Origin of the sequence: Roseovarius pelagicus, from assembly GCF_025639885.1 — a bacterium.
In the GTDB taxonomy this organism is placed as follows: domain Bacteria; phylum Pseudomonadota; class Alphaproteobacteria; order Rhodobacterales; family Rhodobacteraceae; genus Roseovarius; species Roseovarius pelagicus.
In genome coordinates, this window is record NZ_CP106738.1 from 1,882,083 (window position 1) to 1,994,171 (window position 112,089).

Sequence of the window (112,089 nt, forward strand, 5' to 3'; positions counted from 1 at the left end):
AGCCCCGAATTGCGGTTTTCGTTTACCCAACTGCTTTCATGGGCAAGCAACAAACCGTGGCCATCCTGCTCAACTCCTCCTGCTTCACCAACCAAACCTGTTGGCAACAGTCGCAATCCAAGCCGATCTGCAACACGGGCGGCAATCTGCGAGTCGCGTCGGTTAACTTGTTTTCCTCCCCATCCATTAAACTGGATATGGCTTACAGCGAGATCACCGTCTGGGTTCACCACGAAAATCGGGCCAGCGTCCCTGCACCAAAGATCTTCAGTTGGGATATCCCAAAGCTCAACGGCGCTGGATAGTTTAGCCCTTGCGCCAGAGTGATCGCCTTGCGCCGCAAGCATCGTTACTGGTTCAAACGCAGCAATTGCATTTGCGATGTCGGCGATTGTCTGCTGCGCCATGCCTAAAAAGACCCGGTCAGGATGAACGCTACGATTAACCGGCCATTGCATAAAGGTGCGTTGGTGCGAGGCTTCTTCTGCCGGGACAAAATACCGAGAATGATGGCTCGCATTCGCCTGTCCAGATAAATTCATCAAACTCAAGGCTCCTCCACCCAACAAAACCTTTCGCCTTTGCATGGCACAGTCCCTTTTTTTGTTTCCTCACGCTTACGAAACCTAACTACATCGACTGGCAAAAACGGACCAGCCGACTTTCACTTAGCTGCCATAATGCAATAGCTTGAACTCAAAGTAGACACCCGACAATCAAAATCCCATGCATCATGAACCACAGCAATCAGCCGTCGTTCGACTTTCAGAACCTCGATGTGATTGTTTCTAGGCAACTCTCTCGCTGCACGGCAGCGTAGGCAAACCTTGCTTTTACCCGCCCTCTACCGCTTCAATAGGCGAACGAATTCAGACTGACAGGGAAATCAGCGCGATCAAAAACCGGGGGACGGGATGGAGACACTGACATTCACCACTGAGATGGCCGTGGTGGTCGGCGCGTTGGGCTTTACCGTCTTTCTATTCGTCTCTGAAATCATCCGTATCGATCTGGCCGCGATCCTCGTATTGGTGCTGATCGGTATCCTGTCTTACCTGCCCGGACTGGGCAATCTGGCGGATGTGAACCACCTCTTTGACGGGTTTGCCTCTAACGCGGTCATCTCGATCATCGCGGTGATGATCGTGGGCGCGGGTCTAGACAAGACCGGCATTATGAACAAGGTCGCCGCATTGATCCTGAAACGAGGCGGATCGACCGAAGCACGCGTATTGCCGATCGTATCGGGCACGGTTGGGGTGATCTCCAGCTTCTTGCAGAACGTCGGCGCGGCGGCGCTGTTCCTGCCTGTGGTCAGCCGCATTTCGGCGCGCACAGGCATCCCGCTGAGCCGGTTACTAATGCCGATGGGGTTCTGCGCGATCCTGGGCGGGACAATGACGATGGTAGGCTCCTCGCCGCTGATCCTGCTGAACGACCTGATCGAATCGGCGAACGAAGGACTGTCGGCAGACGCGCAGATGGAACCCTTTGGCCTCTTTTCGGTCGCACCCATCGGGGCAGCGTTGATCCTTACCGGTATTATCTATTTCATGCTGGCCGGACGCTGGGTCTTGCCGGGCAAGGTGACCAAGGCCGATGCCACAGCGGGACAGGGCACGTCCGACTATCTTGCCCGCGTCTATGGCCTGAAGGCCAATGTGTACGAGGTGGACGTGCCAGAAGGTACACCGCTGGACGGGCAGCAACTGGCCGATATCAACCTTAACAATCACATCTACATCATCTCGACCTTCTATAAGGGCAAGGTGTCGATGGTGCAGATCCTGACTGCCGAAATTGCCGCGCCGTGCCGTCTGGCGATCATCGGAAAAGAAGAGGTCGTACGCGACTTCTGCAAACGCAACGGTCTGCATATGCGGGATCGGCTGGATGTTTTTGCCGAAGAGTTCGCACCCACGAATGCCGGTATCGCCGAGGTCGTGATCCCCCCGGCAGTCATGTAATCGGGAAATGCCCACGAGAGTTGATGCTGCGCAAGACCACTGGTCTTAGCCTGTTGGCGATTCACCGGGGCGAGGAAACGCTGAGCCATGTGGAGACGGAAGACCATTCAGCCACAGCCATCGGGCTGGTGAAGTTTAAACCCGGTGACATGCTGGTGGCGCATGCGCGCTGGGACATGCTGACCCGGCTAAAGCAGGATCGCGACTACGTGGTGGTCACGTCCGATTTCCCTCAGGACGAACTGCGACCGCATAAGGTGTGGCACGCGCTGTTTTTCTTTCTCGTGTCGCTGACCATGATCCTGTTCACTGACGTCCGCCTGTCGCTATGTCTGCTGACCGGGGCTGTGGGCATGTTACTGACACGCGTGCTGAGTATTGACGAAGCCTATCGCGCCGTTGGCTGGAATACCGTTTTCCTGCTGGCGAGCCTTATTCCGTTGGGACAAGCGGTGCAGAATACTGGCACCGCCGAATGGATCGCGCAGCAAATCCTGATCGCGCTGGACGGCTGGCCGATCTGGGCGCTTCAGACCGGTATCGCGATACTGGCTACGGCGTTTTCTCTGGTGATGTCGAATGTCGGCGCGACCGTGCTGCTGGTGCCGCTGGCGGTGTCTATCGCGGTGGCGGCGGGGGCGGACCCGGCAGTTTTTGCGCTCACGGTGGCAATTTCAACTTCCAACAGCTTTATCATCCCAACGCATCAGGTGAATGCGCTGATCATGGGGCCGGCGGGTTACAAGGTGACAGATTTCGTCAAGTCCGGGGGCATTATGACGATTCTATTTCTGGTTGTATCAATGGTCATGCTAAACGTTGTATTCTAAGGATCGATCGAGGTGCTGAAAACAACCATAATATCTTGGGAGTCCTATTCATGCCAAAGTCCATTACGCTGAAACTCCTCGCATTCGCTGCGTCGCTGCTGATCGCACCCTCCATATTACCCGCGCAGGTTCTGTCTCTCTACTTTCTGAACAAGGACAACAATGGCGCATATACTGTCGTGCCCCTTGCAGACATGCAAAATGAAACGTTTGAAAACCTTGAGAACGGTTCGGAAAGAGTTCTCGATATCTATGCCACAGAATTTTATATCGGTGACTTGCCTGATCTCTGGTTGAATGACGTCGCGCTTTCGCTCTCTGCCAGCACAGATGTAACTCAATCGGCCAGCCTCGGAGAGAACGGCGAAATTGGAATGACCATTGTGCTGCGGGAAAAAGACGACACCCGCGTCGAAGGCTACCAAGGTCGTGCCCTGATACGAAAACTGCCTTTCAAATCAGAGATCCAATTGACAGTTTCGCTAACTGAACTCGACGGAGCATCAAAGAAAAACATTGAGATGGCAAAGAATCTGATCGTCTCTCAGACCGGTTCTGACACCAAAAGTCTGATAGACCTCGATCTGGGGAATTCATATGTGAAGTTGGCGATGGCGGTCTACAACATCATTGATGAGGAAAAAAAGAAAGATGACGAGATATGGAACTCTCCCTTTACATTTCTGACGAACCCACCCGAGGGCCTCATGCCGCTCCGTAGCGGCGAGTGGCTGTTGATTTCAACGGACAACAAAAAGAAACGTTACAATTTGGATGTGCCTCGCGACGTGACTTACGTTGATCGAAAACTGAAGCTGGCTGACGAGGCCGTTACCAACAAGAAACGCATGCCGACCTACCTAATCTTAAGTGTTGTGAGCGGCATTCAGGCCATACCGGAGCAACGTTGACACTTAGCTCCGCCGCCGCAGGATATGGGTGATCTGGTAGGTCATCACCACAGCGCCATCCTGATTGATCACCTCGTAGGCAATATCCGCACGACCACGATCCGGGCGCGACTTGGACGGGTTCAGGGCGACCACGCGACCCCGGCAGTGCAACCTGTCCCCGGGGTGCACGGGGACCCGCCAGCGCAGTGCGTCCATACCGGGCGACCCCATCGAAGCCTCGTTCCACACGTCTGCCTCCAGCGACAGTACAAAGGCGGTCAGCAGGGTGTGAAACCCGCTGGCGATGATCCCCCCATAGGGCGAGGCCTGCGCCGCCGCCGCGTCAGTGTGGAACGGCTGTGGATCCCATTGTTCAGCAAAACCGAGAATATCAGCCAGCGGCAGGGTGCGGCTGGCTGTCTCGAAGGTGTAGCCTTCGCTCAGGTCATCGAAATACATGATTCCTGCCCTTTCGCTTCCGCTTCAGACAATCATATCTTCCAGTGCATTCGGATGATGCGTGATCTGTTCGTAGCCGTCCTCGGTGATGATAAAGCTGTCGCCCACCTGCGCCCGGAACCGGCCGGAAACACTGACCGATCCATCCACGGCCAGTACCATGCCCGGTTGCAGCATCGTCTTGTCGCCATAAACGAGTTGGGGGGCCTCCAGAAAGCTGAAACCGGTCGCACGCCCACAGCGGAACGGGTAAGTGTGCCCCGCACCCTGAATGACCTCAGCGTAGGCGGCATGTACCTCTTCGGCTGTGACACCCGGCCCCAGAACAGACAACGCGGCCTGCTGACTGGCCAGCGCCACCGCATAGACATCGGCCTGCATAGGATCAGTGATTTCACCAATCCAGAAGGTGCGGTCAAACCCCAGCTTGAACCGGTGAAAGTTTGTCATGCCACAGAAACACAGAAAGACCGGTTCGCCATATTGCATGATCCGGGTCGAGGCACGGTGATGCGGCTTCGTGATCTCGGGACCCGATGCCATGATTTGCAGAAAATGCGTCATCGGGGACATGGCCACATCTGCGTAGTGCGTCGCCAGCAGATCTGCGGCCTGGCGTGTGCCAGCCTGCGACGTGGCCAACGCCACCTCGTATTCGGCCACACCGGCGGCGATTGCCCCACGCCCGGCCAACATCATCGCACCAGCGACCGTGCCCGCGTGGCGAGCAAGCTGTAATTCCTCGGGTGATTTGATCATGCGCAGGCCAGCGATGACGGGCATGGCATCACGAACCTGCCCGGTATCCAGCAGGGTATCCACATAGGCACGCACCAGCGGGGGCATCAGGTCAGGCTCCAGCCCGATCATGCTTGCACTTTTTAGCGCAGCGGGCAGTTCGGCACGCCATTCATCGCCCAGCCCGTCATTCCATAGCGCGATCCGGTCCACGCGCGCGGCGGCGTGGGCCATGTCCTCTTCCATCGACGGAGTGATGAGCAAGCTGGGACCGTCCTTTGGCACCACAAGGATCGTCGGCCGTCCGAAGTCCATGTGCAGATAGTCATAGTATCCCGTGAAATAGTAAACGCTGTCATCGTCCGTGATCAGCGCCACGTCTATCCCGGCCTCGTCCAGACGTGTCCGCAGCGCGGCCATACGTGCCTCAAACATCGCGTCCTCCATTTGCCAGTTGCTGTTCGACCAGCCTAACCCAGAAGGATGATCCCGGCACAAGTCCCGCATCATTGAAGTCATAATCCGCCGAATGCAGGGGCCGGGCATGCGCATCGGTGGTACCGTTTCCAGCCAGCAGGAAACAGCCCGGCACAGCAGCGGCCATATGGGCAAAATCCTCCGAGAAAAGCTTGGGCGCGCAATCCGGGTTCGCCAGCCCGACTGCGCTCGCGGCGCGCATGGCGTTGCGGGTGGGGGCGGCGGCATTGATTGTCGGGGGAAATATCGTGTCATAGGTCACGCGCGCCGTGACATCATGTGCCGCAGTAATACCGCCAGCGATCTGGCGCATACGCGCTTCGATAGTGGCGTTTGTCTCTGGCGTCAGGGCGCGGCAATCACCGCTAAGCACCGCGCGACCGGGCAGGACGTTGCGCCGTCCGTCAGTCTCGAACCCTGTAACAGACACCACCCCGTTTTGTGCCGGCTCAAGCTTGCGCGAAACGATGGTTTGCAACGCGCCGACGATTTCGGCTCCCACAGTGATCGCGTCAACACCCATATGTGGCAGTGCCGCGTGCCCGCCACGTGCGTTAATCTCAATCTCAAAGAGAGCTTCGCTGGCGGTCATTGCGCCCACGCGCGCCTCGAAATGTCCCAAGGGCAGACCGGGCATGTTGTGCATGCCGTAAACCGAATCGACAGCAAATCTGTCGAAAAGCCCGTCCGCGATCATCGCCGCTGCACCTTTGCCAAACTCCTCGTTCGGCTGAAAGATGAACACCACCCGCCCGTCGAAATCACCGTGTTCAACCAGATACTGCGCAGCCCCCAATAGCATCGCCATGTGACCATCGTGTCCGCAGGCATGCATCTGATTGGGAACTGTCGAGGCATATCCGAAATCGTTGACCTCGTTGATCGGCAGCGCGTCCATATCTGCGCGCAACCCAATGCTGCGCGTGCCATTTCCTTTTTGCAGGACGCCAACCACGCCGACCTGACCAATCCCGGTGTGCACCTCGATGCCGAAACTGTTCAAAAGCTCTGCCACGCGGGCACTCGTCCAGCAGAGATCAAATTCCAGTTCCGGGTGTCGGTGAAACCCGTGCCGCCAGCAGCGCATGTCGTCCAAGAGAGGCTCTGTCGGGGCGGGGTGGTTCATATTGGTATCTCTCAGGTCAGGTCTGTCGCAGCATAGACGCGGAAATTCGAATTGCTCAAGCCACAGTGAATTGGTAACAAAACATAACCAATCTCCAGATGGAGGCCATCATGCCCGTGATCACCAATATCGAAGACCTGCGTCGCATCTATCAGCGCCGTGTGCCGCGCATGTTCTACGATTATGCGGAATCGGGCGCGTGGACCGAACAGACGTTTCGCGCCAACACCTCTGACTTCTCAGAAATTCTGCTGCGTCAGCGGATCGCGGTGGATATGTCGAACCGATCTACCGCGACGCAGATGATAGGTCAGGACGTGTCGATGCCAGTCGCACTGGCGCCTGTCGGCCTGACCGGGATGCAACACGCGGATGGCGAGATCAAAGCAGCCCGCGCCGCCGAAAAATTTGGCGTGCCCTTTACCCTATCGACCATGTCCATCTGTTCGATCGAAGATGTAGCAGAGAACACTACAAAACCATTCTGGTTTCAGGTTTACACCCTGAAAGATGATGATTTCATGCAGCGGCTGTTTGACCGGGCGCGCGATGCGAAATGCTCTGCTGCAGTGATCACAGTGGACCTGCAGGTGATGGGTCAGCGGCACAAGGATATCAAGAACGGCCTCAGTGCCCCACCAAAGCTGACACCTAAATCTATCGCCAACATGATGACCAAAGTGCAGTGGGGCCTGGGCATGTTGGGCACCAAGCGCCGGTTTTTTGGCAATATCATTGGCCATGCCAAGGGGGTTAGTGACCCCTCTTCCCTTAGCTCCTGGACGGCCGAGGCGTTCGATGAGGCGCTGGATTGGGACCGTATCCGCCAATTCCGCAAGATGTGGGATGGGCCGCTGATCATCAAGGGTATCATTGATCCGTGCGATGCTCTGGAGGCGTTGAACGTCGGTGCCGACGCGATCATCGTGTCCAACCACGGTGGCCGACAACTGGACGGCGCATTGTCATCGATCCGGGCACTGCCGCAGATCATGGATGCGGTCGGCGACAAGATCGAAGTGCATCTCGACAGTGGTATCCGGTCTGGTCAGGACGTGCTCAAGGCCATCGCGATGGGGGCCAAGGGGACCTATGTGGGACGGGCGTTCGTGTATGGTCTTGGCGCAATGGGCGAAGCCGGAGTGACAAGCGCGCTGGAGGTGATCCAAAAGGAGCTGGATGTTTCGATGGCGTTCTGTGGGCACCGAAACATCGAGGATGTGAACAAAGAAATCCTGATGATCCCGCGCGATTTTTCTGACAAGTGGCAGTAGGCTTCGCCACTGCCCGGCACTCGGCCCGTTACCTCTGACAAGTATGTAACCACTCTTTGCGGTCAGCGGCTATTGCTGTGTTAGGTCGGAACCCAGCATCCGACGCATGGGCGGTTGCGGGTGGTTATGACATTCGCCCTTCCCATTACCCTCTATTTCGTCTATGCGCACGGCTTCACGCGGGACTACAGCCTTGGAGGAGTCCCGCCCTAACCTATGGAGAATTAACATGGCTGGAGAAATTCCTGATCTTCACGCCCAGGAACGCACGGGGACAGGCAAGGGCGCCGCTCGTGCAGCACGCCGCGAAGGCATGGTTCCGGGTATCGTTTTTGGCGGTGACACTGACCCCCTGCCGATCAACATTCCGTTCAATGTCCTGTTCAAGCGCCTGAAACAAGGCCGCTTCAAGTCGACCTTGTTCAACCTGAAGGTTGAAGGCCACGAAGACGTGCGCGTGATTTGCCGCGATGTTCAGCGCGACGTGGTCAAAGACCTGCCGACGCACCTGGATCTGATGCGTCTGCGTCGTACCACCAAAATCAACCTGTTCATCAATGTTGATTTCCAGAACGAAGAAGACTGCCCTGCGATCCGCAAGGGCGGCGTTCTGACAACGATTCGGAGCGAAGTCGAACTGATCGTGACCGCCGGGGACATCCCCGAGACGCTCGTCGTCGATCTGAGCAAGCTGGAAAACATCGGCGATACGATCACGTTCTCTGATATCGATCTGCCTGAAGGCGCCAAGCCAGTGATCAGCGACCGCGACTTCGTGATCTGCAACGTTTCGGCCCCATCGGCCCTGAAATCCGACACCGATGAGGACGAGGATGAGGTCGCAGCCGATGAAGTGCCAACGACTGATGCAGCCGAAGGCGAAGAGGGCAGCGACGAGTCCTGAACCGTCACCCCTTAGCTAATAGATTTGACGCGGCCTCTTGTTTCAGGGGCCGCGTTTTTTTCTGCTGCGGACTAGTCACACCACCCATCGCGACGATACCCTGCGCCAATACCTCTGCGGAGCGCGCGCGATGTCCGACCTCTTGCATATCTGCGAAATCGGCACTGGGGCACCTGTTCTGGTGCTGCACGGTGCCCGTCTGGATCATCGCCATATGCAGGATGCGCTGGAGCCGACATTCAAGGCATGCTCGGGCTGGCGACGGATATATGTCGATCTGCCGGGCTGCGGCCGTTCCACGGGGTTTGACCACGTCGCCTCACAAGACGATGTGCTGACCGAACTTCTGCGCGTTATGGACGCCACTTGCGGCACGGAGCCTTGCGCGGTGATCGGCGAATCGCGCGGTGCCTATCTTGCGGAAGGGTTGGCCCATTCCCATGCCCAGCGATTGTCGGGGGTGGCGCTGATCGTGCCGGGTGGCAATTCCGATGCCAGCCGCGCAACGATTCCTGCCCCGGTCACGTTGCGCACAGATGGCACAGAAATCGACGCGCTGGACCCCACGCTGCGGGCGCGCGCAAAACGATTGGTTGTTCGAACGGGGCCGATCGTCGCCAAGATCACGCAAACCAAAGTGCCCGCTGCTGCGCTACATGATGCGGCGCTCGAGGCGCGGGTCTGCGAACGGTTCGAATTTTCCTTTCATCGTGACATGCAACATCGGTCTTTTGATCGCCCTTCATTGATCGTCGCGGGTCGCCAAGATTCGATTGCCGGATATTGTGATGCACTCGAGATGCAGGATCGCTTCCCTCGCGCCAGCTTTGCTTTACTCGACTGTGCAGGGCATGCGCCGGGATGGGAGCGCCCTGATCTGTTCTCTGCCTTGGTCCGCGATTGGCTGAACAGGTTGGCGACCGAATAGCGCAGAGCGCCGCCGCGCAATCATTGATTCCCGCAGCGCCTCATCGTAGACCCGGCGCATCGTCACGAAAGGCATATCATGCTGATTTTTGCAGGTCTGGGTAATCCGGGTACGAAATACGCCCGCAACCGGCATAACATCGGTTTCATGGCCGTGGACCGGATCGCCGAGGATCACGGTTTTGGCCCGTGGAAGGCGCGTTTTCAAGGGCAAGCCAGCGAGGGACGGTTCGGCAGTCAAAAAGTGCTGTTGCTGAAGCCTGAGACATTTATGAACCTGTCAGGTCAGTCCGTCGGTGAGGCGATGCGGTTCTACAAGCTGGAGCCGGGCGATGTAACCGTCCTGCATGACGAGATCGACCTTGCTCCCGGCAAGGTGCGGGTCAAGACCGGCGGAGGCCACGCGGGCCATAACGGCCTGCGCTCGATCCACCAGCATATCGGCCCAGAGTATGCCCGCGTGCGTCTGGGGGTCGGGCATCCGGGCCGCAAGGAGGCGGTGCCGGGTTACGTGCTGCATGATTTTGCAAAGGCAGACGAGGATTGGCTGGAGGACGTTTTGACCGGAATCAGCGATGGCGCACCGCAACTCGCGGCAGGCGACACAGGTCGGTTTCAGAACGCCGTTGCCCTGCGTACTGCACCACCGCGCTCGTCCACCTCGCAGCCAAAAGCAAAAACACCCCCTCCGGCAGAAGAATCGTCCGCTCCCACGCCTGAGCCTGATGCGCGGTCACCGCTGCAACGGCTCGCGGACAAGTTCCGCTGAACGCACGGAGATACACATGCGCCCGTTCCTTCGTTGGCTGATCCGCAGCCTGATCGCCCTGACGCTTGCCGCGGTGGTCGTCGGCGTATGGAAACGCGACGAGATTATGCGTCTTTGGGCAGTGAACGGTCTCTTTTCCGAAGCGAAGATCGTCGCGAATTTCTCGAGCATGGATGCCGCCTTTCTCACGCGCGAGGTGCCACGCGGCGATGGCCCCATTTCCCCGCTGCCGACGGGTGCACCGATGGATTTACCGGCCGGAGCCGCCGACTGGATCAAAGATCGCAGCGTTACGTCCTTGCTGGTGCTGAAAACCGGTGAAATCGTACACGAAAGCTATCATTTAGGCACGGGGCCGGAGGATCGTCGCATCTCATGGTCGATGGCCAAAAGCTTTGTCTCGGCCCTTGTCGGGGTCCTGCTGGAGAACGGGACCATTGCCTCGCTTGACGATCCGGTGACGCAGTACGCGCCCAGCCTGAACGGCACAGCCTATGAGGATGCCAGTATCCGCAACGTCCTGCATATGGCCAGCGGCGTGCAGTTCGACGAGGACTATCTGGATAAATCGTCTGACATCAATCGTATGGGCCGGGTACTGGCTCTTGGTGGGACGATGGATGATTTCACCCGCGGTCTGACTGCCACAATCGCCGCGCCCGGTGCACGGTATCAATATGTTTCGATCGATACGCATGTAGTTGGCATGGTGATCCGTGGCGCAACTGGCCGGGATATCTCTACGCTACTGTCGGAAGAGATCATCATGCCGCTGGGGGTGGAGGCGACACCTTATTATGTCACCGATGGCGCGGGCGTGGCGTTTGTGCTGGGCGGGCTGAACATGACAACGCGTGATTACGCCCGCTTTGGCCTTATGGCATCGCAAAACGGACGCTACGGCAACCAACGAATTGTACCAGCAGAATGGATGCAACTTGCGACACGGCCCAGCGCCCCCACCGAGGCAGGCCAGATCGGTTATGGCCTGCACTGGTGGGTACCCGAGGGTGCAGCAGACGGCGAATTCATGGCGCGTGGTATCTATGGGCAATACATCTATATCAACCAGAACCGTGACACCGTGATCGTGAGCACCGGCGCGGATCGCAACTTTCGCGCGCCCGGCACGCATTCCGCGAACATGGCAATGTTCCGCGCCATTGCCATGGCTCGCTGACACGCTTTGCCTCACCCACATGATCGGCTAGGCTGACCCGCAGCAAAGAGAGGTCGTACCATGATCCGCAAAGATGATCCCGTGAATGTTCTGGGCGAAGTTTTGTCCCCTTGCTCGGACGCCGATCCGGTCACAGGGTTTTTCCGCGACGGCCATTGCAACACCTGTCCAGAGGATCAGGGCAGTCACACTGTCTGTGCGTTGATGACGGCGGAATTTCTGGCATTCTCGAAATACGTCGGCAATGACCTGTCGACACCACGCCCCGAATACGGGTTTGCCGGGCTGCGGCCGGGCGATCAGTGGTGCCTGTGCGCCGCGCGATTCCTACAGGCCCACGACGAGGGCTGCGCACCCCAAGTACGCCTGTCGGCTACGCATATGCGCGCGTTGGACATTATTCCTCTGGATGTCCTGCAAGAGCATGGGGCTGATTAGGCAATGATCGCTATGCAAAATAGCGTGATATGTTGGCGATCCCTGAAGGACTCGAACCCTCAACCTGCTGATTAGAAGTCAGCTGCTCTATCCAGTTGAGCTAAGGGACCGCTGGCGGCAGGTTTAACGTCGCCATGCGGCGCGCGCAAAGGCAAAATCAGGCTGTGAATGGGTCTTTTGGATAGCCGACGCTGTGAAGGTATAATCCCTCGGGCGGACAAACCGGTCCACAGGCGGCTCGGTCGCATGCTTTCAACGCGCGACGCACATCGTCCGGTGCCCACGCCCCCCTACCGACCCGTTCCAATGTGCCCACGATGCTGCGCACCTGATTGTGCAGGAACGACCGTGCCCGCAGACGAAACCACAGTTCCGGTCCGCCGGGTGTTTCCATCTGGCAAATTTCGATCGCATCCAGCGTCTTGACCGGGCTGGCAGATTGGCAGATCGACGAACGAAAGGTGGTGAAATCGTGATGACCCACCAGATACGCCGCCCCGACTTGCATCGCCGCCAAATCCAGCTGTTGCGGCACTTGCCACACCAATCCTGCCTGATGCGTCGCAGGCGGACGCCGCATCAGCAGACGAAAAAGATACCGCCTCTCAACCGCAGAAAACCGTGCGTGCCACTCATCATCCACCTGCGTACAGTCCACAATCGCAACTGGCTGCGGCTTCAGATGGTGGTTCAGCGCTTCCATCAATCGGAAGGGTGCCCAGTCATTGACCAAATCACAATGTGCCACTTGTCCCAACCCATGCACACCAGCATCGGTGCGGCCCGCCGCCGCAATGGTGTGTGGTCCCGGCTCCAGCCGTGCCAATGCGGCTTCAATTGCGCCCTGCACGGACGGTTGGTCGCGCTGCCGCTGCCAACCGGCAAAGGGCGCACCATGATATTCGACCTTGAGGGCAAAACGGGGCATGACCCTGCGCTTAGCGCAATTACATCCTTCGGAAAAGCCTTCTCCTAGCGTATCTTCCGGCTGAAATATCTTCGCCGACGGCCTCCAACAGATCTCCACAGGTCAGCTGTCGCAGAACCCGCGTACCGCTTGCCACTGGAAACCCCATCGGCGCACCGTTATCTAGGAAGGGCAGGCACGAAAAAGGGGCAGCGCAGTGGTGATCGGTAGAATGGCGGAGGGCCTGACCCGCAGTTTCGACGCCGTCGGTGATACCCTGTCCGAGACGTTTTTTGAGCCGGTGATTCGCGTGGGCGTCACTGGCCTCGCTCGTTCGGGCAAGACGGTATTCATCACATCGCTGGTGGCCAACCTGATGGATCGGGGGCGAATGCCCGGCCTCGTTGCCGCTGCCGAAGGGCGGATCGAGGCCGCATTCCTGCAACCTCAGCCCGACAACACCGTGCCGCGTTTCGACTACGAAGAACATCTGGCAGCACTCACCGCCAATCAGCCCCACTGGCCGGGCAGCACCCGCACGATTTCCGAGTTGCGGCTATCACTACGGGTCCGCCCCGCCGGAATGCTGGCAGGACTAACCGGCCCGCGTACGGTCCACATTGATATTGTGGACTACCCCGGTGAGTGGCTGCTTGATCTGGCGCTGATGGATAAATGCTATGCCGAGTGGTCGGCGCAAACCCTGTCCGCGATGCAAAAACGCGCGGAGGCAGCAGGCGCGCTGTCGCTGGTCCGTGCAACCGACGCGGCGGGAGAGTGGGACGATCCGCAGATCAAGGCACTCGCCGCCGCATTCACGGATTATCTGACCTCCGCACGGGACGCAGGGTATACGGGTATCGCGCCCGGTCGCTTTTTGTTGCCCGGCGCGCTGGAGGGTTCGCCGGCTCTGACCTTTGCCCCGCTGCCCCAGCCCGACCGTCCCGGCCGCCGCAGCCTCTGGCGCGAGATGGAGCGCCGCTATGACGCGTATCGGCGCGAAGTGGTCACACCATTCTTTCGCGACCATTTTTCTCGGATCGACCGGCAAATCGTTTTGGTGGATGCATTGGGTGCTATTCATTCCGGCCCCCGTGCCGTGGCAGACCTGCAAGAGACGATGACCGAAATTCTCTCGGCCTTTCGGCCGGGTCGCAACGCATTCCTCAGTCGTCTGTTGATGGGGCGTAGGGTGGAAAGGATTCTGTTTGCCGCGACCAAGGCAGACCATCTGCACCACAGCCAGCATGCGCGTCTGACTGCTATCATGGAAGCCCTGACCCGCTCCGCCCGCGATCGCGCCCGTTTTAGCGGCGCTGAAACACAGGCTCTGGCTATTGCCGCCTTGCGTGCCACGATCGAAGAGACCCGTGAACATGATGGCACAGCACTGGACTGTGTCCGCGGCAAGCTGCTGGACAGCGGCAAGGAGGCCGCGTTTTACCCCGGCGCGCTGCCGGAAAACCCGTCTGCTTTGATCAGCGCGGCGCAAAAGGGTAAAGAGGCTTGGCTAGATCAAGATTATCAGATCATGAAATTCGCACCCGCGCCGTTGACATTGCGGGCCGGTGACGGGCCGCCGCATATCAGGCTGGACCGGGCTGCACAGTTTCTGATCGGGGACAAGCTTTGAGCGCGCCCCGCCCGGCCCGGCTGCACCATGTGCCGCAACTGACCGCGATCCTCTGGGCGTTTTCCCGCAGAGCCCCGTGGCTGCCGCGTGTGCGGGCCCGACGCACCGATCTGCGACTGATGGCGAAAATCACGCACCGTGGCTGGGTGCGGATCGTGCCGGGGCGACGTGGCCCGGTGGGTTTCATTGCCCGCGACGGCGCACGCATCCACGCGCTTTATGTGCATCCGCGTGCGCATCGCAGCGGGCTGGGAACCACACTGTTGGAGGATGCCAAATCCCGGTCCAAGCGGCTGGAACTGTGGGTGGCTGAGGCAAACCACCCGGCACGCGCCTTTTACGCCGCCCACGACTTTACCGAAGCGGCCCGCACCGAGGGTGGTGGCAACGACGAAAATCTGCCGGACATCCTGATGGTCTGGCCGCCCGAAGAACGGGCGCAGGCAAGGAGTGCCCAACCATGAGAAAAGGTCCCATTCTGTTCGATATCGAGACCGAAGAACTCGGCAAGCCTGCGATCAATCCGGCCGAAGCTCCACCCGTACCTGACCACGACCCGGTGGGCGGGCCCACTCCGGAAGGGCGTGCAATGCAAACTGTTGCAGCCCTTGGTGCGCGTAAAACAACGCGTCTGGGGCGGTTCTTTTGGTCACTGTTGTTGACCCTGCTTGGGGTGGTTGTGTCTGTCGCCGCGTGGGATTTCGTCACCGACCTGATCGCGCGCATGCCATTGTTGGGATACGCAGTCACAGTGCTGATCGCAGTTCTCGTGTTGGTTCTGGCGGTGATCGCCGTGCGCGAACTGGCGGCTTTTTCCCGCTTGCGCCGGATCGACACACTGCACCGCGCCGCTGACACCGCGCTGGCCGATGATGATCTGGCGGGCGCGCGCAAGGTGGTCGAGGGGCTGACGCAGCTATACGCGGCCCGCGAGGACACCGCATGGGGCCGGCAGCGCCTGCAAGAGCGACAAGCCGATCAGTTCGACCCCGCCACGCTGCTGGCATTGGCCGAGGCCGAGTTGCTGGCACCGCTGGATGCTGCCGCGAAAAAAGAGGTCGAGGCCGCCGCCCGGCAGGTTGCCACTGTGACGGCCATCGTCCCATTGGCACTGGCTGACGTGTTCGCCGCGCTCACCTCGAACCTGCGAATGATCCGGCGAGTTGCAGAGGTCTATGGCGGGCGATCCGGCACGCTGGGTAGCTGGCGACTGGCGCGCGCGGTCATGGCACATCTGGTGGCCACCGGCGCCGTCGCAGTGGGCGACGACCTGATCGGGTCCGTCGCAGGAGGCAGCCTGCTGTCCAAGCTATCGCGTCGCTTTGGCGAGGGAATCGTGAATGGCGCCCTGACCGCCCGCGTAGGCGTGGCCGCGATGGAGGTTTGCCGCCCGCTGCCCTTTTCTGCGGGCAAACGCCCCTCGGTTTCGCGACTGGTGAGCCGCGCACTCGCGGGGCTGTTTCCGGGATCGGGAAACTAAATCGCTTCCTCCCGGACTACCCGTCGCATCGCTTTTTAATGAACTCCGTGTAAACGCCGATCTCGGCAGTGTATGCGGCAACTTCGTCTGCTGCCAGATTGGCCGGTGACTGCATATAGGCATCATAGTTGCTGCTAGGTGCTGCGAAACCCCTGATCTCGGCGCGTGGTTTTAGCTGGATCGTGTAACCATCCCAGGTATCAATCGGACGATTGTTCATCTTACGACAGGTTGCCGCATGAACATTTTCATGTGAGCTAAATGCATTCAGAACAATCGCGGGTGTGCAGTTTGCACGCACTCTGGCTAGCGTTGGCATGTTGACCTTGCATGCAACTGGATCGGTAGAGGCCGATGCACCAGATTGCACTTCATTCAGGCTTCCGCTCTGGGCCGGAGCGGTATTGCCCTGATTTTTGACGGCAACGAATTCACCCTCAGCAGCCCATTTTTTCTCTAGCGCCTCGCCAGTACGGGTTTCTGCGTCTTCCAGATAGCTCAGTTCACCTGCTGTGCCCTCGTCGAATTTGTGCAGCACACCATTGTTGTCGAGATAGAACGATTGTTTGGAATTGTTGCCGCGCATTGCCGTTGCCTTGGCGCGGGCCAGCGCTTTTTTGTCGGCATAGGCATCTCGTATAGCTTCGGCCCATTCCAGTTCATCACGCACCCGCCTGCAGATACATTCTGCAGCACGGCCCCCGCCGGTCCGTTCCAACACTGTTTGTCGGTCCGCCTTGCCGACCGCCTTTAGCTCTGCGGGCACTTCCAAGGTCATGGTCAAGGTTTCGGCAGACGCGATACCCGCCTGAAGTAGCCCCTGATGGCCAGACTGGCCGCTGATGCGCCAGACAAATGTGCCGACACGCGTGGTTTCAGCCCCCTCGAAACTATCCCCCAGACATTGCAGGTTCACGTTGACAGGGGGTCTGTTAGGTGGGTTTGCCCTCAGGTTGATTTCGGTCGGGCATTCTTCAGCCTCGTTGTTTAGATAGGTCAGACGTACATCTGACCCCATCGCCCGGTAGACACCTTCGTCTGGAATTACGGAACATCTGCACCCGGCCGCTGCAGGACCGGCAATTAGCAACGCAACAAAAAACAATAATATCCGCATGACAAAATCCTTATTCAAAAATCTTGCCAACAGATTGCCAGACTCACGCGCTGCGTTGCAAGGTTGATGCGCGAGGGCGGGAACCATGCACCGCCTAGCTGAATACTGGGACCTCGCCGGGAGGTTTGCGTATCTCAAGCCCGTAGAGGAACCCCTTGCTGATCCGGTGGGCCAGCGCCGACCACGCACAAGCGGTTGCCTCCGGCAGGCGTTCGGCCAGTACCGTATCAAACAGCCCCAGCCAGACGGGGAAATGCTCGGCCTGCACATCGCTGGCGGACATATGCACCTGCATCGGGTTGCCCGAATAATTACGTGTGCGCAGGATCGCGTTCGACCAGAAGCGAACAATCTTGGCCTCGTGCGCGGGCCATTCAGCGGGGGCTATATGCGCACCAAAGACCGGGCCCAGATCGGGGTCCTTGCGGACGCGCGCATAGAACACCGTGACCACCTGCGTGATCTCGTCCTCCGTGATGTCGAACTGTCTTAGCGGATTGGCCATCTCAGCCCTCCTGCACATTGTCCGGCCTGACACTGTGGCAATCTGTGGATATTGGCCAGCGGGCAGATGGACGCAGGGCCGCGCGGCTCTGGACGCCGCGAAACCCGCGCCCTATAAGGTCAGACATGATGTACGCCACGGCGATCATTATTCGAATTATTTGCCCGGCGCTCTGACAGCATGAGCCGCCGGGACAAGGCGTTTGACCAATCGCGCCGCCCCACCCCTTTTCCGATATGACCCGAAAGACAAAGGACGCCCCAGATGTGCGCCGACCAAACCGAAACACCCGATTATAAATCCACCCTGAACCTGCCGCAGACCGATTTTCCGATGCGCGCCGGCCTTCCCAAACGCGAGCCGGAATGGCTGGAACGTTGGGAGCAGATCGGCATCTATGACCGTCTGCGCGACAAGGCTGCCGCAGCCCCCGGTTCGCGTGCGCCCTTTACTCTGCATGATGGCCCACCCTATGCCAACGGGCACCTGCATATCGGGCATGCGCTGAACAAGACGATCAAGGACATGATCGTGCGTAGCCACCAGATGATGGGTTTTGAGTCGCGCTATATCCCCGGCTGGGACTGTCATGGCCTGCCCATCGAGTGGAAGATCGAAGAACAGTATCGCAAGAAAGGCAAGAACAAGGACGAGGTGCCGATCAACGAATTCCGCGCCGAGTGCCGCAACTTTGCCGCCGGGTGGGTCGATATCCAGCGCGACGAGTTCAAGCGTCTCGGTGTGACCGGCAACTGGGCCGCGCCGTATCTGACGATGGATTTTCACGCCGAGCGCGTGATCGCCGAGGAATTCATGAAGTTTCTGATGAACGGCACGCTTTACCAAGGTTCCAAGCCGGTGATGTGGTCACCAATCGAAAAGACAGCGCTGGCCGAGGCCGAGGTCGAGTATCACGACAAAGACAGTTTCACGATCTGGGTGAAGTTCAAGGTTGCAACGGCTCGAGGCGGCGCTTGGGATCCTCTTGATGGCCCACGCCCAGATGACGCTGATCTGTCCGCCTCAAACTTGAAAGACCTAGTGGGTGCTCATGTAGTGATCTGGACGACAACGCCTTGGACCATCCCCTCGAACAAGGCCGTGGTTTACGGCGCGGGCATTTCCTACGGCCTCTACGAAGTTACCAGCACGCCAGAGGAATCGTGGGTCAATGTCGGCGACCGTTATCTGCTGGCCGACAATCTGGCCGCCGACGTGATGACCCGCGCGAGACTGGACGAGGGTATGTGGACGCGGGTGCGCGATGTCACCACTGGTGAACTGGCTGGTCTTAGCCTGTTACACCCGCTGGCAGGCTCCGAAGGGTCCGATGGTGAATGGGACACACCGCGCGATTTCCGCGCTGCCGATTTCGTCACCGACACCGAGGGTACCGGTTTCGTCCACTGCGCCCCCAGCCACGGGATGGAGGAATACGAGCTATACCGCGATCTGAACATGCTGCAGGAGGTCATCACCTACAACGTGCTGGATGATGGCTCTTTCCGGCCCGGTCTGCCGTTCTTTGGCGGTAAGTACATCCTCAACCGGAAGGGCGGCGAGGGCGATGCGAACAAGGCGGTCATCGACAAGCTGGCAGAGGTTGGCGGCCTGATGGCACGCGGCAAGATCAAGCACAGCTATCCGCATTCGTGGCGTTCCAAGGCACCGGTCATCTATCGCAACACGCCGCAATGGTTCGCCGCCATCGACAAGACCGTGGGCGACGGGCAGGACATGCATGGCACCACCATCCGCCAGCGCGCCCTTACCGAGATCGACAACGTCAAATGGACGCCGAAATCGGGACGCAACCGCCTACATTCGATGATGGAGGCACGGCCCGACTGGGTGCTGAGCCGCCAGCGTGCATGGGGTGTGCCGCTGACCTGCTTCACGCGCAAGGGCCTGCTGCCAACAGAAGACGATTTCCTGCTGCGCAACGCAGAGGTCAACGCGCGCATCACCGCAGCGTTCGAGGCCGAAGGTGCGGACGCATGGTACGAGGACGGTGCCAAGGAACGGTTCCTGAGCGGGATCGTCAACCCGGATGACTATGATCAGGTGATGGATATCCTTGACGTGTGGTTCGACAGCGGCTCGACCCATGCCTTTACTCTGCGGGATCGCCCGGACGGGACCGATGATGGCATCGCCGATGTCTACATGGAGGGCACCGACCAGCACCGCGGCTGGTTCCATTCGTCACTGTTGCAATCGGTTGGCACCACTGGCCGCGCACCTTACCGGCAGGTTGTCACGCATGGTTTCACGCTCGACGAAAAGGGCATGAAGATGTCCAAATCGCTGGGCAACACCATTGTGCCGGAAAAGATCGTGCAGCAATACGGCGCGGATATCCTGCGGTTGTGGGTAGCACAGACGGACTACACCGCTGACCAGCGTATCGGGCCAGAGATCCTGAAAGGCGTTGCCGACAGCTATCGCCGGTTGCGCAATACGATGCGTTATCTGCTGGGCGCGTTGTCGCATTTCAAAGAGAGCGATCGTATCGATCCCGATCAGATGCCAGAGCTCGAACGCCTTGTCCTGCACCGCACGGCCGAATTGGATGTGCGGGTACGCGAGGGCTACGCCGCCTTTGATTTCCAAGGGGTGTTTCAGGCTCTTTTCAACTTCTGCACGCTCGACCTGAGCGCGTTCTATTTTGATATCCGCAAGGACGTTCTTTACTGCGATGGTGACAGCGTTGAACGGCGCGCCGCGCACACCGTACTCGACCTGCTGTTTCATCGGCTGACCACATGGCTAGCACCAGTGCTGGTCTTCACGATGGAGGAGGTCTGGTTAGAGCGGTTTCCAAGCGAGGGTAGCTCGGTGCACCTGCAGGACATGCCGGACACACCGCAAGATTGGCGCAATGACGCATTGGCCGAAAAATGGACGCGCATTCGTCGCGCGCGTCGTGTCGTAACTGCTGCGCTGGAGATCCAGCGCACGGCCAAAGTCATCGGCTCCTCACTAGAGGCGGCACCGACAGTTTATGTTGCTGATGCCGAAACACTGGCCGCCCTGCGATCAGTTCCGTTCGCGGATATCTGCATCACATCGGACATAACGCTGACCGATGCGGATGCGCCAGAAGACGCATTCACATTGCCGGAAACCGAAGGCGTGTCTGTCACCTTTGGCAAGGCCGAGGGGGGCAAATGTGAACGCTGCTGGAAAATTCTGCCTGATGTTGGCACGCATGAGCATGCAGGTACCTGCGGACGCTGCGACGCCGCGCTTAGCTGATTTATGACAGGGCGGCACCATGTGCCGCCCTGAATTGCTGACCGACATTTTCGGATAGGTGTCCTGCGCAAAGGAAACAACAGATGAAGAACCGCCAACTCTCGCCCGCCACACGGCTCGCGCAGGCTCTGCACTATCTGGATGAAGATACCGGCGCGATCATCCCCGCGATACACCCTTCGGCCACCTATGTCCGCGCTAACGATTATTCTGAACGCAAGCCGTATATCTACCGCCGAGACAGCAACCAGACGACGGACCACGCCGAAGCGATCATCGCTGACCTCGAAGGTGCGGCAGACACAATGCTGTTTGCCTCTGGCATGTCGGCGGCCAGTGCGGTGATGGATGCCCTACCCGCGCGCGCTCATGTGCTCGCGCCCGACGTGATGTATCATGGTGTGTTGCAACAGTTTCAGAAATTGCACGCGCTTGGCCGTCTCGATGTCACCTATTACAGCACTGGCGATCTGACGGCGATGCAGGCTGCGATGCGCAAGGGACAGACCGCTTTGGTCTGGGTCGAATCGCCGAACAATCCTGATTGGGACGTGACTGATATCGCCGCCGCGGCCAAGATCGCCCATGATGCTGGTGCGCGGCTCTTTACCGATTGCACAGGCACACCGCCGTGCTGCACCCGCGCGCTGGAACTGGGGGCAGATATTTCGTTTCATTCGGCCACAAAATATCTGAACGGACATTCGGACGTGACGGCAGGTGCCCTGTCGGTCCGGGAGACGGGCGATTGGTGGGACGAGGTCTTCAATATCCGCAAACTGCAAGGCACCGTTTTACAATCATTTGATGCGTTTCTGCTGATCCGCGGCATGCGTACGCTGATCCTGCGGGTCGAAAGGGCGACGCAGAACGCCCTCACATTTGCCGCACATTTTGAAGGGCACCCGCTGGTTGAGCGGGTTCTCTACCCGGGCCTGCCGTCCCATCCTGGACATGAGATTGCAAAACGCCAGACCGGGGGCATGTATGGCGGCATGATGTCGATCATCACCTGCGGCACCGAACAGACTGCGATCGATACGGCGCTGGCCTGCGAGGTTTTCTATCCCGCCACTTCACTGGGAGGCGTCGAGAGCCTGATTGAGCACCGCAAAACCGTATCGGGCGAAGGGTTCAAGGTGCACCCGAACCTATTGCGGATCAGCATTGGGATCGAGGATGTAGACGATCTGATCGTGGATCTGGAGCAAGCCCTGACACGCGCTGCCGGGGGGTAATACCTGATCCGGCGAACCGCATGACGGCACGCCCGATCAGGTATGTTGGGAACATTGACAGCGGTCGGGGGACATCAGCTCGGCTTGGCCCCGACCATACCCACAATATCAAAGGTTTTTTGCAGGATCGGCGCCGCGATTTGGCGCGCGGCATCAGCGCCTTTGCCAAGGATCCGGTCAATCTCGGCCGGGTCTTGCATCAGGCGTGACATTTCTTCAGAGATCGGAGCGAGCTTGGTGACGGCCAACTCGGCCAACGCCGGTTTGAACTCAGAGAACGACTTGCCACCCATTTCGGCCATTACCTCTGCGGCACTCATATCCGCGAGGCCTGCGTAGATGTTCACCAGATTGCGCGCCTCGGGGCGCTCTGCCAAACCATCCAGATCAGAGGGCAACGGTTCCGGGTCAGTTTTGGCCTTGCGGATTTTCTTGGCGATCAAGTCGGCATTATCTGTCATGTTGATCCGGCTCATGTCGGATGCGTCGGATTTCGACATTTTCTTTGATCCGTCACGCAGGCTCATCACGCGGGTGGCAGCGCCTTCAATCACTGGTTCGGTGATTGGAAAGAAATCCACACCGTAGTCGTGGTTGAACTTGGCAGCGATATCGCGGGCCAGCTCCAGATGCTGTTTCTGATCTTCACCGACCGGAACATGGGTGGCGTGGTAAACCAGAATATCGGCCGCCATCAGCGCCGGATAGGCAAGGAGACCGAGTGAGGCGTTTTCAGCATTTTTGCCGGCCTTGTCCTTCCATTGGGTCATGCGACCCATCCAGCCCATGCGCGCGACACAGTTGAAAATCCACGCCAATTGCGCGTGTTCGGCAACCTGACTTTGATTGAACAAAATGGATTTTGCCGGGTCGAGACCTGCCGCGATGAATCCGGCGCAGAGTTCACGCGTGGCGTGACGCAAATCAGCAGGGTTTTGCCAGACCGTAATCGCATGCATGTCGACCATGCAATAAAGCGTCGGCGTACCCTGACCTTGGCTATCGGCAAAACGCTTGAGGGCGCCGAGATAGTTTCCAAGGTGCAGATTGCCGGAAGGCTGGATGCCCGAAAAAACGCGCGGGGTGTAGGTCGGGCCGGACATGGCCATTCTCCTGTCTGGATTTCTGTGTCTGCCTCGCTTACCCATGCACCAAAGCCCCGTCAAGCAGAGGCCCGATGATGAGCAACCCAGACACCGAAAGCCCGTTGAACCCAATGCCACCCGTGGTAATGGCACTGTTTCTTGCGATCATCGGAATCGAGATTGTGTTTTCGCTGGGCGCGCGCGGCATTGTCGGCGGCCCCGGCGCGATTGGATGGCGGCAGGCCGCGATACAGGATTACGGGTTCAACGCGCAAATTATGCAGTGGATGCTGACCAATCACGTTTATCCGCCCGAGCATCTGATGCGGTTCGTGACCTATCCATTCGTGCATGGCGATTTCACCCATGCCCTCTTTGTCGGGGTGATGCTGCTGGCAATGGGCAAGTTCGTGGGCGAGGTATTTCGCGGTTGGGCAGTCCTTGTCGTGTTCATGGCCTCTGCCGCGCTAGGTGCTGCGGTTTATGGTATGTTCGTGGTCGATCCACCGTGGATATATGGTGGATTTCCAGGCGTTTACGGCCTTATCGGCGCGTTCACTTATCTTTTGTGGCTGCGGTTGGGACAGGTGGGGGCAAGGCAGGCACGGGCCTTTAGTCTTATCGGTTTTCTGATGGGCGCCCAATTGCTGTTCAGTCTGGTGTTTGGCGCGAACATGCAATGGCTGGCCGATGTGTCCGGATTTGGCGCGGGCTTTGCCCTGTCGTTCTTTGTCAGCCCCGGCGGCTGGCAGAAAATCCACGCCCGGCTGCGTGGGCGTTAACCAATTGCATTGTCACCCGCGCCGGAATGCTTTTCGCAAGGCGCCTTTGTCAAAGGCACCAAGGAGCCTGCCAAAGAGGCCGTAGCTGAGCCCCCCCAACAACACGAGCACCGCCAAAGCCAGCCACCGCCAGCCGTCCAGCCCAAAGAGGGGGCCAATCGCCAACATCCCATGCCATAGAACCACCCCCATCAATGTCGCAGCGAGCGCGATCCGCCAGATGCGTCGGCGAAATCGTACATCGAAACGCGCGACGTCGCCGAAGGGGCGCGTTCCGCGCAGTAGCAGCCAGACCATCGCCCAGCCTGCCAGTGTGGTGCCGATCGCCGCTGCGATCCAGCCAATAAAGGGGGCAAGACCGATGGCAATCGCAGCGTTCACCACCATCGCGACCACGGCGTAGTGAAACGGGCGTTTGGTATCCTCGCGGGCGAAGTAAATCGGTTGCAGCACCTTCTGGAGCACGAAAGCCGGCAGGCCCAAACCGTAGATCGCCACGGCCAGCGCGGTGGCCGCCGTATCGTCCGTGCCGAATGCACCACGCTCGAACAGGACGGTGATCAGGGGGATCGGGATGACCATCAGCGCCACGGCGGCGGGGATGGTCAGAGCCAATGAAATCTCTCCTGCGCGACTGAGAGCCTCGCGGGCACCGTTGTCGTCTTGGGCGCGCAGGCGGCGGGACAGGTCGGGCAACAGGACAATGCCCACGGCAATTCCGACCACACCGAGCGGCAGTTGATAGAGCCGGTCGGCGGCATAGAGCCAGCTGACCGCGTTTTCATAGTTGCTGGCAACCTGTTGACCAACAAGCAGATTTACCTGCATGACCCCCCCCGCAAGGGCGGCGGGAATGGCGATGCGCACCAGTTGCGCCATCTCCGGCGTCCAGCGGGGTCGTACGGGTCGTACGGTACGGCCAGCACGATGGGCAGCGGCCCAGACGAGGGCGAGTTGGGCGACACCGGCAAAGGGGATGGTCCAGACCAGTGCCTGCACCACCTGACCGCCGGTCACGACCGCATAACCCATCGCGGTGCAGAGCATGACGTTCAGGATCACCGGGGCAGCGGCGGCGGCGGTGAACCGCCCGGTCGCATTCAGCACGCCAGAGAGCAGCGCGGCCAATGAGATGAACAGGATATAGGGGAACACGACACGCCCGAATTCAACGGTCAGATCGAACCGTTCATCGCCTGCAAAACCTTCGGCTGTGGCCCAGACCAGCGCGGGCATAAACACCATCGCCAACCCCACCAGAGCCAGTAAAACAAGGGCCAGGCCGCTCATTGCGAGGCTGGCGAAACCGTCTGCATTCTCCTGCGCTTCGAGCCGTTTGGAGAACATCGGCACAAAGGCCGCGTTGAACGCGCCCTCGGCAAAGAAACGACGGAACATGTTGGGCAGGCGGAACGCGGCGACAAAGGCATCCATCAACGGACCGGGACCAAGGAATCCGGCGATCAACACGTCGCGGACAAAGCCCAGAACGCGGCTGAGCAAGGTCCAGACGCCGACGGTCAGAACACCGGAAAGCAGGCGGGGCGGTTTCATCAACGGACCTCTGTCCAAAGGAGCAATATGCACGGAGTTAAAGGACCAAAGCCCCGGCGAAAAGGCCCGAATAGCACGATTGCCCCGCCCGAACCGGACGGAACCGCCGTACAGAGGCGCGAAAAAACACTGTAAGTGGCGCGATCCGGCGCGCGCTGGCCACCACCGCGACCAGACCTGTGCGGTTCGGACGGATGAACCGGACGGTTCGCAGGCGGGAAACAGGGCACCGCACGGCATGGTAAGCACGAGGCAAGACCCTGTGCGGCAGGATGGCATCCCGGCATATCCTCCCAGCGGCCAGAGAAAGGCACGCCATGCACCAGACCGACACCACGCCCATACCCGAGGTCAGCACCGACCATCTGCGCAGTTACCTGCGCGATTATCTGGATACGGTGCGGATGCAGGACGCGCGGCTGATCGTGACGCGCCGGGGCCGGGCGATGGCCGGACTGGTGCCCGCACACGAGGCCCGCGCGCTGTGGCGGGTGGCCAATACCCGAGAGGCCTATTCCGAATGGCAGATGCTGCACCGGCTGAATGATGAACGGCGTTTGCGACTGGCGGTTCTGGAGGAGGGTGAAGGCAAGAGGCGTGCGGGGTTTGAGACGGGGCGGTGAGGGGGGGCGGTGAGAACTGTCGTTCGCTGCGACTTGGGCGGACGGCTGCTATGCGCAGATAACGGGCTTCGCAAATAGTGAGCCAAGAACCTCCACCCTTCGGTTACGAAAGCTGCCGATCGCTGCAGGTTTTCGAGCTGGCCAATGTAGTGTGTGCTTCCTTGGGCGCCGGATGGAAATGCAAACAAACATCTCTTTTCCAATACGATCCGCCCGCCATACCAACTTAGCGCCACGTGCGTTGTCAGTGATGGGTTCATAGTGCTATCAGCATCTTATCCAGCAAGAAAACCGCGGGTGGCGAAATGGGCACAATCAAGAAAGTATTTGCTATTCTCGCGCTAGTTGGTGGATTAGGAATGGCAGCTCTGCTGCTTCCAGGAAAAATAGTAGATTTTGAGAATAATCTTCCTGACGCCTATGCGTACGTCACTAGCATTGTTTACAGTTCGGAAGCTTGGGCTGGAACATTCGACAAGTATCCCGAGGGCTTGGCGGACATGGCATCACTCGGCATTTCGACTAATGTCGATGCAGCTCTGGAATTAGAAGTCGTCGAAGGCAACCGACTCGACGGTCGCATTTGGTGGCAAGGGTCATGTGCTTTTAATGGCCTATATTCTGGGCTACTGCTTGATGGCTACATCAAGCTAGGTGGATCATCTGCAGAAGTAGTCATTCGGGAGATAGTCGGAGGGCATAGTGAAGAAATCGCACACGGCTTGCTTAATATCGACGGAATAATGATCAGGTTCAGCGAATTCCCGGTGAGTTTAGGTCTGAACGAGAGTGCAATCGCCAAGAACCCGGAACCCGTGCGACTTGAGGATTGGCCCAATCTATACTGTGGCTGAAGTAACATACGACGCTGGATTTAGCCGCAAAGATATCTCTTTTTCGAAACAACCTGCACTAAGGATGTAGATCTAGCGCGATCACGGAGCGCGCCCGCTTCAGGCTGAAACGGTCGTCCACTGCACCCTGCCCCTATGGTCGCAGTGGGCCGCAATCTTCTCCCCGCCCGGAACAAAGGCGCGCTTTGCGCGCCGCCGGGCAGCGCCCGACCGCCCTGATGGGCAGGCGCTTTGGCGGTGTTGGCTCTGACTATCATCGTTGAATGTAGTGGCAGGATAAGCTGTGCCTAATCACCGTAGGTGCGCCCGCCTGCGGTCGGGGGCTGCCCGGTGTTGGTGGGGTTTATGCGGGGTTGGGGTGGTAACGCGCATGTGTGGCGTGGTGCCGGGCTGAAGCCCGGCCTACGGGTGCGGGCGGTGCGTGGCAGTTTGGCTGCGTTGGGTCTGACTATCATCGTTGGATGTAGTGGCAGGATAAACTGTGCCTCATCACCGGAGGTGCGCCCACCCAGCGGTCGGGTGCTGCCCGGCGTTGGTCGGGTTTATGCGGGTTGGGGTGATGCGCGTGTGTGGCGTGGTGCCGGGCTGAAGCCCGGCCTACGTTACTGCGCGTTCTGCGCCTTCGCTGATGGCGGCGCGCAGTTTGCGGTCCAGCGTCTGACGTTTGCCTTCGGAATAGAATTTCAGGCCGAACATATCCTTGACATAAAACGTATCGACCACCTGTTCGCCGTAGGTCGCGATCACCGCGCTGGCGATGTAGACGTTGGCGGCGGCCAGTGTGCGCGTCAGGTCATAGAGCAGGCCGGGGCGGTCGCGGGTGTCGACCTCGATGATGGTATAGATCTCTGACCCTTCATTATCGAAGGTGATATGCGTGGGCACCCGAAAGGCGCGTTCGCGTTTCTTGATCTTGTCGCGCGATTTGATCGCGTCGCGGGCCACGACCTCGCCTTTGAGCGTCTTCAGGATGGTTTGGCGCAAGCGCGGCAGGCGGGCGGTCTCGAACGGGTGGCCATCGGCGTCCTGAATCCAGAAGGCCGCCGTGGCGAACCCGTCCTTGGACGTATAGGTGCGGGCATCCACCACGTTGGCGCCGACCAGCGCCAGTGCGCCCGCGAGCCGCGAGAAGATGCCGGGGTGATCGGCCATGGCAAAGCAGGCGCGGGTGGCATCGCGGTCGTCGTCGGGGTGCAGGTCGATGCCGATCTCGCCCGCGTCCAGCGTGCGCAGGAGGGTGGCGAACACCTGATGGGCGGTGACGTGCAGCCCCTGCCAATAGGGCGGGTAATGCCGGGCGGTCTCGGTCTTGAGCGCCTTTGCGTCCCAGCCTTTGAGCGCGTCGCGCAGGTTGCGCTTGGCGTCCGAGCCGCGCTGTTCACGGTTGAGATCCTCCAGCCCGCCCTCCATGGCGCGACGGGTCTGGCGATAGAGGGCGCGGATCAGCGATGCCTTCCAGTTGTTCCAGGTGCCGGGGCCGACGCCGCGAATGTCACAGACGGTCAGGACGCACAGCATATCCAGCCGCGCCTGTGTCTGCACTGCCTTGGCAAAATCGCGCACTGTGCGCGGGTCGGCGATGTCGCGTTTCTGGGCCATGTCGGACATCAGCAGGTGATAGCGCACCAGCCACTCGACGGTGTCCACTTCCTTGGGTTTCAGCCCCAGCCGGGGGGCGACGCGGCGGGCAATCTGTGCGCCAAGGATCGAGTGATCCTCATCTCGGCCTTTGCCGATATCGTGCAGCAGCATCGCCACATACAAAACCCGGCGGTTGATCCCTTCCTCGAGGATTGACGAGGCGACGGGCAGTTCCTCGATCAGCTTGCCGCGTTCGATCCGGCTGAGGTGGCTGATGCATTGGATGGTATGTTCGTCCACGGTGTAGTGGTGGTACATATTGAACTGCATCATCGCCACGATCGGCTCGAATTCGGGGATAAAGGCGCTGAGCACGCCCAGTTCGTTCATCCGCCGCAATGCGCGTTCGGGATTGCCCTGTTTCAGCAACAGATCGAGAAAGAGTTTCTGCGCCTGCGGGTCGGCGCGCATGGTGTCGTCGATCATATCCAGATTGGCCGTCACGAGCCGCATCGCATCCGGGTGGATCAGCAGGCCAGTGCGCAGCGCCTCTTCGAACACGCGGAGCAGGTTCAGGGGATCGGCGAGAAAGGCGGTTTCATCAATGATGGCGAGGCGGCCATGCACCTCGGTATAGCCGTTCTTCAGCTTGCGCTTGCGACGAAAGAGGCGCTGCAACAGCGGTTCTGATTTGACATGGGCCGCTTCCAGCTTGGTCACGAAAATGCGCGTCAGATCGCCCACCGCGGTGGCGTGGCGAAAGTAGTGCTGCATGAAATGTTCGACGCCGCGCCGTCCGGCGCGGTCGGTATAGCCCATACGCTCTGCCACCTCGACCTGAAGATCAAAGGTCAGCTGGTCATTGGGGCGTTTGGTGATCAGGTGCAGGTGGCAGCGTACCGCCCAGAGAAAATTCTCGGCCTCGGTGAACGTCTCGAATTCGTCCTGGGTGAACATACCCTGAGCCACCAGATCGGCGGTGTCGGTGACGCGGTAGACGTATTTGGCGATCCAGAACAGCGATTGCAGGTCACGCAGCCCGCCCTTGCCCTCTTTGACGTTGGGCTCGACCATGTAGCGTTCGCCCTGTTTCTCGTGGCGGTGGTCGCGTTCTTCGAGCTTGGCCTCGGTAAACTCGCGTTTGGTGCCCTCAAAGAGATCATTCCACAGCCGGTGCGCCAGATCGCCTGCCAGACGTGCATCGCCGGTCAGCCAGCGGTGTTCAAGCAGGCCGGTACGGATGGTAAAATCCTCTTCGGCGAGGCGCAGGCAATCGCGGATCGTACGGCTGGCATGGCCGACCTTCAGCCGCAGGTCCCACAGGATATAGAGCATCGATTCAATGACGCTCTCGGCCCAGCCGGTGATCTTATAGGGTGTCAGGAACAGCAGATCGACATCCGATTGCGGTGCCATTTCACCGCGTCCGTAGCCCCCCACGGCGATCACCGAGAGCCGTTCAGCGTCGGTCGGTGTCGGGTTCGGGTGCAGCCGCTCTGTCGCCAGCGAAAATGCGGTTCTGAGGATGCAGTCGGTGAGCCACGTATAGCTGCGGGTCGCGGCGCGGGCCGCGAATGGATGGTCGGTCAGCGCCGCAGCGATAGCGGCGCGTCCGCGCGTCTGCTCTGCGCTGAGCACATCGACGGCGTGTTTGCGCAGCGCGGCATGGTCGCCGTCGGGTCCGAGTGCCAGTGCGGCGATCACACGCGCGTCATCGAAAATGTCAGACGCCGGGCAGATCAGCGCCGATGAATCGGCGCTGTTGGCTGTGGCGTTGGCTGCGGGGTCTGCGACGACGGTCAGAACCCGGCTCCGCCAAAGCCTTTGGGCGCGGCTTCGAGAATTACCAATTTCTTGTCCCGGATCGTGGCGACAGCCAGACCGCGCTGGTTGGTGCCATCTGGCATCAGGCGAAAGACGCCACCGGTGCCCTGATACCCGGCACTTTGGGTCAGGCTGGCACGGCTCAGCGCGTCCTTGCCGCCCCGTTTGGCCAGTGCGCCGATGGCGGCGACACCGTCATAGGCCAGACCTGCGATGGCGTGGGGAAACTTGCCATTGGCGGCGTGAAAACGGCTTTCGAAGCTCTGGGATTTCTGTGGGTCAGGCATTGCGAACCACCCGCCCTGCACGCCGGGCAAGTCCAGCGTCTGGGGCGGTTTGTCCCAGCGGGTCAGGCCGATATATTGGATATCGGTCGGCGCCAGACCGTTTTCCGGCAGCATCTGAGAAAAGAGCGGCAGCGCGCCGGCGGTGTTTGCTGTCAGGAAAATGGCATCGGCGCTGGTGCTGCGCACGTTCGACGCGATGACCGGTACAGCCGACACGACGCCCTGCTGCGAGAAATCATAAGGCACGTTGCCAACGATGGTAGCGCCGGAAGCAGCCGCGGCCTTGGCGATGGCCTCGCGGCCCAACTGGCCGGCGAGGTTGCTGGAATGCACGGTCAGGATGCGGCTCTTGCCCTGACGGGTGGCGTATTTTGTCAGGCGGCGCGCGGTGTCGTCAAAGGTCTGGCCCAGTACGAAGAGGTTGCCGCCCGCGATAGAGGCGTTGTTCGAGAAGGCCAGCACATTCACGCCTTTGTTCGCCACGGCAACGGCGACGGCATTGGCCGATTCGGCATGCAGCGGGCCGATAATGATCTTTGCCCCGTCGCCGACTGCGTTCAATGCGGCCTGTTGCGCCTGTCCCGCCTGCCCGGCGGTGCCGTAAACGCGCAGGTCGATCTTGACCCCTTGGAGGTCGGCAACGGCCAGTCGCGCGGCGCTTTCCAGATCCTTGGCCAGTGCCGCCTCTTGGGCATTGGCAGAGCCGTGCGGCACCAAGAGCGCCACCGCCACCGGCGCGCCGGGGTCGATGGACGGGCCGCTATTGCCCCCGCCACCCATCGAGACCGGCTGACAGGCGGCGATCAACAGCCCCCCGATCAGCAGGACAATCAGGTTCAGCACCTTGCGCGCGGATGGCAAAACAGAAAACATTGGGGTATCTCACTCCGTGATGGCGGGCAGGCCCGGCGGGCCGCCGCAGTTCGATTAGGATAATAAACGTCATGTGGGTCGGGTCCAGTGGTTAAACAGGTTGAGCGGAAACTCGAGCCCGGGCTCTATCTTGTGGCGACGCCTATCGGGGCGGCGCGCGACATTACGTTGCGCACGCTGGATATTCTGGCCAGCGCCGATGTGATCGCCGCCGAAGACACCCGCAGCCTGCGCAAGCTGATGGAGATTCACGGGATCGCGCTGGGGGATCGACCGCTGCTGGCCTACCACGATCACAATGGTGCACGGGTGCGGCCCCGGTTGATGGCCGACATTAGCGGCGGAAAATCAGTGGTTTATGCGTCCGAGGCCGGGACGCCAATGGTGGCCGATCCGGGGTTCGATCTGGCGCGGGCGGCGATTGCCGAAGGGATGCCGCTGACCTCTGCTCCGGGGCCATCGGCGGTGATTACCGCGCTGACGCTGTCGGGTTTGCCGACGGATCGCTTCTTGTTCGCGGGTTTTTTGCCAAATACCGCGTCTCAGCGAAAATCCGCGTTGTCGGCGCTGGTGGACGTGCCCGCAACTTTGGTGTTTTACGAATCGCCAAAGCGGATTGCCGCGATGTTGCGCGATGCGGCCACCGTGCTGGGTGGGTCGCGCCCGGCGGCGCTGGCGCGTGAATTGACCAAGAAATTCGAGGAGGTTCAGCGCGGTACGCTGGACACGCTGGCCGAAGAGGCGGCCGCTCATCCGCGCAAGGGTGAAATGGTGGTGCTGGTGGATCGGGCATCTTCGCAAAATATTAGCTTTTCTGAGATAGAAGAGATGTTGCAGGACGCACTGGCACAGATGTCGGTGCGCGATGCCGCCGACACTGTTTCGCAGGCGCTGGGGCTGAAACGACGTCAGGTGTATCAAATGGCGCTGAAACTGGCCGGTGACACCGAATCGGACGAAACAGGCAGCGGTACATAGACGGGAAGGACCGGACATGACCTATCATGTGGATATTGCGGCACTGCCATCCACGGCCTTGCAGACCCGCCGCGACCGTGGTGCCCGCGCGTGGCAATCAGGCGCGGCCGCCGAGGATATCGCCGCGCGCATCTATGACGAAGCGGGCCTTGTGTTGCTAGAGCGTCGCTGGCGCGGTCAGGGCGGCGAAATCGACCTGATCCTGCAGGACGGGGATGTGATCGTCTTTGCAGAGGTAAAGCAGGCCCGCAGCCATGATGCGGCCCGCGCCAGCCTGCGCCCGGCACAGATGCGACGCATTCATGCGGCGGCGGCAGAATTCCTCGGCCAGCAGCCAAATGGGCAACTCAGCGATGTGAGGTTCGATCTGGTGACGGTCGATGGCACCGGTCACTGTGATGTGATGGAAGGGGCGCTGTCGCATATCTGATCTGCACATTTCCGGTTTGCACAGCGCGCGCAGGTAGCGCATGTAATGGCGGCGCAACATCCCAAGGGGCCGCTCGCCATGAAAATCGCCTTTCAGATGGACCCGATCGGGCCGATCAATATCAATGCCGACAGCAGCTTTCGTCTGGCCGAAGAGGCGCAGGCGCGGGGGCATGAGCTGTTTTACTACACGCCCGAGAACCTCGCCTATGACGAGGGGCGCATCACGGCGCGGGGCCAATCGCTACGGGTGCAGCGCGTAGAGGGCGATCATGCGATCCTCGGAGAAGAGACCGTGGTTGATCTGGCAGATTTCGATGTGGTCTGGCTGCGTCAGGATCCGCCGTTTGATATGTTCTATATCACCACGACGCATCTGCTGGACCGGCTGGCACCGGGCACATTGGTGGTCAATGATCCGTTCTGGGTACGGAATTTTCCCGAAAAGCTGTTGATTCTCGATTTTCCGGACCTGATGCCGCCCACCACCATCGCGCGTGATATCGCCACCATCCGGGCGTTCAAGGACCGGCACGGCGATGTTATCCTCAAGCCGCTCTATGGCAATGGCGGCGCGGGTGTTTTCCTACTGACGCAGGCGGATCGCAATCTGACGTCACTGCACGAGCTTTTTACCGGATTTAGCCGCGAGCCGCTGATCGTGCAGAAATTTCTGCCTGACGTGGCCAAGGGCGACAAGCGCGTGATCCTCGTCGATGGTGCGCCGGTCGGCGCAATCAACCGGGTGCCCGCCAAGGGCGAGACGCGATCGAACATGCATGTGGGCGGACGGCCCGAGAAGGTCGCGCTGACAGACCGCGACCGCGAGATTTGCGACCGGATCGGGCCACTCTTGCTTGAAAAGGGGCAGGTTTTCGTCGGAATCGATGTGATCGGCGACTATCTGACCGAGATCAACGTGACCTCGCCCACCGGCATTCAGGAACTGGAGCGGTTCGACAATGTGAACATCGCCGCGAAGATCTGGGAGGCCATCGAGGCCAAGCGCGCGTGAGCCGGCGCCTCGGGATTCTGCGTCCCTATCTGCGCCTGACAGAGAAACGCCATCTGGCGCGAGCGCAGGATCCGGTGAAATTGCGGCACAGTTTCGAGCTGAAGGCGAAGATTTTCTTTCGCGCCGTGGCGGGCACCCAATTCCGCTATCTGAACGTTGGCAGCGGCGATGCAGCGCTCTCGGGTGTCGAGGTGACGCCGAAGGTGCAGCGCGACGGGCCGGTGATCCTGTATTTTCATGGCGGTGGCTATGTCTTTGGTTCTCCGGACACGCATAAGGCGATGTTGGCGCGGCTGTCCTCCCTGACCGGGCTGCGCGCGGTGCTGCCGCGCTATCGGCTGGCACCTGAACATCCGTTCCCCGCCGCGCCAGAGGATGCGCTGAGTGCGTATCGCGCCGTGATGGATCATCCCGGCGGGGTGATCATCGGCGGCGACAGCGCGGGGGGCGGGCTGGTCCTGTCACTGTTGGCGCGGATCATCGCGCTGGGACTACCACTACCGCTGGGTTGTTTCGCATTTTCGCCACTGACCGATGTGACGTTCAGCGGCGACAGCATCCGTGACAATGCGCGGGCCGAGATTATCCTGCCTGCTGATCGCGTCGGCGACATGGCAGGCATGTATCTGGGGGATCATCCGGCGGATGACCCGATCGCCTCGCCGCTCTTTGCCGGGTTCCTTGGTGCGCCGCCAATCTGGCTGGCGGTGGCCGATACCGAGATTTTGCTGGATGACAGCCGCCGTATGGCCGAGCATCTAATGGGTCAGGGCGTCGATGTGACCTGTCTGGTCGAGGGCGATCTGCCGCATGTCTGGCCGCTGTTCCAGACAATTCTGCCCGAGGCGCGGCAGACATTGGCGGAACTGGCGGGTTGGATCACATCTCTTTCGCGGCTGTGATGCGGTAGCTGACGGCCTCGGCAATATGCGGGCGACGGACCTCTGGGGATCCATCCAGATCGGCAATCGTACGGGCCACGCGCAGTACCCTGTGATAGCCGCGCGCCGACAGGCCAAAGCGTTCGGCTACCTTTAGCAGCAGGGCGCGGCCCTCTGCGTCCGGGCTGGCGATTTCATCCAGCAGCGCACCTTCGGCATCGGCATTGAGCCGCGCGGTGTCCGCGCCATCGAACCGCGCAGCCTGTAGGGCGCGGGCGGTCATAACCCGCGCCGCAACAGTGGCAGAACTGTCGCCCGCGGCGGGCAGATCGAGATCGGTAAAGGCGACGGGCGGCACCTCTACCCGCAGGTCGATCCGGTCCATCAGCGGGCCGCTGATCCGCCCCAGATAGTCGTCGTCGCAGGCAGGCGCGCGGGCACAGGCGCGGGCCGGGTCACTGAGATAGCCGCATTTGCACGGGTTCGCGGCGGCGATCAGCATGAAACGGCAGGGATAGGTGATATGGGCGTTGGCGCGGGCGATCATCACTTCGCCTGTTTCGATCGGCTGGCGCAGGGTTTCGAGCACGGTGCGCGGGAATTCGGGGAATTCATCCATGAAGAGCACGCCGTTATGGGCGAGGCTGATTTCGCCGGGGCTGGCACGGCGACCTCCGCCCACGATGGCAGCCATGGATGCGGTATGGTGTGGCTCGCGAAACGGGCGGGTGCGGTTGATACCGCCCTCGTCCAGCAGACCGGCGAGCGAGTGGATCATCGAGGTTTCCAGCGCCTCGCGCGGATCCAGCGGCGGCAGGATACCGGGCAGACGGGCGGCGAGCATGGATTTGCCCGAGCCGGGTGTGCCGACCAGTAGCAGGTGATGGCGACCGGCAGCGGCGATTTCCAGCGCGCGTTTGGCGCGTTCCTGTCCCTTGACGTCGCGCAGGTCGCGACCGCCGGGGGGCTGGATCACCTCGCCCGGTTCAGCCGGGGGCAGTGGTGACTGGCCGGTATAGTGGCGCACGACATCGGCAAGGTTGGCCGCGCCGATCACGCGGGCGGCACCGACCCATGCGGCCTCTGCCCCGGATAAACGCGGGCAGAGCAGCGTGCGGTCCTCTGCTGCGGCTGACATGGCGGCGGGTAGCGCGCCGACAACTGGGATCAGCGAGCCGTCTAGCGACAATTCGCCCAACGATGTGGTTTCCTCGACCGCGTCCTTTGGAATGATTTCCAGCGCCGCTAGCAGCGCGAGCGCGATGGGCAGGTCGAAATGGCTGCCTTCCTTTGGCATGTCGGCGGGGCTGAGATTGATCGTGATCCGTTTGCTGGGCAGGGCGATGGCCATCGAGCTGAGTGCGGTGCGCACCCGGTCGCGGGCCTCGCTCACGGCCTTGTCCGGCAGGCCGACCACCGAGAAGGCGGGCAGTCCGGGCGTGACGGCGCATTGCACCTCGACCTGTCTGGCCTCGACACCCTCGAAGGCGACCGTGTAGGCGCGCGCGACCATCCCTGCCCCCCGTTTTGCGACAATCTTGGTTAACGGTAGGGCGGGAGGGATTTAGGAATGGTTAATGCGCGGTGTCGTGGTCAGCTATCGCGCATCGTGGTGAAGGCGGGCCATGCGTCGGGGTCGGCCACGGTTTTATCGCGGCAGAACGGGTTGCACATGCCAAAGATGCGGCCGTCCGTCTCCATCAGATGTGTGATGGCTTTGCCGGAATAGGGGCAGGCGGTGTTCTCTGGCGTACCATCCTCGACCGCGCGCGCCGCGATTGGCGTGGGACCGGGCCATGTGGTGGTGGCATGATCCATCTTGTACCGGTTCAGGTCAGGTCCGCGCACCAGCCCCATCGCGCGCCATCGGCGAAAGGACAGGTCGTTCAGATGAGCATCCACGTAAGCCTGTGCGCTGTCTGATACGCGCAGGCCATATCCCGCGATGCGCGCGGCGACAGGGGCGTAAAACGCGTCGACAATGGAGTAATCGCCGCAGAGCCACGGACCGGACGGTGCGCAGGTCTGGCGGGCGTGATCCCAGATCACCTCGATCCGGCGCAGATCGGCCTCGACCGCCGCCGAGGGGGGCACGTTGGTATAGGCGCGGCGCAGGTTCATCGGGCAATCGCTGCGCAGCGCGCCAAAGCCTGCGTGCATTTCGGCCGTGAGGCTGCGGGCAGTGGCGCGGGCGGCGGGGTCGGACGGCCACAGGGGCAGGTCGGAATGGCGGCTGGCCAGTTCCTCGGCCAGTGCGATGGATTCGCCGATGATCGCGCCGTCGGACGTGCGCAGGGCGGGCACGGTTTTGGCCGGGGCCCAGCCGGGCATCTGGTCGGGGACCGAGCCAAGGCTGAAATCCACCAGGGTGAGGTTGCGGGAAATGCCGAAGCGGTCGAACAACAGCCAAGCGCGGAGCGACCAGCTGGAATAGGCGTAATCGCCGAGGATGAGTTCATATGTCATGCAGCGCAGATTAGCGGCAGGCGGCGCTGTGACCACAACAAAATTTTGTGCGCAGCACGATCACGGCAGGTGATTGATCGCCCCTGCCCGCCAGCCGGGGCCGTCGGTCTGCATCACGGTGACTGACAGATTGTCGATGCGGTGGGCGAATGCCTGATAGGCGTCGATCTGCAAGGCCTGCTGGACCTGTGTCAGGATCGCGCCGAAATGGGCCACGGCGATGATGTCGCGCCCCGGATGGGCGGCACATATACGGACGACTGCGGCGTTGACGCGGGCGCTGACCTCATGCCAGCTTTCGCCGCCGGGGGGGCGGATATCGCCGGGGTTGTCCCAGAAAGCGCGCAGATGGTCCGGGTCGTCGACCGCGTCAAAGGCCAGCAGTTCCCACGCGCCGAAATGGATTTCGCGCAGCCCCGCATCATCCGGCAGGCGGGTGCGCTCCTGCTGGATCGCGTCGGCAGTGGTACGTGCGCGGATCAGGTCCGACGACACCACCAGCGCATCCCGCGGCAGATAGGCGTCGAGCCGCCCGATCAGGGCAGTATCGCTGAGATCGGCGGGCAGATCGGACCAGCCGACCATTGATTTGGCATGGGTCGGGCCGTGGCGGACCCAGTAGAGGCGGCTCACGGTAGCGTCCCTTTTAGGGCATCTGGCAGCGTCCCTTTCAGGGCGACGGGCAACCCGGCCATCACCAGCGCGACCAGATCGGCCTGCGCCGCGAGCCGCTGGTTCAGTCGCCCCTGTGCGTCGCGGAACCGTCGCGCCAGCACGTTGTCCGGCACGACCGACAGGCCCAGCTCGTTCGACACGATGATCACCTGCGCGGCGCAGTCGGCCAGCGCCGCCATCAGCGCCGCCTCTGCCCTGTCCAGATTATGTTCGGCCAGCATGTGATTGCTGAGCCACATGGTGGCGCAATCAAGCAGCACGACCTGATCGGCGCGTGCCTCTGCCAGCGCCGGACCGAGATCGAGCGGGGCCTCGACCGTGTGCCAGCCCTGCCCGCGCATCTGCTGATGGCGCGCGACCTTGTCTGCCATTTCCGCATCAAAAACCTGTGCCGTGGCAATGTAGATGCGATCCTTGCCAGTGGCTGTTGCCAGTGCTTCGGCGAAATTTGATTTGCCCGAGGCGGAACCACCGAGGACCAAGGCGCGTTGTGCGGTCATATTGATGAACTCTTTTTGATCCGGGTTGATTTGTCCTGCCTACCATCCGGTGAAAGACTGAGAAAGGGCGCGCGCGAAAACGCCGCCATGTCGAGGGGACCGATGGCACAGGATACGCAAGACGGACGCACCATGACCCGCACGGCGATGAAGGCCGAACTGCTGGACGCCGAAACCGAGCGGGCGTTGGCCTATGCGTGGCGCGATCACCGCGACGAGGCGGCGCTGCATCGGTTGATCACCGCCTATATGCGACTGGCGATTTCGATGGCGTCGAAGTTTCGCCGGTACGGCGCACCGATGAATGATTTGATTCAAGAGGCGGGGCTGGGCCTGATGAAGGCCGCCGACAAGTTCGATCCTGATCGCGGTGTGCGGTTTTCGACCTATGCAGTCTGGTGGATCAAGGCCAGCGTACAGGATTACGTGATGCGCAACTGGTCGATGGTGCGCACCGGCAGCACATCTTCGCAGAAATCACTGTTTTTCAACCTGCGCCGGGTGCAGGCCCGGCTGGAGCGCGAGGCGATGGCCGAAGGTGTGGAACTGGACGGCTATCAGCTGCGCGAGATGATCGCGCGCGAGGTCGGCGTGCCGCTGCGCGATGTCGAGATGATGTCGGGGCGGTTATCGGGGTCTGATTTTTCGCTGAACGCGACGCAGAGTGCCGAGGACGAGGGCCGCGAGTGGATCGACACGATCGAGGATGACGGCCCGCGTGGTGATGAGCAGGTCGAACAGGCCCATGATCACGCCGCATTGCGCCATTGGCTGACGCAGGCGATGGGCAAGCTGAACGCGCGCGAGCGATTCATCGTGCGCGAACGCAAGCTGCGCGACGAGCCGCGCACATTGGAAAGTCTGGGCGATGAGCTGAACCTGAGCAAAGAGCGGGTGCGCCAACTGGAAGCGGCGGCCTTTGCAAAAATGCGCAAAACGCTTGAGGAGAAAGGCAGCGAGGTGCATAGCCTGCTGGTATGATTCTTCGTATCGCAATTGTTGTTGTTCTGGCTGCGATGCCTGCTGTTGCGCAGGATATCTGGGTGTTGGGCGAAGTGCATGACAACCCCGATCACCACCAGACCCAAGCCGAAATGACCACCGAGATCGCGCCGGCGGCGTTGGTATTCGAGATGCTGACGCCGGATCAGTCACGCGCGGCATTACCTGCCTTGCGCGACGACCGGGCGGCGCTGGAGGAGGCATTGGGCTGGTCCGAGAGTGGCTGGCCTGACTTCGGACTGTATTACCCGATATTTACCGCTGCACCTGCGGTTCCGGTCTATGGCGCAGGCGTGCCAAGGGCGATGGCGCGGGCCGCGATGGCGGGCGACATCGCGATGGTATTTGGCGGGCAGGCGGATGACTACGGGCTGACCCAGCCGCTGCCCGCAGAGGAACAGACCGCGCGCGAGGCGGTACAAATGGAAGCGCATTGCGACGCGCTGCCCGCAGACATGCTGCCCGATATGGTGGCCATCCAGCGGCTGCGCGACGCGTCTTTGGCGCGGGCCGCGTTGCAGGCATGGCGCGATACCGGCGGGCCAGTGGTGGTGATTACCGGCAATGGTCATGCGCGGCGTGACTGGGGGGCCACGGCGCTGATCGCGCGGGCGGCGCCGACGCTGGGCATCGTGGCGCTGGGTCAGGGCGAGGACGGGGTGCCACCCGACGGCGTGTTTGACCGGGTGACGGATGCGCCCGCACCCGCGCGCGAGGGTCCCTGCGCCGCGTTCCGGTGATCGGCGTGGCTGCTGCGTGGTTGTTGCGGGGCGGCGCGTGCCCTTGTCTCTGACGGGGGGGGCGCATAGTCTCTGATCGGTATCCACAAGGACGTTGCCGATGCTGGCCTCTAAACACATTCTATTGATTATCGGCGGCGGGATTGCCGCGTTCAAATCGCTGGACCTGATCCGGCGGCTGCGCGAACGCGGTGCGTCGGTGACGCCGGTTCTGACGCGGGCCGGGGCGGAGTTCGTCACGCCATTGTCAGTGTCGGCGCTGGCCGGGCGCAAGGTGTTTCAGGAGTTGTTCGATCTGACGGCAGAGGCCGAGATGGGGCATATCGAGTTGAGCCGCAGTGCCGATCTGATCGTGGTCGCACCAGCCACGGCAGACCTGATGGCCAAGATGGCGCAGGGGCATGCGGATGATCTGGCCTCGACGTTGTTGTTGGCCACCGACACGCCTGTGCTGATCGCACCGGCGATGAATGTGAGGATGTGGGAACACGCCGCCACGCAGCGCAATTTCGGTGTGTTGCAGGAGGATGGCATCGGGTTCGTCGGGCCGAACGCGGGCGACATGGCCTGCGGCGAGCATGGACCGGGCCGCATGGCGGAGCCGATGGAGATCGTGGCCGCGATCGAGGCGGCGCTGGCGGACGGGCCGCTGCGCGGCAAACGGGTGCTGGTCACGTCCGGGCCGACGCATGAGCCGATTGATCCGGTGCGCTATATCGCCAACCGGTCGTCCGGTGCGCAGGGGACCGCGCTGGCCCGTGCGCTGGCGGCCTTGGGGGCCGAGGTGGTGTTCGTCACCGGCCCGGCGGATGTGCCACCGCCCGGCGGGGTGGAGGTGATCGCCGTGCAGACCGCGCAGGAGATGCTGGAGGCGGTAGAGGCGGCGCTGCCGGTGGATGCGGCGGTCTTTGCCGCGGCAGTTGCAGATTGGCGTATGGCCAGCGCGGCCGCGTCGAAGATGAAAAAGACCAACGGCGGGTTGCCGGTGCTGGAGTTCGCCGAGAATCCTGACATTCTGGCGACGGTGGCGCAGATGGAGGCCGGGCGCCCTGCGCTGGTCGTGGGCTTTGCGGCCGAGACCGATGATGTGGTGGAAAACGCCACGGCCAAGCGGGCGCGCAAGGGTTGTGACTGGATCGTGGCGAATGACGTGAGCGCCGCGACCGGCATCATGGGCGGGACCGAGAACGCCGTGACCGTGATCGACGCGGAGGGGGCCGAGGCGTGGCCGCGTATGGGCAAGGCGCAGGTTGCAGCGCGTCTGGCCGAGCGGATCGCAAAGGCGCTGGCGTAGGATTTAGGTATTTCTGGAAAGATGAAAGGACAGGGGATGGTGTGCGTATCTGTTGTCTGGGACGATGGGGCGGACCGGGAAATGGGACTGCCCTTCTATGCCAGTGCCGGGGCGGCGGGGGCTGATCTGCGGGCGAATTTTGCCGCAGGCGCGCGCGACGGTGTGACGCTGGAGCCCGGTGCGCGGGCTTTGGTGCCCACGGGGCTGCGGCTGGCGATCCCGGAGGGGTACGAGGTGCAGATCCGGCCGCGGTCGGGTCTGGCGCTGAAACATGGGATCACGTTACCCAACAGCCCCGGCACCATCGACAGCGATTATCGCGGGCCGTTGGGGGTGATCGTGATGAATGCGGGCGATGCGGCGTTTCACATAGCGCATGGCGCGCGGATTGCGCAGATGGTGGTGGCCCCGGTGGTTCAGGCGCAGTTCGATTTGGTGGCGGATCTGGATGACACTGCGCGCGGGGCGGGTGGCTTTGGCTCGACAGGCGCGGGCTGATGCTGCTGGTTCTGGGTCTGGCCGCAGCACTTTGGGCGCTGGGTGCGCTGCTGGGCACGCCTGCGCGGGTGCGCTGGGGGATGATTGCCTGTCTCTGGATCGGGGTTGTGGTGCTGCATCTGTTGCTGCCCGACGATCATGCACTGCGGTTGGCGACAGGCGGCAGCGCCGCGCCGTGGTTGCTGCTGGGCGGTATCGCGGCGTTGGGGCTGGGCTATGGCCGGGTACTGGGCTGGTTGCGGGCGCGGTCCGGGCAGCGCGCGCCGGTGCCGCAGCAAACCGGCAGTTTTTCGGATGCGGAGCTGGAGCGGTATGCGCGTCATATCGTGCTGCGCGAAGTCGGTGGACCGGGACAGAAGAAGCTGAAGGCGGCGCGGGTTCTGGTGATCGGGGCCGGCGGGCTGGGATCGCCTGCGATGCTATATCTGGCGGCGGCCGGAGTTGGCACCATCGGTGTCATTGACGATGACGTTGTGGATGCGTCGAACCTGCAACGGCAGGTGATCCATCCTGATGCAGCGATCGGCCTGCCCAAGGTGCAATCGGCGGCCACGGCCATCGCCGCGCAGAACCCGCATGTGACGGTGCGGCCCTATCAGCGGCGGCTGACCGAGGAGATCGCTGCCGATCTGATCGCCGATTACGACATCGTACTGGAAGGCGTGGACAATTTTGAGACCCGCTATCTGGTCAACCGCGTGGCCGCCGGGCTGGGCAAGCCACTGGTTTCGGGCGCGTTATCGCAATGGGAGGGGCAGATCAGCGTGTTTGACCCGGCGCAGGGCGCGCCCTGCTACGAATGCGTGTTCGCCAAGGCCCCCGAGGCCCATCTGGCACCGTCCTGTGCCGAGGCGGGTGTGATGGGGGCGCTGCCCGGTGTGATCGGGGCGATGATGGCCGGTGAAGCGATCAAGCTGATCACCGGAGCCGGGGCGCCGCTGCGGGGCGAGATGCTGATTTATGACGCGCTATATGCCGATGCGCGCAAGTTCAAACTGACACCGCGCGACGACTGCCCGGTTTGTGGAAATCGCCGGACCGGCGAGAAGGAGACGACATGACGAACCCGCTGCTGCGTGACTGGACCGGACCCTATGAGTTGGCGCCGTTCGCCGAGATCGAGGATGGTCATTTCGCGCCAGCCTTTGACGCGGCGCTGAGCGCGGCGCAGGCAGAGATCACGGCGATTGCCGACGCAGACGCGGCGCCGACATTTGCAAACACCATCGAGGCGCTGGAGGCGTCCGGTGCGGCGTTGGACAAGGTATTGTCGGTGTTTTTCACCCTTGCCGGGGCCGATAGCAATCCGGCGCGGCAGGCGTTGCAACGCGAATTCTCGCCCAAGCTGGCGGCCTATTCATCGTGGGTCAGTGGCAACAAAGCGCTCTTTGCGCGGATCGAGACGCTGTGGGAAGCGCGCGAGACGCTGGACCTGACGCCCGAGCAGGCCCGCGTGCTGATGCTGACCCATCGCGGATTTCGCCGTGCCGGTGCGGCACTGACCGGGGACGCGGACGCGCGGATGCGCGAAGTCATGGCGCGGCTGGCGGAACTGGGCACGGCGTTTACCCAGAACCTGCTGGCGGATGAGGCCGCGTGGCAGATGGAACTGGGCGAGGATGATCTGGGCGGTTTGCCTGATTTTCTGGTCCGGTCGGCGCGCGCGGTGGGGGCTGAAAAGGGGCTGGATTGTCCGGTGATCACGCTGTCGCGGTCGCTGATCGTGCCGTTTTTGCAGTTTTCCGACCGACGTGATCTGCGCCGCCGCGCCTTTGCGGCATGGGCGGCGCGCGGGGCGAATGGCGGTGAGACAGACAATCGTGAAATTGCCGCCGAGACGCTGGCGCTGCGCGCCGAGCGGGCGGAGCTGTTGGGTTATGACAGTTTTGCCGATTTCAAGCTGGAAACCGAGATGGCCAAGACACCGCAGGCGGTGCGCGATCTGCTGATGCAGGTCTGGGCCCCTGCCCGCGCGCAGGCGCTGGCCGATGCGGACACGCTGACGCAAATGATGCAGGCGGATGAGGTCAACGGCCCGCTAGAGCCGTGGGACTGGCGCTATTACGCGGAGAAGCGGCGGCAGGCCGAGCACGATCTGGATGAGAGCGAGGTGAAGCCCTATCTGCAACTGGACCGGATGATCGAGGCGGCGTTCGCCTGCGCCAACCGTCTGTTCGGGCTGGAATTCCGGGCGCTGGACGTGCCGCTGCATCATGCCGATTGCCGCGCGTGGGAGGTGACACGCGGGGGCGATCATGTGGCAGTGTTCATCGGCGATTACTTCGCGCGCGGATCAAAGCGGTCGGGGGCGTGGTGTTCGGCGATGCGCGGGCAGGCCAAATTCCCCGAGGTGCAGGCGCCCGTGGTGATCAACGTGTGCAACTTTGCCAAGGATGACCCGGCATTGTTGAGCTATGATGACGCGCGCACGTTGTTCCACGAGTTCGGTCATGCGTTGCACCAGATGCTGTCGGATGTGCGATACGAGAGCGTCAGCGGCACGTCGGTCGCGCGCGATTTCGTCGAGTTGCCCAGCCAGCTATATGAGCATTGGCTGGAAGTGCCCGAAGTGCTGGCCGAGTTCGCGACCCATGCCGACACTGGTGCGGCAATGCCACAGGCACTGCTGGACAAGGTACTGAAGGCGGCGACATTCGACATGGGGTTCCAGACAGTCGAATATCTGGGATCGGCATTGGTCGATCTGGCGTTCCACGAGGGCGCGCCGCCCGCCGATCCGATGGCGCGGCAGGCTGACGTTCTGGCCCATATCGGCATGCCCCCTGCGATCACCATGCGCCATGCGACGCCGCAATTCGCGCATGTGTTCGCGGGTGATGGATATTCGGCGGGCTATTACAGCTATATGTGGTCCGAAGTGATGGATGCCGATGCCTTTGCCGCGTTCGAGGAGGCTGGGGGACCGTTCGACGCTGAACGCGCGACGGCGCTGGAGCGGCACATCCTGTCGCGCGGTGGGTCCGCGGATGCCGAGGCGCTCTATCTGGCGTTTCGCGGTCAGATGCCCGGACCTGCGGCGCTGCTGAAGGGGCGCGGGCTGGCTGCGTAAGGCGAAATGCGGGGCGGTTGTTGCAGCAGGCCATTTCTCTGATATGACGCCAACGGAACAACTGGATTTTCACTATGGATCATTTTCTATACCGCGATGGCGCGCTCTATGCCGAGGACGTGCCGCTGGCCGAGATCGCGGCCAGTGTCGGCACGCCGTTCTACGTCTATTCGACCGCCACGCTGGAGCGACATTACCGGTTGTTCGACGAGGCGCTGGAGGGGATGGACCATCTGGTGTGCTACGCCATGAAGGCCGCCAGCAATCAGGCGATCCTGAAAACGCTGGCAGCATTGGGCGCGGGCATGGATGTGGTATCAGGCGGCGAATACCTGCGCGCCAAAGCGGCGGGCGTGCCCGGCGATCGCATCGTGTTCTCTGGTATCGGCAAGACGACAGACGAGATGCGGCTGGCGCTGGAAGGTGGCATCCGGCAGTTCAACGTCGAGAGCGAGCCAGAGATGATCGCGCTGAACGCTGCGGCGCTGGATCTGGGCGTGCGTGCGCCGATCACGGTGCGGGTGAACCCCGACGTGGATGCCAAGACCCATGCCAAGATCGCCACCGGCAAATCCGAGAACAAGTTCGGCATCCCGATTGCCCGCGCCCGCGCGGTCTATGCGCAGGCGGCGGCGCTGCCGGGGCTGGACGTGATCGGGATCGACGTGCATATCGGCAGCCAACTGACCGAGTTGGCCCCTTTTGCGCTGGCCTACGCCAAGGTCGCGGAACTGACTGAGACATTGCGCGCCGATGGCCATGACATCCGGCGGCTGGATCTGGGCGGCGGTCTGGGCATTCCCTATACGCGGTCGAACAGTGCCCCGCCACTGCCGACGGAATACGGTGCGCTGATCCGCGACACGCTGGGCCATCTGGGCTGCGAGATCGAGATCGAGCCGGGGCGTCTGGTGGCGGGCAATGCCGGGCTGCTGGTCAGCGAGGTGATCTATGTGAAATCTGGCGAGGGGCGCGATTTTCTGATCCTTGATGCGGCGATGAATGACCTGATCCGCCCGGCCATGTATGACGCATGGCATGATATTGTCCCGGTGATTGAACCAGAGGCCGGCACCGAACAGCAACCCTATGACATCGTCGGCCCGGTCTGCGAGAGCGGTGATACCTTCGCCAAGCAGCGCATGATGCCGCCGTTGGTCGCGGGCGATCTGGTGGCGTTCCGCAGTGCGGGGGCCTACGGCGCTGTCATGTCGAGCGAATACAACACCCGCCCGATGATCCCCGAGGTGCTGGTGCATGAGCATCAATTCGCCGTCATCCGGGCACGTCCGACCTTTGACGAAATGATAAATCGCGATACCATCCCCGAATGGCTATAGCGCGCCAATGCGCAAGGCCCTGCCGGAAAGGTGGCCGAACAGATACATGGCGGAACGCACCCCCCTCCTGAACGATGCGCTGGCGCGATTGCGCGCGCCGCTCACCCTGACGTGGGCGGGGCTTCTGGCAGAACGTCTGGTACAGGCGTTTTGGCCGCTCTGGACACTGATTGCGGCGGTGGCGGCGGCGCTGATGCTGGGGTTTCACGACTGGGCGATGGTCGAACTGGTGGGCGCGTCCCTGATCGGGGCCGCCATTGGCGCAGTGGTCTTTGCGGTGCTGGGCGTCCGGCGCTTTGCCTGGCCACGCCGGGCCGAAGCCGTGACGCGGATGGACAGCGCATTGGCCGAACGTCCGCTGGCCGCCTTGGGCGACCGACAGGCCATCGGCAGTGGCGATGCCGCATCCGAGGCGCTGTGGCGCGCGCATTTGGCACGAATGGCCAAGGCAGCCAGTCACGCGCACACCATCGCGCCGGACTTACGCATCTCTGACCGCGACCCGTTTGGCCTGCGTTACATCGCACTGCTGGGTCTGGTGGCCGCACTGTGTTTCGGATCGGCCTGGCGGGTCAGTACGATTCCATTGATTGGGCCGGGGCACGCACAACCCGCTGCCGCGGGCCCGACTTGGGAAGGCTGGGTCGAGCCGCCACGATATACCGGCCTGCCAAGCCTGTATCTGTCGGATCAGAAGGACCGCATCAACGTTCCCGTCGGCAGCCGTATCACCCTGCGCCTCTATGGTGCGCTGGGTGCGCTCAGCGCCTCTGAAACCGTCTCGGGGCGGACCACGGGTATTGGCAATGCAACGGATCCTGCGCAGGATTTCGACGTCACGCAGAGCGGGACATTGACCATCGACGGTGCCGGTGGGCGTAGCTGGACAATCACGGCCCTGCCCGATGCGGCGCCCGATGTCACGCTGGTCGATGAGGGCAAACGCACGACGTTTGACGGCCAGATGCGTCAGCCGTTTCACGCCCGCGACGATTACGGCGTGACGGGCGGCACCGCGATCTTTCGGTTGGATCCTGACCGGGTGAAACGGCGCTACGGTCTGGCCACCGACCCGGAGCCGCGTGAGGCGATCGTGCTGGAACTGCCGATGCCGATCACCGGAGGGCGGGATGATTTTACCGAGGCCCTGATCGAGAACCTGTCAGAACATGCCTGGGCACATCTGCCGGTGACGCTGGAACTGCAGGTGACGGATGCGCGCGAGCAGATCGGCAGCAGCGCGCCTGTGCCAATGGCCCTGCCCGCGCGCCGGTTCTTTGACCCGCTCGCGGCGGCGGTGATCGAACAGCGGCAATCGCTGCTGTGGTCGCGCCATAACGCACGCGATGTGACCCAGATTCTGCGTGCCGTATCGCACCGGCCTGAGGGCGGGCTGTTTCGCTCTGAAACCGCCTATCTGCGGTTGCGGGTGATCCTGCGTCGGCTAGAAACGCTGGTGCGCCATGACGCGCTGACACCAGAGGCGCGCGACGAAATCACGGCGGCGATGTGGGAACTGGCCTTGCTGCTGGAGGATGGCGATATCGGCGACGCGCTGGAACGGATGCGTCAGGCGCAGGAACGCCTCAGCGAAGCGATGAAAAACGGCGCCAGCGAAGAGGACATCGCGCGGCTGATGCAGGAATTGCGCGATGCCACGCAGGATTACCTGCGCCAGAAATCGCAACAGGCCCAGCGCGAAAATGACGCCGATCAGCCCGATCAGGGCGACCAGAACGCGATGCAGCTCAGCCAGCAGGACCTGCAGGACATGATGGACCGCATTCAGGAACTGATGAATGAGGGGCGCATGGCCGAGGCGCAGCAAGCGTTGCAGGAATTTCAGGAAATGATGGAGAACCTGCGCGTGACCGAAGGCCAGCGCGGGCAAGGCGATTCAGAGGGTCAGCAGGCGATGGAGGGGCTGGCCGATACCCTGCGCCAGCAACAAGGGCTGTCGGATCAGGCATTCCGCGATCTGCAGGAACAGTTCAATCCCGGCGCGCAGGCCGGCGAAAGCCAGAATAACGAAGGGCGCAACGGCGGCGAAGGCCGTGGCCAGAGCCACGAGGGTCAGGGCGGTCAGGGCAGCGGTCAGGGTGAGCAGCAAGGTCAGGAGCAAGGCGACGCGCAAACCGGATCAGGCGCGTTGGCCGACCGGCAAGAGGCGCTGCGCCGCGAGTTGGAACGCCAGCGCGGCAACCTGCCCGGTCAGGGCTCCGAGGGCGGCGATGCGGCGCGCGATGCGCTTGACCGTGCGGGCCGCGCGATGGACGGTGCCGAGGACGCACTGCGCCAGAATGACCTCGCCGAAGCGATCGATCAGCAATCTGCTGCAATGGACGCGCTGCGCGAGGGTATGCGCAACCTCGGCGAAGCGATGGCCGAGGCGAACCGCAACAATCAGGGCGGTCAGGGGCAGGCGCGTGGTGCCGATGGTGCACAGCAATCCGACCCGTTGGGACGCATCGCCGGTCAGGGCGATCAGGCGGGCACGCAGGACAGTCTGTTGCAGGGTGAGGACGTCTATCGTCGCGCCCGCGAGCTTCTGGACGAAATCCGCCGCCGGTCCGGTCAGGGGGACCGCCCCGAAGTGGAACGCGATTATCTGCAACGCCTGCTCGACCGGTTCTGACCGACGCAGCCGCCGCTCTTCAGTTTTCGCCAAATACTCTCGCCGAAGGCGTCAGGTCTCGATGGTACCGGCACGGGCGCACTCTCGTGTCACACCCGCCCCACGCGGCCCGACGCCCGTGCCAAAGGCAGGGGCGAGGAAAACCGGCATGCGCGCAGCGCATTCCATATGGCACCGCATCAGGCGCGCCCGGCGTCGGCGGATAATGTCAGTGGGCTGATCCCGAGCGAGGTCAGCGCCGCCTCCCATTTGGCGGCATTGGCGGTGCCAAAGACCAGATCAGGCGTGCCGGGACCGATCAGCCATCCGTTTTGGGCGATCTCTCCCTCCAGTTGCCCCGGCCCCCAGCCAGCATAGCCCAGCGCGATGATTGCCTGTGATGGCCCGCCGCCCCCGGCCAGATCCTCTAGGATGTCCAGCGTCGCGGTCATGGCGAATGTCTCGTTCACGTCCAGCGTGGACACCGGCGAGGCATAGCCCGCCTCGTGCAGTACGAAACCGCGCCCATGCTCTACCGGGCCACCAAAATGCACCGGCATTACGCGGCTTTGCGGGCCGCTGTCGATTGACAGTTGTTCCAGAAGGTCGCTGAGCGACAGGTCCGAGGTCGGTTTGTTCACGATCAGACCCATCGCGCCCTCAGCCGAATGGGCGCACATGAACACCACCGAATGGCCGAACCGGTCATCCCCCATGCCCGGCATGGCGATGAGCAGCTGGCCTGTCAGATCCATCTCATGTGTCACGTCGTCTCCTTCTCGTGCCTCTGTTTGCGCGCGGCCCGGCGGCTGGCGTTTATCCCGACAATGCGTCAGTGGTCGAACCATGACAAGCGCCCGTCCCTGACGGTGCAATATGGGGCTCAACGCGCCCAAGGCACGGAATGTTGCAATCCTGTCTCTGGAAAGTGAGTTGGCATTGCGCCGCGAATGGCCCATGTCAGAGGCATGATCCAGCATCTTATCCGCCCTTTTCTGGCCTCTGCCCTGTTCTTGGCCTCGCTTTTGCCTGCGGCGGCCGGATCGCTGGACGATGTACTGCAGGCCCGTATTCTGCCCGGTTGGCGCATGGCAGACGGCACGCATATGGCCGCGCTTGAAATCACGCTGAAGCCGGGGTGGAAAACCTATTGGCGCGCGCCCGGTGATCTGGGCATTCCGCCCAGTTTCGACTGGCGCGGGTCGGGGAATTTGAACGGTGTCGAGATCAGCTGGCCGACGCCCAAGCCCTTGTTACAGGACGGCATGTTGACGATTGGCTATACCGACCGCGTGGTTTTACCGCTCAAGGTGCTACCAAGGCGCGCCGGGCGCGAAATCCGCTTGCAGGGTCGGCTCGACCTTGGGGTGTGCCATGATGTCTGCATTCCGATGAACCTGAATATTGCCGCTGCATTGCCCAGCGCCGCGCAAAAGCGTGATCCGCGCATTGCCGCCGCGCTGGCCGAGCAACCCTATAGCGCCAAAGAGGCACGGGTCAGCAGCGTGCAGTGCACCCTGTCGCCGCACGCGGACGGTCTGGCGCTGCGGGTCGACATTCGCATGCCGAGCGCGGGCGGGGCCGAGGTGGTCGCCATCGAGACCGACAATCCGCAGGTCTGGGTTGCTCCGGCGCGGACGTCGCGCAAGGGCGGCACGCTTACTGTCGAGACGCGGCTGGAGCATGTGGAGGGGCGCAGTTTCGCACTCAACCGCTCTGCGGTGCGCATAACCGTTCTGGGCCGGTCCTACGGCGTGGATATTCAGGGCTGCCCGGCAGGCTGACGCCGCAGCACCTGCGCCAGTGCCATGACCACATAGAGCAGCAGAACCAGCAGCGCCGCCCCCGCCAGAAATGCCAGCAGTGCCGCGCGGAGCGGGGCCATGCCCGCCAGCATCGGAACCAGCGCCAGCAGGGGTGCAGGCAGGCCACCCGACACGATCACGGCACCCATTGTTGCCGCCAGCCACAGCAGCACAGCCGCCAGCCCGGCCCCCAGCCCCAGCCGGATCGGCGCGTGGCGCATCCGCAGACCACGCCGCAGTGCCTGTGTCTGGCGCGCCAGATCGTTCTGCATCGCCATCAGTGCCGGCACGACCAGCAGGACGATGACCATGCCAAAGGCGAGACCATAGACCAGCGTGATCACTGTCGGCAGCAGGAACTGTGCCTGTTGCGATCGCTCGAACAGCAGCGGCGTAAGCCCGGCCACCGTGGTCAGCGTGGTCAGCATGATGGGCCGCAGCCGGTCGGCAGCGCCATCGATGATCGACGGAATCAGCCCGCGATCGCGGGCGTGTTCGTCAATCGTCGTGACCAGCACGATAGAGTCGTTGATGATGATACCGGTCATGCCCAACAGCCCCACCACCGTGAACATGCTGAGCGGCACGTCCCATTGCGCGTGGCCATAGATCGTCCCCACCAACCCGAACGGAATGATCGACATGACCACCATCGGCCGGGTCCAACTGGAGAACACCCATGCCAGCACCAGATAGATACCGGTCAGTGTCAGCATCAGGCCCAGCGTCGCGTCGGCCAGAAATTCGTCCTCTTGTTCGCTGAGGCCGGACATGCGCCATTCGACCTGTGCTTCACTGGCGATGCGCGGCAGGATGGTGTCCTGTAGCGTCGTCATTATCTCGGAGGCGCGGGCTGGATCATCCTCGGAGATATCACCCGTGACGCTGATCAGGCGAACGCCGTTTTCGCGCCGCACGGTCGAGAACCCGTTGCGCCGCTCGACCGAGACGATGTCGGCCAGCGGGACATATTGCCCGTCGGGGGTGCGTAGCTGCATCCGTTCGAGGAAATCGGCTGTCAGTTCACCCTTTGGCAACTCGACCCGGATTTCGGCGCTGCGCGGGCCGATGGGGTAGGTCGCCGCCTCTATACCGCCAAGGCGCGCGCGCAGCACGCGGCCCAGCCCGTCAATGTCAAAGCCGAGCGCCGATCCCTGCGGAGTCAGTTCGAGTATCAACTCTTCTTTATCGTAGGCCAGATTGTCCTCGACCGCGGAGACCTCGGGATAGCGCGACAGCGCGGATTTCAGCGCCCCTGACGCCGATTTCAGCACTTCGGCGCTGGCCCCGTAGAACTGCACGTCCAGCGCATCGCCTCCCGGCCCGGAACGCGCGCCTCGAAAGCTGACGGTTTCGGCCATTGGCAGATGCACCACGCGGTCCTGTAGCGCGGCGACAAAGGCAAAGCTGGAATAGGGGCGCAGGTCGGCGTCGATCAGCTCGATCGAGATGCCGCCCAACTGATCGGGTTCCTTGGTTTCGGTCCCGGCCATGCCACGGCCTGCGTTGCCGCCGATTTCGGCAATGACGTAGTCGATCGGATTGCGCCCGTAGGTTTGGGCGTATTCTGCGCCCAACTCTTCGGTGGCGCGTTGCATTTCGCGCATCATTTCCAGCGAATCGTCGCGTGTGGCACCGGGAACCATCGCAAAATTGCCTGTCACGCTGCCGCGTTCCGGCGCGTTGAAGAACCGCCATGTGACGTCGCCGGACACAAACAGCGTCAATTGCGAGGCCAGCACCAGAATAGCCCCAGCCATGACCGGGTAACGCGCCCAGATCACGCCAGCCATAAGCGGACGAAACAGCCGGTCGCGGACCCAGACAAAGCCGCGATTAACCACGCGAGAGGGTGCATCATACCAATGTTCTTTGGCCGAGTGCACCAATGCGCGGCTCATGTGATGCGGCAGGATCAGGAAACATTCGATCAGCGATGCGGTCAGCACTACGATCACGGTAAAGGGGATATCGGCGATCAGGTCGCCGAACCGGCCACTGACCACGGTAAGGCCAAAGAACGCGATGAGCGTGGTCAGCGTGGCGGAAAAGACCGGCAGCGCCATGCGGCGTGCGGCATTTTCGGCGGCCTCTACCGCGCCTTCGCGCAATTTTCGCACGCGGGCATCGGCATGTTCGCCCACCACGATGGCGTCATCCACGACGATCCCCAGCGTGATAATCAACGCAAAGAGCGAGATCATGTTGATCGTCAGCCCCGCCGCATACATCAGCGCCACTGCGGCCAGCATGGCCACCGGGATACCCGCCGCGACCCAAAATGCGATCCGCGCATTGAGAAAGAGGAACAGGAGCGTGACCACCAGCAAGAGGCCAGTACTGCCGTTTTCCAGCAGCAGATTCAGCCGACCAGATATCATGTCCGAACGGGTGCGGATGAGGTCGACCGAGACACCTTCTGGCAGGGTTTCGGCCATTTCAGAGGCGATGCGTTCGACCGTGGCCTGAATTTCAAGCGCATCGCCACGGGCAGAGCGATCAACGCGGACGGACATGGCGGGGTTTTCGCCGACAAAGTAACTGCGTTCGCGGGCGATGCCCTCGAACCGGATGGTGGCCACGTCACCGACGGTCAGCTTGGATCGGTCAGGATTAACCCGCAGCGTGATGGCGGCAATCTGGTCGGGGTCGCGTTTCTCGACCCCGGTGCGCACGCGGGTATTGGCACCCTCGACATCCCCCGCCGGATCGGCGTCCACCTCGGCGCCGATGGCGGCGGCTATTTCGGCCATAGTGATGTCATGTGCCATGAGTGCAACGCTAGGCACCTCGATGATCGTCTCTGGCGCTGCGACACCGCGCACCGTGGTGCGGGTCACGCCAGCGGCAAAGAGCCGTGTCACCAGTTCGTCCGCAAAAAGGCCAAGCTGCTGCGTGCCCACAGGGCCGGTCAGCACCACGTCGGTCACGCGGTCGCGCCACGCGCCACGCCGCACTTCGGGGTCTTCGGCCTCTTCTGGCAGTGTCGTGACCCCGTCCACAGCGGCCTGCACATCATCTGCCGCGCGGCCCATGTCCCAGCCCGGCTCGAATTCTAGCGCGATGCTGGCGCTGTTCTCGCGGCTGCTGGATTCAGTGCTTTCCACCCCTTCGACGGCCATCAGGACCGGTTCAAGCGCCTGCACGATGCCTGCATCTATGTCCTCGGCACCGGCCCCGTCCCAGATGACCGAAACCGAAACGCTGTCGACGATCACATCGGGCAGAAACTGTGCGCGCATACGCGGGGCGGCTGCGATGCCGAGCACGATCAGCACCACCAGCAACAGGTTGGCTGCCGTGTGGTGGCGGGTGAAGTAGGACAGCAGGCCACCAGCGGCAGGAGGCAGCGGGCGGGTCATGCGGATAACCGCGCGGAACGGAGGCCATTCTCAGGGCCCCCGCGCAATTGCCGGGCCGCCCCCCGGACTGGCGATTTAATGAGGTTGGGCGCTGCGCTCTGAGTTCGGAGGGGGGTGGCGGACATAAAGGCGTCAGAGCAGGCGTCCGGTCGCCATCCTGCGGGCTGGCAATGACGCGGCAGCGGGCAGTATATCTGTGACGAGCGCAACACCACCACCCTAGCCCCCCATGCGGGTTTCGAGCCGCTGCACCATGCGGGCGGGCACGCGGTCCTGCTCCAGCTTGGCCAGCAGGCGGGTTTTAAGCGCATCGGGCATGTCGGTGTTGCCCTCGACATAGGCGATGAGGCGGGCGCGGCGATCCGCGCTGAGTTCCAGCATCTCTGGCGCGGGGGTTTCGGCAACACCTTCGGTATGGCGCAGCGGGCGGACCTTGATCCCGGCGCCCAGAAGTGGCGAGCGTTGGGTAATCACTTCGCGCCCGGCCAGCGCGGCGCTGCGCACCAGAATATCGTCGCCCTGACGCCGCAAGAGCGTGACCGGGATCGCCTCTATCCGGTCCTCGCCCGAGAGCGCCAGCACGCTGCCATCCGCACCGAGGGCGGCGGCGGGTAGGCGCACGATATTCTCTAGCGGCGGTTCATCAATACGCACGGTGACGAAATCGCCGGGTTTAAGGCCCTGCGCCGCATCCAGCCGGGCAAAGACCAGACGCCCGGTCTGCCCCTCGCCCACTGCTGCGCTGGCACGGGTCACGATGCCGGTCGCCTGTAGATTGACGCCGAATGCCTCTAGCGTGACGCGCACCGGGGCGGACAAGAGCACGCCCTTCGGGTCCAGAAGCCGCGCGAATTGCGGGGTCGAGACACGAAACGCCACCTCAAGCGCGGCGGGGTCGATCAGGGTCGCCATTTTCTCGTTCGCAGAGATCAGACCGCCCTCGACCACGGTGACGTCACTCAGGCTGCCGGTAAAGCCCGCGAGGATGGTGGTATCATCCAACCGGCGCTGCGCCTCTTTTTGACTAATGATGGCGCGCGACAGCCCGGTAGCGGCCTGATCAACGCGCGCCTCGGCTGTGGCGAGCGCCTGACGGCGGGCCAGAACGGTGGCGCGGGCCTGTGCGGCGGCGAGTTCGGCAACTTCGACCGCCGCTGCGGTCCCGACGCCGCGCGCCTCAAGGTCCTGCTGACGTTTGAACGCGCGGTCCTGAAGTTCGGCCTGTGCATCGGCGGCGCCCAGTTCATCGCGGGCAAGGTCCAGCCCGCGCTGGGCATCGCGGGTTTCGGCCTGTGCATCGCTGACGTCACTGGCGGCGCGGTCCAGCGCAGACTGGCTATCGGCCGGATCGACGCGGGCCAGCACTTGCCCCGCGCGCACCTGACCGCCCTCCTCGAACGCATCGGCCAACTCGACCAGTGTGCCGCCCGCCTTGGCGCGGATTTCCAACGACCGGCGGCTCTGCACCTCGCCAAAAACGGTGAGTTCGGGGGTGATCTGCTGCGGCGTGGCGGTGATGACGTTGACGGCAAAGACCCGTTCACGCCGCTCGGCAACGCGGGGTTCCTTGGTCAAGCGTTCCTGAACGGCGGAAAAAACAGTGTATCCCGCATAGGCAAGCAACCCCAGTGTCATCGACATGAGGAACAGGCCGGTCAGGCTTTGACGCAGAAACCGCATGGTAAATCGAACCTTACAAGAGGCGCCCTGCGCGGACGCACCGATTTAATGTAAGCACGCAGGCGAAAATGCCAAGCGTACAGGCGATATCGCGCTGGTCCGCGCTACTTGCGGCGCTGATGTTCGGTCAGGCGCGGCATGATCTCGACAAAGTTGCAGGGACGGTGACGATAGTCGAGTTGCGGGGCCAGAATTTCGTCCCACGCATCGCGGCACGCGCCCGGACTGCCGGGCAGCGCAAAGAGGTAGGTGCCCCCCGCAACGCCCGCTGTGGCACGTGATTGCACGGCGCTGGTGCCGATTTTCTGCATCGACACGATGGTAAAGACCGTGCCGAACGCGTCGATTTCCTTTTCATAGACGTCGCGATGCGCCTCGACGCTGACATCGCGGCCCGTCAGGCCGGTGCCGCCGGTGGATATGATCACATCAATCGCAGCATCCGCCACCCACGTCCGTAACTGGACCGCGATCCGGTCGCGGTCATCGGTGACGATGGCGCGCGTGGCCAGCAGATGCCCTGCCGCCTCGATCCGGGCCACAAGAGTATCGCCAGAGCGGTCATCGTCCAGTGTGCGCGTGTCGCTGATCGTCAGCACAGCGATACGCACCGGGATAAACTCCATCGTCTCATCAATCCGGCTCATGGCTCAGTTCCTTTGCATCAGGGCAAGGCGTAGCGCCAGCCCGGTGAAGATGGCGGCGGTGGCATAGCCCAGCCCGCGCGCCAGACGCGGTGCTGCGGTCAGGCGACGGCCCAGCCCGCCGGCAAAGACCCCGACCGCGCCATTGATGAAAAATCCCCCGATGCCCAGAATAGCGCCATAAATCAGGAACTGGCCCAGAATGCTGCCCGCCGTCGGGTCGACGAATTGCGGCACAAAGGCCAGCACGAACAGAATCACCTTTGGGTTGGTCAGATTGACGATGAACCCGTCGCGAAAGGCCCGCGCGGCGCGGATCGGCAGATCGGTGCGCGTAGGCGGGCGCATGTGCAGCGCGCCCCATGCCAGCCACAGCAGATAGGCGACCCCGACCCATCGGATCACCTCAAGCGTCCATGGCGCATGTTCGACCACCGCCCCAAGGCCAAGCCCAGCGATGGTGACATGCACCAGACCACCCGCCGATATCCCGGCACTGGCGGCCACGGCGGCACGCGGACCGGCACGCAGCCCCTGCCCAAGGCAGAACATCATGTCCGCGCCCGGCGTCAGATTCAGCGCCAGCCCGGCAGGCACAAAGGCCAGCAAAGTCAGCGGATCAATCATCGCCGATCTCGAACCAGTTGGCGCGCGGGCCAAGGTTATGCACCTTGCACCGCCCGATGATGCCGGTACCACCCCAGCTGTCATGGATATGGCCGCAGACGGCCAGTTGTGGCTGAATACGCGTGATCGCCGCATGGATTGCATCCGAGCCGACCGATTGCCCAGCCGATGTGCGGTCGGCGATCCCCTTGGGCGGGGAATGCAGGATGAGGATGTCGGCACGGGTGCAATCGGCCAACATGCGGGTCGCCTCGGCCTCGGTCAGGTCACACGACCAGCCGCCGAACGGCGTGGGCGGCACGCCATATCCCAGACCAAAGAGGCGCATGCCGTCCACCTCGGTGCCGGTGCCATGCAGGACAGTGGCCCCGCGCGGGGCGGCGGCGCGCAGTTCCTCGACGCTCTCGGCGTTGCCGGGCACCAGAACCATTGGTGCGCTGATCCCATCCAAGAGCGCCATGGCCCCGGTCAGGTCCTGTCGCATGTTGCAAAAGTCGCCCGCTCCGATCACCAGATCGGCACGGCGGCTGGCGGCGATCAGATCATCAGCGCGAGACCGGGAATGGTGCAGATCGGAAAACGCCAGAATCTTCATGTGCTCCCCCCGCGCAAGCGCGCCTGAACTTCGAGCAGATCAGCCCATGCCTCGCGCTTCATCCGGGGCTGGCGCAGCAGATAGGCGGGGTGGAACATCGGCATGGCGGGCAGACCGTACGCCTCGGTCCACTGCCCGCGCAGCCGGGTGATGCCGCGCTTGCCAAAGCCCGCAACGCAACTGATGTTGCCGACAAGGATCAACACATCCGGCGCGGCCAGTTCGACATGGCGCTGCATGAACGGGACCATCATCGCGATTTCCTCGGGCGTTGGTTCGCGGTTTTGCGGTGGCCGCCACGGCACGACGTTGGAGATGTAGACGGCCTGCTCTATGCCCTCGGCGCCGCGCGCCATGCCAATGGCCTCGAGCATCCGGTCCAATAGCTGCCCGGCGCGCCCGACAAAGGGCCGCCCCTCGCGGTCCTCGTCGCGCCCCGGCGCCCTCGCCGATCACCATCAGGCGCGCGCCGGGCCGGCCATCGGCAAAGACCAGATTGCGCGCACCACGCTTCAACTCGCAATGCTGATAGGCGGCCATCGCGGCGCGCAGCCCGTCCAGATCCCCCGCCGCCTGCGCCATGCGCCGCGCATCGGCCACCGGATCGGCCTCGGCCTGTGCGGCCGGGGCCTGCACCGGGGTCGCCGGGGTCGCGCGGGCAGGCTTGCCCGGTGCGGTATCCGGCAGCGCGTAACGATCAACCGGCGCGTCGCCGATCGCCTCGTCTGCGCCCAATTCGACCTGCCACTGCAGGGCCGCGCGCGCGCTGTGATAATCCAATGCCGAATCCATGCCCCAAGCTACCTTGCGCCGCGCTCGGGGAAAAGCGGCAACATGGGGCTTTCACCTTTCTACGAATACCTTGCCCGCCCGGCCCCGGCGACGACGCTTGCGCATTGATCCGGCCTGCGCATGATGCGATAATCAGCATCGTCTGCCCCACAAGGAGCCCGTAGCGCGTGCCATTCAACCATGATCACCTGCTGGGGATCGAGCCTCTGGCCCCCGATGACATCACCACATTGCTGGATCTGGCCGATCAATATGCCGCGCTGAACCGGCGCGATGTCAAACGCACCGATGCACTGACGGGTCTCACACAGATCAACATGTTTTTTGAAAATTCCACCCGCACGCAGGCCAGTTTCGAGATCGCTGGCAAGCGACTGGGCGCGGATGTAATGAACATGGCGATGCAGGCCAGCTCGATCAAGAAGGGCGAGACGCTGGTCGACACGGCGATGACGCTGAACGCGATGCATCCCGATCTGCTGGTGGTTCGTCATCCGCAATCCGGTGCGGTCGATCTGCTGGCGCAAAAGGTCAACTGCGCCGTGCTGAATGCCGGTGACGGACGGCACGAGCATCCGACGCAGGCGTTGCTGGACGCGCTGACGATCCGGCGGGCCAAGGGGCGGCTGCACCGGCTGAACATCGCTATTTGCGGCGACATCGCCCACAGCCGCGTGGCGCGTTCGAACATCCTGCTGCTGGGCAAGATGGAGAACCGCATCCGGCTGATCGGGCCTCCGACCTTGATGCCCAGCCAGATCGACCAGTTCGGCGTCGAGGTTTATGACGACATGGCGCGCGGTCTGGAGGGCGTCGACGTGGTGATGATGCTGCGGCTGCAACGCGAGCGGATGGATGGCGGGTTTATCCCGTCGGAGCGTGAATATTATCACCGTTACGGACTGGACGCGGAAAAGCTGGCACATGCCAAGGATGATGCCATCGTGATGCATCCCGGCCCGATGAATCGCGGTGTCGAGATCGACGGAGAACTGGCGGACGACATCAACCGCAGCGTCATTCAGGAACAGGTCGAGATGGGCGTCGCCGTGCGCATGGCCGCGATGGATCTGCTGGCGCGCCGGTTGCGGGCCAGACGCGGCAATGCAGGCAACCCCAAGGAAGTCATGGTATGAGCGACAAGATGGACGTACCCGCGCGTGAAGATGGCGTTGTGCGCCTATTTGCCGTCGATCTGGATCCTATGGCATTGGAAGCTTTCGGGCGGCGCAACGGCAGTTGGCCGGTGGCCGATGCATTGGGGGTCGAGATGCTGGCCCCCGATCAGGTCGAGCTGTTTGCGGTATCCGATCTGACGGGTGTGGGTCTGACCGGATACCTCGAAGAAGGGTTGGGTGTGGCACCCGCAGAGTTGGCGGGCATGCGTCCGCAACTGGAGGCAGTGAAGGACGGCGTGCTGATCGTGCGATCGCGCGCCTTTGGCGGGGCGGCGGTCACGTTGCATCCGCGCGCGCCGCTGCGCCATATCGCGACGTTTCACGAAGAGCGCCCGCCGGTCCAATTCGAGCCGCTGCCATCTGCCGGTGCGGCAGGCGTCATCGGCAGCACCGCCTCCAGTGAACGCCCGCGCGCAAAGCACGGCTGGTGGCCGATGGCCCTGATCGTAATTGGTGTGATCATCATCGGTCTGGCATTGGCGCTCTGATGCTGGACGGGCGTATTCCGCAGGGCGTGACGCCGGACACCCCGTTGGAGGGTGGCGAGCAGGTACAGCACAGTTTTCACCCCGATCGCGCCACCTATTACCGCGATCACGCTTGGCTGGCCGCCGCAGCAATGGCCATCGGGATGCTGGTGCTGTGGCTGATCGGCAATCCGCATGTGTGGACCGGGGCCGTTGGCGGTCTGGCTGCCGTGGCGGTACGCAGTCTCTATGTCGCCTCTGACGAGTTGGCCGCGCGCTGGGATCTGACCAACCGTCGCCTGCTGGGCCCAGCCACCCGTGCCGTGCGGCTGGCAGATATTCAGGACCTGCGCACGTTGGGCAGCGCCGTACAGGTCGTGACCGGCAGCGGTGACAAGCATCTGATAAAATATCAGGCGGATCGCATGGCAACCCACGACCGGATCCGCGCCGCCATGACGGAGGGAACCATATGACGGCGGCAACCGGAGCCGACGGCTGGGCCGGGATATTGGACCCCGGCGAGACGATCCTGTGGCAGGACCGCCCCGATAGCGGATTTACGCTGCGTCCCAGCCAAATCGGGATCACGCTCTTTGGGATGGCCTTTGCCGGTTTTGCCCTGTTCTGGATGGTGATGGCGTCGCAGGCGGGCGGGGGATTTTGGATGTTTGGCCTGATCCATTTCTCGGTCGGTGTCGGTATCATCGCCTCGGCGCTGATGTGGGGACCGTATCGGCGCAGGCATACGTGGTACACGCTGACTGACAGGCGTGCCTTTATCGCCACGCACCTGCCGGTGGTCGGCAGACGGTTGAAATCCTATCCGATCACCGAAGACTCGGTTCTGGATTTTCAGAGCGGCGATCTGAGCACGATCATTTTTCACGATGAACGCAAACGCGGAAAGAACGGATATTACACCGTCAAGATCGGGTTCGAGCGGATCCGCGACGGTGAAAAAGTGTACCGCCTGATGCGCGATGCACAGGAACGCGCGACATGAGCGGTCTGGGGCGGTTGTGCCCATCACAAACGGCTGGCACACCGCGTCGAATAGCTGCATCAGATGTTCCGGCGGCCTGTAGCGCGTGGAACAGAACGACGACGAAAGCAAAACCCGTATGACCCAAACCCTGATCACCAATGCCCGCCTGATCGACCCGGATAGCGGCAGCGATACCCTTGGGGCGCTGCTGATCGAGGATGGGCTGATCGCGCAGGTCTGTGCCGAGAGCCAACCGGACGCGGTGAGGCACGACGCGCGGGTGATTGACGCGGGCGGCAAGTGTCTGGCGCCGGGGATCGTCGATATCGGCGTCAAGGTCTGCGAGCCGGGCGAGCGGCACAAGGAAAGCTATCGTTCGGCCGGGCTGGCGGCGGCGGCGGGCGGGGTGACCACCATCGCCACGCGGCCCGACACCCTGCCGACAATCGACAGCCCCGAGGTGCTGGAATTCGTCGCCCGGCGCGCCAATGAGGCAGCCCCGGTCAACGTGCTGCCGATGGCGGCGCTGACCAAGGGGCGCGAGGGGCGCGAGATGACCGAAATCGGGTTCCTGATGGATGCGGGCGCGATTGCGTTCACCGATTGCGATCATGTGGTGCGCAGTACCAAGGTATTTTCCCGTGCGCTGACCTATGCAAGGTCGCTGGGCGCGTTGGTGATCGCGCATCCGCAAGACCCCGGCCTGAGCGAAGGGGCGGCGGCCACATCGGGTAAGTTTGCCTCGCTCTACGGTCTGCCAGCGGTGTCGCCAATGGCCGAGCGGATGGGGCTGGACCGCGATATTGCGCTGCTGGAAATGACCGGCGCGCGCTATCATGCCGATCAGATCACCACGAGCCGCGCCCTGCCCGCGCTGGAACGGGCCAAGCGCAACGGGCTGGACATCACGGCGGGCACGTCGATCCATCACCTGACGCTGAACGAGCTGGATGTCGCGGGCTATCGCACCTTCTTCAAGGTCAAGCCGCCACTGCGGTCCGAGGACGACCGGCAGGCGGTGATCGAGGCGGTGCGCAGCGGGCTGATCGACACGATCAGTTCGATGCACACACCGCAGGATGAAGAGAGCAAGCGCCTGCCCTTTGAGGAGGCGGCAAGTGGCGCGGTCGCGCTGGAAACGTTGCTGCCTGCGGCGCTGCGTCTGTATCATTCGGGCGATCTGGATTTGCCGACGCTGTTCCGCGCGCTCAGCTATAATCCCGCACGGCGGCTGGGGCTGAATTGCGGCCGTCTGGCGGCGGGTGCACCCGCCGATCTGGTGCTGTTCGATCCGAACGCGCCGTTCGTCATGGACCGGTTCAAGCTGTTGTCGAAATCCAAGAACACACCGTTTGACGAGGCCCGCATGCAAGGTAAGGTGCGCGCGACATTCGTTGCAGGCACCCCAGTTTACGAGGCCCCCTGATGCCCCCTATCGAGACCGCCACCGGCGTTTTGCTGCTCTGGGCTGTGATCGGCTATCTGATCGGATCCGTTCCCTTCGGGATGGTGATCGCGCGGGTGATGGGGCTGGGCAATCTGCGCGATATCGGGTCAGGCAACATCGGCGCGACCAATGTATTGCGCACCGGCAGCAAGAAGGCCGCGCTAGCCACGCTGATACTGGATGGCGGCAAGGGCGCTGTGGCCGTGTTGCTGGCGCGTTGGCTGGCGGGCGAGGATGCGGCGCAACTATCGGGGCTTATGGCGTTTCTCGGGCATTGTTTTCCGGTCTGGCTGGGATTCAAGGGTGGCAAGGGGGTAGCGACGTTCCTAGGGCTGCTGCTGGCCCTGGCATTTCCCGTCGGGGCGGCCTGCTGTGCCACATGGCTGGTGATGGCGATCGTCACGCGAATGTCGTCCTTTGCCGCGATCGCCGCGGCGGCGACCTCGACGATCTGGATGCTGTTTCTGGGCTTTGGTCACATGGTGATCATGGGCGGAATTCTGACGCTGATCGTGTTTATCCGGCACAAGGAGAATATTCGACGCATCCGGGCCGGAACCGAGCCAAAAATCGGCAAGAAGTGATCGTGTCGGCGGGCGTCATCCGTAAGGTGGGTTTTAAACCCACCCTACGCCAATGCGCCCAGAAGTTCCCTGTGCAATGCCGGGCCGGCGGCAATGACACCGCCCACCTGTGGCACGGCATTGTTGAACCGTAAAACTTCGCCGCGCCGGTCGGACACTTGCGCGCCCGCCTCGCGCAGGATCAGGTCGCCTGCGGCCACATCCCATTCCCATGTCGGGCGCAGCGTCAGCATCGCGTCAAACCGTCCTTCGGCGACGCAGGCCAGCCGGTAGGCCAGCGACGGGCGGTAGGCGCGCTGGAACGCGGGAAGGGGTATGCGCCAGTTTTCCGGCGCGTAGGTCGGCTTGGTTCCCAGCACGGTCGCGCCGTCCATCGCGGCCTGCGCGCTGACCCGGAGCGGCGTGCCGTTCAGCGTTGCACCCTGCCCGGCAGTGGCGGCATAAAGCTTGTCCTTGCGCGGCAGGTAGATCACAGCCGCCGTGACTACGCCACGCCGTGCAATGGCGATGGAATGCGCCCATGCGCCCGAACCTTCGATGAAGCTGCGTGTGCCGTCTATGGGATCAATGATAAAGACATGCTCGGCATCCAGCCGGGCCGGGCTGTCCTCACTCTCTTCTGACAGCCAGCCATAGCCCGGGCGGGCGCGGCGCAGGATCGTCTCGAGCGTTTCGTTGACCGCGAGATCCGCCTCTGTGACCGGGCCGGCATTGTCCGGCTTGTCCCAACGTTGGGCGGTCTGGCCGGCGTAGCCCTTGGCGACCTCGCCCGCGGCCTGCGCAGCGTCTTGCAACAGTTCGAGATCAGGCACCGGCAAGCGTCAGCCCCTCGACCAGCAGCGATGGCACAACGGATGACAGGTGGGTGCGCGCATCGTTGGCAGGTATCATGCGCCCCAGAAAATCAGGCAGGCTGCCCGCGATGGTGCATTCGTTTACCGGATAGGCAATCTGCCCCTGTTCGACCCAAAAGCCTGCGGCACCGCGCGAATAGTCCCCGGTATTGGGATTGATCGTCGACCCGATCATCGACGTGACCAGCAGACCAGTGCCCATCTGCGCGATCAGATCGGCGCGGCTGTGTTCGCTCTGGGTCAGCGCGATGTTCCAATGGCCGGGCGTTGGCGCACCGGAAAGGCGGCGTTTGGCGTTGCCGGTCGGCACCATGCCCAGCTGTCGTGCGGTCGCCAGATCAAGTGTCCAGCCTGTTAGCCTGCCGTCCTCGATGATCGCGCGGCGGCGGGTTGGCAACCCTTCGGCATCGAACATGCCGGAGCTGCGCACACGCACGCGGTGCGGGTCCTCAATCAGCGACAAGGCGGCGGGCAACACCTGATCCCCCAGACGCCCCCGCAACCACGACGCGCCGCGCGCCACGGCCGAACCATTGGCGGCGCTGAGCAGATGGCCGATCAGCGACGACGAGATGCGTTCGTCAAAGAGCACCGGGTAGGCGCCGGTTGGAGGTTTGCGCGCGCCCAGTCGCTCTGCTGCGCGGGCACCGGCACGCGCGCCGATGTCCTCGGGGCTGCGCAGGTCGGCGGCAAAGATGCGGGAATCGCCGTCATTGTCGCGCTCCATGCCCGCCCCTGATCCGGCAATGGCGGTGGTGCCGATATAGCTGTCGGTTCGGGCGTAGCTGGCCGCGAACCCATTGCTCATCGCGATGTGGATGTCGCGCGTTTCATAGGCGGCGGTGGCCGACTGGCATTGGGTGATACCGTCAACGCCCAGCGCCGCCGCCTCGGCACCGGCGGCACGGTCCTGCAACGTGGTCGGGGCCGGCTCTGGTGCGGGGTCGACCAGTTCCAGCGTGTCGATGTTCCAGCCCGTCGCCAGTTGGGAGGGCTCGGCAAGGCCGATATAGGGGTCTTCGGGGGCCTCTCGGGCCATGGCGACGGCACGTTCGGCAAGGATCGTGATAGTGTCAGGGCGGATGTCAGAGGACGAAATGCTGGCCTGTCTCTGACCGACCAGCACGCGCAGACCCAAATCGACCGCCTCGGCACGTTCGGCATGTTCCAGCGCGCCACCGCGCATTTCGACCACGTTCGAGCGGCCATACTGGACCAGCACATCGGCGGCATCCGCCCCGGCGCGGTGCGCGGCGTCCAGCAACATCTGGGTCAGGTCGGTGGTGGTCTGGGTCATTTTGACGGCTCCGCAGTTGGGTCAGAGGTAGCCCTCAGGCCCGGCAGGTGCAAGGGCGCACACTTGACGGCGGACATGCGACCTGCTGCACTCTGACGACGTAATCCAGAGGAGGGGTGACATGCCGAAAACCTATCAAGGCGGGTGCCTGTGCGGCAACGTGCGGTTCGCGGCCAAGGGCCCGGCAGGTAATCCGCATACATGCGCCTGCAAGATGTGTCAGCGCCACAGCGGCGCACCGATCACGGCATGGGTGGAATTTCCGGCAAGTTGCGTCGCATGGACCGGGCCGGGCGGCGCACCGCGCCTGTGGCGGTCGTCAGAGATTTCCAGCCGGGCATTCTGCCCCGATTGCGGCAGTTCACTGGGTGCCGTGGACGACGCCCCGGTGGTCGCGTTGCTGTTGGGGTGTTTCGATCAGGCGGGTCGGGCCGAACTGGCCCCGCAATCGCAGTCATTTCGCGCACGCGCACCAAAGTGGGTGCATGTTGATCAGGCACCCAAAAGCCAAACCGCGTGAAAAAGCCGCCGACCCCAAAGGACCGGCGGCTGATTTCTGCGAAACTCTGAACGTTACTTCAGCCGTTGACCGTTGGCCGTAATGCCGCCGCTCTCGGTGAATTCGATCTTGGATTTCAGCGTATCCTCGCCGTCGCCCGGTACTGCGAACAGGCCCAGCATCATCCGTGCACCCATCGCCTGATCCTCTGGGACAAAGCCCATCGCAACCAGTTTATCGAGCAGTCCATTGCCGCCGGACAGGGCCAGATTGACCTCGCCGACCGGCTTTGGCATGCCTTCGTAGCTGGTCAGATCGGTGTTATCGAACACGAAATCACCGGTGCCTGTCAGCTCTGCCCCGACGAGGCTGACCGTCAGGTCATTCACCGTCAGCGCGTTCAGTTCACCGGGTATTTCGCCACCGCCGCCTGCGCTCTCCATGGCTTCGGCATCCAGCAGGTCAAGGAACAGTTTGGCCATGCCGGACACATCCAATGCAATGGTCGCCGGATCACGCGGCAGTTGCGCCGCCGGATCGAAGATGCCCCAGATCATGTCGCTCATGGTGAAATCGCTCAGCATGAGGGCCAGACCGAATTCCTGTTCTTCATCCCTCTTGGACACCGGCATCAACAGGTCAAAGCCGAATTCAGCCATCGACATTGCCACCGGGAACGGAATTTCCCCGCCAGCCAGTTCAACGGTCAACTCGTCCGAGCCGAGCCCGTATTTGATGCCATTCTCGCTGAGCGCGACAACGAACGACCCGCCTTTGCTGGTGGTTTTGCCCTGTGTGACATTGCCACGATCGCTGAAGTTGAAGTTCATCTGGCCGGGGCCGAATTCATAACCACCATCAACCGCGAACCCGGCTTTGACCGCCGCGCCCATATCTTCCATGTCCATTTCCATGGGCATTTCGGTGACAGCCTCCATCGCCATGCTGGCGGTGCCACCATTGACCACGAAATGTGACTCACTGTTGTCCGGGTCGGTCAGGTTGAACGCGTAGCTGACTGCGCCGGTCAGGATTTTCTGCGCGTTGCTGCGCAAGTTACCTGTGGCCATCCGTGAATTGCCCGAAACATCGGCCATCGTGATCTCGGCAGTGCCGATGTCGATGTTTTCACCATCTGCGGTGAGGCCGGTCAGCACCATCCCGATGGACGCCGCCGAATAGGTGTAGGTCATGTCGTTGGGATCACCCGCGACAACCATGTTCAGACCTTGGCTCAGATAGTCGATCCCGACCTCGAATTCGGCACCGTCGCCGATCGTTATCGGCAGTTGCGCGGGCACCGAAATCGCCACTGTGCCGTCGCCATTGTCGGTCAAAGTCATCTCGGACATGGTGATCGTCAGGGACATTTCCTCTTCCGGGATCGGAAAGGTCATGGCGATGTCCGATACGGTCAGATCGCTGCCGCTCTGACTGGTTTCGGCAGTCACCTCGTAGCCGAAACCGTCCATATAGGCCTGCCAGTCGTCCCAGACCTGCTGCGCCGTTACATCTGCAAATGCCGCACTACCCGTCATCAAAATCGCTGCAGCGGCGACCGCGCCGCCTGTGTGTCTATAGGTGCCCATAATGAACCCTTCTGATGTAAAATAACCCCGGGTAGCTTCGGCTTATATGCCATCTGGGTCAAGTGTCCTTCTGGCTGGACCCCGGGGGGCACTCCATTTACGACAGACGCCAAATCAATGCCGACAGGAGGTTTCGACCCGTGACAGACAATAGTATGACCGGCAAAACCGTTTTGATCACCGGCGCGAGCCGCGGCATCGGCGCCGCCGCTGCGCGGATATTTGCCGACGCGGGCGCGAACCTGCTGCTGCTGGCCCGCAGCGTCGATGCGATCGGCGAACTGGCCGCGGAGATCGGACCGCAAGCCCGCGCGTTGACTTGCGATGTCAGCCACTACGGCGACATGCAAGCGGCGGTACAGGCGGCGCTGGACGCGTTCGGCAGTGTCGATGTCCTGATCGGCAATGCCGGCGTGATCGAGCCGATTGCGTCACTGTCCGCCTCGGATCCCGAGGACTGGGGCCGGGTGATCGATATCAATCTCAAGGGTGTTTATCACGGCATGCGTGCCGCAATGCCGGTGATGCAGGCGGCGGGCGGCGGCACGATCCTGACCATTTCATCGGGTGCCGCGCATCGTGCGCTGGATGGCTGGAGTCACTACTGCACGTCCAAGGCCGGGGCGGCGATGCTGACCCAAAGCGCGCATCTGGAGGGGGCAGACCACGGGCTGCGGGTGATGGGGCTGTCACCCGGCACCGTTGCCACCCAGATGCAGCACGAGATCAAGGCCAGCGGCATCAATCCGGTCAGCGCGCTGGACTGGTCCGACCATGTTCCCGCCGACTGGCCAGCACGGGCGTTGCTGTGGATGTGCAGCCCGGCCAGCGATGAGTTTCTGGGCCAGGAGATTTCGCTGCGCGATGCCGATATCCGCAAGAAAGTCGGCCTGACATGATCGATCTGGACAAATCAGACGGCGTCTGGACCGTCACGATCAACCGCCCGGACAAGGCGAACTCGCTGACCGGCGAGATGCTGACCGAACTGGCCGAAATCGCCGAAGACGCACAAGATGCCCGCGTGGTGATCCTGACAGGCGCGGGCCGCGTCTTTAGCGCCGGGGCCGATCTGGAGGCCGCGCGCAAGGGGCTTGCCACCAGCCCCGAATGGGAACGTCTGTCTGGCGCCATCGCGGCATTGCCCGGCCTCAGCATCGCGGCGCTGAACGGGACCGTTGCGGGGGGCGCGATGGGTATGGTGCTGGCCTGTGACCTGCGCATCGCGGTGCCGGGGGCAAAGATATTCTACCCGGTGATGAAGCTCGGCTTCTTGCCGCAACCCTCGGACCCGGCGCGCCTGTCGGCATTGGTCGGCCCGGCGCGCGCCAAGCTGATCCTGATGGCCGGTCAAAAGATTGATGCACAAACTGCCGGACGCTGGGGGCTGATAAATGCGCTATGTGCCCCCGAGGCATTGATGTCCACGGCACATGCCCTCGCGGCTGACACATTGGGCGCGAAGCCGGAACATGCGGCGGCGATCAAAGCGCTGATACCCTGAGCGGTTTTAGTATCCTACCTTCTTCTTGCCGGAAAATATCCGGCCTTATGTATCAAACGCACCAAGCCGGGTGTGAGCGATGATTAAGTTAATCGCGCTGGTATTTTCAATCCATTCTGCTGGTTTTTACATTGGTGATGATAACCTTCCCATTGCCACTTCTCAATTCCGAAAGCCGGAGAATCCCGCCATTTCCCCCTGCGCTATGATTGGACTCTTTGCAAATTATCCCAACTAACTTTGTGACAAAGACGCCGGGGGTTCTGTTATCAGTATAGGGGACAAAGATATCAATGATTGCCCCAAAATCATCAGGGGTTTCGTCCGATGGATTTACACTTACCATATAGTTTCTTGTCAGGGAGGCCCCCGGCGGCAAAACGTCAATGCCGCCAACTGTGAAGATGCCACCGGGGTCTCGTATCCGTTCGCATTCTCTCATACGCTTTTCAAACTCAGTAGAAGCAGCCGAGTCCTTACTGGACGTGGGGTTCCACGCGAATGCTTCGTCAAAAAGCAAGAACATAGGGTTTTTACCCTCATTGGCGATAGTCGTCGCCACATCAAAAACGATTACTTCTGGGTCCAAGAGGTTCGTTTTGATCCCGTTAACAGTAACCGTAGCCCAAGGCCTTTGCCCCTCGCGCATGATTTGGTTGGCTTCAAGGGCAGCCTTAGAGGCCTTCACGGCAGCAATGTTAGTCTTATTGGCAGACCAGAGGGTGAGGATCAGAACGCCAGTCGCGGCTATCGCAAAAAATGCCATAACCCACTGTGCAAGCGTATCGCTAGGGCTAACGTACACCCCAATAAACCCGTCCCAATATCTGCCTACCTCACTGTATTGAGTATTTTGACCTGCGCCGGATTGGGCTTCTACTTCATGGCGCGCGCCATAGTCGAGCCAAAGGAATAGGTTAAGGGCAATGCCTATGCCCACAACTAGACCAAGTGCAAATGCTCCGTTTCGATAGCCGTTAGACATGCCAACATAAACACCGCTGAAAACTTCCCACGAGATAGCTTATTGGCGACGTTTACCTCTTTTCATTGATTCCAATGCTTGCCAGCTTCTCAACAAGGTGGGCATAAGTCACGCCTTTCCGTTTCAACTCTGCTTTGAGAAGGTTGGCTGCCTTCGATTCCCATTCTGTTTGCTCACTCAATGCCAGTCGCGCGCTGTTGGTCGTCATGTCCTGCATGGCCGCAGGTTAGCAAAACAAGCGCGATAGGGATTCACCTTAGTTGGTGCGTTTGATACATAAGGATAAAAATATCCCCGCCGGAGGCTTCCGCCTTGCGAATCCAGACCCCGGCGCCATTGGTCCGCTCACTCCAGCACGCGGGCCTCATCGACCAGCAATATCGGGATGCCGTTGCGGATCGGGAAGGCGAGGCCGGCGCGACGACTGATCAGCTCTTGCGCCGCCGCATCGAACTCCAGCCCTTGATGCGATTGCGGACAAATCAATGCCTCGAGCATGCGTCGGTCGAAACGGGGCTGTTCGGTGCCTTGGGTCATTGCATCACCTCTTCTGCGCCGCCGCGCATGGTATATTCGATCAGGGTCACGAGTGTCTCGCGCCGGGTGCGCAGGGATGGGGCCTCGAGCAGGGCCTGTTTGTCCTCGGGGGCAAACCCCAGCAGCATCGACAGCGAATTGATCAGCAGTTCATCATCTGCCTCTTCCAGACTTTCCCAGTCCGTGCGCAATTCATGATCGCTCAGATACTGCTGCAAGAGCGACAGGAACATCGCACGGTCGAATACCGGGTCATCCTCTTCGGGCCCGAGATCGCGGTCGAAGCCTGACCATGAGACGCGCGCACGACGGTAGGGTGTAAAGCCCTCGACCTCTTCGGTCAGGCGGAACCGCGACGCACCGGTCAGCGTGATCATGTAGCGGCCATCTTCGGTCTCGGAGAACTGGGTGACGCGCCCGACGCATCCGATCATGTGCAGCCCCGGCCCATCGCGGCCCGGCACCTCGTTCGGTTGGATCATGCCGATCAGGCGGTGGGGCGTTTTTAGTACATCCTCAAGCATCACCAGATAGCGCGGCTCGAACAGATGCAGAGGCAGGCGCGCGCGCGGCAAAAGCAGCGCACCGGAGATCGGGAAGAGCGGAATGATATCTGGCAAGTCGGCTGCGTTGATCATGCCCATGACACTAGCTCACCCGCGCCGTCAGGCAAATATCATCGAGCTGAGTTTGCGGCGTCCGGCCAGAACCACGGGATCGTTGGCTTTTAAAGCGTCGAAAATGGTAAAGAGTTGCTGTTTGGCAGCGCCGTCATTCCAGTCGCGGTCGCGGCGGAAAAGATCGAGCAACTGATCGACGGCCTCGGCGGTCTGGCCATTGGCATGCAGCGCCTGTGCGAGATCAAACCGCGCCTGAAGGTCGTCGGGATTGGCGTCAACGGTGGTCTGCAATTCGGTCACGGGACCGGCATTGGCGGCCTGTCGTGCCAGCGCGATCTGGGCATGTGCCGCTTCGATCTCGGGGGCTGCGCTGATTTCGGCGGGCGCGCCGTTCAGAATCGCTTCGGCCTGATCGACGTCGTCGAGCGCCAGATGGGCGCGGGCCATGCCTGCGTAGGCGCGGGCATTGTTCGCGTCCTCCTGAATAATCGCGGCATAGGTTTCTGCCGCGTCGCTGGCCGCGCCTGCCTCAAGCATTTCGTCAGCAGCATCAAGCGCGTCGTCCAGCCCGTTATCCTCGCCCGGTACGCCGTCTCCGGCGTCGGCGACGCGCGCAACGAATGCGTCGATTTCGGAGGGTGGGACTGCTCCCTGAAAGCCATCTATCGGCTGACCCTTCCAGAAGGCATAGACCGTCGGGATGGATTGCACCTGCAACTGGCCCGCGATGCCCTGATTTTCGTCGACGTTGACCTTGGCCATGCGGACGGCACCTTTGGCCTTGGTCACGGCAGCCTCGAGCGCGGGGCCGAGCGTCTTGCACGGGCCGCACCACGGCGCCCAGAAATCGACGATGACGGGCACGGTTTGCGACATCTCGACAACTTCGGCCATGAATTCGGCCTCGGAGACATCCTTGATCAGGTCGTTTGCGGGGGTCTGGCCACCAAGTTCAATCATCTGGTTTCATCCCATAATCAGCGTTTTCGCATTCCCGCGTTACATGGCGTAGCGGCGGCGCGCTTGCAAGGGGGCAGCCGGTTCAGGGGCTGGCAGGCAAGGGCAGGCACCCGGGCAGTCCGGCAGGCAGCACCAGCCGCCCACCTGCACGGTAGAGTGCGCGGCCCAGCCCCGGCTGCGCGCTGCGCACCGCGACCCATGTGGCCCCTGCCCCGACGATTGCCGCGTCGTCAGAGATGCGTTGGGTAAAATCCGCTGCCGGAAACAGAACGATTGCACCGGGGGCTGCATCGCTGAGGACCATCACCGCAGAGAGTATCGCCAGCCATCCGATGCAGACACAGAGCAACGCCAGAGCCCAGCGCCTAATAGTCATGGATATGCTTCAGCCTCAGGTCACTGCCCTGCATCGTCCGCAGACGCGTGGCAAGGTCGCGCACCTTTAGCAGGATCAGGTGCCGGTGGTCGCCATACCCCTGCCGGGCAAAGCTGTGGAGTGCGCCCGGCGCTGCCGGGTTGGCGGAGGTGGCGGTCAGTAGGATGTCGTCATTGCCTGCAATCTCGACAAAGTCGGCACCCGCGAGGGCCATGTCCTGCAAAAGCTCAGTCAGGACGCGGTAGCGCGGTGTTTCGATAATGGTCCCCTCGGGGCGGGTTTCGATGACCTGAACATCGGGCAGAGCGCCCAGTGTTTCGCTGGACAGCCCGACCAGTAACATACGCAAGCGTATGTTATCCGCGCCCACCTGTCCCACGGCCTGTTCGATCAGACCCGCATAGGCGGCTTTGGTTCGATATTCGATCCCCAGCGCAATACGACGTTCGACATCGCGCAGGCTGCCGCTGCTGGCTGTGCCGAGGGCCTGTGCATCCGATCTGAAATCCCATTTGTACCACGGCACCTGTTGCAGGAATCTGGCGTAAGCTGCTGCTTGGTCTGCGGAAATATCATCAAGCGGCGCACGAGTTTCGCCGCGCAGGATGGCAAACAGTCGGCCAATGGTTTCCTCGTACGCGGCCTTGGCCAGCAGTTCGGCGGTAAAGCTGACGCCGATGGTATAGACCATTTGCTTGGTCTCCCACGCGAAGCCGCCATGTTGGGCCGATTGCTGTGACACTGCGCAGAGCGAGGACCAGAAGCCGCCGATGGCGTTCAGGAAACCATACGCATGCGGATCGTTTTGGTCGATCACCTTGGCGTAGTCGTCATAGGCGTGCACGATGTGCCATTCGGGGTAGGTCAGCAGGGTGCGTGCCTCGGGGCGGTGATGGTCCGGGGGCAGGATCGGTACATAGGTCTGATCAGTGGGCGTATTGCCCCGGCACGCCACCTCGACGTAGCCGACGGGCAGCAGCAGTGCCGCGATGAGCGCCACCATCAGCAATGCCAGCCGACCAGTCCATCGCAGCAATCTGCGCATCACAGCACCCGGCACAAGGTCATTGCCCGGCGTCCCGCAATCCCGCCCAGAGTGCAACACCGCCCAGCAGCAGATGCGGCAGGTTGGCCAATACGCGCAGCAGCGTCCATGACATTCCAGCAGACGGGTTGGTGAAAATCCCGAAGTCGAGAAAGCCATACCCGGTGAAGAACCCGAACACGCCGTCCCCCAGATAGAGCGCACCAAAGAGGATCAGGAATGTTTTGGCCGCGCGTTGGCTGACCAAAGCGGCGATCAGCGCCCAGAGCGCGGAGGCCAGATGCAAGGCGTCGTCGAACAGATCGAGCGCGAAGATCCCGAAGGCAAGGCCCTGCGCATCAGTCAAGCCGGGGATATAGTTCAGCGCGGCGGCGCCGAGCAGGGCGACGAAATAGCCAAGGCAAATTTTCTGCAAGGTGGTCATAATGGCTCCAGATAGGTGTCCCACAGGGCGTTGCGAAAGGTCAGCTTGGGGTCGATCTGTCGTTTGGCGGCGGCAAAGACCCGGGCGCGCGGGTACGCGTCAGAGAATTGGCCGATTGTGGCGTGGGGGCGATATGGCAGGTAGTAGGTGCCGCCGATTTCCAGCACCCGGTAGATCAGTTCGCGCGTGATGCGCTGCATGTCGGCCTCGGCCCGTTGGGTCATTTCCTGACTGAAGGACATGACGGCAGCGATGCGCGGGGTCTGGGCATAGGGCAGCCAGCTATCGGGATCGGCATCAACAAAACGCAGCGTGACGTTAAGGAACGGCTGATACGACGCCGGGATCACCTCGCGGCAGGTGGTCACGAAGTCGGCAAAACGGTCGGGGCTGACGAAATATTCGTGCAAGATGTCGGTGCGCAGCGGGTCGCGGTCGTCGAGGGTGATGACGGGTTCGTTCAGCAGGCTGTTGCGGGTGACGCGCCCCCCGCCAAGCATCGGGCCAAGGCGGGTTTCGGTCCACCAGCGGAACCGTTTGGTTCGTTCGCTGCCCAGTTGCGTGCGGTACACATGACGGGCCATGCGCGCGGTCAGACCCGAGCCTTCGGCGGCGGGTAGATCGTCCTGATCACCGGACGGGCGGTAGGTAATCAGCAGCGCGTGTTCGAAGAATGCGCCACGGTCCACATTGAGGCGACCATAGGCCATGCTGATCTGATCGTCGGCCAGCGCAGCCATGAAACGGCTGCCCAGTTCTGTCGCAGGCATTTCGTCAAATTGCGGTTTCAGACGCTGGTTCCGGGCAACCTCGACCTGCATGCGGGTGATCGCGCCGGTCAGGCCGTATCCGCCCATCGTCATGCCAAAGAGGTCAACATTATGTGTGCGCGAGCATGTCACCAGTTCGCCATCCGGCAGCACCATGTCAAAGCTGCGCACCGTGGACCCCATCGGCCCCATGCGCACCGGCCAACCGTGGGCGTTGACGCAGAACGTGGCGGCAACGGCGAAGTCATTGTTGGACTGCATCACCTTTGGCCCGAAGCCAACCGGGTCGAGTGCTGCGATGACTTGCCCCCAGCGCGCGCCGGCATGGACCTGCATGACGCGCTCGGCGGTGTCCACCTCGACCCCGCCATTGTCATAGGTGATGGCGTGACCGTCGCGCGGGATGGCGTGACCGCCCATCGAGTGGCGGGCAGCACTGACATTAACGGGGCGCCCCTCGGCTGCGGCCTCGGTGATTTCGCGGCGCAGGGCGGTGATCAGCGTTTCGCCGGGATCGTCCTGCAGAGTGATGTGGCGGAAAACCGGCGTTTGGCTGAGGCCGCTGGCGTCGTTCAGCGTGTTCGGCGTATCGGTAGGGGCAAGAGATATGGTGCCCGCGGTATTGGGCAGCTCGGTTGCGGATCGTCGTGTGGCCCAAGCCCCGAGCCAAGCGCCGCCGCCCAGCAATGCCGCGCGTCTAGTGAGTTTGAGCACTGCCCTGCCCTCTTTGATTCCGGTGTAATATGGGCAGCTTATGCCAAAAGACGCAGGTCAGGAAATCCCGACTTGTCCACGTCTTTGAGGCGGCGCGGCAGCTGTTGGCGATGTTACAGATCGAAACTGGCAAAGACCGGCGCGTGATCCGATGGTTTTTCCCAGCCACGGACCGGGCGCAGGATGCGGCTGGAATGGGCGGCGGAGGCGATGTCAGGGGTGGCCCAGACGTGATCGAGGCGGCGGCCCTTGTCGGCGGTGTCCCAATCGCGGGCGCGGTAGGACCACCAGCTGTAGAGTTGTCCGTCGGGGATGTCGTTGCGGGTGACATCCGCCCAGTCACCGGCGGCCATCACGTCAGCGAAGGCCTCGACCTCGACCGGCGTGTGGCTGACCACCTTGAGCAGTTGCTTGTGCGACCAGACGTCATCCTCGCGCGGGGCGATATTGAGGTCGCCGACAAGGATGGATTTGCGGGGTTTGTCGCCGTGAAACCAGTCGCGCATTTCCGAGAGGTAGTCGAGTTTCTGGCCGAATTTCTCGTTCACGTTGCGGTCCGGCACATCACCGCCGGCGGGAACGTAGAAGTTATGGATGATTGTGCCGTTTTCCAGCCGCCCGGCGACGTGGCGTGCGTGGCCGAGACCGGCAAAGTCCTGATCGCCGATATCCTCGATCGGCAGCTTCGACAGGATGGCGACGCCGTTGTAGCCCTTTTGGCCGCGCGCGATCATGTGGGTGTAGCCGAGGGCCGCAAAGTCATCGACCGGGATCTTGTCCACCGGGCTTTTGCATTCCTGAAGGCATAGGATATCCGGGGCCTCTTCGGAGAGCAGCTTGCAAACGATGGGCGCACGCAGGCGGACCGAGTTGATGTTCCATGTGGCAAGGGTGAAAGGCATCGCGCATCTCCGGTTTTGGATCTGCCTGTCGGGATAACAGAGCCGCCGCCCCCGGACCAGTGCGCAGTGATAGCGAGCAGCGCGGGGATGTGGAATGGCAGAGGGAGTGGTTAACAAACCCTTCACACACCGACCGTAACCCACTGTTTAAAAAGCAATTATATTGACATTCACACATTATTCCCGTATAGGTTGATATATGCGGGATGGACGGAATGCGCAACAATCGGGTGTTAGCCGAGGGTCGCAATTTCGTGTGTCTGATGCGGAGGGGCAAACCGAGGCAAACGCATGAGGCATAAGTCTAAATGACATTGATTACCCCCGACGAGGGACCAAGAGAGCTGAGCGATGCTGTGGCATCGCTGAAACGACAATTGTGCGAAATGCGCACTGATCTGGAAGATCTTCACACCAAACTGAGAACTGACAGCCGTGAAGACGTGTCGAAATACGGTCGGTTGATAACCGACATCAAGCAATGGCTGAAATTTGCGATCGAAACCGAGGTGAAACTTGAGCAACGCGAAAAGAAAGAAAAAGGAATCGTCAATGGCTACGCCCTTGATATCGACGCCGCACGACATTCGATCGGGTGCCGTCTGGATCGCCTCAGAAGGGCCAAATGCCCAAAGGGATTTCCTAGATAGCCTAAACCCCGGCGAGTTGCTGGCACTGCCCTATCTGTTCGAGTTCTGGGCAATGCCGCACCAGTTGCCGCCAACAGGCGACTGGCGCGCCTGGGCGATCATGGGTGGGCGTGGCGCAGGCAAGACGCGCGCGGGCGCCGAATGGGTGCGCGCGCAGGTCGAGGGATCGCGTCCGACCGATCCGGGTCTGCGACACCGCATCGCACTGATCGGCGAAACCGTGGCGCAGGTGCGCGAAGTGATGGTGTTCGGGGAGAGCGGGATTCTGGCCTGCTCGCCCCCGGACCGCAGACCCGTCTGGGAGACCACACGGCAGCGGCTGATCTGGCCGAACGGTGCAGTCGCCCAAGTGTTTTCCGCACATGACCCCGAGGCGCTGCGCGGGCCGCAATTCGACGGGGCGTGGGTGGATGAGCTGGCCAAGTGGAAGAAGGCGCGAGAGACATGGGACATGCTGCAATTTGGGTTGCGGCTGGGCGAGACACCGCAGGTCTGCATCACCACCACGCCGCGCAATATCGGCGTGTTGAAAGACATACTGAACGCGCCGACCACGGTGGTGACGAGCGCGCCCACCGAGGCGAACCGGGCGTTTCTGGCCGACAGTTTCCTACAGGAAGTGCAGGCGCGCTATGCCGGGACGCGGCTGGGGCGGCAAGAGCTGGAAGGGGTTTTGCTGGAGGATGTCGAGGGGGCACTCTGGACAACTGGCGCGTTGGAAGCCTTGCGTCGGGATACGGCCCCGGAAATGGACCGGATCGTGGTTGCGGTGGACCCGCCGGTGACGGGAAAATCCACGTCCGATGAATGCGGGATCGTGGTGGTCGGAGCCTGCACGCAAGGGCCGGTCCAGAACTGGCGCGCCTATGTGCTGGCTGACGCGAGCGTCAGTGCCGCCAGCCCGATGACATGGGCCAAGGCCGCAATCGGCGCGATGCAGGCATGGGGGGCCGACCGGCTGGTGGCCGAAGTCAATCAGGGTGGCGACATGGTGGCGCAGGTGCTGCGGCAGGTGGATCAGATGGTACCGATCCGGTCGGTGCATGCCAGCCGGGGCAAGAGTGCGCGCGCCGAGCCGGTGGCCGCGCTATATGAGCAGGGACGCGTACATCATTTGCGCGGCATGGGGGCGCTGGAGGACCAGATGTGTGCCATGACCGTGCGCGGATTCGAGGGCAAAGGTAGCCCGGACCGCGTCGATGCATTGGTTTGGGCGTTGTACGATCTGATGATTGAACCAGCGGCGAAATGGCAACAGCCGCAGGTGCGCGCGGTTTAAGGGCCAGCTTTGGTCTGGTGTGGTTCAGCCCAGAGCGCCCAGAAGGCAAAGAGCGGTTCCGAACCGGCGCGCATCGCGTGAACGATGCCCGGCACGTTATAGAGCGTCCCGCCGATACCCGGTTCGAACCAGTCATCCGTCCCTTGGCGGAACTGGCCGTTGCTGAGGACCAGATAGGTCTCTTCTGGTGGGTGGGTGTGGTCGGGATAGCGCACACCCGGCGCAACCAGCGATACTCCCAACCACGCGTCGCTGCGCCGTTCTGCCCCACCCGGCCCGGCAATGATGGCGTTGGCGTGACCATTGGCAAAGTCCGGACCCGCAGTGGAGACATCGCCGCTGCGGGTTCGCCATTGCAGATCAGGCTCCAGCCGCAGGAATGCCTCGACGAAACGGCGCAATATGGGATCGGAAAATTTCGACGGGTTTGCCGCCTTTGTGAGGTGCGCGCAGGCGGGTAGCCGTGCGCCGGGTGCGCCAGAGAGCGCGCCGGGTGCCTCAAGCGCCGCGAAGATGCGCGCCAGAGATGCCACCGCGCGTGGATCACTTACATGCGTTGTGAACGCCTCGCGGGTGGCATCGAGAAAATCCTGTAACGAATCGGGCCGCATTTCCAAAGCCTCCACAATGTCATCATCCTCGGCGGGGTGGTGTGCAATCCGCCCTTGGACAAGCTTGGCAAGTCGCGCGCGCCACCGCAACAGCCCAGCGCACGGTCTGATTCAGTTTTCTTAAACTTTTGGCTGTCTGATGCCTTCAACAGCGGATCACGAGGCAACACGCTTTGATCCGGTACGGCAATGCAAGGAGAACACCGCGATGATCATGGACTTCTTTCGGCAAAGCGCGGCAAAGCCCGCCGCCCCGTCCGAGACCAAGGCCAGTGCGACCGGCCGGGTCATGGCTTGGCATGGCGCGGGACGGGTGGCGTGGAGCCCGCGCGATACGGCGACGTTGACGCGCACCGGGTTCGCCGGAAACCCGATCGGCTTTCGCTGTGTGAAGATGATCGCGGAAGCCGCGGCATCGCTGCCGCTGGTGTTGCAGGACGACAGCCAGCGATATGCGATGCATCCGGTACTGGACCTGATCAAACGCCCGAATCCGGCGCAGGGCCGGGCCGAACTGTTCGAGGCGCTGTTTGGACAATTGCTGCTGACCGGGAACGGCTATATCGAAGCCGTTGGTGCCGATAATGGCGCGCCGATGGAATTGCATGTGTTGCGATCGGATCGGATGAACGTGATCCCCGGTGCCGATGGCTGGCCAGTGGGATACGAGTACGCGGTCGGGGGCCGCAAGCACCGTTTCGATGTGAGCCAGGGTTATCCGACAGTGTGCCACGTCAAAAGCTTTCACCCGCAGGACGATCATTACGGGCTGTCGCCGATGCAATCTGCCGCGCAGGCGGTCGATGTGCATAACAGTGCATCGCGGTGGTCCAAGGCGCTATTGGACAATGCCGCGCGTCCGAGCGGTGCGATCGTCTATCGCGGTGCCGAGGGTCAGGGCACGCTAAGCAATGACCAGTACAACCGGTTGGTGGACGAAATGGAGAGCCACCATCAAGGCGCGCGCAATGCCGGACGGCCAATGCTGCTGGAGGGTGGGCTGGACTGGAAGCCGATGGGCTTTTCCCCTTCGGATATGGAGTTTCAGAAAACCAAGGAAAGTGCAGCGCGCGAGATCGCGTTGGCCTTTGGCGTGCCGCCGATGTTGCTGGGGGTGCCGGGGGATGCGACCTATGCCAATTACCAAGAGGCCAACCGCGCGTTTTTCCGCCTGACGGTGTTGCCGTTGGCGACCCGTGTCGCGGCCAGCATCGGTGACTGGCTGAGCGGGTTCGGAACCGAACAACTGGAGCTGAAGCCCGATCTGGATCAGGTCGCGGCATTGGCGCCGGAACGGGATGCGCAATGGGCGCGGATCAGCGGCGCCGATTTTCTGACCGAAGTGGAGAAGCGCCACCTGTTGGGATTGCCCGCACGCACGGATGAGGCGGATGCGGATGCAGAATGACGCGCCGCCGGGTCGCTATGGGTTCGAAGCGTTTGACTGCGCGCCTGCCCTGCGATTGCAGGCAAACGAGCGGGTCACGTCCCTGCAATTTGCCGCGATCGAAGAACGGATGAGCCGGTTGGAAGCGGCGATGCAGCGGCTGGAGCGACGATTGTGGCTGGCTGTTTATGGTGTGGTCGGCGCGATTTTGGCGCAGGCGTTCCAGCCATTACTGGCGGCGGTGCAATAGCAGACTGCCGGGATGCCGGGCTGAAGCCCGGCCTACGAAAAGGATGAACGTTATGGATATGCATACAGGGCTGGAGCAGAAATTTGCCCGATTGGGCGATGATCTGACGGTGACGGACGGCACCCGGATCGAGGGGTATGCCAGCTATTTCGGCAAGTGCGATCAGGGTGGCGACGTGGTGGTACGCGGTGCCTATGCCAAATCACTGGCGCGGCTCAAGCGTGAGGCGCGGCAGGTCAAGATGCTGTGGCAACACGATCCTGCGCAACCCATCGGTATCTGGGACGAGGTACGCGAGGACAGTCGCGGCCTATACGTCAAGGGCTGTCTGCTGGACAGTGTCGGGCGTGGCCGCGAGGCTGCTGCGCTGATCGGAGCGGGGGCCATCGACGGACTGAGCATCGGCTATCGCACGGTGCGGGCGGCGAAGAATGACAAGGGCCAGCGGCTCTTGAGCGAACTGGAGCTGTGGGAGGTGTCGCTGGTGACATTCCCGATGCTGCCCAGTGCGCGGATCGGGGCCAAGGGCGAGAGTCTGAACGGTGCTGACCTGCGTGAATTGGCGGCGGCCTTTGACGGCGCACGCCGGGAATTGGCGCGCATGACGTAGCGCCGGGCAACCTTCAACCAACAAGGACCAAAGTGATGAACAAAACCGAGGAATCCCCTCGGACCGGGGGAGATCTGTCTGCGGATATGTCTCCTGTGGCCGAAGTGAAGTCTGCCGTGGCGGGCTTTGTGAACGACTTCAAGGGCTTTCAGTCCGACATCCAAGACCGACTGCAACAACAAGAAGAGAAACTGACCATGTTTGAACGCAAATCCTTTGCCCCGGCGCGCCCGGCCCTGGCCACCAGTGCGGGTGTCGACGCGCCGCATCAGAAGGCCTTTAATGCCTACCTGCGCTCTGGCGATGATGACGGGTTGCGCGGGCTGGAGCTGGAAGGCAAGGCGCTGGGCACCTCGGTGGCCGCCGATGGTGGCTATCTGGTGGACCCGCAGACCGCACAAACGATCAAATCGACGCTGAGTTCGACGGCATCTATCCGCGCGATTGCCAATGTCGTCGCGGTCGAGGCGACCAGCTATGATGTGCTGATCGACCACACCGATGTCGGTCACGGATGGGCCACCGAAGCAGCGGCCACCGCCGAGACCGGCACACCCAGCATCGACCGGATCACCATCCCGCTGCACGAGTTGAGCGCGCTGCCGAAAGCCAGCCAGCGTCTGCTGGACGACTCGGCGTTCGATATCGAGACGTGGCTGGCCGGGCGCATCGCCGACAAGTTCGCCCGCGCAGAAGCGGCGGCGTTCATCAGTGGCGATGGTGTGGACAAGCCCAAGGGGTTCCTGACCCATCCGGGCGTGGATAACGATGTGTGGACGTGGGGCAATCTGGGCTACATCCCCACCGGGGTCGACGGTGACTTTGCCGGTCCGGATGAGATCGTCGATCTGGTTTATGCGCTGGGGGCGCAGTACCGCGCCAATGCAAGCTTCGTGATGAATTCAAAAACCGCCGGGGCGATCCGCAAGATGAAGGATGGCGATGGCCGTTTCCTGTGGTCCGACGGTCTGGCAGCGGGCGAGCCTGCGCGGCTGATGGGTTATCCGGTGATGATCTGCGAGGATATGCCGGACATCGCCAGCGATGCGATGGCCGTTGCCTTTGGCGATTTCGGTGCGGGCTATACCGTGGCCGAACGTCCCGATCTGCGTGTGCTGCGCGACCCGTTCAGCGCCAAACCGCATGTGCTGTTCTACGCGACCAAGCGCGTTGGCGGTGACGTGAGCGACTTTGCCGCGATCAAACTGTTGAAATTCGCCGCCTCCTGACGCGGGCGTGCGGAAGGGTGGGGGTCATTGGCCCCTGCCCCGAGGCGTGCGCCGCCGTTCCAAGTTGCGTTGTCCCGCTGCTCCCCTCCGTCCGAGCAACGCTGGCGGCGCGCGCCGTGAACCACCACCGGAGGGATCCGGTACTATTGGAGTAAATCCATGATATTGATCGAAGAAACCGCTGTTCCGCTCGTCGCGTTGCCAATGGATGCGTTCAAGGCGCATCTGCGGCTGGGAACCGGGTTTTCAGACGACGACGTGCAGGATGCCGTATTGGAGAGCTTTCTGCGGGCGGCGCTAGCCTCGATCGAGGCGCGGACCGGCAAAGTGTTGATCGCGCGTATCTTTGGCTGGGAGGTGCCGCGTTGGCGCGATGGCTATGGGCAGGCGTTGCCAGTGGCCCCGGTGAGCCAGATCCTGAGTCTGGTTATGCGAGATGTGGCCGATGTCGAAGTGTCCGCCGATCCAGACACCTATCGGCTCGAACGCGACTCGCATCGTCCAAGGATAGTACCGACGGGCACCGTGTTACCAACGATACCGATGGGCGGCGCGGCTGTTCTGCGATTTGTCGCTGGCTACGGGCCGGCATGGGGCGACCTGCCCGCCGATCTGGGACAGGCGGTGCTGCTGTTGGCGGCGCATTATTATGAATATCGCCACGAAACCGCATTAGGGAACGGGTGCATGCCGTTCGGGGTGACATCCCTGATCGAGCGGTATCGCACGGTGCGTCTGCTGGGCGGAGGGTACGTCTGATGGGGCGCGTCACTCTGAACCGGCAACTGGTGCTGGAGGCACCGGAACGCACCGCCGATGGCGCGGGCGGCTATAACGAGGTCTGGACTGTGCAGGGCACGCTCTGGGCGCAGATCAAGGCGCGTACCGGGCGAGAACTGACCGGCGGCGCGGCGCGGGTGTCGAATACGGCCTATCGGATCACTGTCCGTGCGGCACCGTATGGATCACCTTCGCGCCCCAGACCCGAGCAGCGTTTTCGCGATGGCGCGCGCATTTTTCGCATCGAGGCTGTGGCAGAGGCGGACCCGTCAGCGCGGTTGCTGACCTGCTATGCCGAAGAGGAGGTGGCGGTATGAGTTACGCAGCCTCTGCCGCCCTACAGGCGGCGATCTATGGCCGCCTGACCAGCGACGCCGCCATTGGCGCACTGGTCGGTGATGCGATCTATGACGCGCTGCCCGCCGGGCCGTTACCGGATACCTATGTGGCCCTCGGCCCCGAGGATGTGCGCGACCGGTCCGATGCCAGCGGCGGTGGGGCATGGCACCGGTTCATCATTTCCGTGGTGACCGAAGAGGCCGGATTTCACGCGGCCAAGACGCTGGCCGCTGCCATCGGCGATGCGCTGGTGGACGCCAGCCTTGTGCTGGATCGGGGTCGGCTGGTCGGGCTGCATTTTCACCGCGCCCGCGCCAAACGCGAGAGTGGCGGGCAGACGCGGCGCATCGACCTCACCTTTCGCGCACGTGTCGATGACATGGACATTGTTTAACCTTCGGAGAAAAAATCATGGCAGTTCAAAACGGCAAGGACCTACTGATCAAGGTCGATCTGACCGGTGACGGCAATTTTCAATCGGTGGCGGGGCTGCGCGCGACGCGCGTAAGTTTCAACGCCGAGAGCGTGGATGTCACCAGCCTGGAGAGTGCGGGCGGCTGGCGTGAGTTGCTGTCCGGCGCGGGTGTCAAGTCTGCGGCGATCAGCGGGTCGGGTATCTTCCGCGACGAGGGATCCGACGAGCGGATGCGGCAGGTGTTTTTTGACGGCGAAACACCAGAGTTTCAGGTGGTGATTCCTGATTTCGGCACGGTCGAAGGCCGGTTCCAAGTCACGTCGATCGAGTATTCCGGCACCCATGACGGCGAGGCGACCTATGAAATGGCGCTCGCGTCCGCTGGACAGCTGATCTTTGACGCGCTCTGAGCCGATGGCAAACCCCTGGGCAGGCGAAGTCGGGTTGGTGATTGATGGCGAGCGGCAAGTGCTGAAGCTGACGCTGGGCGCATTGGCCGAGCTAGAGGCGCAACTGGAAACCGGGTCACTGGTTGATCTGGTGGAACGTTTCGAGGGCGGCGCGTTCAGCACCCGCGATGTGCTGGCGCTGATCGTGGCCGGGCTGCGCGGTGGCGGATGGCGCGGCGCGGCTGCCGATCTGATCTCCGCCGAAATAGGCGGTGGGCCGATGGCGGCGGCGCGGGCGGCGGCGGAGTTGCTGGCGCGGGCCTTTATGCTGCCAGAGGACGCATGAGCGGGTTTGACTGGCCCGCCTTGATGCAGGCCGGGCTGCATGGGCTGCGCCTGAAGCCAGCCGAATTCTGGGCACTGACCCCGGCAGAGCTGCGCCTGATGCTGGGCGAGGCAAAGAGCCACACGCCGTTGGTGCGCAGCGGGCTGGAAGCGTTGATGCGCGCCTATCCCGACGACAATGGAGACGTAAACGATGGATGACACAGAGCAACTGGGCGAGTTGGATGCGCAGATCGAGGCGCTGGATGGATCGCTGGGGGATGCGGCGGATATGGCGGCTGCCTTTAACGCCGAAATGGCCCGCGTGCGCGCCACGTTCGAGCGCACCGGCTATGACGTGGCGACGCTGGACCGCGGGCTGAGCCGGGGATTGCGCGGCGCGATCAAGGGCGCGGTTGTCGATGGCGACAGCCTGTCGAGTGCGCTGCATTCATTGGCGAACACGATGATCAACACTGCGTTCACTGCGGCGGTAAAGCCGGTGACGGACCATGTGGGCGGGCTGATTTCATCGGGGATCGGCAATCTGGTGGGCGGGTTGCTGCCGTTCGAGAACGGTGCCGCATTTTCGCAGGGGCGCGTGCAGCCCTTTGCCAATGGCGGTGTTGTCAGCGGGCCGGTCACCTTTCCCATGCGCGGCGGTACCGGGTTGATGGGCGAAGCCGGGCCGGAGGCGATCATGCCGCTGGCGCGCGGTGCCGATGGAAAGCTGGGCGTGCGGGGCGGCGGCGGCAGCCCGGTCAATGTAGTGATGAACATTTCCACGCCCGATACCGACAGCTTTCGTCGCAGTCAGGGGCAGATCGCGGCGCAGCTGGGTCGGGCCATCGGGCGCGGCGGGCGCAATCGCTAGGATCAAGGGAGACAGATCATGGGTTTTCACGAAATACGTTTTCCAAGCAGCCTCAGCTTTGGCTCTGTCGGGGGACCGCAGCGCCACGCGGATGTGGTGACGCTGGCCAATGGCTATGAAGAGCGCAATTCCCCGTGGGCACATTCGCGCCGCCGGTATGACGCGGGCGTTGCCATGCGTGGGCTGGACGATATCGAAACACTGATTGCGTTTTTCGAGGCGCGGCGCGGGCAGTTGTACGGGTTTCGCTGGAAGGACTGGGCGGATTACCGATCCTGTCTGCCCTCGCGCGATGTGGCCTATGAGGATCAGGTCATTGCGACGGGTGATGACGTGACATCCAGTTTTGCGCTGATGAAAATCTACCGGTCCGGTACGCACAGCTATACGCGTCCCATCACCAAGCCCGTGCGCGGCACTGTGCGCATCGGGATCGGCGGGGACGAGCAGCAGGAGGGCATCCATTACGAGGTGGACACCGCGACCGGGGTTGTGAGCTTTGCCCATCCACCCAATGATGGCGAGCGGATCACTGCCGGGTTCGAGTTCGATGTGCCTGTGCGGTTCGATACCGACAGCATCCAGACCAGCGTGGCCAGCTTTCAGGCAGGTGACGCGCCGAGCGTGCCAGTGGTGGAGATCCGGGTATGAACATGCTTGACCCCGCGCTGGAAGCGCATCTGAAAACCGGCGTCACGACGACCTGCCGCTGCTGGGCGCTGACCCGCACCGATGGCGTGACGATGGGATTCACCGACCATGACGCGCCGCTGGTCTTTGACGGGACCACGTTCAAGGCCGATACGGGGCTAAGCGCGCTGGCATTGCAACAAAGTACGGGGCTGTCGGTGGACAATACCGAGGCGCTGGGGGCGCTGAGCGATGCGGCGATCCGTGAGGACGATATCGAAGCCGGACGTTATGACGGTGCGGAGATTCATGCGTGGCTGGTCAACTGGCAGGAAGTGGCCCAGCGCCATCTGCAATTTCGCGGAACGATTGGCGAGTTGCGGCGGTCGAACGGCGCGTTCGAAGCCGAGTTGCGCGGTCTGACCGAGGCGCTGAACCGGCCATTGGGTCGGGTCTATCAGAAACCCTGCACTGCCGTTCTGGGTGATGCAGGCTGTCGCTTTGATATCGCGGAGTTGGGGTACACGGTCGAGCGGGTCGTGGAAGAGATAGAAGATCGGCGCATTTTTCGCTTTGCAGCGTTTGGCGGGTTCGAGGGGAACTGGTTCCAGCATGGCCGTTTGGTGATGCTGGGCGGAGAGGCCAAGGGCCTGACGGGCGTTATCAAGCGCGACACCGAAACGGATGGTATCCGTGTGGTCGAACTGTGGCATCCGCTGCGCGCGCCGATCATCACCGGTGATCTGCTGCGGCTTGAGGCCGGGTGTGACAAACGAGCCCTGACCTGTCGTCTGAAGTTTCAAAATTTTCTGAACTATCAAGGGTTCCCCGACATTCCTGGCGATGACTGGTCGATCTCTGATCCCAGCAAGGCGGGCAGTCTGGATGGAGGGAGTCGCCGGTGACAGACCCTCAACAAAAGCGCATTGTCGCCGCCGCTCGTGGCTGGATTGGCACAGCTTACCGGCATCAAGCGTCCTGCCGGGGTGCGGGTACGGATTGTCTTGGCCTGTTGCGCGGTGTCTGGCGCGAGGTGCTGGGCAGCGAGCCGGAGGTGCCGCCCGCCTATTCGATGGACTGGTCAGAGCCTGCACGCGATGAGGCACTGTGGGCGGCGGCCCAACGGCATTTGCGGGCCAAGCCGCTGGAGCAAGAGGCGCCCGGCGATGTTCTGCTGTTTCGAATGCGTAACGGGGCAGTGGCCAAGCATCTGGGGCTGGCGGGTCAGGTCGGGCCGCAAGCCACATTCATCCACGCCTATTCCGGTCACAGCGTCGTGGAAAGCCCGCTGAGCGCGCCCTGGCGGCGGCGCATCGTGGCCAGATTCACATTTCCCGAGGAGCGTTTCTGATGGCAACCATATTACTCTCGGCCGCGGGTGCGGCGATCGGTGGCTCTGTTGGCGGGTCGGTGCTGGGTCTGTCGATGGCTGCGGTGGGTCGCTTTGCCGGCGGGGTGATCGGACGTTCGATTGATCAGCGTTTGTTGGGTAGCGGGTCGGATGTGGTGGAAAGCGGGCGCGCCAACCGGCTGCGCCTGACCGGGTCCGGGGAAGGCGACGCCGTTGCGCAGGTTTACGGGCGCATGCGGGTCGCGGGACAAGTGATCTGGGCCACAGAGTTTCGCGAAGACGTCACCGTGAGCGGTGGTGGGGGCGGCAAGGGCGGGCCATCGCGGCCCCAGACGCGGCGATTCAGCTATTCGATCAGCCTTGCGCTGGCGCTGTGTGAAGGTGCGATTTCCCATGTCGGGCGGGTCTGGGCCGACGGCAACGAGATCGCGCGTAGCAGCCTGTCGATGCGAGTCTATACCGGCACCCCGGATCAACTGCCCGATCCTAGGATCGAAGCGGTCGAAGGTGCGGGCACGGTGCCGGCCTATCGCGGCACGGCCTATGTGGTGATCGAGGATCTGGAACTGGGCGATTTTGGCAACCGGGTGCCGCAGTTTACGTTCGAGGTGATGCGCCCGGCGCAGGAGGACCAAGACGGCGCCGCGCTGGACCCGACGCATGCGGTGCGCGCGGTTGCATTGCTACCCGGTAGCGGCGAATACACGTTGGCGACAACGCCCGTTACGATGAATTTCGGCCCTGGCGCGACCGGGCTGGCGAATGTGAACACACCGTCCGGGCAGGCCGATTTCGCCACGGCACTGGAATCGCTGCAAGGTGAGCTGCCGGGATGCGGTGCAACGTCGCTGGTGGTGAGTTGGTTCGGCGACGACCTGCGCGCCGGGCACTGCCGCCTGCGACCCAAGATCGAGCAGGCGCAATATGACGCCAGCAACATGCCGTGGCAGGTGTCGGGCCTGACGCGCCACACCGCGCAACTGGTGCCGCGTGACGATGATGATGCACCGGTCTATGGCGGCACACCGACCGACGCCGCCGTGATTGAGAGCATTCTGGCGCTGCAACAAAGCGGGCAGGACGTGATGTTCTATCCCTTTATCCTGATGGATCAGTTGGCGGGTAATCCGCTGCCGGATCCCTATAGCGACGCAGACAGCCAGCCGCCCCTGCCCTGGCGCGGTCGGATCACGCTGAGCGAGGCACCGGGGCGTGATGGCAGCCCGGATGGCAGCGTGGCGGCGGATGCCGAAGTTGCGGCATTTTTTGGCACAGCCAAAGCCAGCGATTTCGCCGTGCAGACGATTGTGCCGGCGCAAAACAATACGGGTGCGAATGGTGCGCTTGGCCTGCTGAGTTATGGCGGGCCGGTCAAGGTCAGTCCGGTTCATTACACCGGCCCGGATGAATGGAGTTACCGGCGGTTTATCCTGCATAATGCGGCACTCTGCGCCGCTGTTGGCGGTGTCGAAAGCTTTTGCATCGGATCAGAAATGCGCGGGCTGACGCAGATACGCGGGGCGGCGGGCGGCTTTCCCGCCGTGGCGGCGCTGATCGAATTGGCGGCTGAGGTTCGCGCGGTGCTGGGGCCTGACGTCAAGATCGGGTATGCAGCGGACTGGAGCGAATATTCTGGCTACCAACCGCAGGATGGCAGCAATGACCGGTATTTCCACCTTGACCCGCTATGGGCCGATAGCAACGTGGATTTCATCGGTATCGACAACTACATGCCGCTGTCGGACTGGCGCGAGGGGCAGAACCACGCCGATGCAGATTGGGGCGCGATCTATGACCTTGGCTATCTGCAGTCCAATATCGAAGGCGGCGAGGGGTATGATTGGTTCTATCATTCATCCGAAGCACGCGCGGCACAGATCCGTACGCCGATTACCGATGAGGATCATGGCGAGCCGTGGGTCTGGCGCTACAAGGATATCCGCAACTGGTGGCAGAATGCCCATCACGATCGGATCGCTGGCACACGCAGTGCCGCCCCGACGCCGTGGATACCACAATCAAAGCCGATCCGCTTTACCGAGATCGGATGCCCGGCGGTGGACAAGGGCACCAATGAGCCGAACAAGTTCGTTGATGTGAAATCGTCTGAATCCGCGCTGCCGCACTATTCGACCGGGAGGCGCGATGATCTGATCCAGATGCAATATCTGCGGGCGTTGATCGGATACTGGACCGCCGACGGGGCGAACCCGGTTTCAGAGGAATATGACGGCCCGATGATCGACATGGATCATGCCCACGTTTGGGCGTGGGATGCGCGGCCTTTCCCGTTTTTCCCGAACAATCGCGGATTGTGGAAGGATGGCGAAAATTATGCGCGCGGGCACTGGGTCAACGGGCGCAGTTCGGCGCGCGGGCTGGCCTCTGTGGTACAGGAAATCTGTAGCCGGTCAGGGGCAGCGCATGTGGATACCAGCGCGCTGCACGATTATGTGCACGGCTATTCGGTCGAAGAGGTCAGCGAGGCGCGTTCTGCGCTGCAACCGTTGATGCTGCGCTATGGGTTCGATGCAGTCGAACGTGATGGCGTTTTGCGGTTTGTGCCGCGCGACGGGATTGCCGACGCCGATGTTGCGGCAGAGGTGCTGGTCCGCGATCCGCGCACCGGCGAGACACTGGAGGAAACCCGCGCCAGCACGGCAGAGCTGGCAGGTCGTGTTCGTCTGCGGTTCATCGAGGCGGATGGCGATTATCAGGTGATTGCAGAAGAAGCAGTGCTGCCCGATGAAGCGACTCATGCGGTGTCCACATCCGAGATGCCGTTGGCGATGACACGCGCCGAAGGCCGCGCAGTGGCAGAACGCTGGCTGTCCGAGGCGCGGGTTTCGACGGACACTGTCCGACTGACTCTGCCTCCGTCCTTGCTGCGTCTTGGGGCGGGGGATGTTCTGAGCCTGAACGAACCGGGCGGTCGGGGTCTGTTTCGTATCGACCGGATCGAGAACATGGGCAATGCACAGGCGGTGGATGCCGTCAGGATTGAGGCGGAAAGTTATGTTCCGATGGATATCACGGTCGAGCCGCCTGCGGTGCGCCCGTTCACGCCACCGGTGCCGGTGCTGCCACTGTTTCTGGATCTGCCGCTGATGACCGGGGCCGAAGTACCACACGCGCCGCATCTGGCGGTGACCGCGCAGCCCTGGCCGGGCAATGCGGCGCTATACAGTTCGGACAGCGACGCGAATTATCAGCTGAACCGGCTGATTGAAACCCGCGCAAGCGTCGGCCTCACCGAAGGGGCGCTGGCCCCGGCCCGGCCCGGTCTGATCGACCGGGGGGATGGCCTGATTGTGCGGATGCTGTCGGGCCAACTGGAGAGCGTCGGCGAGGATGCGATGCTGGGTGGGGCCAACCTGTGCGCCATTGGTGATGGCACGCCCGAGGGCTGGGAGCTGATGCAGTTTCGCGACGCAGAGTTGGTGGGGCAGAACACCTACATCCTGCGCCATCGGCTGCGCGGTCAGTTGGGTACTGACGTTTCGGTATCCGGCGCATGGCCTGCGGGCAGCTACATCGTGATGCTGGACGGAACACCGGATCAGATCGAGCTGACTGATGCCGCCCGGCGTCGTGCGCGCCATTACCGCATCGGCCCCGCAGGTCGTCCGGTGGATGATCCATCCTATCAGTATGCGGTGATCGCATTCGAGGGGATCGGGCTGCGTCCGCTCAGCCCCGTACATCTGCGGGCGCAGGTGGACGCGACGGGCGAGACCGCGCTGCGCTGGATCAGGCGCACGCGCATTGATGGTGATCGCTGGGACACGCCCGATGTGCCGCTGGGCGAGGAAAGCGAGCAATACATCCTGCGCGTGTTGGAAAATGCCGAACTGCGGCGCGAAGAGATCGTGACGTCACCGACATGGACCTATGGTGTCGCTGCCAAAAACGCAGATGGAATCACCGGCGGGTACGAGGTGCAGGTCGCGCAAATATCGGCCAAGTTCGGCGCTGGGGTCTTTGCCTCACTGGCGGTACCGGCCTGAAGCCATTTGCGTTTTGCGTCGAGTCGGCACGTCAGAGTAAATGCAATCCGCGTTAACCCCGCGCGCAATCAATGCATCTGGTCGCGGCTGGATCAAGGTCCAGCCGTGGCAGTGCGATATCGTCGCCGCAATCCTCGCAATAGCCAAACTCGCCCTCGTCGATCCGTGTCAGCGCGGTCATAAGCCGCTTGCGCTCGGCTGTGCGGCGGGCGTGCGAGGCTTTGGCCATCGCCTGATTTTGCAGTGCGTCCATACGGCTGAGCCGTCCGACAGATTGCTGATCTAGCGTGACGGTTGCCTGCCCCGCCGCCCCGAGATCATCGGCGCTGCCCAGTTCGGCCAGCCGCGCCGTAATCGACGCGCGGAACTTTTCTGCTGTTGTCTCATCCATTTATGTGACGCACCCAATCACAGCTTTCAATTTTGCCATTCGCGGCTATCTGGTATACTGCGCCCCGAGCAATAGGAGTATCCGCGATGGCCGAGACCCGCGCAAAACTGTCAAAGCTGGACCCGGTCTGGCAACAGATTACCACTGAAGCCGAGGCTGCAGTCAAGCATGAGCCGCTGTTGGGCGGCCTCGTGCATTCCAGCATCCTGCACTACAACGACATAGAGTCGGCCCTCGCCTACCGGGTATCGCTCAAGCTGGCATCCAGCGAGATGCCCGAACAGATCGTGCGCGAAATCTGCGATTGGGCCTATAGTTCGGACGCGGATCTGGCATTGGCTGCGCGCGCGGATATCGTCGCGGTCAATGATCGCGACCCGGCCTGTGACCGCTTCATCCTGCCGCTGCTGTTCTTCAAGGGATTCCAAGCGATTCAAGCGTATCGCGTGGCCAACTGGCTGTGGCGCGAGGGGCGCAACGACATGGCGCGGTTTTTCCAGATGCGTGCATCCGAGGTGTTCGGTGTTGATATTCACCCTGCGGCCAAGATCGGCATGGGCATCATGATCGACCACGCGCATTCCATCGTGATCGGTGAAACCGCAGTTGTTGGTGACAACGTGTCAATGCTGCATTCGGTGACATTGGGCGGTACCGGTAAGGAAGAAGAGGACCGCCACCCCAAAATCGGCGACGGCGTTCTGATCGGCGCGGGTGCCAAGGTGCTGGGCAATATCAAGGTCGGCCATTGCAGCCGGATCGCGGCGGGATCCGTCGTTCTGGAAGAAGTGCCGCCATGCAAAACAGTTGCCGGTGTGCCAGCCAGAATCGTTGGCGAGGCGGGTTGTGATCAACCTTCGGTGTCGATGGACCAGTTGCTAGGCGTGCGCTAAGCGCGCCAGAACATCAGCGATTTCCCGCTCGGGCCCTGTCCTGAATATAGGTGAAGTGCACGAGACCTGCTATGATCAACCTGAGATTGATCATAGCAGGTGCGCAATGCCTAGGCTCTTACACACTCTCCTCTGGTCGGCCTGTGTACTGGTTCTGGGTTCCTGCGGGTTCGTTGACAGACTGGGAAGTCTTGAATCCCGCAGCTTCTCTTTCAGGCCGACGATAGAGGGCGTGCATCATGTCGGACGGGCCTACACCAATGGCGTTTGCCCGTTCCTGCAACGGCGCGGCACCGCGTCGACGATGCTGCGCGAATGGGATGCCCGCGGCGGGCTAGACGAACGTGGCCTGCTGGTGGGCTACAGCTCATCGGTTTATCGCGGCGCGGACCCGGTGCCTTGCGACTTGTGGGTTCACCACGCGTTTCAGGGGAAAACATTCTTTGTTCTGGACGCGTTGCCTGCCGGCACCATTGTCGAGGCTGCGCGTCTGACCTTTTCCACCCGTTCGATGCCGCTGCTTGACAGTGGCGTGGCATCCAATCCGTGCCGCTACCGGATCGGGACGGCGAACGGGCTATCCACTGCTGCGTATGATTTCGACCGCGATGCGTCAGGTCTGATCGCCACCCGCGCCACCCGCCCCGGCAATACACTGGCAGGGGGTGCCGTGGATGTCACAAGATCGGTGGCAGAGTGGGTCAATCGCGGATCGGCAGATAACTGGTTCGTCTTTTCCATCGAGGACGGGCGCGCCCTGATTGAGCATTCAGAAGACGATCAGACCGCCTATTGCACGATGTATGTCGACGACGTCGCTTTAGAGGTCACGGCGCTAATCTCCCCCGTGCCCTGACGTCGAGTGGCCCGCCGTAGCAGACTGGGGCGGGCCACACTTTTTACGAGATGATATCTCAGGCGAGCATCACCATCGGACTTTCCAGATTATCGACGATATGCTGAAGCAATTCAGCGCCCAGCGCGCCGTCGATCACCCGGTGATCCACCGACAGCGTGACCGACATGACGGTAGCGACCGACAGTTCGCCGTCCTTGCCAACGACGGGCTTTTTTACGCCAGCGCCCACGGCCAGAATCGCGCCATGTGGCGGGTTGATCACCGCGTCGAAATTATCAATGCCGAACATGCCAAGGTTAGAGATGGCGAAGCTGCCGCCCTGATATTCATGCGGGGCGAGTTTTCGGTCGCGCGCGCGGGTGGCGAGGTCTTTCATTTCGGCCGACAGCGCCGACAACGATTTCATGTCCGCATCCTTCAGCACCGGGGTAAAGAGGCCACCCTCGATTGCCACGGCCACGGCCACATCGGACGGTTTCAATTGCAACACCCGGTCGCCCGCCCAGACCGCATTGGCGGCAGGCACAGCTTGGAGAGCCAATGCGCAAGCTTTGATGATGAAATCATTCACGCTGAGCTTCACACCGCGCGGCTCTAGCTGTTTGTTCAGATCACCGCGGAATTTCAGCAGCGCATCCAACCGGATATCGCGGCGCAGGTAGAAATGCGGCACGGTTTGCTTGGCCTCTGTCAGGCGCGCGGCGATCGTCTTGCGCATCCCGTCGAGTTTGATTTCCTCGTATTCACGGTCCTCATAGATCGCTGCCACACTGCTGGCGCTGGGGCCTGCGGGCATGGCGGTGGCCTGCGGTGCTTGTTCGGCTTTTGGTGCGGCAGTTTCGGCGGATTTCGCCGTGGTGCCCGGCGTTGCCGCCTCTACATCCGCCTTGACGATCCGCCCGTGCGGGCCAGAGCCCGTGATCTGGCTCAGGTCCAGCCCTTTGTCCGCCGCGATGCGCCGCGCGAGGGGGGAGGCAAAGACCCGGTCGCCGCCCTCGGTTTTGGGTGCGGCGGGGGCTGCGGCCTGTTGCGCGGGCTTCTCTGAACTCTCTGGCTTCGGCGTGTCTGCCACCTGCGGTGCATCGGGCGCGCTGGTGGTGCCGATGTCATCCGCGCTTTCGCCTTCCTCCAACAGCACGGCGATGGCGGTGTTTACTTTCACCGCTTCAGTGCCCTCGGCAATCAGAAGTTTGCCGATGGTTCCTTCGTCAACAGCTTCGAACTCCATCGTCGCCTTGTCGGTTTCAATCTCGGCCAGCAGATCACCGGAGGACACGGTGTCACCCTCCTTGACCAGCCATTTGGCGAGTGTGCCTTCTTCCATCGTGGGGCTAAGGGCGGGCATCAGAATTTCAATGGTCATGTCTCAGGCTCCTCAGCGGTAGGTCACTTTTCGCACGGTCTCGATCACCTCATCCACTGACGTCAGCGCCAGTTTCTCGAGGTTGGCGGCATAGGGCATCGGCACATCCTTGCCCGTACAGCTAAGCACCGGGGCGTCGAGGTGGTCGAAGGCGCGTTCCATGATCACCGCCGACAGATGGTTGCCGATGGCGCCCACGGGCCAGCCTTCTTCGACCGTGACGCAGCGGTTGGTTTTCATCACCGATGCCAGCACCGTGTCATAGTCGATGGGGCGCAGGGTGCGCAGGTCGATCACTTCGGCATCTATCCCCTCCTCGGCCAGCTTATCCGCTGCCTCCAGCGCATAGGTCATACCGATGCCAAAGCTGACGATGGTCACGTCGCCCCCCTCGCGCCAGATGCGCGCCTTGCCAAAGGGAATGGTGAAATCCTCCAGAACCGGCACGTCGAAACTGCGCCCGTAGAGGATTTCGTTTTCCAAAAACACGACCGGGTTGGGGTCACGGATCGCGGATTTCAGCAGGCCCTTGGCGTCAGCGGCGGAATAGGGTTGCACCACTTTCAGCCCCGGTATCTGTGCATACCATGCGGCGTAATCCTGCGAATGCTGCGCGCCGACACGCGCCGCAGCGCCGTTCGGACCACGGAACACGATGGGGCAGCCCATCTGACCACCCGACATATATAGCGTCTTGGCCGCCGAATTGATGATCTGGTCAATCGCCTGCATGGCAAAGTTCCACGTCATGAACTCCACTATAGGCCGCAGACCGCCAAAGGCCGCGCCGACGCCGATCCCGGCAAAGCCATGTTCGGTGATCGGTGTGTCGATGACGCGCTTGGCACCGAATTCATCCAGCAGCCCTTGGGTGATTTTGTAGGCACCCTGATACTCGGCGACTTCCTCACCCATGACAAAGACATCGCCATCGCGGCGCATCTCTTCGGCCATGGCCGAATTGAGTGCCTCGCGCACGGTCTGTTTCTTCATCTCGGTGCCTTCGGGCCAATCCGGACTGGCGTTGGATTGCGGCGCAGCCGCACTGGACGCGGCGCGCGGTTGTGCGGGGGCAGTTTGTGGTTCAGCGGTTGGCGCAGGCTTTGCAACGTCGTCAGACGTGTCGCCAATATCGTCGGCGCTTTCGCCCTCTTCCAGCAGCACGGCGATTGCAGTGTTCACTTTGACCGCCTCGGTGCCCTCGGCAATCAGGATCTTGCCGATGGTGCCCTCGTCCACGGCCTCGAATTCCATCGTTGCCTTGTCAGTTTCGATCTCGGCAAGGATATCGCCGGAACTGACGGTATCACCTTCTTTGACCAGCCATTTGGCCAATGTTCCCTCTTCCATCGTCGGGCTGAGGGCGGGCATCAGGATTTCTGTTGGCATCTACTCGCTCTCCCCTGCAGACGTGATAAAGCCGAACACATTGCCTTGGCCATCCTCGCAATAGGCGACTCGGCCAATGCCTGGGTAATCGGTGGGCGGCAACGCCTCGGACCCGCCATTGGCGAGTGCCGTTGCATAAACCGCATCCACGTCACCCACATCAAAGGTCAGCGTACAGCCGCGAATCGCACTGCCTGCGTCATGGCTCTTGTCCATGCGCCGCAACAATCCGCCGGTCAGGCCGTGCTCTGCTCCGATACCGTCGCCTTCGACCAGATGATAGGCGGCCTCGTCACCGCCGCCCTCGCTCATCGGGGTGAACCGCCAGCCCAGTACCTTGCTGTAGAACTGCTTGGCGCGGTCCATATCATTTACGTGAATCTCGAAATGTGCGCTCATTCCACCAACTCCTGCGGTGCGACGTCGGTGTAGATATCAGTCCACAACTCTGCGGCCGCCGGTTCGGGGCTGTCCTTGGCGAAATCGGCCGATGCGTTGACGATCTGCTTGATCACTTTGTCGATCGCTTTCAAATCGTCCTCTGTCGCGTGCTTGCCGGTCAGCAGCAGGTCGCGCACATGCTCGATCGCGTCTTTTTCCTCGCGCATTTTCTGGACTTCTTCACGGGTCCGGTACTTGGCCGGGTCCGACATGGAATGCCCGCGATAGCGGTATGTCTTGATCTCAAGGATATATGGCCCCTTGCCTGCGCGGCAGTGGCCAACGGCCTTTTGACCCGCGTCCCTTACAGCCAGCACGTCCATGCCATCGACCATTTCGCCGGGAATGCCGAACGCCTCGCCACGGGTGTAGATGTCCTGTGTGGAGGTCGAGCGTTTCTGCGAAGTACCCATCGCATACTGGTTGTTCTCGATCACAAAGATCACCGGCAGCGACCACAACGCGGCCATGTTGAACGTCTCGTAAACCTGTCCCTGATTGGCGGCACCATCGCCAAAATAGGTAAATGTCACATGGTCGTTGCCCCGGTATTTGTCAGAGAATGCCAGCCCCGCGCCCAGCGGTACGTTGGCCCCGACGATGCCGTGCCCGCCATAGAAATGTTTCTCGGTCGAGAACATGTGCATCGAACCACCCTTGCCCCGGCTGTAACCGCCTTCGCGCCCGGTCAATTCGGCCATAACGCCGTTCGGGTCCATTCCACAGGCCAGCATGTGTCCGTGATCTCGGTAGGTGGTGATGCGTTTGTCGCCCTCTTTGGCGGTGGCCTCGAGTCCGACGACGACGGCCTCCTGCCCGATATAGAGATGGCAGAACCCGCCGATCAGACCCATGCCATATAGCTGACCGGCCTTTTCCTCGAATCGACGGATCAGCAGCATGTCGCGATAGTAGGCCTTGAGTTCATCCGCCGAGGCGTTTGATTTTGCGCTCGATTTCTTGGCAGCCATGGGCGTTCGGCTCCTTCTTGCTGGCATCTCGGAACAGGTAGTTTAGCATTAAACTATATCATACAGCGTCCAGGTGTGTCTGGCGAGACCGAATTTGAAACAGGCGCCGACGCGCCGTCGATTTTACGTTTCAGAGTGGTGCACCAAAAAAAGACCCCGGTAAAAACCGGGGCCAGTCCAACAGGGAGGGGCATATCTTGGGGACCGCATATGCGGGCGGTTTCTTCGTAGCGGCAAACGATGCGCTGCTGACCAAACGACGGTCCGGGGCAAATGGTTCCCGATCACGCCAACAAGCGATAGCCACCGCTTTCGGTCACGAGCAAGCGCGCGTTCGACGGGTCTGGCTCGATCTTTTGCCGCAGACGATAAATATGCGTCTCAAGCGTGTGCGTGGTCACGCCAGCGTTATACCCCCAGACCTCGTGCAGCAGCACATCGCGCGCCACCACGCCCTCGGTCGAGCGGTAGAGAAACTTGAGAATATTGGTTTCTTTCTCGGTCAAGCGAACCTTGCGGTCATCCTCGGCAATCAGCATCTTCATCGCCGGTTTGAACGTATATGGCCCCAGCTGAAACACGGCATCCTCGGATTGCTCATGCTGGCGCAGCTGGGCGCGAATACGCGCCAGAAGCACGGGAAACTTGAACGGTTTGGTCACGTAATCATTCGCGCCTGCGTCGAGCCCCAGAATAGTATCGGCGTCGCCGTCATGGCCCGTCAGCATCAGGATGGGCGATTTCACCCCTTGTTTGCGCATCAGACGGCACAATTCGCGCCCGTCGGTGTCAGGCAGTCCGACGTCGAGAATCACCAGATCGTAGATCGTGTCCTTGGCATGGGCCATTGCCTCGGCACCATTACCCGCCTCAAAGACATCGAAATCTTCGGTCATGATCAACTGCTCGCTCAGCGCCTCGCGCAGATCTTCGTCATCGTCGACCAGCAGAATTTTTTTGAGCTGTGCCATGCGTTTTCCTTGTGTCGTTTCAATACACTTGCGCGGCCCGGCGCGGCGCGGCAAGGGTTGCAACACCCAGATCACGCCCAAGTGTTGCACAGCGACGAATTGTTTCATTCCGTTTCAAAAAGTCTTAGATGAGGGCATTCAACGACCACGGGATAGCCGATGACCCTTTCGCCCGACCTGACTGACCTGCTGGCCCGCGCGCGTGCCGATCTGCGAATGGGCGTGCCTGTGGTGCTGTCGGATGGGGCTGCTGGCACTGTCATGTTGGCTGCTGAGACGGTCCGTGCCGACCGTCTTGCCGGATTGCGCACGCTGGATGGAACGCCCGTACTGGCCGTGACCGCGCGCCGGGCAGAGACACTAAAGGCGCGCGCCTATGACGGCACGCTGGCCCGTATCGAGGTGCCGGAGGGCGCCGATGTTGCCTGGGTCCACGCTGTGGCCGACCCTAAGGATGATCTACGCACCCCGATGAAAGGCCCGTTTGTCACCGCACGCGGCGGCGCGGCCACGATGCATGCGCTGGCGCTGGCGTTGGTGAAATCCGCGCGCCTGCTACCTGCCGCTTTGCTGGCCGATGTGGCGGACCCTGTCGCATTTGCCCAGCAGTCCGGCCTGACGTGCCTGCCCGCCGGGCCAAGCCGGGACATGATCGAGGCCAGCAGCCCCCTGCACAGGGTGGTGCAGGCGCGTCTGCCGTTAGCGGTGTCAGAAGCCGGGCGGTTGCATGTCTTTCGCCCCGAGGACGGCGGTGAAGAACATTACGCGGTCGAAATAGGTCAGCCCGACCGATCCGCCCCGGTGCTGGCGCGGCTGCATTCGGCCTGCTTTACCGGCGATCTGATGGGCAGCCTCAAGTGCGACTGTGGTCCGCAACTGCGCGCGGCGCTGGCACAGATGGGGGCGGAAGGCGCGGGTGTCCTCCTTTATCTCAATCAAGAGGGTCGCGGTATCGGCCTCGCGAACAAGATGCGCGCCTATTCATTGCAGGATCAGGGCTTCGACACGGTCGAGGCCAATCATCGCCTCGGGTTCGAGGATGACGAGCGCGATTTTCGCATCGGGGCGGGCATTCTGGCGCAAATGGGGTTTCGTCAGGTGCGGCTGATGACAAACAACCCGGCCAAGATCGAGATGATGCAGAGCTGTGGCATTAACGTGACCGAGCGCGTCCCGCTCAAGGTCGGCGAGACCGTGCAGAACCGCGCCTACCTTGCCACCAAGGCGGCAAAATCAGGGCATCTGTTTTAGCGCGCATACCGCGAGACGAAATTGCGCAGCACCTTTTCCGGCGCGTGGACATCCGCCGACCGCGCCATCGCGGTCAGTGCTTCGGCCTCTTCGGGAGGGAAGTAGCCGCGATGTTTGTAAACTCCGATGCGCGTCACGAAACCCTCTGAATCCGCCTCCGGGTGGAACTGTGTTGCGTAGACGTTCGTGCCATAGCGCACCATCTGATAGGGGCACGGGTCCGAGCGCACGAGTTGCACACAGCCCTCGGGCAACGCCTGCAATGCCTCCTTGTGACCGACGAAAGCATCAAAGCTATCGGGCAGGCCCGACAACAGGGGGTCGGCGCGGCCCTCTGCCGTCATTTCGCACCGGCTGGTGCCGACGGGTTCCCCATAGGCCGATTTGCTGACGTCACCGCCCAGATGCTTGCCCAGTATCCCGATACCGTAGCAACAACCGAGATACGGGAAATCGCGGGCCGTGATCTGCGGCATGATTGACATGACTTCGGCCTCTATCCGCGCCTCTGCCTCGGACTTTTCCTCGGGCGTGTCGCTGACGCATCCGGGGCCACCACCGACGATCACGCCGCTGAGGTCGTCCAGATCAAGCGTCGCAGGCAGCGTCTGCTGATCCAGCCGTACCCGCAGTGTCTGATCTATGTCCAACCCACCCTTGCGCAGAATGGCTGCAAATTCATCGTCTGACGCCTCTGTTTCGGGCCGCAATTGCAGGATCAAGAATGGTTTCGACATGGCCCTAGCCTTTGATAGCAAACCCCGACTGGGTGCCCCACGACGCGGATGGCGTCAAGCGTCACAGTCCGCTTTGGCCGTGCTCTGGCAACTTGGATACTCTTCCGGCGCTCATCGCCGCATTGCTTGACCCTGCCTGCATATCGCATAAGGCTACCACCAGCCCCGGATTTCCCGGCATTGCCTCGAAACGCCAAGGAAACAACATATGACCCAACGCCTGCACCTCGTCTTTGGTGGCGAACTGATCGACCCGGCCCGCAACGTTTTCAAGGATGTCGACGACCTGCATATCGTCGGAATCTTTCCGGATTATGCCTCTGCCTATGACGCGTGGAAAAACGAGGCGCAACGCACCGTGGACAACGCCCACATGCGGTATTTCATTGCCCATCTGCACAAGCTTCGGGACGAGGAAACCGCCGCGTCACCAACGGATGAGCTGGGCTAGAGGCATCGCGCGTGGCCAGATCACGCCCCCTAGCGGATTATGTGCCCTGGCCACGCCGTGCCGGGCAGCCCCCGGCCGATGGCCATGTCAAACGGCCCGAAGGTGCGCTGATCTGGGGGCATGCTCTCACGCTGGATCATGCCAAGGCATTGGTACAGTTGACCGAACGGCTGGCGGCACAGCGCCCCGGCGCGCTGCACCTGATGCTGACCATGGCACCCGAGGTGCCTATGCTAGCCGACCTGCCCGCGCGTGTTTTGCCATCACCTCTGCCAGATGACGTTTCGGCCGCAGCAGAGGTGTTTCTGGATCATTGGCAGCCTGATCTGTGCCTCTGGACGGGCGGCGGGCTGCGGCCAACACTGATCGCCTGCGCGGATCGCCGGGAAATCCCGCTTTATCTGATCGACGCCGAGGCGACACACCTGCCGCGATCGGGATGGCGCTGGCTGCCCGATCTGCCGCGCGGCGCGCTTACCCGGTTTTCGATGATCCTTGCCCGGTCGAAATCGGATGCGCGCCATCTTCAGCGCATGGGCATTCGTGAAAGCGGGATCAGCGTATCCGGCGTTTTTCGCGAGGGCGCAATGGCGCTGCCGCATGATGAAACACTGCGCGGGGAAATGGCGGAATGTCTGCGTGGCAGACCCGTCTGGCTGGCGGCTATGGTTCAACCCGGCGAGTTGGATGACATCCTGCGCGCGCACCGCACTGCCAGCAAGCTGGCACACCGCCTGTTTCTGGTGCTGGTGCCGGACGATCTTTCGCAGACCGGGCACTTTATTGAGACCTTACGCGAGGGCGGGTGGCGTCATGTGGTATGGTCCGAGGGCGGCATGCCCGAGGAAACGACACAGGTTCTGCTGGCAGACACCCGTGGCGAAATGGGGTTATGGTATCGACTGGCCACGATCACCCTGATGGGAAGTTCGCTGAAGGCAGGCCAGCAGGGGCGCGATCCGAACGAGCCCGCTGCACATGGCTCTGCGATCATGCATGGCCCCAATGTCGGTCGATACCTATCCGACTACAGCCGCTACGCGGAGGCGGGCGCTGCATGCGTCGTGCGCGACGCCGACACGTTATCGGCGGTGTTGGCACGGTTGATTGCACCGGATCAATCGGCGGCTATGGCCCATGCTGCATGGGACGTCGCGTCGGCTAGCGCGCAGGTGACCGATCAGATTCTGGATCTGATCCATGATACGCTCGACGTGCTGGAGGCCGGATGATGCGCGCGCCGGGCTTCTGGTTGAACCCGCCGGACCGGCCCGGACTGGCGGCGCGGCTCCTGTCCCCTCTTGGCGCCCTGTATGCGCGCGGCACGGCACGGCGGTTGGCACAGGGTCGCGGTGACACGGTTGGCGTCCCAGTGATCTGCGTCGGCAACATCAACGCGGGCGGTACTGGCAAGACACCAACGGTAATCGCGATTGCTGCGAGGCTGGTCGCGGCAGGACGCGCGGTGCATGTGGTCAGCCGTGGACATGGTGGCGCGCTATCCGGCCCGGTTCAGGTCGATCCGCGCGCACACACTGCCGCCGATGTCGGGGATGAACCGCTGTTGATTGCGGCCTTTGCACCGGTTTGGGTGGCTCGGGACCGCGCGGCGGGTGCGCGTGCCGCCGTGGCTGCGGGCGCAGAGGTGATCGTGTTGGATGACGGCTTCCAGAACCCGTCTCTGGTACAGGATATGGCCATTGTCGTGGTGGATGCCGCTGCCGGGTTCGGCAACGGGCGCTGCCTGCCTGCCGGGCCGCTGCGCGAACCTGTCAAGGTCGGTCTGACGCGCGCTGATCTACTGCTGTCCATCGGTGGTGCGACACAACAGGCGGCATTTTCGAACGCATGGTCAGATCAGGTTGCAGTACCTCATCTGCGCGGTGCCCTCGTGCCGCTGCAAACCGGGATGGACTGGGCCGGGGCGCGCGTCTTTGGGTTTGCCGGGATCGGCCACCCGGAAAAGTTCTTTGCCGCCTTGAAGGCGCTTGGCGCTGATCTGGCGGGCACCGAGGCGCTGGAGGATCACCAACCGCTGACGCCTGCGCTGATGTCCCGACTGGCGTCGGACGCTGCCGCGCTTGGTGCGCAACTGGTCACGACCGAGAAGGATGCCGTGCGATTGCCGGATGCGTTCCGCGCGCAGGTTTTGACACTGCCAGTTCGTCTGGAAATCGAAGATTGGTCCGCTCTGAATGCTGCGCTGGAGCGGCTCGGAGCGATAAACCGCGAACCGCCCCGAGCCTAGCCCGAGGCGGGAAGCTATCAAGCGTCACCGTCGCCCAGTTTGGGTGATGGTCGTTCCAGCACCAGATCGGCGTCTGAAAACTGGATCGGCGTACGGACACCGGGCACACCGCCCGGCGCGATCTGAAGGCCGCGCGCAACCACTTGCGGATCGGCGAATACCTCGTCGAGCGCATTGATCGGTCCGGCGGGCACGCCTGCCCCTTCGCAGGCGGCCAAGAGATCGGCCTTGGTAAATTCGGCCGTGCGCGCAGTCAGCAATTCGGTCAACCGGTCACGATGCGCCACTCGGTCGGCATTGGTGGCATATTCCGGCGCGTGCGCCAGTTCCGGCACGCCCAATACGTCGCACAGGCGCTGGTACTGCCCGTCATTGCCCACTGCGATGATGATGTATCCATCCGCACAATCGAACACCTGATAGGGTGTCAGATTGGGGTGAAAATTACCGATGCGCCCCGGCGCCTGCCCGGTCGACAAGTAGTTCATCGCCTGATTGGCCGTGACAGCCACAGCCACATCCAGCAACGCCATGTCTATCTGCTGCCCCTTGCCGGTCGTGTGGCGCTGGTGCACCGCCGCGAGGATCGCCGTCGTGGCATAGACCCCACTGAACACATCCGTAATCGCAACGCCCGCGCGGGTTGGCTGGCCGTCCGGCGCACCGGTGATCGACATCAACCCGGACATGCCCTGAATGATATAGTCGTATCCCGCCCGGTGCGCATATGGCCCATCCTGCCCGAACCCGGTGATCGAGCAGTAGATCAGGCGCGGATTGACCTGTGACAGGCTGGCGTAATCCAGCCCGTATTTGGCCAGACCACCCACCTTGAAATTCTCGATCACGATATCGGCATCCGCCACCATCTGCCGGACGCGTTCCTGACCTTCGGGGGTGCGAAAATCGACCGCGGCGCTCTTCTTGCCACGGTTGCAGCCGTGAAAATAAGCCGCGCTTCGTTCGTCGCCACGATCAATAAAAGGCGGCCCCCAGCGACGGGTGTCATCCCCCTCGGGGCTCTCGACCTTGATCACTTCGGCCCCGAGATCGGCCAATGTCTGCCCGGCCCAAGGACCGGCCAGAATGCGGGCCAGTTCGATCACCTTGAGGCCGGCGAGGGGTGCTGCACTCATTCCGCGAGCTTCTCGTCGAGGATCTTGGACAGCTCTTCATAGCTCATGTTGCTGTGTTGCTCTCCGTTGATCATCAGCGTCGGCGTCGAGCTGATGTCATCCGCCTCGGCATTGGTCTGAAACCACGCGACAAGCGCCTCGGCCTTGGCCGCATCGGTCAGGCATGCTTCTAGCTGCTCTTCGCCCATACCGGCGACTTTGCCGATCTTGCGCAGCTTGTCGGCTATGGCCACCGGATCGCTACCCGATACCCAATCACGCTGCTGATTGTAGAGCATGTCAGAGATGCCAAAGAACCGGGACGGCCCGTCACAACGCGCCACCATCGCAGCCCACAGGCCGGGACGGTCGAAGTAAACATCGCGATAGATGAACTGGATCTTGCCGGTGTCGATATAGTTGGACTTGAGTTGCTTGAACGTCGTCTTGTGAAAGTTTGCGCAATGCGGGCAAGTGAACGAGGCGTATTCTGTCACAGTCACGTTGGCATCCGGGTTGCCCAGCGTCATTTCGTAGATGCCATCTGCGTTCGGTTCTGGGGTGGGCGCCTCGGTGGCGGCGGTATCTTTCTCTGCCGGTTCTGCGGCCGCTTCGGCCTCGGAGGTCTCGGTTGGCGACGCCGCTTCTGCCTCTGGTGCGGCCTCTTGGGTCGCGGCGCTTTCGGTTGCAGTGCCTTCGGTCGCTGTGTCGGTCTGAGCCATCAGCGCGCCGCCCCATGCAGCGAGCGTAACAGCGCCGAGAATTGTCATACGGTTCATCATTTATCCCTTTGTGGATCAGCTTTTCTGTTTGGACAGTACATTGGCACCCAGCGCAGCAAGTGCAAGGCGCAGATTGGCATCGCCGACGGGTGCCGCCAGTTCTGCCGCCGTTGCATTGACCTGCGGATCGTTGTGGGCCTCCGCTTGCGGTTTGGCGCGATGCTCAAAGCTGGCCTGACCATCGGCAAAGCCGGTCGCCGCGGTCTGGGTAATCAGGATGCGCGAAATCGCGTTGTAGCCATAAACGCCGTTCACTTTCTCGCGCAGCTTTTCCTTCTGCATTTCCAGCATCGGCGCCTGCGGGCCGGTGGTCAGCACGGTCAAGGTCGCGCCAAAACCCCCGCGCGAATAGGAAACGTTGACAGGGCGCGAAATGGCGGCGATCGCCTCTCCTGCGATCTCTGTCCATTGGGTCAGCAGGCGCGATTGTTCGAATCCACGACTGGCCGAGGCACGCTTGATCCGGTCCTGAAGCAGGCTGGATGTGCGTTTAAAGCCGCGCGTCGTGGTCTTGCGGTTTGCCATGGTTGACCTCATTCTCTGAAACCGCATTTTAGGGCATGTGGCACTGCATGCCAGCCCATAACCTGATCAGGACATAAAGAATGCGTGATACGCCCGGCGCGGCACGGCTGTCGGCCCTTTTGCTGGACTGGTACGACGCCAATGCGCGCAGCATGCCTTGGCGCGTGGCCCCGGCCGCACGGCTGTCAGGCCAGCGACCCGATCCCTATGCGGTCTGGCTGTCCGAAGTCATGTTGCAGCAAACCACCGTTGCCGCCGTACGCAGTTACTTTGAGGCGTTTACCGCACGCTGGCCGACTGTCACGGACATGGCTGGTGCCGAGGATGCCGACGTGATGGGCGCATGGGCCGGGCTGGGCTACTACGCGCGGGCGCGCAACCTGCTGAAATGTGCGCGTGTGGTGACGGACGAGTATGACGGGCGCTTTCCCGACACACATGCCGAACTGCTAAAACTGCCCGGCATCGGCCCCTATACCGCCGCTGCGATCTCGGCCATCGCGTTTGATGCGCCCGAGACCGTCGTGGACGGCAATGTGGAACGGGTGATGGCACGGTTGCACGACATTCACACGCCGCTGCCCACCGCCAAACCCGAACTGACCGCCGCCGCCGCCGCCCTGACACCATCTGACCGGCCCGGAGACTATGCACAGGCCGTCATGGACTTGGGGGCAACGATCTGCACGCCGCGCAATCCTGCCTGCGGGATCTGCCCCTGGATGGCGTTTTGTGCGGCGCGCACGGCAGGAACCGCAGCGGCCCTGCCCGCAAAACTGCCGAAAAAGCCCAAACCGATCCGCCTCGGGATCGCCTATGTCGCGCAACGTGCCGATGGTGCGTTGTTGCTGGAGCGGCGCGAGGATCGGGGCCTGTTGGGCGGCATGCTGGGCTGGCCCGGTAGTGAATGGACCGAAGCGGTACCTGAACCGACCCCACCTGTTGACGCCGAATGGCTGCTGTTGGAGGACGAGGCGCGTCATACCTTTACCCATTTCCACCTGCGTCTGAAGATTGCAATCGCATCGACCCCGATGAATGCCGCGCCCGACCATGGGACGTTTATCGAACGATCCCGGTTTCGACCCACCGAATTACCCACCGTTATGCGCAAAGTCTTTGATCTGGCGCGTGGCAGGCTGGAAAATCTCGGATAGAGTCGCACCAAACACCCCTCTGACCTCTGCTCAAGGATCACCTGGATATGACCCCACCCTCAACCGTCGCAAAGGTACAGAACGCCCTTCCGTTCTGGATGACGTTACTGCTGGTGCCGCTCGCGCTGATCGGTGCCCTAGTGGGCGGGTGGACTGTCATCCTGCTGCCGTTGTTCACATGGTATTTCTTTACCATTCTCGATGCATTCATTGGCCTCAATCTGGCAAACAACGACCCTGAAACGGGCGAGGACCAGCTGACATGGTACAAGATGATCACGCTGATCTGGGCACCTGTTCAGGTCGTGCTGCTGTTCTGGATGATCTGGTATGTGCCCAGTGCGGACCATTTGAGCGCGTTGGAAAAAATCGTGCTGTTCTTTGGCGTTGGTGTGATCACCGGCACTGTCGGGATCAACTACAGTCACGAGCTGATGCACCAGAAAAACAAGTGGGAACGCTGGATGGGCGATGCGCTGTTGGCGATGGTCCTGTATTCGCATTTCCGGTCCGAGCACCTGCTGGTGCATCACCGTCACGTCGGCACGCCGCGCGATCCGGTAACCGCGCGGTATAACGAGGGGTTCTATCGGTTCTTTATCCGCGTGCTGCCCGGTTCGCTGAAATCCGCCTTTGCCGCGGAAAAGGCGATGCAGGCCCGCAAGGACCGCGCGTGGACGCATCCCAGCAATCCGTTTTTCCGGTATTGGGCGCTACAGGGCGCGATGCTGGTGCTGGCGCTGTTGCTGGGGGGCTGGGCGGGTCTCTTTCTGTTCGTCTGGCAGGCCTTTATCGCGGTCTGGCAGCTGGAATTAGTGAACTATATCGAACATTACGGCCTGACCCGCAAACATCTGGGGGATGGCAAATACGAGCATGTCAAACCGCAACACAGCTGGAATGCCGCGCACAAGGCGTCGAACTGGCTGCTGATCAACCTGCAACGCCATTCGGACCACCATTACAAACCCGACCGCCGATTCCCACTGTTGCAAAACTATACCGAGGCCAACGCGCCGCAACTGCCCTATGGCTATCCGCTGATGACCATGGCGGCGATGGTCCCGCCGTTGTGGCGGCGCGTGATGAACCGGCGGGTGCGGCGCTGGCGCGAGATGTATTACCCCGAGATCACCGAATGGAAGGCGTATAACAAGGCGCTGAATCCATCCCCGCGGTAAAGACAGCGAACAAGCATGCCGGATAGCAGAAAAAAGGCCCCGTCACATGAGGTGACGGGGCAGAGGTATAGTGCCTAGCGTCAGGCCGCAGGCACCGGCGGTGTTCTTTGTAGTGTTCGAAAGCTTCAGTTCGGGCGGCTGGCCATTTCGGCGCGGATTTGCTGGCGCAACAGGTCAATCGGGACCTTTTTGCCGTCGCGCTTGAAACACCAGTAGGTCCAGCCATTGCAGCTGGGCGCGCCTTCCAGATGGGCACCGACCTGATGGATTGACCCCTTGATGTCCTCGCCGATCAGGGTGCCATCGGCGCGGACCTTGGCCTTGTGCCGCTTGTTCATCGAATAGAGTTCCTCGCCGGGACGCAGCATGCCGCGTTCGACCAGCTGACCGAAGGGCACGCGTGGTTCTGCGCGTTTGCTGGTGGACACTTCCAGCGCCTCTCGGTCGTACTTGCGGATGCCTTTCAGGCGTTTCTCGGCCACCTCGCGATAGGCGGCTTCGCGTTCGATCCCGATGAAATCGCGGCCCAGCATCTTGGCCACTGCGCCGGTCGTTCCGGTGCCAAAGAACGGGTCGAGGACCACATCGCCGGGGTTGGTGCTGCCCACCAGAACGCGGTGCAGCAGGCTTTCTGGTTTTTGCGTTGGATGTGCCTTGTCGCCATCCTCGTTCTTGAGCCGCTCATGCCCGGTGCAGATCGGCAATACCCAGTCGCTGCGCATCTGGATACCTTCGTTCAGGGATTTCAGCGCCTCATAGTTGAAGGTGTATTTGCCACCTTCCTGTTTGGACGCCCAGATCATCGTTTCGTGCGCATTGGTCAAACGCTTGCCGCGGAAATTCGGCATCGGGTTCGACTTGCGCCAGACCACATCGTTCAGGATCCAATAGCCAGCGTCCTGCATCGCAGAACCGACCCGAAAGATGTTGTGATAAGAGCCGATCACCCAAATAGCCCCGTTGGGTTTGAGCAATCGGCGTGCTGCCTGAAGCCAGTCTTGGGTAAATCTGTCATAGGCGGCAAACGAGGAAAATTGATCCCAGGCGTCATCGACGGCATCCACTTGGGAATTGTCGGGGCGATGCAAGTCGCCCTTGAGCTGGAGGTTATATGGCGGATCTGCAAAAATCAGATCAACCGACGCTTCTGGCAGGGACTGCATCACCTCGATGCAGTCGCCGGAAAGAATCGTGTTAAGAGGGAGCGCAGCCGCGCTCTTTGCTTTGGTCATCGTCTTCATTCTCTGCCTCTGTCCCGGCGCTTGCTGCGCTCTGGTTCGTTGAGGTCAAAGATGAGTCAAAGCTGATTCGTGGTCAATTTCTTTATTGAATCAGTATGTTAGTTATTTTTCTTGATACAAGATATTGTGGACTGGTTTGAAGGAACGTCTATGGTGTGGGGTCACACCAAGATTTCGCAGCGCGAGTTTGTGACTTTTGGACGGATATCCTGCGTTGGTTTCCCAACCGTATCCCGGCCACTGTTGCGCCAAATCCCACATGACATAATCTCGACAGATTTTGGCCATAATTGAGGCAGCCGAAATCGACAAAGACCGTGCGTCACCCTTGACGATGGCCTGTGCCGCCATCGTCAGACCGGCCGGAATCATATTGCCATCGATCAGCGCCAGATCGGGTACACGCGGCAATCCATCTACCGCGCGCTCCATCGCCAGATGCGAGGCGCGCAGGATGTTGAGGCTGTCAATCTCTTCGACGCTGGCATGCGCGATGGACACTTCAGCCACGGCAGCGATCTGTTCATAGAGCGCCTCGCGGCGTTTCGCGGTCAGCTTCTTGGAATCGTGCATGCCGTCGGGGATGCGCGCGGGGTCCAGAATGACGGCTGCCGCAGTGACGGGACCGGCCAGCGGGCCGCGTCCGACCTCGTCCACCCCGGCGATTACGTGGTAGCCATCGGCAAAACCGGCCTGCTCAAAGCTGAAGTCGGGGGTCATTGCCTGCACTATGTTGCCATCTCTTCGGCGCGTGCGCCGCGGGCATAGGCCTTTAGGCACAATAATTCGATCGCGACCATTGCAGCGGCATTCGATGTCATTTCGGCATGGTCATACGGCGGTGACACTTCGACCACGTCTATACCGGCAAAATCCATCCCCTTCATTGCCCGCAGGATCGACAACGCCTGATAGCTGGTCAGCCCGCCGGGCACCGGTGTGCCCGTGCCCGGTGCGGTAGAAGGATCAAGACAGTCGATGTCAAACGTCAGATATGCCGGGCCGTCGCCAACGGTCTCGCGGATGATTTGCGCCAGATCAGCTGCGGGTGTTTCATGTGCCTGATCCGCATAAATCACGCGCATGCCATAGCTTTGCTCGCCGCGAAAACAGGTGCGTATGCCCAGCTGCACCGAGCGGGTCGGATCAATCACCCCTTCGCGGATGGCGTAGTTAAACATGCTGCCATGATCGAGTCGGGCGCCGGGGTCTGCCTCAACGTCGCGATGTGCGTCGAATTGCACAAGGCTGAGAGGGCCGAATTTCTCGGCATAGGCGCGCAGCACCGGGTAGGTGCAGAAATGATCACCCCCCAGCATCAGCGTGGAGGCGCCAGCCGCCAGAATGCCCGCGACATGCGCCTCGATCACATCGGGGATGTCCATTGGGGCGCCCCAGTCAAAATCGCAATCTCCATAGTCGGTGACGGCCAGCGTATCGAAAGGATCGAATCGCCAAGGCCAGACCGGACCCCAAGCGTGCTGAGCCGAGGCCTTTCTGACGGCCTCTGGCCCGAAACGGGTGCCGGGACGGTTACTCACGGACAGGTCGAACGGAATGCCTGTGACAGCCACATCCACCCCCGTCAGATCGCGGGTGTATTTGCGCCGCATGAAACTGAGCGCACCCGCATAGCTGGATTCGGCCATCGTGCCTTTCAGATCTGATCGTGTGAATGCGCCGTCATTGGCACCCTCGAAGCCCTGCTTTTCCATTCTGTGCATCCCCATGCCTGACCTGCCTTGTGTCACACAAATGGTGGTCGGATGCAAAAAAAGGGAGAGGGGCAAAATGCCCCTCTCCCGTCACACAACCAGTCGCTGGTTCTTATTGGCAGCTGGTACTCACGAAACCTGATTAATGTGTGTAGCGCGGCCGTGCGCTATACCGCTGTTGGCCGTAACCGTTGTGGTAGCCATGCGCCCGACGGTGGGCACGACGTTGTTGCTTGTGACGGCGATGTTGGCGCTGCGCCTGCTTGTGACCGCGATGGGCGCGGTGTGCCTTATAGCCGTGGCCATTATTACGGCTGGACACATAAGGAGCGGGGCGGCGCTTGCTCTTGTTGTTGTCATGAATCGCAGCGCCGATGATGGCGATGCCAGCAATGGCAGCCAGAGCGCGTGCAATATCCTTGTCGTCAGCGCGGGCCGGGGCGGCGGTCATGCCGGTCACGGCGAGTGACGCGGCGAGGATCAGAGAAATGAATTTACCAGACATGAGTGTAATCCTTTCGAGGTCAGGTGTTGTCAGGTCCACCCGATGAGTGGGCAGAAGCGATGACACCAAACTGGGCCCGACCCACCGAGACAGGCAATAACGTCGGGTTGTTATCTGATAACAGCGACGCTAACGGCCCAGATTGCCCTATGGTTATTGAATAGCGTCACGGGCTGGGTCATGTTGCGATCCATGAGACACCAATTGATCCTTGCGGCCCTCGTGGCCCTGATATCGTTCGGCGCCAGTGCGGCCGATGCCGCCTGCTATGCCGAATACAAGGCCAAGCAGGATAACCCTTTTAAGCTGCATTACAATGTGGCGCAGATCAGCGCGCCGTGCACGATGGCATCGGCCCGCGCCCAGCTGTCCAGTCTGCTGGCATCGCAGGGGCTGACCCTGTTAAAAGTGCTGTCTGTCAGACAACAATGATCACACCGGGGGAGTG

112 protein-coding genes, 1 tRNA gene and 3 pseudogenes (1 of these 116 cut by a window edge) are annotated in these 112,089 nt (G+C 61.9%); 64 read left to right on the plus strand and 52 right to left on the minus strand.

Going from position 1 to position 112,089, the window contains the following annotated elements; all coding sequences use genetic code 11:
* Positions 1 to 587: the 5' portion of an agmatine deiminase family protein gene (locus N7U68_RS10435; RefSeq protein ID WP_263049068.1), read on the minus strand. Its footprint begins 484 nt before the window's first position; only the first 587 of its 1,071 coding nucleotides appear in the window; the start codon lies at positions 585 to 587; its stop codon lies off the left edge, out of view.
* 327 nt (positions 588 to 914) lie between these two features.
* On the opposite strand from N7U68_RS10435, the pseudogene N7U68_RS10440 reads away from it, so the two are divergent.
* Together N7U68_RS10440 and N7U68_RS10445 are read left to right on the plus strand one after the other, a co-directional pair.
* Positions 915 to 2,797 (plus strand): annotated as a pseudogene (locus N7U68_RS10440) (SLC13 family permease).
* Between the two features lie 50 nt (positions 2,798 to 2,847).
* Positions 2,848 to 3,708 (plus strand): hypothetical protein, encoded by an 861-nt coding sequence (locus N7U68_RS10445; RefSeq protein ID WP_263049069.1) that lies wholly within the window; start codon positions 2,848 to 2,850, stop codon positions 3,706 to 3,708.
* Between the two features lie 3 nt (positions 3,709 to 3,711).
* Here N7U68_RS10445 and N7U68_RS10450 read toward each other — a convergent pair whose 3' ends face one another.
* Genes N7U68_RS10450 through N7U68_RS10460 form a run of 3 tightly spaced genes read right to left on the minus strand, consistent with a single transcriptional unit; the run spans position 3,712 to position 6,490 of the window.
* The gene (locus N7U68_RS10450; RefSeq protein WP_263049070.1) at positions 3,712 to 4,149 is read right to left on the minus strand and encodes a MaoC family dehydratase; all 438 of its coding nucleotides are present in this window, start codon (positions 4,147 to 4,149) and stop codon (positions 3,712 to 3,714) included.
* Positions 4,150 to 4,173: 24 nt separating this feature from the next.
* Positions 4,174 to 5,322 carry a M24 family metallopeptidase gene (locus N7U68_RS10455; RefSeq protein WP_263049071.1) on the minus strand — a complete coding sequence of 383 codons (1,149 nt, stop codon included), beginning with the start codon at positions 5,320 to 5,322 and terminating at the stop codon, positions 4,174 to 4,176.
* Positions 5,315 to 6,490: an amidohydrolase gene (locus N7U68_RS10460; RefSeq protein ID WP_263049072.1), complete on the minus strand. Its 1,176-nt coding sequence runs from the start codon at positions 6,488 to 6,490 to the stop codon at positions 5,315 to 5,317. Before N7U68_RS10460 ends, N7U68_RS10455 begins: the two co-directional genes overlap by 8 nt.
* Positions 6,491 to 6,600: 110 nt before the next feature.
* On the opposite strand from N7U68_RS10460, the gene N7U68_RS10465 reads away from it, so the two are divergent.
* The 6 genes from N7U68_RS10465 to N7U68_RS10490 all read left to right on the plus strand — a co-directional run bounded on the left by N7U68_RS10465 (position 6,601) and on the right by N7U68_RS10490 (position 11,982).
* Positions 6,601 to 7,764: an alpha-hydroxy acid oxidase gene (locus N7U68_RS10465; RefSeq protein WP_263049073.1), complete on the plus strand. Its 1,164-nt coding sequence runs from the start codon at positions 6,601 to 6,603 to the stop codon at positions 7,762 to 7,764.
* A gap of 229 nt (positions 7,765 to 7,993) precedes the next feature.
* Entirely contained in the window at positions 7,994 to 8,668 is a 675-nt protein-coding gene (locus N7U68_RS10470) for a 50S ribosomal protein L25/general stress protein Ctc (protein ID WP_263049074.1), read from the plus strand.
* Between the two features lie 130 nt (positions 8,669 to 8,798).
* A complete protein-coding gene (locus tag N7U68_RS10475; RefSeq protein ID WP_263049075.1) occupies positions 8,799 to 9,596 on the plus strand; it encodes an alpha/beta fold hydrolase in 798 nt (265 codons plus the stop codon).
* A 78-nt stretch (positions 9,597 to 9,674) separates the two neighbouring features.
* Complete coding sequence (pth, locus tag N7U68_RS10480; RefSeq protein WP_165195736.1) at positions 9,675 to 10,364, plus strand: aminoacyl-tRNA hydrolase; 690 nt, start codon at positions 9,675 to 9,677, stop codon at positions 10,362 to 10,364.
* A gap of 16 nt (positions 10,365 to 10,380) precedes the next feature.
* Positions 10,381 to 11,544: a serine hydrolase domain-containing protein gene (locus N7U68_RS10485; RefSeq protein WP_263049076.1), complete on the plus strand. Its 1,164-nt coding sequence runs from the start codon at positions 10,381 to 10,383 to the stop codon at positions 11,542 to 11,544.
* A 60-nt stretch (positions 11,545 to 11,604) separates the two neighbouring features.
* Positions 11,605 to 11,982 carry a DUF2237 family protein gene (locus N7U68_RS10490; protein ID WP_165195732.1) on the plus strand — a complete coding sequence of 126 codons (378 nt, stop codon included), beginning with the start codon at positions 11,605 to 11,607 and terminating at the stop codon, positions 11,980 to 11,982.
* Positions 11,983 to 12,015: 33 nt separating this feature from the next.
* Here the strand turns inward: N7U68_RS10490 and N7U68_RS10495 are convergent.
* A tRNA-Arg gene (locus N7U68_RS10495) sits at positions 12,016 to 12,092 on the minus strand.
* Between the two features lie 47 nt (positions 12,093 to 12,139).
* Positions 12,140 to 12,910 (minus strand): tRNA pseudouridine(38-40) synthase TruA, encoded by a 771-nt coding sequence (gene truA, locus N7U68_RS10500; protein ID WP_263049077.1) that lies wholly within the window; start codon positions 12,908 to 12,910, stop codon positions 12,140 to 12,142.
* Between the two features lie 196 nt (positions 12,911 to 13,106).
* Between truA and N7U68_RS10505 the strand changes: the two genes are divergently transcribed.
* Genes N7U68_RS10505 through N7U68_RS10515 form a run of 3 tightly spaced genes read left to right on the plus strand, consistent with a single transcriptional unit; the run spans position 13,107 to position 16,002 of the window.
* Positions 13,107 to 14,522 carry a YcjX family GTP-binding protein gene (locus tag N7U68_RS10505; protein WP_263049078.1) on the plus strand — a complete coding sequence of 472 codons (1,416 nt, stop codon included), beginning with the start codon at positions 13,107 to 13,109 and terminating at the stop codon, positions 14,520 to 14,522.
* Positions 14,519 to 14,986 carry a GNAT family N-acetyltransferase gene (locus N7U68_RS10510; protein ID WP_165195726.1) on the plus strand — a complete coding sequence of 156 codons (468 nt, stop codon included), beginning with the start codon at positions 14,519 to 14,521 and terminating at the stop codon, positions 14,984 to 14,986. The genes N7U68_RS10505 and N7U68_RS10510 overlap by 4 nt, the downstream gene beginning before the upstream one ends.
* Entirely contained in the window at positions 14,983 to 16,002 is a 1,020-nt protein-coding gene (locus tag N7U68_RS10515; RefSeq protein ID WP_263049079.1) for a YcjF family protein, read from the plus strand. The genes N7U68_RS10510 and N7U68_RS10515 overlap by 4 nt, the downstream gene beginning before the upstream one ends.
* Positions 16,003 to 16,018: 16 nt before the next feature.
* On the opposite strand, the gene N7U68_RS10520 is transcribed toward N7U68_RS10515, so the two are convergent.
* Together N7U68_RS10520 and N7U68_RS10525 are read right to left on the minus strand one after the other, a co-directional pair.
* Complete coding sequence (locus N7U68_RS10520) at positions 16,019 to 17,119, minus strand: hypothetical protein (RefSeq protein ID WP_263049080.1); 1,101 nt, start codon at positions 17,117 to 17,119, stop codon at positions 16,019 to 16,021.
* Between the two features lie 94 nt (positions 17,120 to 17,213).
* Positions 17,214 to 17,624: a group III truncated hemoglobin gene (locus N7U68_RS10525; protein WP_241188102.1), complete on the minus strand. Its 411-nt coding sequence runs from the start codon at positions 17,622 to 17,624 to the stop codon at positions 17,214 to 17,216.
* A gap of 264 nt (positions 17,625 to 17,888) precedes the next feature.
* On the opposite strand from N7U68_RS10525, the gene ileS reads away from it, so the two are divergent.
* Together ileS and N7U68_RS10535 are read left to right on the plus strand one after the other, a co-directional pair.
* Positions 17,889 to 20,882, plus strand: a complete 2,994-nt coding sequence (gene ileS, locus N7U68_RS10530; RefSeq protein ID WP_263049081.1) for an isoleucine--tRNA ligase — start codon at positions 17,889 to 17,891, stop codon at positions 20,880 to 20,882.
* Positions 20,883 to 20,965: 83 nt separating this feature from the next.
* Positions 20,966 to 22,120 carry a trans-sulfuration enzyme family protein gene (locus N7U68_RS10535; RefSeq protein WP_263049082.1) on the plus strand — a complete coding sequence of 385 codons (1,155 nt, stop codon included), beginning with the start codon at positions 20,966 to 20,968 and terminating at the stop codon, positions 22,118 to 22,120.
* A gap of 74 nt (positions 22,121 to 22,194) precedes the next feature.
* On the opposite strand, the gene trpS is transcribed toward N7U68_RS10535, so the two are convergent.
* Positions 22,195 to 23,223: a tryptophan--tRNA ligase gene (gene trpS, locus N7U68_RS10540; RefSeq protein WP_263049083.1), complete on the minus strand. Its 1,029-nt coding sequence runs from the start codon at positions 23,221 to 23,223 to the stop codon at positions 22,195 to 22,197.
* A gap of 77 nt (positions 23,224 to 23,300) precedes the next feature.
* Between trpS and N7U68_RS10545 the strand changes: the two genes are divergently transcribed.
* A complete protein-coding gene (locus N7U68_RS10545; RefSeq protein WP_263049084.1) occupies positions 23,301 to 23,987 on the plus strand; it encodes a rhomboid family intramembrane serine protease in 687 nt (228 codons plus the stop codon).
* Positions 23,988 to 23,999: 12 nt separating this feature from the next.
* Here the strand turns inward: N7U68_RS10545 and murJ are convergent, their stop codons facing one another.
* Positions 24,000 to 25,541, minus strand: coding sequence for a murein biosynthesis integral membrane protein MurJ (gene murJ, locus N7U68_RS10550; RefSeq protein WP_165195710.1), 1,542 nt, complete (start codon positions 25,539 to 25,541; stop codon positions 24,000 to 24,002).
* 317 nt (positions 25,542 to 25,858) lie between these two features.
* Here murJ and N7U68_RS10555 point away from each other — a divergent pair, with 317 nt between their 5' ends.
* Both N7U68_RS10555 and N7U68_RS10560 read left to right on the plus strand, forming a co-directional pair.
* Complete coding sequence (locus N7U68_RS10555; protein ID WP_165195708.1) at positions 25,859 to 26,164, plus strand: hypothetical protein; 306 nt, start codon at positions 25,859 to 25,861, stop codon at positions 26,162 to 26,164.
* 305 nt (positions 26,165 to 26,469) lie between these two features.
* The gene (locus tag N7U68_RS10560) at positions 26,470 to 27,018 is read left to right on the plus strand and encodes a hypothetical protein (RefSeq protein WP_165195706.1); all 549 of its coding nucleotides are present in this window, start codon (positions 26,470 to 26,472) and stop codon (positions 27,016 to 27,018) included.
* A gap of 597 nt (positions 27,019 to 27,615) precedes the next feature.
* On the opposite strand, the gene N7U68_RS10565 is transcribed toward N7U68_RS10560, so the two are convergent.
* Both N7U68_RS10565 and N7U68_RS10570 read right to left on the minus strand, forming a co-directional pair.
* Entirely contained in the window at positions 27,616 to 30,402 is a 2,787-nt protein-coding gene (locus N7U68_RS10565; protein ID WP_373322999.1) for a [protein-PII] uridylyltransferase, read from the minus strand.
* Positions 30,399 to 31,583, minus strand: a complete 1,185-nt coding sequence (locus N7U68_RS10570) for a penicillin-binding protein activator (protein ID WP_263049085.1) — start codon at positions 31,581 to 31,583, stop codon at positions 30,399 to 30,401. The genes N7U68_RS10565 and N7U68_RS10570 overlap by 4 nt, the downstream gene beginning before the upstream one ends.
* A gap of 87 nt (positions 31,584 to 31,670) precedes the next feature.
* On the opposite strand from N7U68_RS10570, the gene rsmI reads away from it, so the two are divergent.
* From rsmI to N7U68_RS10590, 4 genes are all read left to right on the plus strand, one after another.
* A complete protein-coding gene (gene rsmI, locus N7U68_RS10575; protein ID WP_373322985.1) occupies positions 31,671 to 32,561 on the plus strand; it encodes a 16S rRNA (cytidine(1402)-2'-O)-methyltransferase in 891 nt (296 codons plus the stop codon).
* Positions 32,562 to 32,577: 16 nt separating this feature from the next.
* Entirely contained in the window at positions 32,578 to 32,991 is a 414-nt protein-coding gene (locus tag N7U68_RS10580) for a YraN family protein (RefSeq protein WP_263049087.1), read from the plus strand.
* Between the two features lie 78 nt (positions 32,992 to 33,069).
* Positions 33,070 to 34,005 carry a glutathione synthase gene (gene gshB / locus N7U68_RS10585; protein WP_263049088.1) on the plus strand — a complete coding sequence of 312 codons (936 nt, stop codon included), beginning with the start codon at positions 33,070 to 33,072 and terminating at the stop codon, positions 34,003 to 34,005.
* Complete coding sequence (locus N7U68_RS10590; protein ID WP_263049089.1) at positions 34,002 to 34,907, plus strand: alpha/beta hydrolase; 906 nt, start codon at positions 34,002 to 34,004, stop codon at positions 34,905 to 34,907. The genes gshB and N7U68_RS10590 overlap by 4 nt, the downstream gene beginning before the upstream one ends.
* Here the strand turns inward: N7U68_RS10590 and N7U68_RS10595 are convergent.
* The 4 genes from N7U68_RS10595 to cobU all read right to left on the minus strand — a co-directional run bounded on the left by N7U68_RS10595 (position 34,885) and on the right by cobU (position 38,527).
* Complete coding sequence (locus N7U68_RS10595; RefSeq protein WP_263049090.1) at positions 34,885 to 36,399, minus strand: YifB family Mg chelatase-like AAA ATPase; 1,515 nt, start codon at positions 36,397 to 36,399, stop codon at positions 34,885 to 34,887. The genes N7U68_RS10590 and N7U68_RS10595 overlap by 23 nt on opposite strands.
* Before the next feature lie 80 nt (positions 36,400 to 36,479).
* Positions 36,480 to 37,352: a glutathione S-transferase gene (locus N7U68_RS10600; protein ID WP_263049091.1), complete on the minus strand. Its 873-nt coding sequence runs from the start codon at positions 37,350 to 37,352 to the stop codon at positions 36,480 to 36,482.
* A 60-nt stretch (positions 37,353 to 37,412) separates the two neighbouring features.
* Positions 37,413 to 37,985: a histidine phosphatase family protein gene (locus N7U68_RS10605; RefSeq protein ID WP_263049092.1), complete on the minus strand. Its 573-nt coding sequence runs from the start codon at positions 37,983 to 37,985 to the stop codon at positions 37,413 to 37,415.
* On the minus strand, positions 37,982 to 38,527 hold the full coding sequence (gene cobU / locus N7U68_RS10610; RefSeq protein ID WP_263049093.1) for a bifunctional adenosylcobinamide kinase/adenosylcobinamide-phosphate guanylyltransferase: 546 nt from the start codon (positions 38,525 to 38,527) through the stop codon (positions 37,982 to 37,984). Before cobU ends, N7U68_RS10605 begins: the two co-directional genes overlap by 4 nt.
* Positions 38,528 to 38,674: 147 nt before the next feature.
* On the opposite strand from cobU, the gene N7U68_RS10615 reads away from it, so the two are divergent.
* The 8 genes from N7U68_RS10615 (at position 38,675) to N7U68_RS10650 (ending at position 49,106) form a co-directional block, all read left to right on the plus strand.
* Positions 38,675 to 39,508, plus strand: a complete 834-nt coding sequence (locus N7U68_RS10615) for an RNA polymerase factor sigma-32 (RefSeq protein WP_373323000.1) — start codon at positions 38,675 to 38,677, stop codon at positions 39,506 to 39,508.
* A complete protein-coding gene (locus tag N7U68_RS10620; protein ID WP_263049095.1) occupies positions 39,505 to 40,269 on the plus strand; it encodes a ChaN family lipoprotein in 765 nt (254 codons plus the stop codon). The genes N7U68_RS10615 and N7U68_RS10620 overlap by 4 nt, the downstream gene beginning before the upstream one ends.
* 100 nt (positions 40,270 to 40,369) lie before the next feature.
* Positions 40,370 to 41,563 carry a bifunctional phosphopantothenoylcysteine decarboxylase/phosphopantothenate--cysteine ligase CoaBC gene (gene coaBC, locus N7U68_RS10625; protein WP_263049096.1) on the plus strand — a complete coding sequence of 398 codons (1,194 nt, stop codon included), beginning with the start codon at positions 40,370 to 40,372 and terminating at the stop codon, positions 41,561 to 41,563.
* Positions 41,564 to 41,599: 36 nt separating this feature from the next.
* Complete coding sequence (gene dut, locus N7U68_RS10630; RefSeq protein WP_263049097.1) at positions 41,600 to 42,061, plus strand: dUTP diphosphatase; 462 nt, start codon at positions 41,600 to 41,602, stop codon at positions 42,059 to 42,061.
* The gene (locus N7U68_RS10635) at positions 42,061 to 43,122 is read left to right on the plus strand and encodes a HesA/MoeB/ThiF family protein (RefSeq protein WP_263049098.1); all 1,062 of its coding nucleotides are present in this window, start codon (positions 42,061 to 42,063) and stop codon (positions 43,120 to 43,122) included. The genes dut and N7U68_RS10635 overlap by 1 nt, the downstream gene beginning before the upstream one ends.
* Positions 43,119 to 45,131: a M3 family metallopeptidase gene (locus tag N7U68_RS10640; protein WP_263049099.1), complete on the plus strand. Its 2,013-nt coding sequence runs from the start codon at positions 43,119 to 43,121 to the stop codon at positions 45,129 to 45,131. Before N7U68_RS10635 ends, N7U68_RS10640 begins: the two co-directional genes overlap by 4 nt.
* A gap of 74 nt (positions 45,132 to 45,205) precedes the next feature.
* Complete coding sequence (gene lysA / locus N7U68_RS10645) at positions 45,206 to 46,471, plus strand: diaminopimelate decarboxylase (RefSeq protein WP_263049100.1); 1,266 nt, start codon at positions 45,206 to 45,208, stop codon at positions 46,469 to 46,471.
* A gap of 46 nt (positions 46,472 to 46,517) precedes the next feature.
* The gene (locus N7U68_RS10650) at positions 46,518 to 49,106 is read left to right on the plus strand and encodes a TIGR02302 family protein (RefSeq protein ID WP_263049101.1); all 2,589 of its coding nucleotides are present in this window, start codon (positions 46,518 to 46,520) and stop codon (positions 49,104 to 49,106) included.
* 51 nt (positions 49,107 to 49,157) lie between these two features.
* Here N7U68_RS10650 and N7U68_RS10655 read toward each other — a convergent pair whose 3' ends face one another.
* Positions 49,158 to 49,286 carry a hypothetical protein gene (locus tag N7U68_RS10655; protein WP_263049102.1) on the minus strand — a complete coding sequence of 43 codons (129 nt, stop codon included), beginning with the start codon at positions 49,284 to 49,286 and terminating at the stop codon, positions 49,158 to 49,160.
* Positions 49,286 to 50,065 carry a YqgE/AlgH family protein gene (locus N7U68_RS10660; protein WP_373322986.1) on the minus strand — a complete coding sequence of 260 codons (780 nt, stop codon included), beginning with the start codon at positions 50,063 to 50,065 and terminating at the stop codon, positions 49,286 to 49,288. Before N7U68_RS10660 ends, N7U68_RS10655 begins: the two co-directional genes overlap by 1 nt.
* Between N7U68_RS10660 and N7U68_RS10665 the strand changes: the two genes are divergently transcribed.
* The gene (locus tag N7U68_RS10665) at positions 50,054 to 50,869 is read left to right on the plus strand and encodes a protein-disulfide reductase DsbD domain-containing protein (protein WP_263046785.1); all 816 of its coding nucleotides are present in this window, start codon (positions 50,054 to 50,056) and stop codon (positions 50,867 to 50,869) included. The genes N7U68_RS10660 and N7U68_RS10665 overlap by 12 nt on opposite strands.
* Here N7U68_RS10665 and N7U68_RS10670 read toward each other — a convergent pair.
* The 6 genes and pseudogenes from N7U68_RS10670 to N7U68_RS10695 all read right to left on the minus strand — a co-directional run bounded on the left by N7U68_RS10670 (position 50,848) and on the right by N7U68_RS10695 (position 58,590).
* Positions 50,848 to 54,252, minus strand: coding sequence for an efflux RND transporter permease subunit (locus N7U68_RS10670; RefSeq protein ID WP_263046786.1), 3,405 nt, complete (start codon positions 54,250 to 54,252; stop codon positions 50,848 to 50,850). The genes N7U68_RS10665 and N7U68_RS10670 overlap by 22 nt on opposite strands.
* A gap of 219 nt (positions 54,253 to 54,471) precedes the next feature.
* Complete coding sequence (locus N7U68_RS10675; RefSeq protein WP_263046787.1) at positions 54,472 to 55,932, minus strand: efflux RND transporter periplasmic adaptor subunit; 1,461 nt, start codon at positions 55,930 to 55,932, stop codon at positions 54,472 to 54,474.
* Between the two features lie 104 nt (positions 55,933 to 56,036).
* Positions 56,037 to 56,579 carry a molybdenum cofactor biosynthesis protein B gene (gene moaB, locus N7U68_RS10680; protein ID WP_165195665.1) on the minus strand — a complete coding sequence of 181 codons (543 nt, stop codon included), beginning with the start codon at positions 56,577 to 56,579 and terminating at the stop codon, positions 56,037 to 56,039.
* Positions 56,580 to 56,582: 3 nt separating this feature from the next.
* Positions 56,583 to 57,203, minus strand: coding sequence for a LysE family translocator (locus N7U68_RS10685; RefSeq protein ID WP_263046788.1), 621 nt, complete (start codon positions 57,201 to 57,203; stop codon positions 56,583 to 56,585).
* A complete protein-coding gene (locus N7U68_RS10690) occupies positions 57,196 to 57,798 on the minus strand; it encodes a metallophosphoesterase family protein (protein WP_165195661.1) in 603 nt (200 codons plus the stop codon). Before N7U68_RS10690 ends, N7U68_RS10685 begins: the two co-directional genes overlap by 8 nt.
* Positions 57,795 to 58,590, minus strand: a pseudogene (locus tag N7U68_RS10695) (uracil-DNA glycosylase). Before N7U68_RS10695 ends, N7U68_RS10690 begins: the two are co-directional and overlap by 4 nt.
* A gap of 167 nt (positions 58,591 to 58,757) precedes the next feature.
* Between N7U68_RS10695 and N7U68_RS10700 the strand changes: the two are divergent.
* From N7U68_RS10700 to plsY, 6 genes are all read left to right on the plus strand, one after another.
* Positions 58,758 to 59,726, plus strand: coding sequence for an aspartate carbamoyltransferase catalytic subunit (locus N7U68_RS10700; RefSeq protein WP_165195657.1), 969 nt, complete (start codon positions 58,758 to 58,760; stop codon positions 59,724 to 59,726).
* On the plus strand, positions 59,723 to 60,256 hold the full coding sequence (locus N7U68_RS10705) for a hypothetical protein (protein WP_263046789.1): 534 nt from the start codon (positions 59,723 to 59,725) through the stop codon (positions 60,254 to 60,256). The genes N7U68_RS10700 and N7U68_RS10705 overlap by 4 nt, the downstream gene beginning before the upstream one ends.
* The gene (locus N7U68_RS10710) at positions 60,256 to 60,711 is read left to right on the plus strand and encodes a hypothetical protein (protein ID WP_263046790.1); all 456 of its coding nucleotides are present in this window, start codon (positions 60,256 to 60,258) and stop codon (positions 60,709 to 60,711) included. Before N7U68_RS10705 ends, N7U68_RS10710 begins: the two co-directional genes overlap by 1 nt.
* On the plus strand, positions 60,708 to 61,241 hold the full coding sequence (locus tag N7U68_RS10715) for an aspartate carbamoyltransferase catalytic subunit (protein WP_263046791.1): 534 nt from the start codon (positions 60,708 to 60,710) through the stop codon (positions 61,239 to 61,241). Before N7U68_RS10710 ends, N7U68_RS10715 begins: the two co-directional genes overlap by 4 nt.
* A 118-nt stretch (positions 61,242 to 61,359) precedes the next feature.
* Positions 61,360 to 62,649 carry a dihydroorotase gene (pyrC, locus tag N7U68_RS10720; RefSeq protein ID WP_263046792.1) on the plus strand — a complete coding sequence of 430 codons (1,290 nt, stop codon included), beginning with the start codon at positions 61,360 to 61,362 and terminating at the stop codon, positions 62,647 to 62,649.
* Positions 62,649 to 63,254 carry a glycerol-3-phosphate 1-O-acyltransferase PlsY gene (gene plsY, locus N7U68_RS10725; RefSeq protein ID WP_263046793.1) on the plus strand — a complete coding sequence of 202 codons (606 nt, stop codon included), beginning with the start codon at positions 62,649 to 62,651 and terminating at the stop codon, positions 63,252 to 63,254. Before pyrC ends, plsY begins: the two co-directional genes overlap by 1 nt.
* 44 nt (positions 63,255 to 63,298) lie before the next feature.
* Here plsY and N7U68_RS10730 read toward each other — a convergent pair whose 3' ends face one another.
* Positions 63,299 to 64,072: an inositol monophosphatase family protein gene (locus N7U68_RS10730; protein ID WP_263046794.1), complete on the minus strand. Its 774-nt coding sequence runs from the start codon at positions 64,070 to 64,072 to the stop codon at positions 63,299 to 63,301.
* Complete coding sequence (locus tag N7U68_RS10735; RefSeq protein ID WP_263046795.1) at positions 64,059 to 65,405, minus strand: TldD/PmbA family protein; 1,347 nt, start codon at positions 65,403 to 65,405, stop codon at positions 64,059 to 64,061. The genes N7U68_RS10730 and N7U68_RS10735 overlap by 14 nt, the downstream gene beginning before the upstream one ends.
* Positions 65,406 to 65,526: 121 nt before the next feature.
* Between N7U68_RS10735 and N7U68_RS10740 the strand changes: the two genes are divergently transcribed.
* Positions 65,527 to 65,925, plus strand: coding sequence for a GFA family protein (locus tag N7U68_RS10740; protein WP_165195641.1), 399 nt, complete (start codon positions 65,527 to 65,529; stop codon positions 65,923 to 65,925).
* Between the two features lie 53 nt (positions 65,926 to 65,978).
* Here N7U68_RS10740 and N7U68_RS10745 read toward each other — a convergent pair whose 3' ends face one another.
* Positions 65,979 to 67,493: a DUF2125 domain-containing protein gene (locus N7U68_RS10745; RefSeq protein WP_263046796.1), complete on the minus strand. Its 1,515-nt coding sequence runs from the start codon at positions 67,491 to 67,493 to the stop codon at positions 65,979 to 65,981.
* Positions 67,494 to 67,648: 155 nt separating this feature from the next.
* Here N7U68_RS10745 and N7U68_RS10750 point away from each other — a divergent pair, with 155 nt between their 5' ends.
* Entirely contained in the window at positions 67,649 to 68,392 is a 744-nt protein-coding gene (locus tag N7U68_RS10750) for an SDR family oxidoreductase (RefSeq protein ID WP_263049143.1), read from the plus strand.
* Positions 68,389 to 68,997: an enoyl-CoA hydratase/isomerase family protein gene (locus N7U68_RS10755; RefSeq protein ID WP_263046797.1), complete on the plus strand. Its 609-nt coding sequence runs from the start codon at positions 68,389 to 68,391 to the stop codon at positions 68,995 to 68,997. Before N7U68_RS10750 ends, N7U68_RS10755 begins: the two co-directional genes overlap by 4 nt.
* A 106-nt stretch (positions 68,998 to 69,103) precedes the next feature.
* On the opposite strand, the gene N7U68_RS10760 is transcribed toward N7U68_RS10755, so the two are convergent.
* From N7U68_RS10760 to N7U68_RS10805, 10 genes and pseudogenes are all read right to left on the minus strand, one after another.
* A complete protein-coding gene (locus N7U68_RS10760) occupies positions 69,104 to 69,982 on the minus strand; it encodes a hypothetical protein (RefSeq protein WP_263046798.1) in 879 nt (292 codons plus the stop codon).
* A pseudogene (locus tag N7U68_RS10765) lies at positions 69,940 to 70,199 on the minus strand (DUF6471 domain-containing protein). The gene N7U68_RS10760 and the pseudogene N7U68_RS10765 overlap by 43 nt, the downstream one beginning before the upstream one ends.
* 128 nt (positions 70,200 to 70,327) lie before the next feature.
* Complete coding sequence (locus tag N7U68_RS10770) at positions 70,328 to 70,519, minus strand: Trm112 family protein (RefSeq protein ID WP_263046799.1); 192 nt, start codon at positions 70,517 to 70,519, stop codon at positions 70,328 to 70,330.
* Positions 70,516 to 71,157 (minus strand): LON peptidase substrate-binding domain-containing protein, encoded by a 642-nt coding sequence (locus N7U68_RS10775; RefSeq protein WP_165197908.1) that lies wholly within the window; start codon positions 71,155 to 71,157, stop codon positions 70,516 to 70,518. The genes N7U68_RS10770 and N7U68_RS10775 overlap by 4 nt, the downstream gene beginning before the upstream one ends.
* A gap of 27 nt (positions 71,158 to 71,184) precedes the next feature.
* Entirely contained in the window at positions 71,185 to 72,099 is a 915-nt protein-coding gene (locus N7U68_RS10780; RefSeq protein WP_263046800.1) for a thioredoxin family protein, read from the minus strand.
* A gap of 82 nt (positions 72,100 to 72,181) precedes the next feature.
* Complete coding sequence (locus N7U68_RS10785; RefSeq protein WP_165195631.1) at positions 72,182 to 72,475, minus strand: hypothetical protein; 294 nt, start codon at positions 72,473 to 72,475, stop codon at positions 72,182 to 72,184.
* The gene (locus N7U68_RS10790) at positions 72,465 to 73,520 is read right to left on the minus strand and encodes a hypothetical protein (protein WP_263046801.1); all 1,056 of its coding nucleotides are present in this window, start codon (positions 73,518 to 73,520) and stop codon (positions 72,465 to 72,467) included. Before N7U68_RS10790 ends, N7U68_RS10785 begins: the two co-directional genes overlap by 11 nt.
* Before the next feature lie 19 nt (positions 73,521 to 73,539).
* Positions 73,540 to 73,944: a hypothetical protein gene (locus N7U68_RS10795; RefSeq protein ID WP_263046802.1), complete on the minus strand. Its 405-nt coding sequence runs from the start codon at positions 73,942 to 73,944 to the stop codon at positions 73,540 to 73,542.
* Positions 73,941 to 75,428 (minus strand): FAD-binding oxidoreductase, encoded by a 1,488-nt coding sequence (locus N7U68_RS10800; RefSeq protein WP_263046803.1) that lies wholly within the window; start codon positions 75,426 to 75,428, stop codon positions 73,941 to 73,943. The genes N7U68_RS10795 and N7U68_RS10800 overlap by 4 nt, the downstream gene beginning before the upstream one ends.
* 113 nt (positions 75,429 to 75,541) lie before the next feature.
* Positions 75,542 to 76,330 (minus strand): exodeoxyribonuclease III, encoded by a 789-nt coding sequence (locus N7U68_RS10805; protein ID WP_263046804.1) that lies wholly within the window; start codon positions 76,328 to 76,330, stop codon positions 75,542 to 75,544.
* 308 nt (positions 76,331 to 76,638) lie between these two features.
* Here N7U68_RS10805 and N7U68_RS10810 point away from each other — a divergent pair, with 308 nt between their 5' ends.
* Positions 76,639 to 76,980, plus strand: coding sequence for a hypothetical protein (locus N7U68_RS10810; RefSeq protein WP_165195621.1), 342 nt, complete (start codon positions 76,639 to 76,641; stop codon positions 76,978 to 76,980).
* On the plus strand, positions 76,883 to 78,259 hold the full coding sequence (locus N7U68_RS10815) for a DNA-packaging protein (RefSeq protein WP_263046805.1): 1,377 nt from the start codon (positions 76,883 to 76,885) through the stop codon (positions 78,257 to 78,259). The genes N7U68_RS10810 and N7U68_RS10815 overlap by 98 nt, the downstream gene beginning before the upstream one ends.
* Here the strand turns inward: N7U68_RS10815 and N7U68_RS10820 are convergent.
* On the minus strand, positions 78,256 to 78,870 hold the full coding sequence (locus N7U68_RS10820) for a dimethylsulfonioproprionate lyase family protein (RefSeq protein ID WP_263046806.1): 615 nt from the start codon (positions 78,868 to 78,870) through the stop codon (positions 78,256 to 78,258). The genes N7U68_RS10815 and N7U68_RS10820 overlap by 4 nt on opposite strands.
* 208 nt (positions 78,871 to 79,078) lie before the next feature.
* Here N7U68_RS10820 and N7U68_RS10825 point away from each other — a divergent pair, with 208 nt between their 5' ends.
* The 15 genes from N7U68_RS10825 to N7U68_RS10895 all read left to right on the plus strand — a co-directional run bounded on the left by N7U68_RS10825 (position 79,079) and on the right by N7U68_RS10895 (position 91,455).
* The gene (locus tag N7U68_RS10825) at positions 79,079 to 80,278 is read left to right on the plus strand and encodes a phage portal protein (RefSeq protein WP_263049144.1); all 1,200 of its coding nucleotides are present in this window, start codon (positions 79,079 to 79,081) and stop codon (positions 80,276 to 80,278) included.
* Positions 80,268 to 80,507, plus strand: a complete 240-nt coding sequence (locus N7U68_RS10830) for a GTA head formation protein, RCAP_rcc01685 family (protein ID WP_373323001.1) — start codon at positions 80,268 to 80,270, stop codon at positions 80,505 to 80,507. The genes N7U68_RS10825 and N7U68_RS10830 overlap by 11 nt, the downstream gene beginning before the upstream one ends.
* A gap of 52 nt (positions 80,508 to 80,559) precedes the next feature.
* On the plus strand, positions 80,560 to 81,117 hold the full coding sequence (locus N7U68_RS10835; protein WP_263046808.1) for an HK97 family phage prohead protease: 558 nt from the start codon (positions 80,560 to 80,562) through the stop codon (positions 81,115 to 81,117).
* Positions 81,118 to 81,152: 35 nt separating this feature from the next.
* Positions 81,153 to 82,346 carry a phage major capsid protein gene (locus N7U68_RS10840; RefSeq protein WP_263046809.1) on the plus strand — a complete coding sequence of 398 codons (1,194 nt, stop codon included), beginning with the start codon at positions 81,153 to 81,155 and terminating at the stop codon, positions 82,344 to 82,346.
* A 159-nt stretch (positions 82,347 to 82,505) separates the two neighbouring features.
* Positions 82,506 to 83,105 carry a head-tail connector protein gene (locus N7U68_RS10845; RefSeq protein ID WP_165195615.1) on the plus strand — a complete coding sequence of 200 codons (600 nt, stop codon included), beginning with the start codon at positions 82,506 to 82,508 and terminating at the stop codon, positions 83,103 to 83,105.
* Positions 83,105 to 83,443: a head-tail adaptor protein gene (locus tag N7U68_RS10850; protein ID WP_263046810.1), complete on the plus strand. Its 339-nt coding sequence runs from the start codon at positions 83,105 to 83,107 to the stop codon at positions 83,441 to 83,443. Before N7U68_RS10845 ends, N7U68_RS10850 begins: the two co-directional genes overlap by 1 nt.
* A complete protein-coding gene (locus N7U68_RS10855; RefSeq protein WP_263046811.1) occupies positions 83,440 to 83,859 on the plus strand; it encodes a DUF3168 domain-containing protein in 420 nt (139 codons plus the stop codon). Before N7U68_RS10850 ends, N7U68_RS10855 begins: the two co-directional genes overlap by 4 nt.
* 17 nt (positions 83,860 to 83,876) lie before the next feature.
* Entirely contained in the window at positions 83,877 to 84,290 is a 414-nt protein-coding gene (locus tag N7U68_RS10860; RefSeq protein ID WP_165195609.1) for a phage major tail protein, TP901-1 family, read from the plus strand.
* Positions 84,291 to 84,294: 4 nt separating this feature from the next.
* Positions 84,295 to 84,615, plus strand: coding sequence for a gene transfer agent family protein (locus tag N7U68_RS10865; RefSeq protein WP_165197898.1), 321 nt, complete (start codon positions 84,295 to 84,297; stop codon positions 84,613 to 84,615).
* On the plus strand, positions 84,612 to 84,815 hold the full coding sequence (locus N7U68_RS10870) for a rcc01693 family protein (protein ID WP_263046812.1): 204 nt from the start codon (positions 84,612 to 84,614) through the stop codon (positions 84,813 to 84,815). Before N7U68_RS10865 ends, N7U68_RS10870 begins: the two co-directional genes overlap by 4 nt.
* On the plus strand, positions 84,808 to 85,467 hold the full coding sequence (locus N7U68_RS10875; protein ID WP_263046813.1) for an RcGTA-type gene transfer agent tail tape measure protein: 660 nt from the start codon (positions 84,808 to 84,810) through the stop codon (positions 85,465 to 85,467). Before N7U68_RS10870 ends, N7U68_RS10875 begins: the two co-directional genes overlap by 8 nt.
* 18 nt (positions 85,468 to 85,485) lie before the next feature.
* Entirely contained in the window at positions 85,486 to 86,118 is a 633-nt protein-coding gene (locus N7U68_RS10880) for a DUF2460 domain-containing protein (RefSeq protein ID WP_263046814.1), read from the plus strand.
* Positions 86,115 to 87,002, plus strand: coding sequence for a phage/gene transfer agent baseplate hub protein (locus N7U68_RS10885; protein ID WP_263046815.1), 888 nt, complete (start codon positions 86,115 to 86,117; stop codon positions 87,000 to 87,002). The genes N7U68_RS10880 and N7U68_RS10885 overlap by 4 nt, the downstream gene beginning before the upstream one ends.
* Positions 86,999 to 87,448 carry a C40 family peptidase gene (locus N7U68_RS10890; protein WP_263046816.1) on the plus strand — a complete coding sequence of 150 codons (450 nt, stop codon included), beginning with the start codon at positions 86,999 to 87,001 and terminating at the stop codon, positions 87,446 to 87,448. The genes N7U68_RS10885 and N7U68_RS10890 overlap by 4 nt, the downstream gene beginning before the upstream one ends.
* The gene (locus N7U68_RS10895) at positions 87,448 to 91,455 is read left to right on the plus strand and encodes a baseplate multidomain protein megatron (RefSeq protein WP_263046817.1); all 4,008 of its coding nucleotides are present in this window, start codon (positions 87,448 to 87,450) and stop codon (positions 91,453 to 91,455) included. Before N7U68_RS10890 ends, N7U68_RS10895 begins: the two co-directional genes overlap by 1 nt.
* A gap of 52 nt (positions 91,456 to 91,507) precedes the next feature.
* Here the strand turns inward: N7U68_RS10895 and N7U68_RS10900 are convergent, their stop codons facing one another.
* Positions 91,508 to 91,846, minus strand: a complete 339-nt coding sequence (locus tag N7U68_RS10900; RefSeq protein ID WP_165195597.1) for a TraR/DksA family transcriptional regulator — start codon at positions 91,844 to 91,846, stop codon at positions 91,508 to 91,510.
* A gap of 86 nt (positions 91,847 to 91,932) precedes the next feature.
* On the opposite strand from N7U68_RS10900, the gene cysE reads away from it, so the two are divergent.
* Together cysE and N7U68_RS10910 are read left to right on the plus strand one after the other, a co-directional pair.
* The gene (gene cysE, locus N7U68_RS10905; protein ID WP_165195595.1) at positions 91,933 to 92,739 is read left to right on the plus strand and encodes a serine O-acetyltransferase; all 807 of its coding nucleotides are present in this window, start codon (positions 91,933 to 91,935) and stop codon (positions 92,737 to 92,739) included.
* A gap of 232 nt (positions 92,740 to 92,971) precedes the next feature.
* Positions 92,972 to 93,595 (plus strand): hypothetical protein, encoded by a 624-nt coding sequence (locus N7U68_RS10910; protein ID WP_263046818.1) that lies wholly within the window; start codon positions 92,972 to 92,974, stop codon positions 93,593 to 93,595.
* Positions 93,596 to 93,653: 58 nt separating this feature from the next.
* On the opposite strand, the gene N7U68_RS10915 is transcribed toward N7U68_RS10910, so the two are convergent.
* From N7U68_RS10915 to N7U68_RS10935, 5 genes are all read right to left on the minus strand, one after another.
* Positions 93,654 to 94,961 carry a pyruvate dehydrogenase complex dihydrolipoamide acetyltransferase gene (locus N7U68_RS10915; RefSeq protein WP_263046819.1) on the minus strand — a complete coding sequence of 436 codons (1,308 nt, stop codon included), beginning with the start codon at positions 94,959 to 94,961 and terminating at the stop codon, positions 93,654 to 93,656.
* 12 nt (positions 94,962 to 94,973) lie between these two features.
* Positions 94,974 to 96,350, minus strand: coding sequence for a pyruvate dehydrogenase complex E1 component subunit beta (locus N7U68_RS10920; RefSeq protein WP_165195589.1), 1,377 nt, complete (start codon positions 96,348 to 96,350; stop codon positions 94,974 to 94,976).
* Complete coding sequence (locus N7U68_RS10925; RefSeq protein ID WP_165195587.1) at positions 96,351 to 96,749, minus strand: VOC family protein; 399 nt, start codon at positions 96,747 to 96,749, stop codon at positions 96,351 to 96,353. It abuts the gene before it with no gap.
* On the minus strand, positions 96,746 to 97,762 hold the full coding sequence (gene pdhA / locus N7U68_RS10930) for a pyruvate dehydrogenase (acetyl-transferring) E1 component subunit alpha (RefSeq protein WP_263046820.1): 1,017 nt from the start codon (positions 97,760 to 97,762) through the stop codon (positions 96,746 to 96,748). Before pdhA ends, N7U68_RS10925 begins: the two co-directional genes overlap by 4 nt.
* Before the next feature lie 284 nt (positions 97,763 to 98,046).
* Entirely contained in the window at positions 98,047 to 98,733 is a 687-nt protein-coding gene (locus tag N7U68_RS10935; protein WP_165195583.1) for a response regulator transcription factor, read from the minus strand.
* Positions 98,734 to 98,892: 159 nt separating this feature from the next.
* On the opposite strand from N7U68_RS10935, the gene ribA reads away from it, so the two are divergent.
* On the plus strand, positions 98,893 to 99,984 hold the full coding sequence (gene ribA / locus N7U68_RS10940) for a GTP cyclohydrolase II (protein ID WP_263046821.1): 1,092 nt from the start codon (positions 98,893 to 98,895) through the stop codon (positions 99,982 to 99,984).
* Here ribA and N7U68_RS10945 read toward each other — a convergent pair.
* Positions 99,981 to 100,721, minus strand: a complete 741-nt coding sequence (locus tag N7U68_RS10945) for a glutamine amidotransferase (RefSeq protein ID WP_263046822.1) — start codon at positions 100,719 to 100,721, stop codon at positions 99,981 to 99,983. The two genes, ribA and N7U68_RS10945, sit on opposite strands and share 4 nt — an antisense overlap.
* Positions 100,722 to 100,929: 208 nt before the next feature.
* Between N7U68_RS10945 and N7U68_RS10950 the strand changes: the two genes are divergently transcribed.
* Genes N7U68_RS10950 through lpxK form a run of 3 tightly spaced genes read left to right on the plus strand, consistent with a single transcriptional unit; the run spans position 100,930 to position 103,420 of the window.
* Positions 100,930 to 101,172 carry a DUF4170 domain-containing protein gene (locus tag N7U68_RS10950; protein WP_165195577.1) on the plus strand — a complete coding sequence of 81 codons (243 nt, stop codon included), beginning with the start codon at positions 100,930 to 100,932 and terminating at the stop codon, positions 101,170 to 101,172.
* An 11-nt stretch (positions 101,173 to 101,183) separates the two neighbouring features.
* A complete protein-coding gene (locus N7U68_RS10955) occupies positions 101,184 to 102,404 on the plus strand; it encodes a 3-deoxy-D-manno-octulosonic acid transferase (protein ID WP_263046823.1) in 1,221 nt (406 codons plus the stop codon).
* Positions 102,404 to 103,420, plus strand: coding sequence for a tetraacyldisaccharide 4'-kinase (gene lpxK / locus N7U68_RS10960; protein ID WP_263049145.1), 1,017 nt, complete (start codon positions 102,404 to 102,406; stop codon positions 103,418 to 103,420). The genes N7U68_RS10955 and lpxK overlap by 1 nt, the downstream gene beginning before the upstream one ends.
* A 17-nt stretch (positions 103,421 to 103,437) precedes the next feature.
* Here the strand turns inward: lpxK and N7U68_RS10965 are convergent, their stop codons facing one another.
* The 3 genes from N7U68_RS10965 to N7U68_RS10975 are packed head-to-tail and all read right to left on the minus strand — an operon-like array spanning position 103,438 to position 105,842.
* Positions 103,438 to 104,556, minus strand: coding sequence for a CaiB/BaiF CoA transferase family protein (locus N7U68_RS10965; protein WP_263046824.1), 1,119 nt, complete (start codon positions 104,554 to 104,556; stop codon positions 103,438 to 103,440).
* Complete coding sequence (locus tag N7U68_RS10970) at positions 104,553 to 105,314, minus strand: DsbA family protein (protein ID WP_263046825.1); 762 nt, start codon at positions 105,312 to 105,314, stop codon at positions 104,553 to 104,555. The genes N7U68_RS10965 and N7U68_RS10970 overlap by 4 nt, the downstream gene beginning before the upstream one ends.
* 18 nt (positions 105,315 to 105,332) lie before the next feature.
* Positions 105,333 to 105,842, minus strand: coding sequence for a DUF721 domain-containing protein (locus N7U68_RS10975; protein ID WP_263046826.1), 510 nt, complete (start codon positions 105,840 to 105,842; stop codon positions 105,333 to 105,335).
* A gap of 80 nt (positions 105,843 to 105,922) precedes the next feature.
* On the opposite strand from N7U68_RS10975, the gene mutY reads away from it, so the two are divergent.
* Together mutY and N7U68_RS10985 are read left to right on the plus strand one after the other, a co-directional pair.
* Positions 105,923 to 106,999 carry an A/G-specific adenine glycosylase gene (gene mutY, locus N7U68_RS10980; RefSeq protein WP_263046827.1) on the plus strand — a complete coding sequence of 359 codons (1,077 nt, stop codon included), beginning with the start codon at positions 105,923 to 105,925 and terminating at the stop codon, positions 106,997 to 106,999.
* 47 nt (positions 107,000 to 107,046) lie between these two features.
* A complete protein-coding gene (locus tag N7U68_RS10985) occupies positions 107,047 to 108,180 on the plus strand; it encodes an alkane 1-monooxygenase (protein ID WP_263046828.1) in 1,134 nt (377 codons plus the stop codon).
* A 125-nt stretch (positions 108,181 to 108,305) separates the two neighbouring features.
* Here N7U68_RS10985 and N7U68_RS10990 read toward each other — a convergent pair whose 3' ends face one another.
* From N7U68_RS10990 to N7U68_RS11005, 4 genes are all read right to left on the minus strand, one after another.
* Positions 108,306 to 109,421: a site-specific DNA-methyltransferase gene (locus N7U68_RS10990; RefSeq protein ID WP_165195565.1), complete on the minus strand. Its 1,116-nt coding sequence runs from the start codon at positions 109,419 to 109,421 to the stop codon at positions 108,306 to 108,308.
* 102 nt (positions 109,422 to 109,523) lie between these two features.
* Positions 109,524 to 110,141, minus strand: coding sequence for a ribonuclease HII (rnhB, locus tag N7U68_RS10995; RefSeq protein WP_263046829.1), 618 nt, complete (start codon positions 110,139 to 110,141; stop codon positions 109,524 to 109,526).
* Between the two features lie 8 nt (positions 110,142 to 110,149).
* Entirely contained in the window at positions 110,150 to 111,136 is a 987-nt protein-coding gene (speB, locus tag N7U68_RS11000; RefSeq protein WP_263046830.1) for an agmatinase, read from the minus strand.
* 142 nt (positions 111,137 to 111,278) lie between these two features.
* Entirely contained in the window at positions 111,279 to 111,641 is a 363-nt protein-coding gene (locus tag N7U68_RS11005; RefSeq protein ID WP_165195559.1) for a hypothetical protein, read from the minus strand.
* Positions 111,642 to 111,845: 204 nt separating this feature from the next.
* On the opposite strand from N7U68_RS11005, the gene N7U68_RS11010 reads away from it, so the two are divergent.
* Entirely contained in the window at positions 111,846 to 112,073 is a 228-nt protein-coding gene (locus N7U68_RS11010) for a hypothetical protein (RefSeq protein ID WP_263046831.1), read from the plus strand.
* Positions 112,074 to 112,089: the final 16 nt, after the last annotated feature.

Coding starts and splice junctions, on each gene's coding strand:
- N7U68_RS10445 (WP_263049069.1), top strand. CDS start 2,848: ATGCCAAAGTCCATTACGCTGAAACTCCTCGCATTCGCTGCGTCGCTG.
- N7U68_RS10450 (WP_263049070.1), bottom strand. CDS start 4,149: ATGTATTTCGATGACCTGAGCGAAGGCTACACCTTCGAGACAGCCAGC.
- N7U68_RS10455 (WP_263049071.1), bottom strand. CDS start 5,322: ATGTTTGAGGCACGTATGGCCGCGCTGCGGACACGTCTGGACGAGGCC.
- N7U68_RS10460 (WP_263049072.1), bottom strand. CDS start 6,490: ATGAACCACCCCGCCCCGACAGAGCCTCTCTTGGACGACATGCGCTGC.
- N7U68_RS10465 (WP_263049073.1), top strand. CDS start 6,601: ATGCCCGTGATCACCAATATCGAAGACCTGCGTCGCATCTATCAGCGC.
- N7U68_RS10470 (WP_263049074.1), top strand. CDS start 7,994: ATGGCTGGAGAAATTCCTGATCTTCACGCCCAGGAACGCACGGGGACA.
- N7U68_RS10475 (WP_263049075.1), top strand. CDS start 8,799: ATGTCCGACCTCTTGCATATCTGCGAAATCGGCACTGGGGCACCTGTT.
- pth (WP_165195736.1), top strand. CDS start 9,675: ATGCTGATTTTTGCAGGTCTGGGTAATCCGGGTACGAAATACGCCCGC.
- N7U68_RS10485 (WP_263049076.1), top strand. CDS start 10,381: ATGCGCCCGTTCCTTCGTTGGCTGATCCGCAGCCTGATCGCCCTGACG.
- N7U68_RS10490 (WP_165195732.1), top strand. CDS start 11,605: ATGATCCGCAAAGATGATCCCGTGAATGTTCTGGGCGAAGTTTTGTCC.
- truA (WP_263049077.1), bottom strand. CDS start 12,910: ATGCCCCGTTTTGCCCTCAAGGTCGAATATCATGGTGCGCCCTTTGCC.
- N7U68_RS10515 (WP_263049079.1), top strand. CDS start 14,983: ATGAGAAAAGGTCCCATTCTGTTCGATATCGAGACCGAAGAACTCGGC.
- N7U68_RS10520 (WP_263049080.1), bottom strand. CDS start 17,119: ATGCGGATATTATTGTTTTTTGTTGCGTTGCTAATTGCCGGTCCTGCA.
- N7U68_RS10525 (WP_241188102.1), bottom strand. CDS start 17,624: ATGGCCAATCCGCTAAGACAGTTCGACATCACGGAGGACGAGATCACG.
- ileS (WP_263049081.1), top strand. CDS start 17,889: ATGTGCGCCGACCAAACCGAAACACCCGATTATAAATCCACCCTGAAC.
- N7U68_RS10535 (WP_263049082.1), top strand. CDS start 20,966: ATGAAGAACCGCCAACTCTCGCCCGCCACACGGCTCGCGCAGGCTCTG.
- trpS (WP_263049083.1), bottom strand. CDS start 23,223: ATGTCCGGCCCGACCTACACCCCGCGCGTTTTTTCGGGCATCCAGCCT.
- N7U68_RS10545 (WP_263049084.1), top strand. CDS start 23,301: ATGAGCAACCCAGACACCGAAAGCCCGTTGAACCCAATGCCACCCGTG.
- murJ (WP_165195710.1), bottom strand. CDS start 25,541: ATGAAACCGCCCCGCCTGCTTTCCGGTGTTCTGACCGTCGGCGTCTGG.
- N7U68_RS10555 (WP_165195708.1), top strand. CDS start 25,859: ATGCACCAGACCGACACCACGCCCATACCCGAGGTCAGCACCGACCAT.
- N7U68_RS10560 (WP_165195706.1), top strand. CDS start 26,470: ATGGGCACAATCAAGAAAGTATTTGCTATTCTCGCGCTAGTTGGTGGA.
- N7U68_RS10570 (WP_263049085.1), bottom strand. CDS start 31,583: ATGTTTTCTGTTTTGCCATCCGCGCGCAAGGTGCTGAACCTGATTGTC.
- N7U68_RS10580 (WP_263049087.1), top strand. CDS start 32,578: ATGACCTATCATGTGGATATTGCGGCACTGCCATCCACGGCCTTGCAG.
- gshB (WP_263049088.1), top strand. CDS start 33,070: ATGAAAATCGCCTTTCAGATGGACCCGATCGGGCCGATCAATATCAAT.
- N7U68_RS10595 (WP_263049090.1), bottom strand. CDS start 36,399: ATGGTCGCGCGCGCCTACACGGTCGCCTTCGAGGGTGTCGAGGCCAGA.
- N7U68_RS10600 (WP_263049091.1), bottom strand. CDS start 37,352: ATGACATATGAACTCATCCTCGGCGATTACGCCTATTCCAGCTGGTCG.
- cobU (WP_263049093.1), bottom strand. CDS start 38,527: ATGACCGCACAACGCGCCTTGGTCCTCGGTGGTTCCGCCTCGGGCAAA.
- N7U68_RS10615 (WP_373323000.1), top strand. CDS start 38,675: ATGAAGGCCGAACTGCTGGACGCCGAAACCGAGCGGGCGTTGGCCTAT.
- N7U68_RS10620 (WP_263049095.1), top strand. CDS start 39,505: ATGATTCTTCGTATCGCAATTGTTGTTGTTCTGGCTGCGATGCCTGCT.
- coaBC (WP_263049096.1), top strand. CDS start 40,370: ATGCTGGCCTCTAAACACATTCTATTGATTATCGGCGGCGGGATTGCC.
- dut (WP_263049097.1), top strand. CDS start 41,600: ATGGTGTGCGTATCTGTTGTCTGGGACGATGGGGCGGACCGGGAAATG.
- N7U68_RS10635 (WP_263049098.1), top strand. CDS start 42,061: ATGCTGCTGGTTCTGGGTCTGGCCGCAGCACTTTGGGCGCTGGGTGCG.
- N7U68_RS10640 (WP_263049099.1), top strand. CDS start 43,119: ATGACGAACCCGCTGCTGCGTGACTGGACCGGACCCTATGAGTTGGCG.
- lysA (WP_263049100.1), top strand. CDS start 45,206: ATGGATCATTTTCTATACCGCGATGGCGCGCTCTATGCCGAGGACGTG.
- N7U68_RS10650 (WP_263049101.1), top strand. CDS start 46,518: ATGGCGGAACGCACCCCCCTCCTGAACGATGCGCTGGCGCGATTGCGC.
- N7U68_RS10655 (WP_263049102.1), bottom strand. CDS start 49,286: ATGCGGTGCCATATGGAATGCGCTGCGCGCATGCCGGTTTTCCTCGCC.
- N7U68_RS10665 (WP_263046785.1), top strand. CDS start 50,054: ATGATCCAGCATCTTATCCGCCCTTTTCTGGCCTCTGCCCTGTTCTTG.
- N7U68_RS10660 (WP_373322986.1), bottom strand. CDS start 50,065: ATGCTGGATCATGCCTCTGACATGGGCCATTCGCGGCGCAATGCCAAC.
- N7U68_RS10670 (WP_263046786.1), bottom strand. CDS start 54,252: ATGACCCGCCCGCTGCCTCCTGCCGCTGGTGGCCTGCTGTCCTACTTC.
- N7U68_RS10675 (WP_263046787.1), bottom strand. CDS start 55,932: ATGCGGTTTCTGCGTCAAAGCCTGACCGGCCTGTTCCTCATGTCGATG.
- moaB (WP_165195665.1), bottom strand. CDS start 56,579: ATGAGCCGGATTGATGAGACGATGGAGTTTATCCCGGTGCGTATCGCT.
- N7U68_RS10685 (WP_263046788.1), bottom strand. CDS start 57,203: ATGATTGATCCGCTGACTTTGCTGGCCTTTGTGCCTGCCGGGCTGGCG.
- N7U68_RS10690 (WP_165195661.1), bottom strand. CDS start 57,798: ATGAAGATTCTGGCGTTTTCCGATCTGCACCATTCCCGGTCTCGCGCT.
- N7U68_RS10705 (WP_263046789.1), top strand. CDS start 59,723: ATGAGCGACAAGATGGACGTACCCGCGCGTGAAGATGGCGTTGTGCGC.
- N7U68_RS10710 (WP_263046790.1), top strand. CDS start 60,256: ATGCTGGACGGGCGTATTCCGCAGGGCGTGACGCCGGACACCCCGTTG.
- N7U68_RS10715 (WP_263046791.1), top strand. CDS start 60,708: ATGACGGCGGCAACCGGAGCCGACGGCTGGGCCGGGATATTGGACCCC.
- pyrC (WP_263046792.1), top strand. CDS start 61,360: ATGACCCAAACCCTGATCACCAATGCCCGCCTGATCGACCCGGATAGC.
- plsY (WP_263046793.1), top strand. CDS start 62,649: ATGCCCCCTATCGAGACCGCCACCGGCGTTTTGCTGCTCTGGGCTGTG.
- N7U68_RS10735 (WP_263046795.1), bottom strand. CDS start 65,405: ATGACCCAGACCACCACCGACCTGACCCAGATGTTGCTGGACGCCGCG.
- N7U68_RS10740 (WP_165195641.1), top strand. CDS start 65,527: ATGCCGAAAACCTATCAAGGCGGGTGCCTGTGCGGCAACGTGCGGTTC.
- N7U68_RS10745 (WP_263046796.1), bottom strand. CDS start 67,493: ATGGGCACCTATAGACACACAGGCGGCGCGGTCGCCGCTGCAGCGATT.
- N7U68_RS10750 (WP_263049143.1), top strand. CDS start 67,649: ATGACCGGCAAAACCGTTTTGATCACCGGCGCGAGCCGCGGCATCGGC.
- N7U68_RS10755 (WP_263046797.1), top strand. CDS start 68,389: ATGATCGATCTGGACAAATCAGACGGCGTCTGGACCGTCACGATCAAC.
- N7U68_RS10760 (WP_263046798.1), bottom strand. CDS start 69,982: ATGTCTAACGGCTATCGAAACGGAGCATTTGCACTTGGTCTAGTTGTG.
- N7U68_RS10770 (WP_263046799.1), bottom strand. CDS start 70,519: ATGACCCAAGGCACCGAACAGCCCCGTTTCGACCGACGCATGCTCGAG.
- N7U68_RS10775 (WP_165197908.1), bottom strand. CDS start 71,157: ATGATCAACGCAGCCGACTTGCCAGATATCATTCCGCTCTTCCCGATC.
- N7U68_RS10780 (WP_263046800.1), bottom strand. CDS start 72,099: ATGATTGAACTTGGTGGCCAGACCCCCGCAAACGACCTGATCAAGGAT.
- N7U68_RS10785 (WP_165195631.1), bottom strand. CDS start 72,475: ATGACTATTAGGCGCTGGGCTCTGGCGTTGCTCTGTGTCTGCATCGGA.
- N7U68_RS10790 (WP_263046801.1), bottom strand. CDS start 73,520: ATGCGCAGATTGCTGCGATGGACTGGTCGGCTGGCATTGCTGATGGTG.
- N7U68_RS10795 (WP_263046802.1), bottom strand. CDS start 73,944: ATGACCACCTTGCAGAAAATTTGCCTTGGCTATTTCGTCGCCCTGCTC.
- N7U68_RS10805 (WP_263046804.1), bottom strand. CDS start 76,330: ATGCCTTTCACCCTTGCCACATGGAACATCAACTCGGTCCGCCTGCGT.
- N7U68_RS10810 (WP_165195621.1), top strand. CDS start 76,639: ATGACATTGATTACCCCCGACGAGGGACCAAGAGAGCTGAGCGATGCT.
- N7U68_RS10815 (WP_263046805.1), top strand. CDS start 76,883: ATGGCTACGCCCTTGATATCGACGCCGCACGACATTCGATCGGGTGCC.
- N7U68_RS10820 (WP_263046806.1), bottom strand. CDS start 78,870: ATGCGGCCCGATTCGTTACAGGATTTTCTCGATGCCACCCGCGAGGCG.
- N7U68_RS10825 (WP_263049144.1), top strand. CDS start 79,079: ATGATCATGGACTTCTTTCGGCAAAGCGCGGCAAAGCCCGCCGCCCCG.
- N7U68_RS10830 (WP_373323001.1), top strand. CDS start 80,268: ATGCAGAATGACGCGCCGCCGGGTCGCTATGGGTTCGAAGCGTTTGAC.
- N7U68_RS10835 (WP_263046808.1), top strand. CDS start 80,560: ATGGATATGCATACAGGGCTGGAGCAGAAATTTGCCCGATTGGGCGAT.
- N7U68_RS10840 (WP_263046809.1), top strand. CDS start 81,153: ATGAACAAAACCGAGGAATCCCCTCGGACCGGGGGAGATCTGTCTGCG.
- N7U68_RS10845 (WP_165195615.1), top strand. CDS start 82,506: ATGATATTGATCGAAGAAACCGCTGTTCCGCTCGTCGCGTTGCCAATG.
- N7U68_RS10850 (WP_263046810.1), top strand. CDS start 83,105: ATGGGGCGCGTCACTCTGAACCGGCAACTGGTGCTGGAGGCACCGGAA.
- N7U68_RS10855 (WP_263046811.1), top strand. CDS start 83,440: ATGAGTTACGCAGCCTCTGCCGCCCTACAGGCGGCGATCTATGGCCGC.
- N7U68_RS10860 (WP_165195609.1), top strand. CDS start 83,877: ATGGCAGTTCAAAACGGCAAGGACCTACTGATCAAGGTCGATCTGACC.
- N7U68_RS10865 (WP_165197898.1), top strand. CDS start 84,295: ATGGCAAACCCCTGGGCAGGCGAAGTCGGGTTGGTGATTGATGGCGAG.
- N7U68_RS10870 (WP_263046812.1), top strand. CDS start 84,612: ATGAGCGGGTTTGACTGGCCCGCCTTGATGCAGGCCGGGCTGCATGGG.
- N7U68_RS10875 (WP_263046813.1), top strand. CDS start 84,808: ATGGATGACACAGAGCAACTGGGCGAGTTGGATGCGCAGATCGAGGCG.
- N7U68_RS10880 (WP_263046814.1), top strand. CDS start 85,486: ATGGGTTTTCACGAAATACGTTTTCCAAGCAGCCTCAGCTTTGGCTCT.
- N7U68_RS10885 (WP_263046815.1), top strand. CDS start 86,115: ATGAACATGCTTGACCCCGCGCTGGAAGCGCATCTGAAAACCGGCGTC.
- N7U68_RS10895 (WP_263046817.1), top strand. CDS start 87,448: ATGGCAACCATATTACTCTCGGCCGCGGGTGCGGCGATCGGTGGCTCT.
- N7U68_RS10900 (WP_165195597.1), bottom strand. CDS start 91,846: ATGGATGAGACAACAGCAGAAAAGTTCCGCGCGTCGATTACGGCGCGG.
- cysE (WP_165195595.1), top strand. CDS start 91,933: ATGGCCGAGACCCGCGCAAAACTGTCAAAGCTGGACCCGGTCTGGCAA.
- N7U68_RS10915 (WP_263046819.1), bottom strand. CDS start 94,961: ATGACCATTGAAATTCTGATGCCCGCCCTTAGCCCCACGATGGAAGAA.
- N7U68_RS10920 (WP_165195589.1), bottom strand. CDS start 96,350: ATGCCAACAGAAATCCTGATGCCCGCCCTCAGCCCGACGATGGAAGAG.
- N7U68_RS10925 (WP_165195587.1), bottom strand. CDS start 96,749: ATGAGCGCACATTTCGAGATTCACGTAAATGATATGGACCGCGCCAAG.
- pdhA (WP_263046820.1), bottom strand. CDS start 97,762: ATGGCTGCCAAGAAATCGAGCGCAAAATCAAACGCCTCGGCGGATGAA.
- N7U68_RS10935 (WP_165195583.1), bottom strand. CDS start 98,733: ATGGCACAGCTCAAAAAAATTCTGCTGGTCGACGATGACGAAGATCTG.
- ribA (WP_263046821.1), top strand. CDS start 98,893: ATGACCCTTTCGCCCGACCTGACTGACCTGCTGGCCCGCGCGCGTGCC.
- N7U68_RS10945 (WP_263046822.1), bottom strand. CDS start 100,721: ATGTCGAAACCATTCTTGATCCTGCAATTGCGGCCCGAAACAGAGGCG.
- N7U68_RS10950 (WP_165195577.1), top strand. CDS start 100,930: ATGACCCAACGCCTGCACCTCGTCTTTGGTGGCGAACTGATCGACCCG.
- lpxK (WP_263049145.1), top strand. CDS start 102,404: ATGCGCGCGCCGGGCTTCTGGTTGAACCCGCCGGACCGGCCCGGACTG.
- N7U68_RS10965 (WP_263046824.1), bottom strand. CDS start 104,556: ATGAGTGCAGCACCCCTCGCCGGCCTCAAGGTGATCGAACTGGCCCGC.
- N7U68_RS10970 (WP_263046825.1), bottom strand. CDS start 105,314: ATGAACCGTATGACAATTCTCGGCGCTGTTACGCTCGCTGCATGGGGC.
- N7U68_RS10975 (WP_263046826.1), bottom strand. CDS start 105,842: ATGGCAAACCGCAAGACCACGACGCGCGGCTTTAAACGCACATCCAGC.
- mutY (WP_263046827.1), top strand. CDS start 105,923: ATGCGTGATACGCCCGGCGCGGCACGGCTGTCGGCCCTTTTGCTGGAC.
- N7U68_RS10985 (WP_263046828.1), top strand. CDS start 107,047: ATGACCCCACCCTCAACCGTCGCAAAGGTACAGAACGCCCTTCCGTTC.
- N7U68_RS10990 (WP_165195565.1), bottom strand. CDS start 109,421: ATGAAGACGATGACCAAAGCAAAGAGCGCGGCTGCGCTCCCTCTTAAC.
- rnhB (WP_263046829.1), bottom strand. CDS start 110,141: ATGACCCCCGACTTCAGCTTTGAGCAGGCCGGTTTTGCCGATGGCTAC.
- speB (WP_263046830.1), bottom strand. CDS start 111,136: ATGGAAAAGCAGGGCTTCGAGGGTGCCAATGACGGCGCATTCACACGA.
- N7U68_RS11005 (WP_165195559.1), bottom strand. CDS start 111,641: ATGTCTGGTAAATTCATTTCTCTGATCCTCGCCGCGTCACTCGCCGTG.